Source organism: Methylomonas paludis (assembly GCF_018734325.1).
Lineage (GTDB): Bacteria > Pseudomonadota > Gammaproteobacteria > Methylococcales > Methylomonadaceae > Methylomonas > Methylomonas paludis.
This window is the reverse complement of sequence record NZ_CP073754.1, coordinates 2,536,200-2,651,542: the sequence shown is the minus strand read 5'-3', so window position 1 is coordinate 2,651,542 and position 115,343 is coordinate 2,536,200. Positions and strand designations below refer to the sequence as shown.

At 44.6% G+C, this 115,343-nt stretch carries 92 protein-coding genes (1 of these 92 only partly in view); 54 read left to right on the top strand and 38 right to left on the bottom strand.

The window, feature by feature from the left end; translation table 11 throughout:
• Nucleotides 1-210 precede the first annotated feature (210 nt).
• The 7 genes from KEF85_RS11870 (at nucleotide 211) to gmd (ending at nucleotide 10,659) form a co-directional block, all read left to right on the top strand.
• A complete protein-coding gene (locus KEF85_RS11870; protein ID WP_215580838.1) occupies nucleotides 211-900 on the top strand; it encodes a hypothetical protein in 690 nt (229 codons plus the stop codon).
• 11 nt (nucleotides 901-911) lie between these two features.
• Nucleotides 912-2,201: an MATE family efflux transporter gene (locus KEF85_RS11865; RefSeq protein ID WP_215580836.1), complete on the top strand. Its 1,290-nt coding sequence runs from the start codon at nucleotides 912-914 to the stop codon at nucleotides 2,199-2,201.
• A gap of 10 nt (nucleotides 2,202-2,211) precedes the next feature.
• On the top strand, nucleotides 2,212-3,681 hold the full coding sequence (locus KEF85_RS11860; protein ID WP_215580834.1) for a hypothetical protein: 1,470 nt from the start codon (nucleotides 2,212-2,214) through the stop codon (nucleotides 3,679-3,681).
• A 53-nt stretch (nucleotides 3,682-3,734) separates the two neighbouring features.
• Nucleotides 3,735-5,099: an IS1380 family transposase gene (locus KEF85_RS11855; protein WP_215580090.1), complete on the top strand. Its 1,365-nt coding sequence runs from the start codon at nucleotides 3,735-3,737 to the stop codon at nucleotides 5,097-5,099.
• 449 nt (nucleotides 5,100-5,548) lie between these two features.
• A complete protein-coding gene (locus tag KEF85_RS11850; protein WP_215580832.1) occupies nucleotides 5,549-7,510 on the top strand; it encodes a hypothetical protein in 1,962 nt (653 codons plus the stop codon).
• A 79-nt stretch (nucleotides 7,511-7,589) separates the two neighbouring features.
• Nucleotides 7,590-8,741 carry a glycosyltransferase gene (locus KEF85_RS11845; RefSeq protein WP_215580830.1) on the top strand — a complete coding sequence of 384 codons (1,152 nt, stop codon included), beginning with the start codon at nucleotides 7,590-7,592 and terminating at the stop codon, nucleotides 8,739-8,741.
• 796 nt (nucleotides 8,742-9,537) lie between these two features.
• Complete coding sequence (gene gmd, locus KEF85_RS11840) at nucleotides 9,538-10,659, top strand: GDP-mannose 4,6-dehydratase (RefSeq protein ID WP_215580828.1); 1,122 nt, start codon at nucleotides 9,538-9,540, stop codon at nucleotides 10,657-10,659.
• 492 nt (nucleotides 10,660-11,151) lie between these two features.
• Here the strand turns inward: gmd and KEF85_RS11835 are convergent, their stop codons facing one another.
• The 5 genes from KEF85_RS11835 to KEF85_RS11815 form a co-directional block, all read right to left on the bottom strand.
• Nucleotides 11,152-11,748, bottom strand: coding sequence for a WcaF family extracellular polysaccharide biosynthesis acetyltransferase (locus KEF85_RS11835; RefSeq protein WP_246534909.1), 597 nt, complete (start codon nucleotides 11,746-11,748; stop codon nucleotides 11,152-11,154).
• A complete protein-coding gene (locus KEF85_RS11830) occupies nucleotides 11,732-12,721 on the bottom strand; it encodes an NAD-dependent epimerase/dehydratase family protein (protein ID WP_215580826.1) in 990 nt (329 codons plus the stop codon). The genes KEF85_RS11835 and KEF85_RS11830 overlap by 17 nt, the downstream gene beginning before the upstream one ends.
• A gap of 52 nt (nucleotides 12,722-12,773) precedes the next feature.
• Nucleotides 12,774-13,760, bottom strand: coding sequence for an ADP-glyceromanno-heptose 6-epimerase (rfaD, locus tag KEF85_RS11825; RefSeq protein WP_215580824.1), 987 nt, complete (start codon nucleotides 13,758-13,760; stop codon nucleotides 12,774-12,776).
• Nucleotides 13,761-13,886: 126 nt separating this feature from the next.
• Nucleotides 13,887-15,356 carry a D-glycero-beta-D-manno-heptose-7-phosphate kinase gene (gene rfaE1, locus KEF85_RS11820; protein WP_215580822.1) on the bottom strand — a complete coding sequence of 490 codons (1,470 nt, stop codon included), beginning with the start codon at nucleotides 15,354-15,356 and terminating at the stop codon, nucleotides 13,887-13,889.
• A gap of 3 nt (nucleotides 15,357-15,359) precedes the next feature.
• Nucleotides 15,360-15,974: a D-sedoheptulose-7-phosphate isomerase gene (locus tag KEF85_RS11815; RefSeq protein ID WP_215580820.1), complete on the bottom strand. Its 615-nt coding sequence runs from the start codon at nucleotides 15,972-15,974 to the stop codon at nucleotides 15,360-15,362.
• 606 nt (nucleotides 15,975-16,580) lie between these two features.
• Between KEF85_RS11815 and KEF85_RS11810 the strand changes: the two genes are divergently transcribed.
• The 16 genes from KEF85_RS11810 (at nucleotide 16,581) to KEF85_RS11735 (ending at nucleotide 38,955) form a co-directional block, all read left to right on the top strand.
• On the top strand, nucleotides 16,581-17,651 hold the full coding sequence (locus KEF85_RS11810) for a glycosyltransferase family 9 protein (protein ID WP_215580818.1): 1,071 nt from the start codon (nucleotides 16,581-16,583) through the stop codon (nucleotides 17,649-17,651).
• A gap of 1,120 nt (nucleotides 17,652-18,771) precedes the next feature.
• On the top strand, nucleotides 18,772-19,587 hold the full coding sequence (locus tag KEF85_RS11805; protein WP_215580816.1) for a polysaccharide biosynthesis/export family protein: 816 nt from the start codon (nucleotides 18,772-18,774) through the stop codon (nucleotides 19,585-19,587).
• Between the two features lie 239 nt (nucleotides 19,588-19,826).
• On the top strand, nucleotides 19,827-21,239 hold the full coding sequence (gene epsF / locus KEF85_RS11800; protein WP_215580814.1) for a chain length determinant protein EpsF: 1,413 nt from the start codon (nucleotides 19,827-19,829) through the stop codon (nucleotides 21,237-21,239).
• A 171-nt stretch (nucleotides 21,240-21,410) separates the two neighbouring features.
• Complete coding sequence (locus KEF85_RS11795; protein ID WP_215580812.1) at nucleotides 21,411-22,265, top strand: CpsD/CapB family tyrosine-protein kinase; 855 nt, start codon at nucleotides 21,411-21,413, stop codon at nucleotides 22,263-22,265.
• A 32-nt stretch (nucleotides 22,266-22,297) separates the two neighbouring features.
• Entirely contained in the window at nucleotides 22,298-23,236 is a 939-nt protein-coding gene (locus tag KEF85_RS11790; protein WP_215580810.1) for an EpsD family peptidyl-prolyl cis-trans isomerase, read from the top strand.
• Between the two features lie 19 nt (nucleotides 23,237-23,255).
• Entirely contained in the window at nucleotides 23,256-24,521 is a 1,266-nt protein-coding gene (locus KEF85_RS11785; protein WP_215580808.1) for an outer membrane beta-barrel protein, read from the top strand.
• Between the two features lie 232 nt (nucleotides 24,522-24,753).
• A complete protein-coding gene (gene xrtB, locus KEF85_RS11780) occupies nucleotides 24,754-25,638 on the top strand; it encodes an exosortase B (protein WP_215580806.1) in 885 nt (294 codons plus the stop codon).
• Nucleotides 25,635-26,339 carry an exosortase C-terminal domain/associated protein EpsI gene (locus KEF85_RS11775; RefSeq protein ID WP_215580804.1) on the top strand — a complete coding sequence of 235 codons (705 nt, stop codon included), beginning with the start codon at nucleotides 25,635-25,637 and terminating at the stop codon, nucleotides 26,337-26,339. Before xrtB ends, KEF85_RS11775 begins: the two co-directional genes overlap by 4 nt.
• 205 nt (nucleotides 26,340-26,544) lie before the next feature.
• A complete protein-coding gene (locus KEF85_RS11770; RefSeq protein ID WP_215580802.1) occupies nucleotides 26,545-27,729 on the top strand; it encodes a glycosyltransferase family 4 protein in 1,185 nt (394 codons plus the stop codon).
• Between the two features lie 4 nt (nucleotides 27,730-27,733).
• Entirely contained in the window at nucleotides 27,734-29,158 is a 1,425-nt protein-coding gene (locus KEF85_RS11765) for an O-antigen ligase family protein (protein ID WP_215580800.1), read from the top strand.
• A 60-nt stretch (nucleotides 29,159-29,218) separates the two neighbouring features.
• A complete protein-coding gene (locus KEF85_RS11760; protein ID WP_215580798.1) occupies nucleotides 29,219-30,403 on the top strand; it encodes a glycosyltransferase family 2 protein in 1,185 nt (394 codons plus the stop codon).
• Between the two features lie 968 nt (nucleotides 30,404-31,371).
• A complete protein-coding gene (locus KEF85_RS11755) occupies nucleotides 31,372-32,493 on the top strand; it encodes an IS4 family transposase (RefSeq protein WP_215579912.1) in 1,122 nt (373 codons plus the stop codon).
• 1,004 nt (nucleotides 32,494-33,497) lie between these two features.
• Nucleotides 33,498-34,535, top strand: a complete 1,038-nt coding sequence (locus KEF85_RS11750; RefSeq protein ID WP_215580796.1) for a WecB/TagA/CpsF family glycosyltransferase — start codon at nucleotides 33,498-33,500, stop codon at nucleotides 34,533-34,535.
• Nucleotides 34,536-35,486: 951 nt separating this feature from the next.
• Entirely contained in the window at nucleotides 35,487-36,632 is a 1,146-nt protein-coding gene (locus KEF85_RS11745) for a Gfo/Idh/MocA family protein (RefSeq protein WP_215580794.1), read from the top strand.
• 22 nt (nucleotides 36,633-36,654) lie between these two features.
• Nucleotides 36,655-37,713: a Gfo/Idh/MocA family protein gene (locus KEF85_RS11740; RefSeq protein ID WP_215580792.1), complete on the top strand. Its 1,059-nt coding sequence runs from the start codon at nucleotides 36,655-36,657 to the stop codon at nucleotides 37,711-37,713.
• 36 nt (nucleotides 37,714-37,749) lie between these two features.
• Nucleotides 37,750-38,955: a glycosyltransferase family 4 protein gene (locus KEF85_RS11735; protein WP_215580790.1), complete on the top strand. Its 1,206-nt coding sequence runs from the start codon at nucleotides 37,750-37,752 to the stop codon at nucleotides 38,953-38,955.
• A 101-nt stretch (nucleotides 38,956-39,056) separates the two neighbouring features.
• On the opposite strand, the gene KEF85_RS11730 is transcribed toward KEF85_RS11735, so the two are convergent.
• The 3 genes from KEF85_RS11730 to KEF85_RS11720 form a co-directional block, all read right to left on the bottom strand.
• A complete protein-coding gene (locus KEF85_RS11730; RefSeq protein WP_215580788.1) occupies nucleotides 39,057-40,133 on the bottom strand; it encodes an acyltransferase family protein in 1,077 nt (358 codons plus the stop codon).
• 499 nt (nucleotides 40,134-40,632) lie between these two features.
• On the bottom strand, nucleotides 40,633-41,754 hold the full coding sequence (locus KEF85_RS11725) for an IS4 family transposase (protein ID WP_215580786.1): 1,122 nt from the start codon (nucleotides 41,752-41,754) through the stop codon (nucleotides 40,633-40,635).
• 285 nt (nucleotides 41,755-42,039) lie between these two features.
• Nucleotides 42,040-43,458 carry an undecaprenyl-phosphate glucose phosphotransferase gene (locus KEF85_RS11720; protein ID WP_215580784.1) on the bottom strand — a complete coding sequence of 473 codons (1,419 nt, stop codon included), beginning with the start codon at nucleotides 43,456-43,458 and terminating at the stop codon, nucleotides 42,040-42,042.
• 408 nt (nucleotides 43,459-43,866) lie between these two features.
• Here KEF85_RS11720 and KEF85_RS11715 point away from each other — a divergent pair, with 408 nt between their 5' ends.
• Together KEF85_RS11715 and KEF85_RS11710 are read left to right on the top strand one after the other, a co-directional pair.
• Nucleotides 43,867-44,958 carry an acyltransferase family protein gene (locus KEF85_RS11715; RefSeq protein ID WP_215580782.1) on the top strand — a complete coding sequence of 364 codons (1,092 nt, stop codon included), beginning with the start codon at nucleotides 43,867-43,869 and terminating at the stop codon, nucleotides 44,956-44,958.
• 1,427 nt (nucleotides 44,959-46,385) lie between these two features.
• Nucleotides 46,386-47,393: an NAD-dependent epimerase gene (locus tag KEF85_RS11710; RefSeq protein WP_215580780.1), complete on the top strand. Its 1,008-nt coding sequence runs from the start codon at nucleotides 46,386-46,388 to the stop codon at nucleotides 47,391-47,393.
• Between the two features lie 75 nt (nucleotides 47,394-47,468).
• On the opposite strand, the gene KEF85_RS11705 is transcribed toward KEF85_RS11710, so the two are convergent.
• Both KEF85_RS11705 and ppx read right to left on the bottom strand, forming a co-directional pair.
• Nucleotides 47,469-48,812 (bottom strand): hypothetical protein, encoded by a 1,344-nt coding sequence (locus tag KEF85_RS11705; protein ID WP_246534903.1) that lies wholly within the window; start codon nucleotides 48,810-48,812, stop codon nucleotides 47,469-47,471.
• Nucleotides 48,812-50,308: an exopolyphosphatase gene (gene ppx / locus KEF85_RS11700; RefSeq protein ID WP_215580778.1), complete on the bottom strand. Its 1,497-nt coding sequence runs from the start codon at nucleotides 50,306-50,308 to the stop codon at nucleotides 48,812-48,814. The genes KEF85_RS11705 and ppx overlap by 1 nt, the downstream gene beginning before the upstream one ends.
• A 109-nt stretch (nucleotides 50,309-50,417) precedes the next feature.
• Between ppx and KEF85_RS11695 the strand changes: the two genes are divergently transcribed.
• The 11 genes from KEF85_RS11695 (at nucleotide 50,418) to KEF85_RS11645 (ending at nucleotide 59,926) form a co-directional block, all read left to right on the top strand.
• Entirely contained in the window at nucleotides 50,418-51,323 is a 906-nt protein-coding gene (locus KEF85_RS11695) for an ABC transporter ATP-binding protein (RefSeq protein WP_215580776.1), read from the top strand.
• Nucleotides 51,320-52,084 (top strand): ABC transporter permease, encoded by a 765-nt coding sequence (locus KEF85_RS11690; RefSeq protein ID WP_215580774.1) that lies wholly within the window; start codon nucleotides 51,320-51,322, stop codon nucleotides 52,082-52,084. Before KEF85_RS11695 ends, KEF85_RS11690 begins: the two co-directional genes overlap by 4 nt.
• A 126-nt stretch (nucleotides 52,085-52,210) precedes the next feature.
• A complete protein-coding gene (locus KEF85_RS11685) occupies nucleotides 52,211-52,660 on the top strand; it encodes an SUF system Fe-S cluster assembly regulator (RefSeq protein WP_215580772.1) in 450 nt (149 codons plus the stop codon).
• Nucleotides 52,661-52,677: 17 nt separating this feature from the next.
• Nucleotides 52,678-54,126 carry a Fe-S cluster assembly protein SufB gene (gene sufB / locus KEF85_RS11680; RefSeq protein WP_215580770.1) on the top strand — a complete coding sequence of 483 codons (1,449 nt, stop codon included), beginning with the start codon at nucleotides 52,678-52,680 and terminating at the stop codon, nucleotides 54,124-54,126.
• Between the two features lie 86 nt (nucleotides 54,127-54,212).
• On the top strand, nucleotides 54,213-54,962 hold the full coding sequence (gene sufC, locus KEF85_RS11675; protein ID WP_246534901.1) for a Fe-S cluster assembly ATPase SufC: 750 nt from the start codon (nucleotides 54,213-54,215) through the stop codon (nucleotides 54,960-54,962).
• Nucleotides 54,962-56,287, top strand: coding sequence for a Fe-S cluster assembly protein SufD (gene sufD, locus KEF85_RS11670; protein ID WP_215580768.1), 1,326 nt, complete (start codon nucleotides 54,962-54,964; stop codon nucleotides 56,285-56,287). Before sufC ends, sufD begins: the two co-directional genes overlap by 1 nt.
• A 4-nt stretch (nucleotides 56,288-56,291) precedes the next feature.
• Nucleotides 56,292-57,515, top strand: a complete 1,224-nt coding sequence (locus tag KEF85_RS11665) for an aminotransferase class V-fold PLP-dependent enzyme (protein ID WP_215580766.1) — start codon at nucleotides 56,292-56,294, stop codon at nucleotides 57,513-57,515.
• Complete coding sequence (gene sufU / locus KEF85_RS11660; protein ID WP_215580764.1) at nucleotides 57,515-57,967, top strand: Fe-S cluster assembly sulfur transfer protein SufU; 453 nt, start codon at nucleotides 57,515-57,517, stop codon at nucleotides 57,965-57,967. The genes KEF85_RS11665 and sufU overlap by 1 nt, the downstream gene beginning before the upstream one ends.
• Before the next feature lie 15 nt (nucleotides 57,968-57,982).
• Entirely contained in the window at nucleotides 57,983-58,744 is a 762-nt protein-coding gene (locus tag KEF85_RS11655; RefSeq protein WP_215580762.1) for a class I SAM-dependent methyltransferase, read from the top strand.
• Nucleotides 58,745-58,793: 49 nt separating this feature from the next.
• Nucleotides 58,794-59,108: a non-heme iron oxygenase ferredoxin subunit gene (locus tag KEF85_RS11650; RefSeq protein WP_215580760.1), complete on the top strand. Its 315-nt coding sequence runs from the start codon at nucleotides 58,794-58,796 to the stop codon at nucleotides 59,106-59,108.
• A 158-nt stretch (nucleotides 59,109-59,266) separates the two neighbouring features.
• Nucleotides 59,267-59,926, top strand: a complete 660-nt coding sequence (locus KEF85_RS11645; RefSeq protein ID WP_215580758.1) for a GDSL-type esterase/lipase family protein — start codon at nucleotides 59,267-59,269, stop codon at nucleotides 59,924-59,926.
• Between the two features lie 113 nt (nucleotides 59,927-60,039).
• Here the strand turns inward: KEF85_RS11645 and KEF85_RS11640 are convergent, their stop codons facing one another.
• The 15 genes from KEF85_RS11640 to KEF85_RS11570 form a co-directional block, all read right to left on the bottom strand.
• Nucleotides 60,040-61,944, bottom strand: a complete 1,905-nt coding sequence (locus KEF85_RS11640) for a hypothetical protein (protein ID WP_215580756.1) — start codon at nucleotides 61,942-61,944, stop codon at nucleotides 60,040-60,042.
• A gap of 86 nt (nucleotides 61,945-62,030) precedes the next feature.
• Nucleotides 62,031-63,590 (bottom strand): alginate export family protein, encoded by a 1,560-nt coding sequence (locus tag KEF85_RS11635; RefSeq protein ID WP_215580754.1) that lies wholly within the window; start codon nucleotides 63,588-63,590, stop codon nucleotides 62,031-62,033.
• 381 nt (nucleotides 63,591-63,971) lie between these two features.
• Nucleotides 63,972-64,583, bottom strand: coding sequence for an urease accessory protein UreG (gene ureG / locus KEF85_RS11630; protein ID WP_215580752.1), 612 nt, complete (start codon nucleotides 64,581-64,583; stop codon nucleotides 63,972-63,974).
• A 10-nt stretch (nucleotides 64,584-64,593) separates the two neighbouring features.
• On the bottom strand, nucleotides 64,594-65,268 hold the full coding sequence (locus KEF85_RS11625; RefSeq protein ID WP_215580749.1) for an urease accessory protein UreF: 675 nt from the start codon (nucleotides 65,266-65,268) through the stop codon (nucleotides 64,594-64,596).
• Nucleotides 65,258-65,683, bottom strand: a complete 426-nt coding sequence (gene ureE / locus KEF85_RS11620) for an urease accessory protein UreE (protein ID WP_215580748.1) — start codon at nucleotides 65,681-65,683, stop codon at nucleotides 65,258-65,260. Before ureE ends, KEF85_RS11625 begins: the two co-directional genes overlap by 11 nt.
• 35 nt (nucleotides 65,684-65,718) lie before the next feature.
• Nucleotides 65,719-67,422 carry an urease subunit alpha gene (ureC, locus tag KEF85_RS11615; RefSeq protein WP_215580746.1) on the bottom strand — a complete coding sequence of 568 codons (1,704 nt, stop codon included), beginning with the start codon at nucleotides 67,420-67,422 and terminating at the stop codon, nucleotides 65,719-65,721.
• Nucleotides 67,415-67,735: an urease subunit beta gene (locus tag KEF85_RS11610; RefSeq protein WP_215580744.1), complete on the bottom strand. Its 321-nt coding sequence runs from the start codon at nucleotides 67,733-67,735 to the stop codon at nucleotides 67,415-67,417. Before KEF85_RS11610 ends, ureC begins: the two co-directional genes overlap by 8 nt.
• A gap of 9 nt (nucleotides 67,736-67,744) precedes the next feature.
• Nucleotides 67,745-68,047 (bottom strand): urease subunit gamma, encoded by a 303-nt coding sequence (ureA, locus tag KEF85_RS11605; protein WP_215580742.1) that lies wholly within the window; start codon nucleotides 68,045-68,047, stop codon nucleotides 67,745-67,747.
• Nucleotides 68,048-68,060: 13 nt separating this feature from the next.
• On the bottom strand, nucleotides 68,061-68,915 hold the full coding sequence (locus KEF85_RS11600; RefSeq protein ID WP_215580740.1) for an urease accessory protein UreD: 855 nt from the start codon (nucleotides 68,913-68,915) through the stop codon (nucleotides 68,061-68,063).
• A gap of 75 nt (nucleotides 68,916-68,990) precedes the next feature.
• The gene (locus tag KEF85_RS11595) at nucleotides 68,991-69,767 is read right to left on the bottom strand and encodes an ABC transporter ATP-binding protein (protein ID WP_215580738.1); all 777 of its coding nucleotides are present in this window, start codon (nucleotides 69,765-69,767) and stop codon (nucleotides 68,991-68,993) included.
• Nucleotides 69,767-70,576, bottom strand: a complete 810-nt coding sequence (urtD, locus tag KEF85_RS11590; protein ID WP_215580736.1) for an urea ABC transporter ATP-binding protein UrtD — start codon at nucleotides 70,574-70,576, stop codon at nucleotides 69,767-69,769. The genes KEF85_RS11595 and urtD overlap by 1 nt, the downstream gene beginning before the upstream one ends.
• Complete coding sequence (urtC, locus tag KEF85_RS11585; RefSeq protein WP_215580734.1) at nucleotides 70,573-71,694, bottom strand: urea ABC transporter permease subunit UrtC; 1,122 nt, start codon at nucleotides 71,692-71,694, stop codon at nucleotides 70,573-70,575. Before urtC ends, urtD begins: the two co-directional genes overlap by 4 nt.
• A 3-nt stretch (nucleotides 71,695-71,697) precedes the next feature.
• Complete coding sequence (gene urtB / locus KEF85_RS11580; RefSeq protein ID WP_246534897.1) at nucleotides 71,698-73,485, bottom strand: urea ABC transporter permease subunit UrtB; 1,788 nt, start codon at nucleotides 73,483-73,485, stop codon at nucleotides 71,698-71,700.
• A 63-nt stretch (nucleotides 73,486-73,548) separates the two neighbouring features.
• Nucleotides 73,549-74,853: an urea ABC transporter substrate-binding protein gene (gene urtA / locus KEF85_RS11575; RefSeq protein ID WP_215580731.1), complete on the bottom strand. Its 1,305-nt coding sequence runs from the start codon at nucleotides 74,851-74,853 to the stop codon at nucleotides 73,549-73,551.
• A gap of 23 nt (nucleotides 74,854-74,876) precedes the next feature.
• Nucleotides 74,877-76,109, bottom strand: coding sequence for a hypothetical protein (locus KEF85_RS11570; protein WP_215580730.1), 1,233 nt, complete (start codon nucleotides 76,107-76,109; stop codon nucleotides 74,877-74,879).
• Nucleotides 76,110-76,370: 261 nt separating this feature from the next.
• Between KEF85_RS11570 and KEF85_RS11565 the strand changes: the two genes are divergently transcribed.
• From KEF85_RS11565 to ftsH, 8 genes are all read left to right on the top strand, one after another.
• Nucleotides 76,371-77,135 carry a hypothetical protein gene (locus KEF85_RS11565; RefSeq protein ID WP_215580728.1) on the top strand — a complete coding sequence of 255 codons (765 nt, stop codon included), beginning with the start codon at nucleotides 76,371-76,373 and terminating at the stop codon, nucleotides 77,133-77,135.
• 56 nt (nucleotides 77,136-77,191) lie between these two features.
• The gene (locus KEF85_RS11560; RefSeq protein WP_215580726.1) at nucleotides 77,192-80,566 is read left to right on the top strand and encodes a hybrid sensor histidine kinase/response regulator; all 3,375 of its coding nucleotides are present in this window, start codon (nucleotides 77,192-77,194) and stop codon (nucleotides 80,564-80,566) included.
• The gene (locus KEF85_RS11555; protein ID WP_215580724.1) at nucleotides 80,563-81,486 is read left to right on the top strand and encodes a response regulator transcription factor; all 924 of its coding nucleotides are present in this window, start codon (nucleotides 80,563-80,565) and stop codon (nucleotides 81,484-81,486) included. Before KEF85_RS11560 ends, KEF85_RS11555 begins: the two co-directional genes overlap by 4 nt.
• A 126-nt stretch (nucleotides 81,487-81,612) precedes the next feature.
• Entirely contained in the window at nucleotides 81,613-82,407 is a 795-nt protein-coding gene (lgt, locus tag KEF85_RS11550) for a prolipoprotein diacylglyceryl transferase (protein ID WP_215580722.1), read from the top strand.
• Nucleotides 82,408-82,470: 63 nt separating this feature from the next.
• Nucleotides 82,471-83,568: a peptide chain release factor 2 gene (gene prfB / locus KEF85_RS11545; protein ID WP_215580720.1), complete on the top strand. Its 1,098-nt coding sequence runs from the start codon at nucleotides 82,471-82,473 to the stop codon at nucleotides 83,566-83,568.
• 131 nt (nucleotides 83,569-83,699) lie between these two features.
• Nucleotides 83,700-85,196, top strand: a complete 1,497-nt coding sequence (gene lysS / locus KEF85_RS11540) for a lysine--tRNA ligase (protein ID WP_215580718.1) — start codon at nucleotides 83,700-83,702, stop codon at nucleotides 85,194-85,196.
• Between the two features lie 158 nt (nucleotides 85,197-85,354).
• Nucleotides 85,355-85,834 carry a flavin reductase family protein gene (locus KEF85_RS11535; protein ID WP_215580715.1) on the top strand — a complete coding sequence of 160 codons (480 nt, stop codon included), beginning with the start codon at nucleotides 85,355-85,357 and terminating at the stop codon, nucleotides 85,832-85,834.
• Nucleotides 85,835-85,943: 109 nt separating this feature from the next.
• Nucleotides 85,944-87,875 carry an ATP-dependent zinc metalloprotease FtsH gene (gene ftsH / locus KEF85_RS11530; RefSeq protein WP_215580713.1) on the top strand — a complete coding sequence of 644 codons (1,932 nt, stop codon included), beginning with the start codon at nucleotides 85,944-85,946 and terminating at the stop codon, nucleotides 87,873-87,875.
• Here the strand turns inward: ftsH and KEF85_RS11525 are convergent.
• From KEF85_RS11525 to radA, 10 genes are all read right to left on the bottom strand, one after another.
• A complete protein-coding gene (locus KEF85_RS11525; RefSeq protein ID WP_215580711.1) occupies nucleotides 87,872-88,390 on the bottom strand; it encodes a DNA-deoxyinosine glycosylase in 519 nt (172 codons plus the stop codon). The two genes, ftsH and KEF85_RS11525, sit on opposite strands and share 4 nt — an antisense overlap.
• Before the next feature lie 11 nt (nucleotides 88,391-88,401).
• Nucleotides 88,402-89,508, bottom strand: a complete 1,107-nt coding sequence (gene tgt / locus KEF85_RS11520; RefSeq protein ID WP_215580709.1) for a tRNA guanosine(34) transglycosylase Tgt — start codon at nucleotides 89,506-89,508, stop codon at nucleotides 88,402-88,404.
• 90 nt (nucleotides 89,509-89,598) lie between these two features.
• A complete protein-coding gene (locus KEF85_RS11515; protein ID WP_215580707.1) occupies nucleotides 89,599-90,801 on the bottom strand; it encodes an acetate/propionate family kinase in 1,203 nt (400 codons plus the stop codon).
• Nucleotides 90,802-90,811: 10 nt separating this feature from the next.
• Nucleotides 90,812-91,348, bottom strand: coding sequence for a DUF2380 domain-containing protein (locus KEF85_RS11510; protein ID WP_215580705.1), 537 nt, complete (start codon nucleotides 91,346-91,348; stop codon nucleotides 90,812-90,814).
• Nucleotides 91,345-93,465: a phosphate acetyltransferase gene (pta, locus tag KEF85_RS11505; RefSeq protein ID WP_215580703.1), complete on the bottom strand. Its 2,121-nt coding sequence runs from the start codon at nucleotides 93,463-93,465 to the stop codon at nucleotides 91,345-91,347. The genes KEF85_RS11510 and pta overlap by 4 nt, the downstream gene beginning before the upstream one ends.
• Before the next feature lie 681 nt (nucleotides 93,466-94,146).
• Nucleotides 94,147-97,158: a GTP pyrophosphokinase gene (locus tag KEF85_RS11500; RefSeq protein ID WP_215580701.1), complete on the bottom strand. Its 3,012-nt coding sequence runs from the start codon at nucleotides 97,156-97,158 to the stop codon at nucleotides 94,147-94,149.
• 629 nt (nucleotides 97,159-97,787) lie between these two features.
• Nucleotides 97,788-98,069: a hypothetical protein gene (locus KEF85_RS11495; RefSeq protein WP_215580699.1), complete on the bottom strand. Its 282-nt coding sequence runs from the start codon at nucleotides 98,067-98,069 to the stop codon at nucleotides 97,788-97,790.
• Between the two features lie 195 nt (nucleotides 98,070-98,264).
• Entirely contained in the window at nucleotides 98,265-99,704 is a 1,440-nt protein-coding gene (locus KEF85_RS11490) for a sigma-54 interaction domain-containing protein (RefSeq protein ID WP_215580697.1), read from the bottom strand.
• A 265-nt stretch (nucleotides 99,705-99,969) separates the two neighbouring features.
• Nucleotides 99,970-101,514 carry a cation:proton antiporter family protein gene (locus KEF85_RS11485; protein WP_215580695.1) on the bottom strand — a complete coding sequence of 515 codons (1,545 nt, stop codon included), beginning with the start codon at nucleotides 101,512-101,514 and terminating at the stop codon, nucleotides 99,970-99,972.
• 154 nt (nucleotides 101,515-101,668) lie between these two features.
• Complete coding sequence (gene radA / locus KEF85_RS11480) at nucleotides 101,669-103,036, bottom strand: DNA repair protein RadA (RefSeq protein ID WP_215580693.1); 1,368 nt, start codon at nucleotides 103,034-103,036, stop codon at nucleotides 101,669-101,671.
• Nucleotides 103,037-103,210: 174 nt separating this feature from the next.
• On the opposite strand from radA, the gene KEF85_RS11475 reads away from it, so the two are divergent.
• The 5 genes from KEF85_RS11475 (at nucleotide 103,211) to fae (ending at nucleotide 107,739) form a co-directional block, all read left to right on the top strand.
• Nucleotides 103,211-104,311, top strand: coding sequence for an ATP-grasp domain-containing protein (locus KEF85_RS11475; protein ID WP_215580691.1), 1,101 nt, complete (start codon nucleotides 103,211-103,213; stop codon nucleotides 104,309-104,311).
• 4 nt (nucleotides 104,312-104,315) lie between these two features.
• Entirely contained in the window at nucleotides 104,316-105,299 is a 984-nt protein-coding gene (mch, locus tag KEF85_RS11470) for a methenyltetrahydromethanopterin cyclohydrolase (RefSeq protein ID WP_215580689.1), read from the top strand.
• An 80-nt stretch (nucleotides 105,300-105,379) separates the two neighbouring features.
• Nucleotides 105,380-106,276, top strand: coding sequence for an ATP-grasp domain-containing protein (locus tag KEF85_RS11465; RefSeq protein WP_215580687.1), 897 nt, complete (start codon nucleotides 105,380-105,382; stop codon nucleotides 106,274-106,276).
• Entirely contained in the window at nucleotides 106,270-107,139 is an 870-nt protein-coding gene (locus tag KEF85_RS11460) for a triphosphoribosyl-dephospho-CoA synthase (protein WP_215580685.1), read from the top strand. The genes KEF85_RS11465 and KEF85_RS11460 overlap by 7 nt, the downstream gene beginning before the upstream one ends.
• Nucleotides 107,140-107,223: 84 nt before the next feature.
• Complete coding sequence (gene fae / locus KEF85_RS11455; RefSeq protein ID WP_215580683.1) at nucleotides 107,224-107,739, top strand: formaldehyde-activating enzyme; 516 nt, start codon at nucleotides 107,224-107,226, stop codon at nucleotides 107,737-107,739.
• Between the two features lie 91 nt (nucleotides 107,740-107,830).
• On the opposite strand, the gene KEF85_RS11450 is transcribed toward fae, so the two are convergent.
• Nucleotides 107,831-108,502, bottom strand: a complete 672-nt coding sequence (locus KEF85_RS11450) for a HisA/HisF-related TIM barrel protein (protein WP_215580681.1) — start codon at nucleotides 108,500-108,502, stop codon at nucleotides 107,831-107,833.
• Nucleotides 108,503-108,516: 14 nt separating this feature from the next.
• On the opposite strand from KEF85_RS11450, the gene KEF85_RS11445 reads away from it, so the two are divergent.
• The 5 genes from KEF85_RS11445 to KEF85_RS11425 all read left to right on the top strand — a co-directional run bounded on the left by KEF85_RS11445 (nucleotide 108,517) and on the right by KEF85_RS11425 (nucleotide 113,212).
• A complete protein-coding gene (locus KEF85_RS11445) occupies nucleotides 108,517-109,503 on the top strand; it encodes an ATP-grasp domain-containing protein (protein ID WP_215580679.1) in 987 nt (328 codons plus the stop codon).
• A gap of 7 nt (nucleotides 109,504-109,510) precedes the next feature.
• On the top strand, nucleotides 109,511-110,557 hold the full coding sequence (locus KEF85_RS11440; protein ID WP_215580677.1) for a hydantoinase/oxoprolinase family protein: 1,047 nt from the start codon (nucleotides 109,511-109,513) through the stop codon (nucleotides 110,555-110,557).
• A gap of 76 nt (nucleotides 110,558-110,633) precedes the next feature.
• On the top strand, nucleotides 110,634-112,004 hold the full coding sequence (pabB, locus tag KEF85_RS11435) for an aminodeoxychorismate synthase component I (RefSeq protein WP_215580675.1): 1,371 nt from the start codon (nucleotides 110,634-110,636) through the stop codon (nucleotides 112,002-112,004).
• The gene (locus KEF85_RS11430; protein ID WP_215580673.1) at nucleotides 112,004-112,543 is read left to right on the top strand and encodes an amino acid kinase family protein; all 540 of its coding nucleotides are present in this window, start codon (nucleotides 112,004-112,006) and stop codon (nucleotides 112,541-112,543) included. The genes pabB and KEF85_RS11430 overlap by 1 nt, the downstream gene beginning before the upstream one ends.
• 3 nt (nucleotides 112,544-112,546) lie before the next feature.
• Nucleotides 112,547-113,212, top strand: coding sequence for a DUF2959 domain-containing protein (locus KEF85_RS11425; protein ID WP_215580671.1), 666 nt, complete (start codon nucleotides 112,547-112,549; stop codon nucleotides 113,210-113,212).
• 838 nt (nucleotides 113,213-114,050) lie between these two features.
• Here KEF85_RS11425 and lolA read toward each other — a convergent pair.
• Nucleotides 114,051-114,674, bottom strand: coding sequence for an outer membrane lipoprotein periplasmic chaperone LolA (lolA, locus tag KEF85_RS11415; protein ID WP_215580667.1), 624 nt, complete (start codon nucleotides 114,672-114,674; stop codon nucleotides 114,051-114,053).
• Nucleotides 114,674-115,343, bottom strand: partial view of a penicillin-binding protein 1B gene (gene mrcB, locus KEF85_RS11410; protein ID WP_215580665.1) — the 3' end only. Its footprint extends 1,652 nt past the window's final position; only the last 670 of its 2,322 coding nucleotides appear in the window; its start codon lies off the right edge, out of view; it ends in the stop codon at nucleotides 114,674-114,676. The genes lolA and mrcB overlap by 1 nt, the downstream gene beginning before the upstream one ends.

The following is a 115,343-nucleotide window of genomic DNA, read 5'->3' as shown; positions in this document are numbered from 1 at the left end:
CAATTTATACATCTCTAATTTGATAGGATAAACATCAAATATTATGCTTATAATCCAGGCTAATTAATATAGTCAAACTTAACATTAAACATAAATACGTCTAGATTATTTGGAACCTAAAAAATCTACGGTGGAACAGTTTAAAAATGTCTGGTTATTTCTGTACTTCTCGGGAGCTCTAACTATTTCATATGAAAATTCAAGGCAGAAATGATAAATTCACAGCAAATTAAATACGCCTCGTTATCACTATTAATTGTTTTTTTTATTTATCTAGCATATCTATCTGTTAAATGGGCAATTGCAAGTGTTATTGAAGTACAACTCCGGCATCAACTTGGAGAAGCGCAATCACAATTAACCACAAATTTGACAATAGAAGATTGGCAGAATATTGCGACTCAGTTAAGTTTTGCTGAACAGATGCACGAAAATAATTCAGAATTAAGTATACTTGGTATGTTTGCAAATCAAGTTAAAGGTCAGAAATTTGAACAACAACAATTAAGGGATGCTGCAAATATAGCTTATCAGCAGTCAATAAAAGATGCAGAAAAAGGTTTAAAGTTAAGACCCAGTTGGACAGCATTATGGGAAGGTTTGGTCGTAAATAAGATACACAGCGGGCAGTACGATAATACTCTTGAAGCTGGTTTTGAGCGAATAGTTTCTCTTGGACGGTGGGAGTACAGTGCACAATATCAATTGGTTTATAATGCCTTTTTAAATTGGAATAAATTAACGGAGTTCGAACATATATTGGTAGGTAAGGCGTTTAAACAGTTATATATTATGACACTTAAAACTGATATTTTGATTAAAAATCTGACAGAGGGTGTTAATAAGTCAATAATATGTGTAAATGATTCAAAAGATTTAATATTGTTTTGTGAAAACTAATTGGTTAGCTGATGGAAAATAAAGCCATACAAAGATGGACTGTATTAAGTAACTGGATAAGTCGAATAATTTCTATTGGCATACAATTAATTAGTATACCAATACTAACCACAAAATTGGGAGCAGACGGTTTTGCAGTATATGCCTTAATTTGTTCTCTAGCTGCCTGGTTTGGGTTAACAGACTTTGGTGTCGGTAAAAGTCTACAGAACTATATTGGTGAAGGTAAAGCAAAACAACAATTATTTGGTGAATATGTCGCAGCAGCATTAATTGTATTAATTTTGAACGTAGGTTTTTTTTCAGCGCTACTTTATTATTTTTATGAATATGCCGCAAAATTCCTATTTGGCAGTTTTAAATTTATAGATAATGAGCAGCAACAAGAGTTAATTATAGTCTGCACAGTATTATATTTTGGTTATATGCTGGGATTGGTTACGACTCAAGCCTTGTATGCATTAAGAAAGGGTATAGTGGCAAATATTTTGACGGTTTTTAATAATCTGTTTTTCGTTATAGCATTAACCCAAATTAATGAAAGTGATAAGTTTTTAAGCTTGGAATATAGTGTAGTAGCATTTATAGGGCCGCAATGTGTACTAGGAGTAATTAGTTTTATAGGAGTGGTAATAAGCAATGCAGTTTTTAGAGGTGTTGATATTAATAGGGCAGTAAAGAATCTGCTTTATAGAGGGATTAAATTCTCCATGTTATCAATTATGACGATAACTGTTTTGAATGTTGATTATATAATCATGACAAGGACATTGCGGCCTGATGATATTTCGCAATATAATATTCTATATAGAATATTTTGGGTTGGTATGTCGTTTTATCAGGGATTATTGGCAGCAAATTGGTCATATTATACAGCGAGAGCAGCAAATAGCGAATGGCGTATAATACTCAAATCAATTAAAACTACAATTACTTTTGGTGTTTTTACTGTATCCATTTTTGGGGCAAGTTTGTATTTTTTATTACCATATGTTGTAAAAATTATTGCGCCGAATCTTAATGTAGCAGTAGAAAGTAGTCTCGTTGCCTGGTTTTCTTTTTATATCATAATACGGATTTGGTGTGAAACCTTTTCCACAGTACTTCAGTCAATTAGTAAGTTGGGTGTTATTATATATATATTGCCAATACAAGCATTGGTAAGTATTTTGTCGCAGTATTATTTATCAATAGAGCTTGGTGTCAAAGGAATATTGATCGGTTTAATTCTTTCTTTTGTGGTTACAATGGTTTGGATATTGCCGTTAAAGTTTAAATCAGTAATTACTAAATGCAATTGAGAGGGAAATAATGCTTATACGAATTGGTCAGTATTTGCCACTATCGCCATTTATTATTTGCTCATGTTTGGCTTCTGTTGTTCAGTTGGTTTTGGGGGCAGACTTAACAATTGTTATAATGGCTTTTTTTTCGTTAATACTTTCTGTTTTAATATTAAATTACCGTGGATTTTATAATATTTTGAGCATGTTTGGTTTTGTTTTGTGTTTAAAATATACAGTAATACCGGTTTTTTTTAAAACATTGTTGTTGGAAAGAATTGATGAAGGATTGTGGGCGCCTTTTGAGTCTTTTGCGATGATACTTTTTGGTTATATAACTCTGTATTTATCAATTTATTTAGTTGATATTATAGGTGTAAAAGAGGGATATTATCAGTACACACTTAATACAAAAAAATTAAGGATGTATGGTTGGACTTTTTTTATTATCGGATATGTGTGCTCTATATTGCACGTTATTAACAAACCGGAAATGTATGGCTATACGGTTGAGCGTGGTTTTGGTGGATTCGGTTTGTTTATAGGGTTAAACTATTTAGGGATAATATTTTATACTTTTTCTTATTTGATTGAAAGTAATGGTAAACGTGCGTTTGGTTACGTTAATATCATTATGCTTATATTAATGTTTTTTGAGGCCATGGTGGGTAATACAAAAGCGCACTTTGGAACCGGGTTGCTGGGTGTGGTCTTTTCAATTATTTACTATAATAAAGGATTTCCATTTAAATATGTATTGATTGGTACACTTGGTTCACTTTTGTTTGTTTTTATTTTGACACCGGCAATACATTATTTGCGTAACCCAATATTTAAAACTGCAAAAATCGATGATAAAGTTATGATGGTTTTTGAAGTGTTACCCAAACTGTTTGATCCATCAACTCATATAGAAGTTACCGATGAAGTAGTCACAATTGCAAACTCATTATTTAATTATTTTCCCAATGATATTTTAGTTGATCGAATTGAAATGATTCAAGATATGGATTTAATCTTGTCAAGAATAGATACTGAGCCTGAAATGGGATTTCCTCTTTTGGCTGAAAATTTGAAAAAACTATTACCCAGTTTTTTAGTAGAAAAAAATGATTTCAGTGAAGTCGATTTAATAAGTTTTTATTATGCAACTAGGCTAAATGGATCAGCTGGCTTTCCTACTATTGGTGTCTTTGCAACCAATACTGCAATGTTTGGCTATGTTGGCGGTACCTTTTTTACTTTTATAATATTTGCGGTATACTTTTTTATTTTAAGGCTACTTGTTAATGCTGATTTATATAAAAACTTGTGGGGAGTTTTTTTTATGACAGAGTTGTGGTTACCATTTTCTGAAAGAGGGGGAGAGGCGTTATTGGTTTCTATATTTCGTGAAACTTTCGCTTTAGCGGTAGTTATTTTTATGGTAAATTATTTTGTCGACTTTCTTTTTAACAAGAACCTGAATCCGTGTTCAGGCTCGCATAATAACGCATAAGCCAATGATAAATAAGGTATAATATAGACTTTCTGTGTTCACCCAATTTGATTATGGCACGTTTTAAGCTAAAAGAATCCAAGAAGGAACTGACTTCCTATGCCGGGCTGTCGTTAATCGGCCAATGCCTGGAAGCCATCAATGTCGAAGCGGTGGTGGATGGACAAATTCCGGTATCCCAAGGGATTAAGACCTCTGATTTATTGAAAACGATGGTCGGTCTGTTATGTATAGGCAAAAGCGATTTCGAAGCAGTTGAACCGTTTCGTGAGGATCGTTTTTTCAAGAAAGCATTGGATGTACGCAAGGTTCCTGGCAGTGTCTGGCTGCGGCAACGGCTTGATCGTATCAGCGGTAAGCTACTGGAACCGTTGGACGAATGTTCGATTCGACTCATTGAGCGAATACAAGCCCCGATCACACCCCATAAAGGTTACGTCTGCCTGGATTTGGATACCTTCGTCATGGATCAGAGTGGCACCAAGAAGGAAGAGGTCAGCCGAACCTATCAAGGTGTGGATGGTTATACGCCGGTTGCGGCGTATATAGGCAATGAGGGCTGGTGTGTCGGCTTGGAGTTACGCCCCGGTCGCTGGCATTCATCGCTGGAGATTGATTATTTTTTAGAGCGGCTATTTCCTCGCGTTGAGCGTTTGGTTGCACCGACTTTACCGGTACTGCTTCGCAAAGATTCAGGGTTTGATAGCGCCAAGCTGTTGTTTGCCATCGCCGATGAGAAAGTGCGCTGGGCGGCTATGGATCGGTGCTTTGACTACTTGGTCAAATGGAATCCCAGAAAACAGGACAAAACAGCTTGGGTCGAAAAAGCACAAGCAGCCGGAGCCTTTGTTGAAAAACGACCCGGTAAACGGGAAGCGTTAATGACGTTGATCGTAGAACGCGCCTGGAAAAAACAGATTCGTCATTTCAGACTGGTCATACGGGTCATTGAGCGCACCACGAATAAACATGGACAGATGCTGTTGTTGCCGGAGGTAGAACTGGAAGGTTGGTGGACAAGTCTGGAGGAAGCGGAGGAAATGGTCATTGAACGCTATCGCGATCACGGTACACATGAGCAATTCCATTCGGAATTCAAAACCGACCTGGATTTGGAGCGGTTACCCTCAGGTAAGTTTGAGACCAACGACTGCCTGTTGAGAATGGGCATGCTGGCCTATAACTGCTTGCGGCTGATTGGTCAACTGGGCTTGACGGGTCACTTGGCACCGATACGCCATCCTGCAAAACGTCGGCGGTTACGAACCGTGCTGCAAGAAGTCATGTATCGAGCCGCTCAGGTCATCCATAAGGCCCGGCAATGGTGGCTTGATTTGGGGCACGATTCGCCAGTCGCTAAAGTATTCGCTTTTTTGCAGGAGCGATTGGTGGTACAGCCTGGCTTTGCATCGGGATAATCCTGGGAAACAGAAACGGAAACGCAAGGTTTGAGCTGATTCTCAGGATTGAGAAGAGGATTGCTTGTCTGGATGTCTGGTTTTTCACTCGTGGAGAGCGGCAAAGCCGGAGAAACGTGGGATTTTTACCGTCAGGGGGTTGATGGGCGGCAGTTAAGCTGTGATGGGGGAACGTTATTTTTTAAAAAAAGCGTAAAAAACGCAGTGGCTACCCCGTAAACCCAAAGGAACACGGATTCAGGAAGAAAATAAGCTTTGCTTGATTTATTATTTTGGTTTCTATTTTTAGTCTATTCAGCTAAAAAATATGCATAAATACATTAATAAGCTTATAAAGGTAAGAAGCATGTCTCAATGGTTATAAGCGGGTATTTTTTAATTATTTAAATGGATTTAATGATATCCTTTTAATGGTCTTTGCTGTCTTAAGTTTAGGTTGGGATTAAATCATGTCTATTTATATATTGCGAATTGTCCTCTTTATTAGCATTGCCTTCAATTCTTTTTCTGTGCAATCTAATTTTAATGTGTCTGATATAAAGCAACCTAAATTTTCGGATATAGATGGCTGTATTATTACGCTTAAAACAAAATTAATAACATCTAAATTTAGCTGGATGTTCAGAGATGCGGCAGAGTGTTTTGATTATTTCGCAGTATCCTACGCACAAAAACCATCTTCACAAGAAACCTTGGACAATTTATTTGTATTGGGAGATTTGATACTAAATAATAGTAAAAATGGGTTGTGGTGGGTAGAAAATGATGGAAATGTTGGTGATCCTAATGTCAATAGATTTGTGCTAGCTCCAATGCTTGATGGCTTGTATTTTTTAAATCAATCTGGAATTCAATCTGAAAAACTTGAACAATTTAAGATTGTACTAAAAAAATCAATAGATTTTCAAGTATCTGCATATAAAAAAGATATTAATTGGGATTGGGGTGCTAAAGCGGGTGGTACTTATCCTAATCAGGATTTATATTTTTCGCTTATAACTGCGTTAGCGGCAAAAATTTATGAAGAGCCCACTTACATGGTTATTAGTCAAACCATGTTGGCCAAAGTAAAGACAAGTTTATTACCTGATGGCGGCTTTCATTATATAGGTAATGAAAATGAATCGCCCATTTATCATGCTTTGAATACCATTATCCTAGGCCGATATTACACCATTACCGATGATATGGAAGCCTTGGAAATTATTAAAAAAACAGTTAATTACTGGCCTTTGGTAATGACTGCTCAGGGTATAGCAGAAACCTGGAGTGATATTTGGCTTAAACAAGGCTGGTTACCTATTGAAGCTGGAGCTTTGGCCATTGTAACTGCGGTTACCGGAGATGCGCGTAATAACTGGTTATTAGGACAAGTAATTAGAAACAATAATATAGATCAGTCCATTCTGTCTTCCTTGTACGCTGCGCCTTATTTTAAAAAATTACCTTTGCAAGAACAGTCTTTACCTTTAGAGTATGTTTGGCAAGATGCCAATATTCGAGGTATTCATGGACGTAAAGATGACTGGTATTTTGGATTTACCCAAGGGCGCGGACTTAGAAATAGTTTTGTTGGGGGATTGATCAGCAGCAATACTAATAGCATGGCAGGTATTTTTCGCGGTGCACAAGTTGCCATAAAAGTGAATTCTGACGATAAAAAACAATTATTTTTATCAGATGTTAGTGATCAAAGTAGTATGGCGTATGTGTCTGATTTCGGTGGAGCTTTGTGCACTGATTACGTTTTGCATTCAAATTTAATTAGTGGACTTACCGATTATAAGTCGCTTGATTCTGCTTCGCATTGGCATGTAACCCAGTTGTGGCAAGCAGAAAAAACTGGTATGCTTGGTGCAATGGTGTTAAATACCGATACCCCAGGTTCTGCCGAGGAAATTGCCTTTAAGTTTTTATTTGGTCCTGAACAAATATACCAATTAAACTCAGATACTTGGGTAAGTGGTGAATTAAAAATAAAGATATTTTCTCAGTTTGCTAGTCCAGAAATTAAGGTATTACCTACTAATGCAATATTTCCAGCGCCATCTACAAATAAGTGGTATGGATTGCAGTTGCTTAAATCCTCGGTTAATGCGACTGTGGATGATAAATTTGTTGTAGTCGTATGGGTAGGACCTTTAGCAAATGATCCGCCTGTAAGGGTAGAATATTTTTTGGATAAAAATGGAGTCGGTGCCGATTGGCAGGATGGGCATAAGGCAATGATATTTTATAACCAAGCTAGTTCGCCGAAAATATATAATCTTCCATTTTCTGGTATTGATAAAATTACCGGAATTAGTGAAAAATCTAATTTTATTACAGAATATCCCGTAATTGATCATAATTTGTCCTTTACCCTAAATAATAATGAATGTATTATGTTTAACAATCGGCTTAAGCATTAAGTTAGATGTGATTTTTATGCATAAACAATTGTATTTAATCTTTTAAGAAATATAAACTAACTACCCAATATTTGGTTCAATGAAAATTCTACATATAATTCGCTCTTGTGATCCTAAGGCAGGTGGGCCAATTGAGGGTGTTACCCAGTTGTCTAAGTGTTATAAAGAATTAGGGCATCAGTTAAGTGTTGTTACGCTTGATTTAGACGATGCTGATTTTGTAAAGAATCAGACTTTGTTTGAAGTTTTTGCTCTAGGATCGGGTAAGAAGAGTACATACGGTTATAGCAAAAAATTAATTCCTTGGTTAACATTACACTGTCACGAATATGATGTGATTGTTATTAATGGTATTTGGCAGTATCACAGTTTCGCTGCACATCGCGTATTGATTAAAGCTAAAAAACCGTATTATATTTTTACCCACGGTATGCTAGATCCTTGGTTTAAACGTGCGTACCCATTAAAACATTTGAAAAAATATTTGTATTGGTGGTGGGGTGAATATCCGGTATTGCGTGATGCCAAGCAGGTTTTGTTTACTTGTGAAGAAGAAAAAATCCAAGCAAGAGAGTCTTTCTGGCCATACCGCTGCCAGGAGCAAGTGGTTAGTTATGGTACTGCTGGTTGTATTGGTGATCAGGATTTACAAAAGCAGTTGTTCTTGGAGACATACCCACAATTGCAAGGTAAACGTTATTTGTTATTCTTAAGCCGAATTCATCCCAAGAAAGGCGTTGATTTGCTGATAGAAGCATTTTCAAAAGTCTATTCTGCCGCCGATGATACCATATTGGTTATCGCTGGTCCCGATCAGGTTGGTATGCAGTCTAACCTTACACAATTGGCGGAAAGATTGGGTGTGGCTGAGAAAATAGTTTGGCCAGGTATGTTATCCGGTGATTTAAAATGGGGTGCTTATTTAAATGCTGATGCTTTTGTTTTGCCCTCTCATCAGGAAAACTTTGGTATTGTTGTCGCCGAAGCCCTTTCAGCGAATGTTCCGGTATTAATTAGCAATAAAGTTAATATTTGGCGAGAAATAGTTGAGGATAATGCTGGTTTAGTTGCTAATGATGATTTGGTTGGTTGTGAGAGTTTATTATCTCAATGGCAGCATATTGATGATGTTGCGAAAGATAATATGCGAGTAAATGCTCGTGTTTGTTTTAAAAATCGGTACGAAATCACTAAAGCTAGTTCCTTTTTACTTGGTTTGTTTGAAGGATGATTCGATTTTTTAAAGTTTTATGCTATATATTTTACCGATTATAATTTGCTGATAAGTTCATACGGACTGTTTGTTTCTGTTTACATTGATGTAAAGAGTTCGCTAAACTAACCTGGAGGGCGATATTTGATTAATAACCATGTTATTTAGCCACAATTTATTGTTGGACTAAACAACTTACCAGTTTATTTTTACGTTTTCTTTTAATAAATAAGCCATATTCTACGGCTATTTGAAGCAACTACTATGTCTATAGCATCGTGCTTACGCAGTAACAAAATATAACAAAATTGATGTTAAATATTATTGGGCTATTTTAAATAACTAATGAGTTTTTTTGTCTAATAAGTAGATTTATTTTACTGAATATTCTGTTATTTAGTCTGCCTATTTGGTGTGTTTATGTGTGTTTTGATGTTGTTATGTAGTTAAATGATATAAATTCTGTAATTATTTGGCGTAAATTTTGGTTGACCCTTTTAAATAAGTAGTTTGCTTTGAATTATGCGCTGAACTGCACATCCTAAAATCGCCAGTTTTGTAAAATGATATTTGTATGCTGAGTAGTAACTAAGTTTGTAGGAAGCTATGTCAAGCCGGCCTAATGTAAATTTGATTGCACATGGAGTAGGAGTTAAAGTAATCAATAAAGAATATGTATTAGGGCAGTGTGAAAGGTTATTTAAATGTATGAGTGCTAAATGATTTTAGGATTGGCTGTTTATTTGAATTTTGGTTAATTGATTTCTGTGAATAGATTAACTCGCCAGCTTTTTTTAATTTTTGAGGGAATTTTATGTCAAAGCAAGTTGCTCTAATTACCGGTATTACTGGTCAGGATGGTTCTTATCTGGCTGAGTTTTTATTGGAAAAGGGTTATGAAGTGCATGGTATTAAACGTAGAGCATCTTTGTTTAATACGGAACGGGTTGATCATATTTATCAGGATCCACATGAAAATGAGCAACGTTTTTATTTGCATTATGGTGATTTAACAGACAGTTCGAATTTGACCCGAATTATCAGCGAAATTAGACCTACTGAGGTTTATAATTTAGGTGCGATGAGTCATGTTGCTGTATCGTTTGAGTCGCCTGAATATACTGCTGATGTAGATGCTATTGGTACTTTGCGCTTATTAGAATCTTTACGTTTTCTTGGACTTGATAAAACTACACGTTTTTACCAGGCATCAACTTCCGAGTTGTATGGTTTGGTTCAAGAAATTCCACAGAAGGAAACGACGCCTTTTTATCCACGATCACCGTATGCAGTAGCAAAGCTTTATGCCTATTGGATTACGGTTAATTACCGTGAAGCTTACGGTATGTATGCTTGTAATGGAGTTTTGTTCAATCATGAATCGCCACGTCGCGGTGAAACATTTGTAACACGGAAAATTACCCGTGGATTATGTAATATTGCGTTGGGTATTGAGGATTGTCTCTATATGGGTAATGTCGATTCTTTAAGGGATTGGGGGCATGCCAAAGATTACGTACGTATGCAATGGATGATGTTACAACAGGAAAAGCCTGAAGATTTTGTAATTGCGACTGGCGTTCAATATTCGGTTAAGCAGTTTATTGAATTTGCAGCACTTGAACTTGGCATCGTGTTACGTTGGGAAGGTGAAGGTGTTGACAAGAAGGCGTTTATTGATTCTGTGACAGGCGATAAAGCTCCGAATGTGAAAGTAGGACAAGTTATTGTTCAGATTGATCCTCGTTATTTTAGACCAGCCGAAGTTGAAACTTTGCTGGGTGATCCTAGTTATGCCAAACAAAAATTGGGTTGGGAACCGCAAATCACCTTGCCGGAATTAGTGAGTGAAATGGTGGCTTCTGATTTATATCAAGCCAGAAAACATGCTCTGTTGGTTAACGAAGGGTTTCCTGTTTCAGTAAGCCGGGAGTGAGTATGAGTCAATGCTTGAGCATGCTAAGAACTTTATTGCTTTTCATTGATGGTAGGTAGTGCACTATCCAGCAGTAGTTACTGGTGGATAGTTTAGTAGTTGATAAAGTACGAATAGCCCATTGCGACTTGCAGTATGTGACGCTGGGTGAGAGTTTTGTCCCCAGCGCCCAAACTCTGCCTCCAACCCAGATAGTGTTGTCGTCTAATAAAAGTTGATACTCTGATATAGATGAATAAATAGGCATCATCAACCTATAAAGGTAAAGTGGATCCCATTCTACAAAATATGTACTTAAATTTTGACAGACAATAGCTGTTTTGTATTGAGTTGGTCGAGAAGCTTTGGGAAGCGTTTTCAGGATGGAATAGCCCTGCCCCACTTTCGTATTGCTAACAGGTAATGGGCAATACGTGGGGGAGGGCTTTTCTAAAGGTAATCCGAGGGATTCGTAGCTTTCACCCTCGCTGATTCTGCGTTGTTACACCAGCGTTATACTGACGCGGTACTGTCATTTATGATGGTGCGTTGTTTTACTGGTACGCAAGGGTAGCCGTAGCAAATCATCCCATCAGGCATATCATGCAACACTGTGCTGCGCGCACCGATAACTGTACCAAAACCAACTGTTAAACCAGGACCAACAAATATATCATTTGCAAGCCAAGTCTGATCTTTGATATGAATTGGCTTTGCTTGAATGTCGAAGGTTAGCTTAGTTGTGTCATGTAAACCTGTGCATAAATATACTCGATGGGCTATCGCAACATTTGAACCGATAAATACATCATCAAGGTTATATATAACGCTATCATCACCTACCCAGGTATTATTACCAATTTCTAGTTTCCATGGGTAAGTAATAATTGCGGTGTTTCTTATTAATACGTTGTGTCCAATTTTTGCTCCAAATAGGCGCAGCAATTTTGCTCTAAACCCATACATAAACTGTGGTGATAACCGAAAAATAGTCGCCTGAACTATCCACCACAGCTGGACAATAAATACATTTTTTCCCCTAAAGTTAGCGGGAACTGAAAATTTTGATAAATCCTGATATTTAATTGGGTTGTTATTTGTGTTTTTCACTATTAAGTATCCATTCAACTGTAATCTTTATGCCATCATCTGCAGAATAAGGTAACGGACCTGTTATGTTTGGGAGGGCACCAAAATCATGAACCATTTCGGTTAAGAGATTATTTAGTCTGAACGAGGTTAAGGGTGGGTTTTTTATGCCTATGAATTTAAGAAAATCACCTGTAATTGCAAAAGCTCTGAGTAAACTTCCTGGAACAGTTAAGATAGATGATATATTAAATGCGCGACAAATTTTATTTGCAAATTCATTGACTTCGATTGGCTGATAGTCACCGACATAAAAGGTCTTGTGATTAATCTTTTCTGATTCTGCATTCATGATGGATATTAGTTGATAGACAGTGTTACCAACAAAACCAAACGATTTATTGATTTTTTTTCCTTTAGGATGCACATATTTTTTTTGACGAACCATATCGAAGAATTGGCTATAAGGTAAACCAAACCATGGTCCCCAAATTGAGGTAGGTCTTACTATAGACCACTCGTAATTTTGGTAAGCAGATTCTTTGACATACTTTTCACCAATAACTTTGCTTTCGCCGTATGGCGTAGTAGAGCAATAATCATCATCACTTTTAGGCTTATATCCTATTCTGCAAACTAGTCTTGATGATGTATAAATAACTCGTTTCACGCTTGAGCTATTTTCAACGGCCTTAATTAAGTTTAAAACGCCGTCAGTATTTGTGTCATAAGCCTCTAAGTCAGGTCCGTTTAAATCGGTGCGTGCACCAAGATGGTAAATTTGAGTTGGATTGAACTCATTAATAACTGCTGAAAGGCTGGCGTAATCTCTTATATCTACGTTTTTGTAAATATCATTTTGATTTGCGTTTAAAGGTGGCTTGATATCAATATTCAATAATTCCGAATCACCCTGTTTAAGAACTTCGATTAGGTTGGTTCCAATAAAGCCAGACCCGCCGGTTATTAAAATGCGTTTTGAAATTTCGTTCATATGCTTAATTTGGTGGATTGTGTTTAAATTAAAATGTGTTGTTATGCAGGACTTAACGATACTGATTTGTCGTCAGCAAAAATTGCTGTACATAATCGTTGATGCCATCTTCTAGAGAAAATAAAGGGGCAGTATAACCAGCTTGACGTAAATTGCTTAAATCAGCCTGGGTGAAATATTGATATTTTGAACGTATCGATTCAGGCATATCAATGTATTCAATGTCACGATCATGGATGTTCATGGCTGTCAATGTGGCTTTTGTCAGGTCTGCAAAGCTGCGGGCTTGTCCAGTTCCGACATTGAAAATGCCGGATATATTTGGATTTGCAAGCAACCAATCTATGATTTTGACACAATCTTTTACATAGACAAAGTCTCTTAATTGTCCGCCATGCTCATAATCAGCTCGGTGTGATTTGATTAATTTTGGGTGTCCGCCCGCTTGCAGGGTATCATGTAGTTGTGAAACCACGCTACGCATTGATCCCTTATGGTATTCATTTGGCCCATACACATTAAAAAACTTTAAGCCTACCCATTGTGGTGGGGTTGAACGATTCCGATCAACTGTATCGGTAACCCAGCGATCAAATAGGTGTTTTGACCACCCATACAAATTCATGGGGGACAGGGCTGCCAGGCTTTTGGCATCGTAATTGTCTTTGAATCCGTTTTCACCTTCACCATACGTGGCTGCGGAAGATGCGTATATGAATTTAACTGAATTTTTTACGCACCATTGCCATAAACTTACGGACAATTGAAAATTGTTTTGGATTACTTCGTCAGCATCTGTAGCCGTTGTTGCGGAAATGGCGCCCATATGGATGATGGCTTTTATATTTTGACCTTCCGACTCTAAAAAGGCGGCCAAATTTTCTGGAAATACAAATTGACTAATACGTCGACCAGAAATGTTACGCCATTTGTTTGCCGATCTTAAACGGTCGGACACTATAACCTCGATGTTTTGATCATCAAGATTTGCCACGATATTCGAGCCTATAAACCCTGCACCGCCAGTAACAAGAATCATATTAGTTTCATTTCCGTAAAGTTTATTTAATATACCATATCCGTTACATTTTGTATCTGCCAATACCCGGCCGATTTTAATGTACGGTCTCTTGTCTAAATTTGGTTTACTGTCATGTTAATCAGATTATTTTTGATTCATTTTACTGATTAATCGTGTTGTACTTTGATCCGGGACTAAATCAATAAGGACGACTTCGCCGCCGGCCTGTTTAACAAAATCAGCGCCAACCACTGTTTCAAAGTTGTAATCACCACCTTTAAATAATTTATTTGGGCTTAGTTCTTCAATAATTGCTAGTGGCGTATCTTCTGAAAATAATACTACGGCATCCACGCTTTGAAGTGAAGCCATGATGATGGCTCTGGAAATTTCTGATTGTACAGGTCTGCTATCGCCTTTGAGGCGTTTTACTGATTTGTCGGTGTTGAGGGCAACTATCAGTCTGTCGCATTGAGAGCGACATTTTTCCAGGAGAGTAACATGACCTGGGTGTAGTAAATCAAAGCAGCCGTTGGTAAAGCCAACGGTTAGACCTGCTGATTTCCATTCCAGCACCAGTTTTTGCAGTTGTATGTTTGAAAATAATTTTTTCTCAGCTGAGATGGTTTCTTTTTCAAGGATGGCTTCGTACAATTCATCAAGGTTGATCGAAGCGGTGCCAATTTTACCAACCACTACAGATGCGGCTTGATTGGCTATTAATGAAGCCTCATACAATGGAATGTCACTAGATAGCGCAACTGTCAGCACGGCCACTACAGTATCCCCGGCACCAGATACATCGTAAACTTCGCGGGCAGTGGTGCGGATATGTTTGACGTCGCCGGCTTCTGTGACTAGTGTCATGCCTTCTTCGCTACGGGTAACCAAGACGTTTTTGATGCCGGTTTTTGACATTAATTGTCGTGCGGCAAATATAATCTGTTCATCACTTTTGCCTGTTAGTCCGGTCGCATCAGCTAGTTCTTTGCGATTTGGCGTGACAAGGTAAGCCCCTCTATATTTGCTGTAATCATGGCCTTTAGGGTCGACTATGATGCGGGCGCCGTTACTGTTGGCGGCTTTGATGATTGCTTCGATAACTTGGTCAGAGAGTATGCCTTTGCCGTAGTCTGACAGGATGACCACTTTGGATGTGCTTAGGTTGTTAGTAACAGCATTGATAACAAACTGTTGCGAGTCATTATTGATGCTATTGGTTGATTCTTTGTCCAGTCGCACAATTTGCTGGTTTGAGCCGACGCAACGAGTTTTAACAGTTGTTTGGCGCTGATTTTCCCTAAGTATTTGTACTTGACATTTTGACTTTGCATTTAACATGTCCAGTATGCAATGGCCTTCGGCATCATCGCCTAGTACTGATACGAATAGGCTAGGAGCGCCCAATTCGGCCATATTGGCAACCACGTTTCCGGCACCACCCAACATGAGTTTTTCATCCTTAATTACTAATACTGGGACCGGTGCTTCGGGTGAGATACGATCGACGTGGCCGTAGTAGAATCGATCCAGCATGATGTCGCCGACACAAATAATTGGTTTTAATGTCCCGTTATGTATTTGAGAGCTAATGGTTTCAAGTATATCTAACACGGATTAATCCCTCTTTGCAGAAATGTTTTGTTCAAGCCCTTTACATAAAAGATGTCCAAGTAAGATGTGTTCTTCCTGAACTCTGGCTGTGTTTGTGGACGGTACCATGATTAGTACGTCCACTACGTCTTGTAGCTGGGCGCCAGCGGAGCCGGTAAAGGCTACGCAGGTTATGCCCATTTTGCGGGCTTGTTCAAAAGCAGTCAGTATGTTTGGGCTTTTACCTGAGGTGGTGATGCCAATAAAAACATCACCTGGTTTGCCTAACGCTTCGACCTGCCGGGAAAAAATCAGGTTAAAGCCAAAGTCATTTGCGGCGGCTGTTATTGTGGATGTGTCTGTGGTTAATGCTATTGCTGCTATGGCGGGGCGATTGATTTCAAAGCGGATTGTTAGTTCGGTGGCTAGATGTTGGGCATCTGCTGCACTTCCACCGTTGCCGGCGAAAAGGATTTTGTTGCCTTGATTAAGCGCATCAATACAGATTTGAGTAAGCTTGACCAGAGGGGTGATGCAGTTGATGGTTGTGGCGGTATGAGTTTGGGTATGTTCCTCGAAACCATCACGGTAAAGTTTTTGGATTGCTTCTATGCTGCCCACATTGCTGTCGTTATGCATGTTATATCACCGATATAGTTGTCCTTAAAGTATTCTAATTAATTTAACTGCTTTTGCATAGCTTTTGCTGTATGCGCCGTGAGCCGTAGTGAGCTTTCTCCAGTAGCTAAGCTATGGAAATTGGAACTGCGAAAATGATTTTTTATTTTAAATGCAAGGTGTTATCCTACGATAGGATCTAAAATTATCTTTGAGATTGATGGAGTGGAAATGCGTTTCTTCATGGATGATTATCGATCATCAACACTTATTCATATTCGTGTACAATTGTGGTGAAAGTAGGTCAAAATCAAATACAATAATGTTGGGTTTTCTGTGGGGAATCCGCGGACGATTTTGGAAGTGCGTGCTATAATTTTCCAGTAACTAAAAATCAATGAGTTACGAGTGATCAATTTGCTGAGGCGAAATAAGTCTACTTGGTTGAGCGTTAAAAGTAGGTAGAAAACAAGAAAAGCAGCTTTGGAAAAAACCGGATACCAGCCGAACCCAATTAATAGCTTGTTGTAAAATAAGGCATGCCTATTGTGTTGTTAGCGCTACAATAGTACAGATGATTGGTATGGTTTTTCGATAAACGTTAACATTTAACTTTAAGATTAAAATATGGTAGCTCATCAATATAATGGTAATATTATCGTTTTTAGGATTGGTAGTTTAGGTGATACTCTGGTAGCACTACCGGCGTTTCATTTGTTGAGAAAGCAATATCCGCAAAGTAAGATAATACTTTTGACTAATACTCCGGTTGATGGCGGTATTAAGGCCGCCGCTAGTCATCAGATATTGATGGGTTCGGGACTAGTTGACCAGTTTATTGAATATCCTCATGGTCGATTTAGTCTACCTGCTTTGATGCGGGTTATTTCGGAAATACGTAAGTTAAAGCCGCAGGAAGTGGTTTATTTAATGCCTCGGCGTACAAAGCTGCAAAGGTTTAGAGATGCCTTATTCTTTTTCATTGCGGGCATTTGGCGAGTGAGGGGTTTGTTTGTTGCTGAATCTGCCAACACTCATCATAAGCTGCCTGGTGGTGAATATTATGAATCTGAGGCCAGTCGTCTGATTAGATCTGTGGGGTTTGATTCAAACGGGCTTGATCAATCCTTGTTTTCTCTTGTTTTGCAAGAAAATGAGCGGGATACCGCCAAAAAAATATTGGCGGATATCTCAATACCTTTTATTGCTATCAGTGTTGGTGCGAAAGTTCCTGCCAATGATTGGGGGAGTGATCGTTGGTTTGATTTACTGAAAAAATTGGCTGGTTCATTGCCTAATTCTTACGCTCTTGTTTGCTTTGGTTCTAAGGATGAATTTGAGCGCTGTGAATCGATTACGTCAGAATGGCCTGGGCCGGTGCTCAATCTTTGCGGTGCGTTAAGTCCTCGGGAAAGTGCTGCGGTGTTAGAGCGGGCAGCAATTTATGTTGGTCACGATAGTGGGCCTATGCATTTGGCCAGTAGTGTTGGCATTCCTTGCATTAGTATTTTTGCCGCACGTAATAAGCCAGGTGTTTGGTTTCCATACGGCAATGAAGAAAATGTATTTTATCGGAATGTGCCTTGTTCAAACTGCAAGCTCAGTGTTTGTACAGAGCATCAAATGATCTGCATTTATTCAATTGAGCCAGAAGAAGTTGCTGAACGAATTCATCAGCTGCTTTCTGCGAAGTTGTAAATGAATCGGTAAGTTTAGGCAAAACGTAACGTAACACAATGATTATTTAAGTAAATTTATTATGATTCTCTTGGGTAATGTTCGTAGTATGCTTTGAAAAAAAACAGCATAATAAGAAACCGCTGTCGGTTTGTTACCAATATATAGTTAGCTCGTCTGCATGTAAGCGTAAGTCAATTATTTAGAGTTAGGATGGGTGCCATGCGGTATCCATCGTATTATCAATTTTAAGCGTGAATAATCAGATTCCGCTTGTCCAAAATACCCATGGCAATTGGGCGCATGTGCTGTTTGGTTGCCAAAACGTCACATTCAAATGGTAAAAGTACAAATCAGTGTTTTGCATCAATTTAATAGTTCTTTAAGATGATTTGTGTAAAGCTAATGAAATCAACCTGTTGTGGTTTTTCGAGAATAGTCAATTGTTGTCTCAAAAACTGGTGGCTTGCTCTGACTAAAAATTTAGCTTGCGTTGCAAAATATGATTACCTTGTGTATGATCCAAACTAACATATAGAAAGTGGTTTATTTTCTAGAATTTGATGGAGGTATTTTGTCACGGTACTTAAATGCACGTACCTTATGCCTTCATTGGCAAAGATTTTTTGTGTCTGTTTGCGAAACTGGCCGTAAGTCAAAAAAAAGATTACGGGGGTCTTTTCTAGTTAAGTTTTTGACTTAAAAGGATATTTTTTTTTGATTGGCTTTGGATGACTGAATGAGTGTGTGATAGGAACAAATTTTGAGCCAAATAGATGTGAACGTACTGATATGGATCTTAATTATCAAGTGCTGGCTAATTGGTACTCATGGATGTTATTGGTATTGATAGAATTGGAAAAGGCGTATACAAGCATATTTTTCAAGTTGCTTAATAATGAAAATAGTTATACAGTCACCTCTTTGCTTTGTTAAAGTATGATTATCTCAGAAAATAACCTTTAAATACAATTGCATTGTACTTTGATGGATAAAAATTACTGATTTATTTCAAAATCATTGGTAATATTTTTACGTATGGATTGAAATTGTAAGCCTAAGTGCTGTTAAATAATTTTAAATTAAATGCAGGAGAAATCCTGTTTTAAATGGATAAATGTATATGGTGGGGAAATAGAAAATGCGTCATTTTAATAAATTTTATTGGTTGCTAGTAATAATACAATTCTTGATGCCATTACGGTTAAGTCAAGCTGCTGATATAATTGGCCCTGATGATGTTTTAAAGATTTCTGTGTACGGCTATGATGATCTTAAAACCGAAACACGTGTTTCTGCCGATGGAAGAATTACCTTTCCATTAATTGGAGAGATCACAGCTAAAGATAAAACTACTATAGAATTAGAAGATACTATTTCCAGGAAATTAATTGAAGGTGGCTTTATACATAAAGCCAATGTCAGTGTAGTCGTGCTGGAAAATGTCAGTCAGTATGTTTCCGTATTAGGTTATGTAAATAAGCCTGGTCGTTATGCCTTAAATTCAGAATCATCAATTCTTGATGTTATTGCTATGGCTGGCGGTATTATAGCGGGTGGCGGCCCATCTTTGGATGCCGGCGATACTACGGTACAAGTCAAACGTACGGTTGATGGCGGCCAAGAAAACTTGCAAATCAATATAGATGATTTTCTGAAACCATCAGGAACTACTTCTGTTTTCAAAATGAAACCAGGTGATGTGGTATATGTTCCTAAAGCACCAGTATTCTATATCTACGGTGAAGTTGTTCATCCCGGTTCTTATCGCTTGGAACCTCATCTTAGCGTCCTTAAGTCTTTATCAATTGCCGGCGGCTTATCACCGAGGGGAACTGAGAGCGGCATTATTGTAAAACGCAAGGATGCTAAAGGGGAATTACAAGAAGTAGACGTTAGTTTATCTTCCGAAGTATTAAGAGACGATGTAATATACATTAGTGAAAGGTGGTTTTAATATTAATGAGTTAGCATCTTTATTCTTGGTGGCCCGCGGTTATAAACAATTAGGCCGCTCAACTCTTAAGAATAATTACATAGCTTTTGGAGTGGTGGATGGATTAGGTATTTTGGTTGATTATGGCTTAATGCTATTATTGTTAAGCAATAATTATCTTTATTACAGTGTAATACTTATTACCAGTTCGGTTTTTTAATCAGTATATTCAAGTAAATAATCAATAAAAACGGGTTAACATGAACTTTCAACAATTAATTAACGCAATAAAATATCGTAAAGTACTTGTTTTACAGATTCTGTTAGGCGTAGTTGTTATTACCTCAATTGTGACATTAATGCTGCCAAAACAATATGTTGCCAGGGCTACAGTAGTTGTTGACCAGCGTACAGTTGATATGTTGACGGGGTTTGTCATACCAACGCAATTGATACCTGGATATATGACAACACAGGCAAATATTGCTGGCAGTCATGTTTCCGCTCGAAAAGTGGTGGAAAAACTGAAAATACATGAAAACCCAGAGCTACAGGAAGAGTTTGCAAGTAGTAATTACAAATATGACATTATTGATTGGGTAGCAGATTTAATCGTAAAGAAGCTGGATATCACGCCTTCCCGGGAAGGAAATCTGATGGAAGTGGCCTATACGGCAGTTGACCCGCAGTTTGCGGCAATCGTTGCCAATGCCTTTGTTGATGCTTACTTTGATGTAAGTATAAGCTTACGAGCTCAACCAGCTCGTTCAAGTGCTGATTGGTTTAATGCACAACTTCAACCCTTGCGCGTTCAGGTCGAAGATGCCCAATCCAAACTCTCTGATTACCAGCAAAAATATGGAATTGTTCAGGTTGACGACAAATTAGATATTGAAGCGGAACGATTGTCTGTAATTTCTCGACAATTAGTGGAAAATCAAGCCAGTACCGATGAACTTAAGGCTAGAAAAAACTTGGTTACCACTAAATTAAAAGAAGGTAAATCAGCAGAAGCAATCCAAGAAGTTTTGAATAGCTCGCTAATTTCAAATATCAAATCTGAATTAGCTCAAAGAGAAGCCAATTTAGCTATGCTCTCTAAACGATTGGATAGAAATCATCCTCTGTACAAACAAGCAGAAGCAGAAGTGGTCAGCATGCAAAGCAAGATAGCTTCTGAGATTAAAACCGTACAGCACGGTATAGACACAGAACTTGAGTCATCGCTTAAACGCGATGAGTTTTTGGCAAAAGCCTTGGCAGATCAAAAAGCAAAAGTGTTGGAATTAAAAAAACAACATGACGTTTTGGCGGTATTAAGTCATGATGTCGAAAATGCCCAAAAAAGCTATGATGCGGCAATGTTGCGTAGTGTACAAACACGTATGGAAAGTCAATTAGATAACACTACAAATTTAGCATTACTTAATGCAGCCATACCACCTGAAACAGCAGAAAAACCGATTTTTATGCTTAATTTCGTGGTTGCTGTTCTAGTTGGTGGGTTTTTAGGTATCTTCATCGCCCTAATTGCAGAATTACTGGATAGAAAAGTTAGGTCTGTGATTGATGTCAATCTAACTTTGGGGGTGCCTGTATTAGCGATATTATCAGCTAATACAGATGATGCTAAAAAAAGTAAAAAAGACTTCCGTTTTTGGACCTCAAACTAGTCTATATTATATTTTTAAAGAGTATCTTAATATCTTGCCCATATACAGATGTTTGTTTTTTATAAGTTTACCTGGTCATCTGCTAATAAAAACTGCTCCGGCATTTTTGCAGCGGAATGATGAAGTTTCATATATTTTTAAATGACAGTAGCCTAACTACATTCAAATACGATGGATAACGAAATAAGCACAATAGAAAATACTGCGGAAAGCCATATTGGTACATTACTGCTTAAGACCGGTAAATTAAAAGCAAATGATGTAGAACGTATCAGTGCCTTGCAAAAACAAAATGGGTTGTTATTTGGAGAAGCTGCCAAATCCTTGGGTTTGGTAAGCGATGACGATATAAATAGAGCCTTAGCTCACCAGTTTCATTACAACGTACTTTCGCCAGACGATGAAACACTCAGTAAAGAGCTGGTAGCTGCATATGAGCCATTTAGTTCTGAAGTAGAGACGCTGCGAACCATACGTGAACAAATAAAATTACATTCTGGTCAACAACACAAGGTTTTAGCTGTTGTCAGTGCTGAACGTGGAGAGGGGCGTAGCTGGTTAGTCGCAAATCTGGGCATTGTGTTTGCTCAACTTGGTCAGCGTACCTTGATTGTCGATGCAGATTTAAGACAGCCGCGTCAACAAGAATATTTTAAAATAAAACAACAATACGGATTATCAGACATTCTGGCTAAACGTGCAGAGCACAGTATTATTAAAACAATAGCTGGCTTTGATAACTTGTCTGTACTTATCGCGGGTACAATAGTACCAAATCCGCTAGAATTGTTAAGTCAAGAACTAAAAAATTATTTAGATCAATGCCAAAATCACTACGATATTATTTTGGTAGACACCCCGTCAGTAGAGCAAGCAATTGATGCAGAAATTATTGCTCAAAAATCAGGCGCGATACTTTTATTGGCTAAATTACATCAAACCAAACTGACAAAATTGAAATTAGTTAAAGACGCTATACAAGAGACCGGTGTTGACTGCTTAGGCGCAATTATTACTGATTTTTGAAAATTTAGTATAAAGAAACAACTGTGGTTATAATGAAATCAGACGTATCTAAAATATTAGGCATATTAAGTTTAGTAGTACTCAATGCATGCGGTAATCATGACTCTGCATCAAATTCAGGTCAAGTTATTGCAAAAGTAAACAATGAAGAAATTTCGTATCATCAGCTTAATTTTTTACTTTCACGTACTCCCGGGCTCAATCAAGATAATGTGCTAAACGCCAAAAAAAATATTGCGCATACTTTAGTCGATCAATCTCTGTTATATCAAAAAGCTATGGAAGAAAAGCTTGATGCAGACCCGAAAATAATGTTAGCACTGGAACAGGCAAAACGTGAAATTCTGGCAGAATCATGGCTACAAAAAACAGCAAATAACTATCCAAAACCTACAGCTCAAGATATTGATCAATATTATTATGATCATCCTGAATTATTTGCAAAGCACAAAACTTTTAAATTAAAAGAGTTGATCATAAAAGACAGTGCTGATAAGGAAGTATTAATCGATAAATTTTTAGTTGATGATAAGTTTATTGATGATTTGGTTAAAAATCTTGAAAATAATAAAATAGCATTTCAAACGAAGAATTCAGTACAAGGTGCAGAAACACTGCCCTTAGAACAGTTAAACAAAATTTCACGCCTTACCCAAGGTCAGTATATAAGTACTAAAAAAGATGGCTCATATTGGATAGTATCTGTGTTGGCATTTAGCGAAGAAAATATCGAAAAAAATAAAGCCCAACCATATATAGAAGTGTTTCTATCTAATCAACGTAAAAAGGCATTAGCAGAAAAAGCGCTCAATAACTTAAGAGAAAAAGCTAAAATTGAGTATATCGGTGACTTTGCTTCAATTATGAGTGATAAATCACTGTCTCCTGTAAATGAAATTGAGGCAGATAAACCTAAAACTGAAAAAAATGATTCCAATAAAGCCATACAGCAAGGCATAAAGGGATTGTAAATGAAAAGGTAATGACACAGTGTATATACGTTTTGATTTTTTAGCTTATTTAGAAATTATCCTGGTTAGACGTGGCTGTTTATATTTTTTGACAGCAATAATGACCAGTTTTACTTACATCAGTGTCTGTCAGGCATATTATGATCCTAACGATGACACTTTTGTACCTTTTGTGTCATCCAAGCTTTACTATGATAGCAATCTTCTGCGTATGTCAGATCATGCCAACACTCAGGCGTTATTGGGTAAAACTGATACAAGTGAATTTCAAAAAACTGTTACAGCCGGGTTTAATCTAAAAAAACATTTTAACGATCAACAGTTTCTAGTAAACGGTAATGTAAATCAGAATTTCTTTCAAAATTTTGATAATTTAAATTATACCGGTTGGGATAATTTGGCAGAATGGGATTGGCAAGCCACACATAACTTATCTGGCAAAGCAGGTTATAGTAATGCAGAAACATTGTCTAGTTTTAACCAATTGAATGGATTATTTAACAACTTGCGGAATGATCAGCGCTATTTTGCTAATGCAGCCTATATGTTTCATCCTAGCGGTAGAATAACTGTAGGTTTTAACAGGAACGAAGGTGCTTTCGATGCGGCAAATCGGAGTACCAGTAATTTAACAACAAATGCAGCTGATGTTCACTTACAATATATCAATGCCTTAAGAAGTACCTTGGGTGTGCGGTTCCAAATAACGGATGGTCAATACCCCCAGCGAAGACTAAATCCAATCAGCATGCTTGATACAGGATTTACAAGATACCATTCAACTTTAACTTGGAAATGGGATCTAGATGCCAGATTCAGATTAGCTGGTTATGCCGGATACATGCAACAAGTTAGTAATCATTATTCTGCAAGAGATTTTAATGCATTGGTTGCAGAGCTTAGTACTACTTGGCTGTATAGCGAGAAATTGTCACTAGAGATGAAAGCCACACGTGACGTACAACCAACACAAACCTTAATAGCGTCCTTTATGGTAAGCACTGGAGTCGAAGTGATTCCAGTTTGGAATCCAACGCCTAAAATTTCTGTGCAACTCCCGTTAAAATACATGCATCAGGATTACTTAGGTGAAATAGCTTCAAATGTAAATGCTGTACAACAACAAACCAATGATACCGGTGCGGTTGGCCTTAATTTAACCTACACACCGATACCAAATATAAATGTTTCTACAATACTAAACTATGAAAGTCGAAGTTCTAATATATTGCTTCGCTCCTATGAAACTCGTAATATAGCTCTAACAGTCCAGGCTTATTTCTAGACTAAATAATTATAAAATTCTCCAAATAGATGGCATGATATTTAGATAAATTAAAATATCAAATACTGCATAATTTACTTTTAGGCTATTTAATTAGTCTTTTTAAGGCAATTTTCAGATTTTGTTTTTCCTAAATATTATATTATGGTGTAATTAAGTATCTACAGTCAATATCAGCATTCAAGCATGTTTTGAAAATGTATATGGGCATTTGGATGAATATAGGTTGAAAATGGATATTACAAATATTAAAAACAAGCTAGGTAATTTTAAGAAAGTAATTGCTTTTTGGCCAGTGTTAATTGGCTTAGGTGTGGTTATTGGCTCAACATTGTATGATGTTAATCAATCAGTTTGGCAAACCAGCCAAAATGCACATGGCCCCATTGTATTATTAATTTGTATTTGGTATTTTTTGTTTAAGATATCAATATTAATTGATGGTGAAGATTTTAAAGCAGTACCTTCACCTGTAATAGGATATATAGTCTTACTATTTGGGTTGTTTCTGTATATTGTTAGTAGATCACAAGATTTTTATACTTTTGAGGTTTTATCATTAGTATTTATATTATCAGGAGTAACCTTTATATTTTTGGGTGGTGAAATACATAAAAATTTATGGTTTGGCTTCTTTTTTATGTTATTCATGATACCCTTGCCAATATCAATTGTTGACGCTATTACATTGCCTTTAAAGATTGCGGTGTCCTGGGCTGCACAAAATTTACTTTACCAATTCAACTACCCCATAGCCAGAAATGGTGTCATTCTCAGTATAGGGCAATATCAATTGATGGTTGCCGATGCCTGTTCCGGTTTGAACTCCCTATTTACTTTGGAAGCCATGGGTTTGTTATACATGAATGTAAAACGTTATGAATCAGTAACCCGCAATATTCTTTTGGGTTTGATGATCATGCCAATTAGTTTTGTTGCAAATGTACTTCGGGTTACGTTGTTAATACTAATTACATATTATTTTGGTGAAATGGCTGGACAAGGATTTTTGCACGAATTCTCTTCTATGGTATTGTTCTTGTCCGCTCTAATATTTATCATGATGGTAGATGGATTTTTAGAGCAATTTCAATTCATAAAAAAAATAAGCTCATGAACCATCATTTATTCAAATCGGATAAAAAAAGTTATCTAGTTGGTCTTCTATTGTTGTTATCGTTTTTGGCTGCTGAATTATTGCAACCTAAGCTAAATTATGTAACTTATTCAAAAACACTTGAGCAAATTATTCCTGTAAAATTCGGCGAATGGCAAGAACTTAAATCAAATTTATATCAGGTAGGGGTTACAACAAATAAAAACTCTGAACAGGATTTAATATATGATCAAGTATTAACTCGACAGTATATTAATGCTAATGGAGATCAAGTAATGTTAACTATAGCATGGGGCCAAAAGCAAAGACAAGAAATTAAAATACATAGGCCGGAGGTCTGTTACGCTGCCCAAGGATTTAATGTTGAATCGTTAAAGACTAAAGATTTTAATATTGCATCAATGCATAATATAAACATTACAGGCAATGAAATGATCGCTGAAAACTCCAATTATCAAGAAGCCGTATCATATTGGATAAGAATTGGTGATATTTATACAGAGAATGCGTGGCAAACTCGTTTTTATATTTTTATAAGTGGTTTAATGGGGAATATACCGGATGGTATTTTAGTTAGAGCTTCCTCAATTGTAAGTAAAGAAAAATCAATTGATACATATTTTAAATTAAATGAAACATTCCTGATGGCACTGATTCATAGTCTTAGTACAAATGAAGATAAAAGTATATTGATAAATTAATTATGATTGATTAGTCATTTAAAATAATGGAATGGTGTAGTTATAACTAGGCGTTATTTTAAGGTGAGATGGGATTCTAGTATCGAAGGCTTTGCTTGTTAATATAATCCAGTTATCAGTTTTATGCATAAGCATAATAAAAAGATTAATTTTAGTTGGTCGATAGTTAAAATTAAAAATCTATTTCAGTAATTATAAGTTTTATATGTATAACGCATCAAAAAATTATAAAGTATTAATGGTGGCATGGAGGTTTCCTCCTGATTTTGCCGGTGCAACTATCCAGTCAATTAGATTGGGTAAAGCTTTGTTGAGTAGGCGTGTGCGTGTAGAGTTTTTTGCTGATAATGGTGTTGCAGAAAGTGTGTATGATATATACGATGGTGTTAAGGTTACTCGAACTAAAACATACAGTAATAAAACGCTTTCTAAGTTTCGGGAGTTGGTTTTTTGTATTAAGTTGTTGTATTTTGTAATTTCTCGGCCAGAATTTAATATAATTCACTTTCACGCTATCAGAGGTTTTGAGATCTTTTTGTTTCCAATTTTTAGGTTATTGGGGCGTAAGGTTTTTTTAAAACTTACTTTGGCAGATTCTGATGATCCAGTTAGCTTCAAAAATAGAAGGCTATTGGGGGCGTTTTATTTGTTAGGCTTAAAATGTGTTACCGGGATGTTTGCTATATCTGAACAGTTAAAAAACAGAGCATTAGTCGCGGGAATTGCGAAAACGAAAGTAATCAAGATATCAAATGGATTTGATGAAGAATTGTTTTTTGTACCTGATCCAGATATAAAATTAAGCTTACGAAATAAGTTTGGTTTCAAAGATAATTCCAGAATATTTGTTTCAGTGGGTACGGTTGAGCACCGAAAAGGTTATGATTTATTGTTGGAAGCTTTCGCAATAATACAGAAAAAATATCATAATGCCTTTCTTGTTATAGTCGGACCTTATCTTGAAACTGATCCCTATTATATGAAATTACGCAATCAAATCGATGGGCTTAAATTAAATAATATTTTATTTGTTGGAAGACAGAATGATGTCCATGAGTATTTTAAAGCGGCTGATCATTTCTTATTTTGTTCAAGGCAGGAAGGTTTTCCATCGGTTCTCATAGAGGCAATGGCGTGTGGCTTGCCAACCACAGTTATGAATATAGCAGGTATTACTGAAGAAATTATTGATGGTACAGGTTTGGGTGAAATCTGTTATAGTAGAGATCCGGCAGATTTCGCTAAACTCGCTATTCAACAGAGTCTAGAATTTTCAGAAGATAAAGTTTTACATACATCAGAGCTTTTGTTAAGAAAGTTCTCAATAAGTAATATTGCAGATGAATATATAGGCAATTACAATAAATGCTTTAATATATCGGACACCTAATGTCATGCTATTTCAGATAAATATTAAAAATATCATTATTTCTTTTATTATCCTGCTAGTAGTGATTTTTTTAGGGATGTTTATTCCCGGTTTTGTTGATATCTTTAGTGAAAAGAAAGCAGTTCTATTTGTGTTTCCCATCATGATTATTTTTGTGATGTTATTGGTATTTGCTAGGGATTTTTTATTTTTAATGGTATTACTTTGTCGTTCATTTTTAGATCCTGTTTTTGAATTAACAAAATTAGGTGGAAGAAATTCCGGTTTTGGATTAGGCGGTGTGGTTAACATTTTAGTTATTGGTCTAGCTGTTTTTGCCATACAAAAAAAACCTTATCCGGCATTAGATATAACTAGTAAAGTGTGGGGTGGTTTTTTATTAGTTGTATTGTTATCAATGTTTTTAGCACCTAGCTTTGTCGGTGCAATCAAATTCAACTTTAACATTTTTTCTTATATAGCAATATTCGCTTTTCCATTTACTTTAATAAAATCGCGTGAAGACTTTATATACTGGATAAAAATTATTCTGTTATCCTCAATCGTCCCTGTTTTATTTGGTTACTATGAATTGGTTAGACATTCACCTGGTATTCATTCTAATGCCATAGAAGGCTTTCGTATAGAAAGTACTTTTGGTCATCCTAATATTTTTGCATTTTATCTTGTTTTTATGGCAACACTAATATATGGTGCTATTAATACTAAGATGATAAATCTTACTCAGAAAATGCGCAGGTTTTTGATGGCTTATATTGTTATCATGTTAATCCTGTTAGTTTTTACCAAAACCCGTAGTGCCTGGGTTGGTTGTTTTGTGTATTTTATGTTTTATGGCCTTTGTTATGATCGCAGATTACTTTTTTTTGTATTAATTGTAGCACCTTGCATGTCTTTATTTGTGCCTGAAATTCGTGATAGATTGATGGATATAAATATTGGCGGTGAATATCTACAATATGGCAGGCTCGATTCATATACATGGCGTAAACAATTATGGCAACACTCGATAGAATGGATGCAGCCCTCGCGTTACCTACTAGGTTATGGTGGTAATTCATTCAGATATTATTCTGGGTTGTTTGGTGGCCTTGGTATGGATGCTCATAGTGTATTTATTCAATTAATTTTCGAAACTGGGTTTATTGGCTTACTTGCCTTTTCATGGGCCTTGGTCATAATTGCGTATCGCGTTATCAGAAATTATGTGATCGATAGAATTGTAAGATTCACTATTTTGCAATTATTGTTACAATATGTAATGTTTTCGTATTCTGATAATATGTTGGATTATTTGCTATATAATTGGTATTTATGGTTTGTCATAGGTGCGGCATTATCATTGGGCTTAGTTGAACAAAATGCCACTCGCTGTACTGATTCTGAAGTGAATATAGCTCGACAAAAGAAAGTTATTTTCTTAAGATAGGGAATGCTTGTTAAAACATAGAGTTGGCTTTTTTCATAAAATAAGTAAAATTAATGGAATATGATCATTACCATTGTTGAGTATTTGGTACTAGGATTGGCTTTTTTAGTGTTAATACCTATTTGTGTGTTTGCTATTCAGTTATTTGCTGGAATTTCCAGCTTCGCACAACGTCCTATAAAGACTGAAATTCGTCAAAATATTGCCGTCTTAGTACCCGCGCATAATGAAGAGTCCGTCATTGAAAGCACCTTACATTCAATAATTCCACAGTTGCAAGGAAATGATCGTATTATAGTAATTGCTGATAATTGTTCTGATCAGACGGCGACTCTTGCTCGTAATTGTGGCGCTGAAGTGATTGAGCGCAATGATTCCAGTAAGAAAGGTAAAGGTTATGCCTTGGATTATGGCTTACGGTATTTGCGGGATACGCCGCCGGCACAGGTTGTAATTGTTGATGCCGATTGCCAAATTAGTGAAGACACCATCACCAGATTGGTTTTAACTTGTACTGAAACTGGTCGACCTGTCCAAGCCACTTATCTTATGCTTGCGGGGTCTGGAGCTGGCTTGAAAACCAGAATTGCCGCATTTGCACATACCATTAAAACGATGGTTAGACCGAGGGGGTTATATCGTTTAGGCTTACCTTGTTCTTTGTTTGGTACTGGTAATACCTTCCCTTGGGCGATTATAAGTAAATTGGAACTGGCTAATGGTGAGATTGTCGAGGATTTAAAAATGGGAATAGACTTAGTCTATGACGGAAGTCCGCCCATTTTTTGTCCAGATGCACAAGTTATCAGTTATTTTCCGACCAATAGCGTTGGTATGCAGACCCAGAGAACTCGTTGGGAACATGGTCATTTGTCACTGATAGTGTCTGAATGCCCGCGATTATTTGTTAAGGCCCTAAAATCTTTAGATATTTACGCGTTTGCGATGGCTCTTGATTTGTGTATTCCGCCGTTAACTTTACTTATTTTGATTAGTACAGCGGTTTTAATATTAAGTTTCACTGCTTACTTATTTTTTGGATGGTTAATGCCTCTAGTAGTATCTGTGTTTGGGGTTGCATTAATGACATTTGCTGTCCTAGGAAGTTGGGTAATTCAAGGCCGAAATATTTTGTCATTTACTGATTTAGTTTCTGTGCCAGTTTATATATTTTGGAAAATTCCAATATATTTAAAGTTTTTGGTTGCGAAACAAGTTGAGTGGGTTCGGTCAAGCCGGGAATGATGGCCTAGTATCCTTTAAATTAACAACTAACGCTGAAAATCTTGGAAGCGGAACGTAAGTGGAGCGAAGATTTTTAGTCCCCGATAGGCGTAGCGCCGGGCGGGTTTTCGAAGCGAAGCGGAGAAAACCTGCAAGGCATCGCGAAACGCCGTCAAGTCACTTGGAGCCGAAGTTCCGATCCCCTTGTTGGGTCGGAACGAGGTGAGGAGGACGAATCGGGGCCGCCGGAGGCATTAGCGGTCGCGTAATTTTTGCCGCTTGTTGGGGCTGGGATGCCCCTAAACAAGCTTTCGCAAAAATAGCGACTCACTGATGAGTTGCGTTAACCAGCGATCACAACTCACTCAGTCTGTATTTTCCGCGCATAACTAAATTCCTCTGTAAAATCTATCACTCGTTGTAACCCCAATCAAAGTGTTTTTCAGTCTATGGTCTTCATGGTCTTTTCCCGCCCTAAACCAGCCCACATGGCGACCAACCGGATAACTTCATTGAGGGAAGCGTGGCGGGTGGGCTTCATTTATTGAAAAAATACGCGAATTTGACATTCAACCCCGTGAAATAACAGTTCAGCATCAAGATCGGGATAGCTTTTGCTTATTTCACGTGTCGAGCAATACGCCGATAGCCATAAATAAAGCCAATGCTTTAGGTAATCCATCGTTGGTGACTGCTTCTAAAGCTAAAGTTTGCCGGTTTGCATCAGGGTTTTCGTTATATCGAAAAATTACTTAGGAACAAAATCTTAGGAACTATAAACTTAAGCTGTGATTATTTATTCACTTGACCACCCAGTTTTTAGTAAATTCCATCAGTATCAACTTGGTATATTATGAGAATTGCTGATATGTTTATACTCTGTACACGACAAAACCTAAAAACCGGCTAAAGAAGATGATCTAAGCTTATGACTTGAAAGCCCATCGCAAATCTGTTTCACTCTCTAATGAGTAAAAAAGGGGGTGAACATGGACTTAAACGATGGGCTTAGAGCGATTTTAAAAGACCATGTGTCTTGGAGCAAGCGCCGTTTAGATTGTTTTATCGGTCTGTTACTGGCGTTAATCCAATCCAGGCACATGAATTTAACGCAATTAGCGGTGAATTTTGGTGGACAGGCGACCTTAAAGTCCCGGTACAGGCGGCTTCAGCGTTTTTTTCAAACCGTTGTTTTTGATTATGACGCCGTGGCGCATCTGATCATGCAGTTGTTTGATTTTAAGGGCCAGTCGTATTATTTGACTCTGGATCGCACTAACTGGAAATGGGGAAAGGCCAATCTGAATATCCTCACCCTGGCGATTGCTTATAAAGGCATGGCGGTGCCGGTGTACTGGTTGGTGTTGAATAAGCAGGGTAACTCCAATCAGCGTGAACGAATCGCCTTATTGCAACGCTTCATCCGGCAGTTTGGTCGGCATGGCATTCAAGGCGTATTGGCTGACCGGGAGTTTATTGGCGATCAGTGGTGGCAATGGTTAACAGACCATACCATTCCGTATTTGATTCGGATGAAAGACAATCAGTTACTGACCAATCGCCGCCACGCCGGAAAGCCCGTTCAAGCCCTATTCCGGGATTTAAAGGCGGGCGAGCAGCGCGTACTGAGGAAAAGACAGCGCATTGGCGATCAGTGGGTTTGGTTGAACGCCTTAAAATTAGAGACCAACGAGCTATTAGTGTTGGCCAGTAACCAGCGCTTGGCTCAGGCGATTCAAGTTTACGGCCAGCGCTGGCAAATTGAAAACCTGTTCCAATGCTTGAAAGGGCGCGGCTTCCATTTAGAAGAGACCCGGCTGACCCGGTATTATCGGATTAAGAAAGTCATGGCGCTCCAAGCCATTGCTTTTTGCTGGGCCCATAAAGTCGGGGAATGGAAACATCGAGCCGTTAAGCCGTTAACCATCAAACAACACGGTCGCCCGGAATGTAGCTTGTTTCGTTATGGGCTAGACGAGCTGAATAACTTTTTGTTGAAAACGGTTAAATCGGCTGATGAGATGCTTCGATTCTGGATTTTGTTTTTATGTCCGCCGACTATGATCGATTATGACCGAAGTCGGTCTGGGAAAATAACCCTCAGAATTTAAGTGGCGCGTTTTGTCGTGTACAGAGATGTTTATACATGATTCCTCTGATTCATAGTGCGTACCAATTTGTGGTACAAACTGGCTCGGAGTAAAAGCGAAAACTCATGCTTTTTGGTTACTTATAGTGAGCTGCAGGCAAAAAACATGTAAAGACTGTAAAAATAAATACCATTAAATTCAATTGCTTATAATGATTGTGAGGTTTTATTTTTAGAGTTGTGTTAAGATTTAATTCTGAAACTTAGAATGGTTCATCAATAGCTGTAAATTATGCAAATACTGGCATTTTGCGCGATTGGCGTGATGTTTTTTATGTTGATTTTCGTGACAGTATGAGGTTATTTGGAGCAGTTGCGAATGTCAACGGTATTAAATAAGTGGCCTTAGCTTGGAACTTGAAGGCCACTTGACTGACTAACCTGTTAGTACGGTACCGTACAGTCCGGTCTGTTAAGGTACGGTATGCTGTGGTGTAGCGTGATGTCCTGCTAATGGGTAGAGCAGATTTATGTGGATTGGCATGAATCATTTCTTGAGTAATTTAGGATTATTTTGATATCTACCAACAGGTATTTTGTAGATATTCAAATAGTTCAGAAATAAATAAATGAACGTGTATTCTTAACGTGAAAATAGTGATAATTGATTTAGAAATTGTGTTAAACGTTTATAGTGTGGGATAGGCAATCGAAGCAGTGGTTGTAATTTTTAAGCACTATTTACCGGTTAAATTTTGCGGATGCATAGCTCACAAGGTTCATTGCCCAACCCACACAGATTTCGCAGGGCCATTTTATGGTAATTACCGTTTTAAAAAATGGTTTTTTAATTTTAATCCATGCTGAGTATGGTGCAGATTAATTTAGTAGTTTGTGTGTAAGTTTTGCAAACCCAAATAATTTAGTAGCTACTAGTTTAGTAGCTATATGATAAGCCTCGCAAGTATGGTAAATTTGACCCGAGAAGTATATTGTATTTTAGGACTACCATTTGATGCGATTCCAATGGCAACTGTTATTAATAAAATTCGAGCAGCTGTTGCAGATCAAACTCCGTGTTTTATTTCTACACCTAATACCAATTTTGTCATAGTTAGTCTAATTGATAGTGTTTTCCGCAATTCAGTTATTCATAGCGATTTATGTGTTGCCGATGGCATGCCAATAATCTGGATTGCTAGGTTATTAGATTTGCCGATAAAAGAACGCGTTTCTGGTGCCAGTTTTTTTGAAGTACTTAGGGAAGAACGTACCAAGGTACCCTTAAAAGTCTATTTTTTCGGTGGAATAGATGGCGTTGCTAAAAAAGCTCATGCGCGCCTGAATGCAGAGGGAAGGAATATGGTCTCTGTGGGCTTTGAGTCCCCTGGTTTTGCCGATATTAGTTCAATGAGCGACCCAAGCAGCATTGCTAAAATTAATGAGAGTCAGGTAGATTTTTTAGTGGTGGCCTTAGGGGCAAAAAAAGGTCAGGCTTGGATAGATCAAAATCGGCACAAGCTTAATATTCCAGTTGTATGCCACTTGGGCGCGGTAATTAATTTTGTTGCGGGAACCATTAAACGTGCACCCATGACATTTCAATCATTAGGTTTTGAGTGGTTGTGGCGCATTTATCAAGAGCCAAAGCTTTGGCAACGCTATTTTCACGATGCTCAGCATCTTTTCAATTTACTGGTAAACAAAGTTATTCCGTATGCTGTCTGGATTAGGCTAAATAGAAAACTCCTCAGAGAACAGTCGAATATCCAAGTTGATTTACAAGTACAAGAGTCAAAATTACTGGTTCGTCTGGATGGTTCATGTTTGGCTCAGAATTTGGCGGAACTTCGTTTTACTTTAGCTGAAAAACTAAATGATGGCTATGATATAGAACTCGATTTAGCTAATGTAAAAATAATAGATTCTGCTTTTATCGGATTTCTGATGCTACTATATGGCTATACTGAAAAAAGTGGTCAAAAACTATCAGTAATCAATATTAATGACATCAACAAGAAAATTTTCGATTGGAATTGTGCAAGTTTTTTACTTGGCGTCTAATATACAAATATAAAGTTTGCCTCTACACTCAATTTAACGGGTAGGCGCTGACCATTTTTGGTGGTTGAATGCTTGATAAATATGTTGAAACAATGTAGTCCAAGCTCAGTAAACGATTACTTTGTATAAGTTGTTGAAAACCACTCGCGCATTATCGGTGGAGAATGAACATCCTTAAGATCTGGCTAAGCAGGATTACTCGCATTAATTTGGAGTAGAGATTATTGCTAGCCTACTAATCGGCCTGAACAAGTCTTCGCGCTAAAGTATTTGTTAACGCTATACGATTTGTCAGGTACGCGTTGGTAAATGCTATGTCCAAATTGAATAAGCATTCACTCTTCTTATTAGAAAGAAATTAGTGCCGGATCAACCATTGTGCAAAACCTCGTATTGTCCTAATCAACCCATGCCTATAACCTTGATGTCCGTTCGGCGGGTTGGCTCTCTTTACACAAGATTCAGTGCATGGCCGCTTTTGATAAGGCCTGGTTGTCAAATAAGGCATAATTAGCCCACTTTTATGCTTTTTACCTGGTGGTTAATAGTTTCACCTGGTACTAAAATCAGTCCAGCCAAGATTGTGGACAAATTTAGTTATTGAAATACTGAACAAATTCACTTCCCCTCATATTAGTTTTAAATCATAATCTCGGTAAAGTGATGTGTCGTATTGATGTGGTAAAGTGAAGTCTAGGCCGGTGTACAAAATCCAGGGCTGAGATACAAAATTGGGTAATACCGCTCTACTGCAGGAATCGCTTATTCGCGCTTAGTTAAGTCCAATAACTTTCTTGACTTTAGGGGCGGTATTACAATATATGGTGATTAAAGACCAATTTAGCATTTAACACAGTAAAATCACGCAGTGAATTTTCTTCGAAATGACTTTATCAACAGCCTGCTTGACTTAAAAGTCAGCAGATAAACGAGTTAATTTATTAAATAAATATGGCAAAAATTTCTATAATTGGCACAGGTTTTGTTTCAGACCTGTACATGAGGTCACTCGAAACATTTTCTGATATCAAAGTATTGAAAGTGTTTGACCGGGATGCTGCACGTTTAGCCGCTTTTTCAAGTTTCTGGAATGTAAGGCCTGCCATTTCAATTGATGATCTTTTAGCCCTATCAGGTGACACCGAAGAAATTCCTGATTTGATATTAAACCTAACCAATCCTGGATCACATTTCGAAATCAGTAAACGTTGCCTTCTAGCAGGAAGGCATGTGTATAGTGAAAAACCATTGGCTGTTAATATGGATGAGGCATATGAACTTCATGAATTAGCCACTACAAATAAACTTATCCTAGCATCAGCACCTTGCAGTTATTTGAGTGAAGTTGCCCAAACTCTCTGGCATGCCGTACGTCAAAAAATGATAGGTAATCCATTGTTAATTTATGCTGAGCTGGATGATGATTTTATTAGTCAGGCTCCCTATCAAAAATGGGAAAGCGAATCAGGTGCGCCTTGGCCCTATCGCGATGAATTTTTGGTGGGTTGCACGCTTGAACATGCCGGATATTACCTATGCTGGTTAATGATGATTTTTGGTAGCGTAGAGAAAGTTGTATCGGCTTCTGCCGAATTAGTACCCAATAAATTGACAAATGGCGATAAAACGGCACCTGATTTTTCTGTGGCTATTTTATTTTTTAAATCCGGTGTGGTTGCCAGACTAACTTGTGGAATTATTGCACCCCACAACCATCACTTACAGATAATTGGTGATAAAGGTATTTTGGAAGTGGATGAATGCTGGCAAAATAGCGCTAGCGTAAAATTACGCAAAAGATTTGTCGTACGCCGAAAATTAATAAATGGATTTTTTGCCCGAAAAATTAAACTGACGGGAAAAACACATCCCAAAGTGCCAACTAGGGGCGCTGCAGCAATGAATTTTGCATTAGGGCCGGCAGAAATTTTAGCCGCAATCAAAGAAGGCAGGCCATCAAGAGCTTCAGCTGACTTTGCATTGCACCTGAATGAAGTGACATTAGCAATTCAGAATTCACTTGATAAGGCTGGCGTACAAATAATGAAAACTAGTTGCCCAACTCAATCACCCATGCCGTGGGCAAACTTAAGTTAATCACCGACAACATATAAATATTATGAGTGAAATTAATTTTGGCATCATTGGTACAGGTAGAATGGCGGCCACTATGATGGCTGCTTTGACAGCCGCATCTGGAGTTAAAATCCTGGCCGTATCCAGTGAATCTAAAGATAGGGCAGCATCTTTTGCCAAATTTCACGCAATTCCTCAAGCCTACCATGGCATTGATGCATTGTTGAGAGATGAACGAATTGACGCAGTTTATATTGCCAATGCTACTGAAAATCACTATCAGTCCACTCTATCGGCTTTAAATGCCGGAAAAGCCGTATTGTGCGAGAAACCCATTGCAATTTCTGCATCAGAAAGTAAAGAAATCGAGCAAGCAGCTGCGCGAGCAGGCAAGTTGTGCATGGAAGCTATGTGGACATTTTTTCTGCCAACTTATCAGCGATTGTTTAAATCATATGAGGAAACAGAATTAGGTACACCATTGTATCTCTATTCGGATTTTGGGTATCCCGTTAGTAAGGAAGTTTCGCCAAGATTATATGCATCTACTGTTGGAAGCGGTGTATTACTTGATAGAGGCGTTTATCCAATTGCCTTAGCGCTTAAATTATTTGGCCCTGTCAATCAAATATTAGGCAAGGTTGATAGAACTCCAGAAGGGGTTGACATTCATGCGGCATTACAACTATTTCATAACAATGGTGCGGAGTCTCAACTTGCTGTTTCATTCAGGGTACTATTACAAAACAGAGCCGTTTTATCTTCAACTAGTGGATCTATCAGTTTGGAACCGCCTGTAATAGGTGCTGAATCTATCAGGGTTTCAAGAGCCAGCCTTGAGCTGCCGACATTAGGTATTCAGTCTTTATCCATAAAGGAAAGACTAAAACAACACTTACGTCAATCTTCTTTGTTACGACGGATTAACACCATTAAAAGTGCAGGTAAATTAGAACATCACACTTATGGTGGTAACCAATATTTACCCTTAATCAATCATTTTTGCGAGTTATATCGCACTGATAAATTGGTCAGCAATGTTTTTTCACTCAGTGCATCGACGCAAGTATTAGAAGTGATTGATCAGGCAAACAAGTTGTAATTGATGAATTGATTTAAATCTAAAGGAATATTAGTTTTGAAAATTGGTTATTTGATGAACTCCTACCCTATGACTAGTACGACGTTTATTCGTCGTGAAATAGAAAGTCTTGAGAGCTTGGGGATAGAAATAAAGCGTTATGCAGTGCGGCACTGGAGCGAAGAATTGGTGGATGAATTAGATATTGCCGAACAATCGCAGACGCAATACCTATTAACAAACAATGCCTTTGGCTTACTCAAGGCCTTTTTTATTGTATTGTTTGCTAATGCTACTGGTTTATTTCATGCCTTGATTTTGTGGCGTAAGGTATGCAAAAACGCCGGCGGCATAACTATCAAGCATATAGCTTATTTGTTGCAGGCAACTTACTTTTACAGGCAGTCAAGACGCGATGGCATTCAACATGTTCATACTCATTTTGCCACCAATGCCACTACCGTAGCAATGCTGGCTCGAGAAATGGGGGGGGTGAGCTACAGTTTTACTTCCCATGGTCCTGATGAATTTGTTGATCCTCAATTTATCAGCATGGCGCTTAAGATACATCATGCGGCCTTTGTAGTTGCCATATCCAACTTTTGTCGGGCACAATTGATAAGATTTAGTAATCCTACTTACCTGGATAAAATTATTATTGTTCATTGCGGCTTGAATGTTGATGAATTTATTCCGAATTATGACTTTAATAATGACAATCAAAACCTTATTTGTGTAGGCCGACTATGTCCACAAAAAGGGCAGTTATTAATCCCTCAAGCATTGGCTCTGTTAAAACCGGACTTCCCCCACTTAAAGATACACTTGATTGGTGATGGCGAATCCAGAAATGCACTTGAAGAAGAAATAATAAAATACCATGTTGCAGATTTAATCGAATTACATGGCTGGAAGGCCAATCTAGAAGTTAGAAAAATGATTTCAGAATGTCGGTCATTTTTATTGCCGAGTTTTGCGGAAGGCTTACCTGTGGTTATTATGGAGTCGCTTGCACTAGGCCGTCCTGTGATTTCGACTTATATTGCTGGTATACCAGAACTTGTCGATAAAAAATGCGGTTGGTTAGTTCCTGCTGGTTCTGTTGAGGATATCAGTAATGCTATTCGTGAAGCTCTAACGGCAACCCCTGCTCAGCTCTCTGCGATGGGTAGGGAAGGCCATGCTCGTGTTGCTCAGGAGCATAACCTGAAGCTAATTTCCCAGCAGTTATATAGCAAATTTCTGTCCATCAACCCAAGTTGAATTAAGCCCAATGTTTATAGCTGGAGGGTGCCGAGAACCGCTCTACACGTTTCCAGATCGACTCAACTTGAAATATATGTGAACGTCATAATTTACAAAGCTTAAATTAGTTTTTTACGTAAACGTGTAAAAGGCGCTTCTATAACTATATATATCAGATAAGCTATAGTTATCGATATAATAAAAGCAAGACTGGCCGAAATATAAATGGGCAAATTTTCGGTGTGCAGAAAAACAACTTTTATAACTGAAAAATGGACTAAATAAAATGAATATGACAGCCAGCCCATAAATTTCATTGCCCTAAAATTTAGTATCCTAAATACACCCCAATTATGAAATCTAATTGCAGCCCAAAAAAGTGGATACAACGCAACACCTTGTAAAGAATATCTTATAGTTTCCCTAAAATGTTCGGACCTAAATAATAAGCTGATTACAATGATAAGCACAGCTAGTGGGATGTAGATATACTTAAGTGTCTTGTCACTATTTTTAATATCATCCAAGACAGGATTTCTGTATACAGCTAAACTACATCCAAAGAATAAAGAATCGAATCGTGTATCAGAGGCATAGTATGTGCGAACACTACTGGCATTCATTTCATATACTAAATAATAACGCCAAGCCAAGATTGATATGCAAAAAAGCAGAAGAGTTAAAAACTGTTTTTGTTGCGATAATCCCAATCGTAGCAATAGTAAATATAGAAAAGGGAATATTAAATAGTAATGCTCTTCAACTGCGAGTGACCAGAAAATTTCAGAGCCTATGGTTTTTCCACTATTATCATGTGTTATTAAATAGTAATTGGCGTAATGAAAAGCCTGAGATAGAAATGGCATTATTTTTATTTCGCCAGGAATAATTCCGTAAATAGTAAGAATTGCGCCACTAAAAAGTACAAAATAAAAATTTGGCCAAATTCTAAAAATACGGCGTATATAGAAATGAGTAAAATTTATGGTATTTGTTTTTTCATATTCTTTTCTTAATAAAGTTGTGATAAGAAATCCACTTAGAAAAAAAAATATGGTTACACCAAGTCCTCCTGGAATAATGTGACCTAAACCAATGTGGGATAAAAAAACTAATAGAATAGCTATTGCCCGAATGCCATCAAGTGAGGGTATATAAAATTCTTTTGTTTGTTTGGCGAGTAATGATTTCTGCATTTTTCAAATTTATATCTTTAAGCCGCGTACTTTAACAAGCTATCGGGTTTTCGAGTGGTCTTAGAAAAAACCAAATTGATTCATGGTGAATTCAATGCAACGCCAGAATGCCAGAGGCCAATTCAAACGGTGTTGCTAGAGAATGCCGTTCTTTGATGAAATGATATCTGATAGACAATATTAGCGATGGTCATAGTAGCCTTAGGTATATTTCTAAAGAGTCTGTATGCTTTTCCATAACAGCTTAATTGCACAAAATAAAACTCGAGAATAAGTCGTTTTTTCTTTATCCTTACTTGCTTCTATTGCAGTATAAACACTATTTTGAGATGTCTGGATGAACCTTTTTAACCCCTGCTTAAGTATATTTAGGTGTGTCTTTATTAATGTATATCAATGAGTTGGGGTGGAAGGCAGCAAATGCCAGGCGATAACCCCCTGTTAAAAGAGTTTTCACTTTCTTTACCAAGAACTCTCTGTACACGACAAAACGCGCCACTTAAATTCTGAGGGTTATTTTCCCAGACCGACTTCGGTCATAATCGATCATAGTCGGCGGACATAAAAACAAAATCCAGAATCGAAGCATCTCATCAGCCGATTTAACCGTTTTCAACAAAAAGTTATTCAGCTCGTCTAGCCCATAACGAAACAAGCTACATTCCGGGCGACCGTGTTGTTTGATGGTTAACGGCTTAACGGCTCGATGTTTCCATTCCCCGACTTTATGGGCCCAGCAAAAAGCAATGGCTTGGAGCGCCATGACTTTCTTAATCCGATAATACCGGGTCAGCCGGGTATCTTCTAAATGGAAGCCGCGCCCTTTCAAGCATTGGAACAGGTTTTCAATTTGCCAGCGCTGGCCGTAAACTTGAATCGCCTGAGCCAAGCGCTGGTTACTGGCCAACACTAATAGCTCGTTGGTCTCTAATTTTAAGGCGTTCAACCAAACCCACTGATCGCCAATGCGCTGTCTTTTCCTCAGTACGCGCTGCTCGCCCACCTTTAAATCCCGGAATAGGGCTTGAACGGGCTTTCCGGCGTGGCGGCGATTGGTCAGTAACTGATTGTCTTTCATCCGAATCAAATACGGAATGGTATGGTCTGTTAACCATTGCCACCACTGATCGCCAATAAACTCCCGGTCAGCCAATACGCCTTGAATGCCATGCCGACCAAACTGCCGGATGAAGCGTTGCAATAAGGCGATTCGTTCACGCTGATTGGAGTTACCCTGCTTATTCAACACCAACCAGTACACCGGCACCGCCATGCCTTTATAAGCAATCGCCAGGGTGAGGATATTCAGATTGGCCTTTCCCCATTTCCAGTTAGTGCGATCCAGAGTCAAATAATACGACTGGCCCTTAAAATCAAACAACTGCATGATCAGATGCGCCACGGCGTCATAATCAAAAACAACGGTTTGAAAAAAACGCTGAAGCCGCCTGTACCGGGACTTTAAGGTCGCCTGTCCACCAAAATTCACCGCTAATTGCGTTAAATTCATGTGCCTGGATTGGATTAACGCCAGTAACAGACCGATAAAACAATCTAAACGGCGCTTGCTCCAAGACACATGGTCTTTTAAAATCGCTCTAAGCCCATCGTTTAAGTCCATGTTCACCCCCTTTTTTAGTCATTAGAGAGTGAAACAGATTTGCGATGGGCTTTCAAGTCATAAGCTTAGATCATCTTCTTTAGCCGGTTTTTAGGTTTTGTCGTGTACAGAGCCAAGAACTAAGATAATTTTTCTGTTTCTGCAGTAGAGTCGTAAGTAAAGAAGGTCAATTTAATAAGATAATCCGCTCTAGCACTTTTGAGATTGATTCTTCTCGCGGTTCTGAATAGAACCCAGCAAGCAGTAGGTGCCAAATTTAAGTAAATCTCTTCTAGTCTTTATGATTTAATAAGCCTGCTCGCTAACAAAGCCTTTAAAAATAGTTAAAAATACCAGTTTTAAATCCAAAAATACTGACCAGTGGCGGATATATTCCAAATCGTAGTGGATACGCATCTGCATTTTTTCTATGGTATCGGTTTCACCACGACAACCATTGATTTGCGCCAGGCCGGTAATGCCCGGTTTCATTTTGTGGCGTAACATATAGCCTTGAATTTGTTTTCTATAAAATTCATTATGGGCGATAGCGTGTGGGCGAGGACCGACCACAGACATTCTACCTTGTAATACATTGATGAACTGTGGCAATTCATCAAGTGAGGTGCGGCGTAAAATGCCTCCCAAGCGGGTAACACGTCGATCATTGACAGTGGCCTGAGTAACAGTGGCACCGTTTTCAGTGACAGTCATGGAACGGAATTTCCAAACTTCAATCTCTTCGCCATTTACTCCATAACGTTTTTGCTTGAAAATTGCCGGACCAGGAGAAGTCAGCCTAACCGCCGCACCAATAATCGCCATGGGAATAGCAATTAGTGGCAGTATAATTGCGCACAGTAGCAAATCTTCAAAGCGTTTATAAAAACCGTCCAGCGCCGAATTTAAAGGTGTGTCGAACACACTGACGACCGGGATACCTTTAACACTGCTTAGCTTTGAATGCATCAAATTAAAAGTAAAAAAATCAGGTACTATATTTACTGAGACAGTACTGTCAGCCAGTTCGTTAATCAACTGGTTAACACGTTTTTCGGCACGTAAGGGCAAAGTTACATAAATATGATCTATATTACCCAGTTGAGCCTGCTCCAGTAAATCCTTAAAACCGCCTATTACTCTATCTGGGTTATGGATGTCTTGACAACGCTCGGAGTTTTCATAGCGGTCATCAAAAAAACCAACGCATTTATAACCTAACCAAGGCATTTCGGAAATAGCGTGATCAAGGCGTTGTCCCAGTTTATTGGCACCTAGCACAGCATAAGTTCGTACGTTTATGCCTAGAGCATGCATGTGTGACATGATCAGGCGACGGATGGTATGTAAAGAAATAATGCCGAGCGAGGTGAGGGGCAGCCAGATTTCCAGTACCTCCTTGGAAAAAGCGAAGCCGAAATCAAACATGAATAGGCAACTGATGACAATAGCGAAAGCTAGTACCCATGACATCAAGATACGCATGGCCACATCAAACATAGGATCCCCACGCCAGCCGTAATAAATTTCATGCTGTTCAGCAAAAATCCCGTAGAGGACGGTGCAAACAATGAATAGGGCTAAATACTCTGTGGTAAGAGGTAAAGCTGAAACTCTTAAGGCTGCGTAAAGCATGATAAAGATGAGTCCGGTATCCATAGCACGTTTCAAGCCTTGGAGCGGTTGCAAAGGCCGGATAAATCCTTTTGAGCGATTTTGATTCATATTCAGGAGAAAGGTTAGTGTAAAACTAGTTGATTCGGTGAAATTAAATTTCGCTATGTTCTATGCTGATAATCTAAAGCATAGCTTCAATGCTTGCAATAATAATTTTTTTCGACAGTTTAAGCGTGGCTTATGCGGTAGGATTGGCATATTTTTAAAAAGTGCGATAGGATGGAAAGTGGTTAAACTTTGCTGCTTAAAGGTCTGCTTGTTGAAACCTATGCAGCTCTATGTCCGTGTACCGTGCTTATGGGTTCCAGAACAGAATAATCATAAAAGCTGCAAGCGCTGACCCCATCTAATGCTCTAGCCAGCTGAACCGATCAATAGCCTAGCATAGCTTGATACGGATTTTCAAAATTTGGTGGGAGTAATGGATCATCACAGAAGTAATTCAAGGTAAATCGTATGAGTAATGTGGTTTTAAATCCAACCGGCTCACGCGTGGCGTTTGCTGACGGACTGAGGGCTTGTGCTGCACTATGGGTTGTTTTTTACCACATGTCTGAAGGAAAGCACATTGCTAGTATCAAAGCCAATTTGCCAAATTGGCTGGACACAGCAATTTTTGACTGGGGCTATCTCGGAGTTTCCATTTTTTTTGTTTTGAGTGGTTTTGTTATGGCTTACACCGTTCGTCAGATTAAAGTTGACGGCAAAACGGCAGGCCAGTTTTTACTGCGTCGCCTAACCCGACTTTCCCCACCCTACTACTTCACAATAGTGGTTATGTTGATCATAAATCATTTTAAAGCCAAAGTCTTAGGTGAAGGAATGCAGCAAATTGGCATAAGTGATGTATTGGCTCATTTAGTCTATTTGCAACAGCTGTTAGCCAGTTCTAGAATCAGTTCGGTTTTTTGGACCTTATGTATCGAGATACAGTTTTATATAGCATTTGCGTTGTTAATATTAGTAGCAGATTCCAAAAAAACAAGTTCAAGTCAGTATGCCCGGCTTTGGGTTTTTGGTACGGCAGGGATTATCGCTTTATTGTGGCCAGCACATATCACTGAAAACGTGCTTTGGCGAGGCGGGTTCTTATCTTATTGGTATAGCTTTCTGGTAGGTGCTCTGGTTTGCTGGGGATGGCTTGAGTCTGGTAAAATTAGAGTATTTGCAGGTATTTATTGTGTAGTCGTTTTAGTTTTCGGCATCTATACCCAATCTCTATTTACCATAATCACCGCGTTTACCGGGATATTATTATTACTCGCAGGTATGTGGGATGCAATGGGAAAATGGTTATCATGGAAGTGGATACAGTTCATTGCGCTCATTTCTTATAGTCTTTATTTGCTACACAATCCTTTGACGGGCATTGTGTTTCGCATAGTCAATCGTTGGGCTTATCCTGAGACCTTAAATATCGAACTTATAGGTATTATTTTATCTATATTAGTTTGCATTTTTGCCAGTTGGCTCATGTTTCTGCTGATTGAACGGCCAAGCATTGTCTGGAGTCACCATTTTTCTGGAAAACCAGCACCTAAGAGTTAAACCCCATGTTCAACCCTATAATATGCAGAGAAAGCTGTGAAAGAACTTGAAAGTTTTGGCGTGTGCTGAAAGCATACCAAGAGACTATGATAAAAATCAGATGTGGATAAGTATTGCAGTGCAGGTAAGGCGTGTGATTGGTTCATATGACTAACTGTTGATTTTAGTTATAAGTGAGTGTTGTGAAAATCTATTCATCATTAAATGGTGACGGTAAAGCTAGACCAGTCAGATCTAAGCTCGGTTCATGCCTGATAATACTGAATCAAGCATCAAATATTCTTCCAAAAACTATCACTAAAGGCTAAGTTTATTGGTTTTTTGTCAAATTTTATGCTTATTTTTATGTAGATCAGTTGTTCTTTTTCTTGGATATTTCAAAATTATAAATTTTTGACTGATTGCCATAGAGTCTTTTTTATTTTGACTAAAGTTAATTCCTTTAATGAATGTCACATTATAATCTGGTGTTTTGCCAATTTTTGTCAAGCCATTTGATGTGTAAACTTTTGAATAGCTAATTGATTTATATTTATTGAAATTCTGTGTGTAGCCAGTGTCCTATATTTCCGTTGAATTGCACTTTAGTGTTGCTCGAAACCAAGAATCCAATTACAGAACACCTAGTAGTTATTATTTAGGATTTATGCCTTCTTTATCTGAATATTTACTGGTTGGTAAGGAAATAAAACCGGATTTTCATAGTGTACATAAGGTTTACTTTAAAAAAGGTTTTAAGGTTTTAAGGTTTTAAGGTTTTAAGGTTTTAAGGTTTTAAGGTTTTAAGGTTTTAAGGTTTTAAGGTTTTAAGGTTTTATCGACTTTATATGTTTTCTATCAGATTGTTTGCAATGGCAAATTTACCTGGTAAGCTGGCTTTACTGAAGGCGGGGCTATGGGTTTTAATGTTTTATCTGCCACCTACACGCTATACTTTGGTTCATTACCATGATTATGGTATTCTATCTGCTAGTACTGCCATTAATTTGTATGGTCAAGTTTGAGTTAAGTAAGGTTTTTCTATCAACTGGCTTGATCTTGTCAATCTGGTTTTCAATTGAAAATGGGAGTTTTTCGGGAAATTATTAATGGTTCTTTTTTGCCCGGTATTTTATTCCTTATTGGAAAAATGTTTTTGGGATGTTAAGTTTTGTTATGTATTTAATTAACAAGCCAGTTTTTTAATGCGAAAGTATATTTCCAGGCGAGGTAATGTATCACCTATTATTTGGTTTTCTGGTGTTTGCCTATTATTCTACTTTCTTGGTACATTCAACGGTTTTATGACTATATTTTGAAACGATATTAAATCATTATGTAATGTATTATGGCCTGCTGGTTTCTTATCCAGAAGACCAGAGATTGAGTAGTAACAAAGTCTACAATTAAATATTGCAGCTATACAAACCGATGTGAGGTTATAAACGATGAGAATTTTAGTAACAGGCACCGCCGGTTTTATAGGTAATCAACTGGCTGTCGAATTACTGGAACGAGGTGACGAAGTTATCGGAGTTGATAACCTGAATGATTATTACGATGTCAATTTAAAACTGAGCAGGCTGGCGCGTATTCAGAGCCACGCGGGTTATACTGATGTTAGGCTGAATATTGCAGACCGAGACGGAGTAGAGGCTCTGTTTAAACGATACCAGCCACAAAAAGTGATTAATCTTGCCGCCCAGGCTGGTGTGCGTTATTCATTACAAAACCCACATGCTTATATAGACAGCAATATCGTCGGGTTTTTAAATATTTTGGAAGGTTGTCGGCATCATCAGGTAGAACATCTGGTTTATGCCTCCAGCAGCTCGGTATACGGGGCCAATGAAGCCATGCCGTTTTCTGTACATGACAATGTCGATCATCCGCTTAGTCTCTACGCAGCTTCTAAGAAAGCCAATGAATTGATGGCGCATACTTATAGCAATCTTTATCAACTGCCAACCACCGGACTGCGATTTTTTACCGTGTATGGTCCGTGGGGACGTCCGGATATGGCCTTGTTTTTGTTCACCAAAGCCATACTGGCAGGTGAAAAAATTGATGTATTTAATTATGGCAAACATCGTCGCGATTTTACTTATATTGACGATATAGTTGAAGGTGTGATCAGAACGCTAGATCATAACGCTCAACCTAATCTGGAATGGGATGGTGTAAAGCCGGATCCTGCTACCAGTCGTGCGCCTTGGCGGGTCTATAATATCGGTAATCAACAGCCAGTGGAGTTAATGACTTATATAGAAACACTGGAACATTTTCTCGGTAAAACGGCTGAAAAAAATCTATTACCAATTCAACCAGGCGATGTACCGGATACTTATGCGGATGTAGCAGCCTTGGTGGCAGATGTGGGTTATAAGCCAAGTATCAGCATTTCCCAGGGTATCGAAAATTTTGTGAAGTGGTATCGCGATTACTATCAAGTATAAGTTTAAAAAACGGTCAGCCAGGAGGGTATCGATTCAAGCGCTGTCATACTAATCGACTTCCATATGCCAATCGATCTAATTTAGCTGATATAAAGGCAGTGCTGTAATCCTGCTATCGATTAATTTAATCATATCCTGATAAGCCTGACTGTCAATATTCCGGTATTTTTCTTTGAATGTCGCTTCGTCCATGTGTTCCGGTAGGCCTTCAATATCGGGAATAATCGCGGTGTAATCTCGGGTTTCCGCCATAATCTGCTGTACGCGGCGTGCGGAGGCTGGTGAGGCAATTGCTAATTGGCCGAAACGGATACCTGTCCGATCCGAACTAATATCAATAAAGCTGAAGCCACTGCCTTTCTGAGCATCGCCCACCTCCTTATCCAATCCCAATTGTAAACTGAGCAGATTGCTGTCTACGGCAGTGATTAAGGCTTCAGCGATAAAATGTTGAGGTATGTCTATGCGTCTATAGGCATAAACCTGATATTCATGACTGTAAATCAGCCCTAACGGCAGGTAACGGCGTAATTCATTTTTATAAATATAACTGGCTACAGCAATAATTACAGCACGATTGTCCTGGATCGCGGTATCTGGTGTTGAATGTTGGTAAGCCGATAAAAATAAAGGTTGCAACAATTCAGTCAGGGACAGCCGCCAAGCTGGGTCGTGTTGCGCCACAATTTCATTAATTAGTTGCTGATAGATATGTAAATTGGGGTAATCCTGGTGTTTTTGAATAGCCAGTTTTTTGGCTGTATCAATGATAGACCCCAGGTAACTGACTTCAATATCATTCTGATTAATGCGTACTGTTTTGACATAACGGGTAATCGCCAACCAATATTCATTTAGCGCTGTGTGATGCACAATAAACGGCAGCAGCAAATTTGCGGCACGATCAGGAATGGAAATTTCGCCGATCTTAAACGATTTAAGTAAAATATCCTCGCCATTCTGCTTCAAACTGAAATGAAAATCCAGAAACCTGCCCCAGGGGTTATCAGGAACAAAGATTGCCATCTGAAACAACAGACGATCATTGGTGAACTGAATTTGGATGGTGTTTTCCACGAAATGATTCAGCAAATAACTGGCAGCAATATTCAAATCCTTCTGATTTAAGCGTACAGTTTTCAGACTTTCCCGTTCTTCAGGCGTTACATGCAACAATAATTTGGCACGCTGGATATCATCCCGATTCATGCCTTGCAGAATAATATCCTGGGGGCTGTTGTCAAGAGCAAAACACAGCAAAATGCTGATTAGCAAAATCAGCGTAAGCAAAGTATAAATCAGAATCTTGACCAACTTTTGCACAGCCGGATGAGTTAGCCAAGCCGGCAAGTGTAAGCCTTGGAATCTCTCCATGGCATCATGAATAGAATTTAGCCAATGCTGAATAAAATGCGGCATTACTCAAAAATCAGATTAAATTTCGCTTCCTTAAGGTAAAGTATTTCCTGTTCCAGATCGGCTTGAGTTAAAGGCGATTGTTCCAGCCAGTTTTCAGGAAATTTTAGCCTGATCTCAAAATCCTTAATCGCTATATCAAAGTCAGGGCGCGGATTATGCCGGCTTCTGTGTAATAGTCGGGCAATCCGGAATACCACCGCCATATGTGGCGTATATTCCCGCCATGGCCAGGGTAATTCGGCAAAACGCTCCAGATTGAGTTTTTTACGATGATTACGCACCAACCGAGAAAGCACCAATTGATCCTGTTTGGAAAAGCCGGCCAGATCACCGTTTTCAATAATATAAGCGCTATGCTTATGATATTGACTGTGAGCAATTTCCAAACCAATTTCATGCAATTCCGCCATCCAGTTCAAAAATTGCAGCGTATCTGAATCATCTTGGAAACACGGTAGACCAGTCAATTGCCTAGCCATATAATGTATGGTTTCCTTAATTTGGCTGGCGTGTTGATGATCTATATGATACCGATGGGCAATGATTTTACTGGTTTCAGAACGAATGTCATGGTTATAAAACCGGCCTAGTAAGTCTTGCACCAAACCTTCGCGTAACGCCCCGTCGGAAACCGTCATTTGTTCTATATTTAGAGTTTTGAATGTGGCATAAATAATTGCTACAGCACCGATGAAAACCGGGCGACGTTCCAGACTTAAAGCCGGAAAATTGAACTGATCGTAATGATTAAACTTTAGCAGATGTGCCACCAGGAGTTCCAGGCCGGTCATGGTAATACCGTTATCACTCCAGCCAGAAGTCTGCAGCACATTGCTGATTGTTTTTAAACTGCCCGATGCTCCTATTGCTTCATCCCACTGCTGACGATTAAATTTGCCCTGAAAAGGCACTAAATGCTGTTCAGCAAATAGTGTGGCTTTTTTAAATGCCTTTTTACTGATTTGGCCTTTTTTAAAAAACTTTTGACTCACTGTTACGCAGCCCATATTCAGGCTTTCTTTACAATGCGCCGTGTCATGCTGGCCGATAATGTATTCAGTGCTGCTGCCACCTATATCCATGACAAAGCGCCGATTGGCAGAGCCGGCCAGACTGTGCGCCACACCTTGATAAATCAGTCGGGCTTCCTCAATGCCGGAAATTACATGAATCGGATGCCCCAAAGCTTTTTCAGCCTTACTGATAAATTGCTGGGCATTTTTTGCCAAGCGTAAGGTATTGGTGCCGACAATACTGACGCTATGGGGAGGGAAGCTATTGATACGTTCGCCGAAACGTTCCAGACAAGCCAGGGCTTTTTCCTGAGTTGCCGTGTCAAGATTGCGATTTTTATCTAATCCTGCCGCCAATCGCACCATTTCTTTCAGGCGGTCTATCGTTTGTAATTTTCCATCTTTAAGACTACAGATAATCATATGGAAGCTGTTTGAACCCAGATCAACAGCGGCAACGCTGGTAGGTATTTGATGTGGCACTTGCAATCCTGTTCATTTGCTGGCTGAAAGGGAAATTCTGCTAGAATTCCGGCTTTTTGCGGAAACTTAATTTCCGCCTGCTCATCTACTGTTCATTATAACTTAGAGTATGAATGCCTTAACCATAAAACAGCTTAAAAAAACCTATAATAATGGCTTTCAAGCTTTGCAAGGTGTCGATCTGGAAGTTGAGAGCGGCGATTTCTTTGCTTTACTTGGTCCAAATGGTGCCGGCAAATCCACTCTGATAGGCATCATCAGCTCATTAGTCAACAAAACCAGTGGCAGTGTTGAGGTGTTCGGACATGATTTGGACAGAGAAACCGCCCAGGCCAAAACCTGTATCGGTTTGGTGCCGCAAGAAATCAACTTTAATCAATTCGAAACGGTTGGTAATGTGGTATTAAACCAAGCAGGATTTTACGGTATACCCGCCAAATTGGCAAAACAGCGTACCGAAAAATGCTTACGGCAAATGGACTTATGGGAGCGGCGTAACAGTGTTTCACGCCGATTGTCAGGCGGCATGAAACGCCGGTTAATGATCGCCAGAGCCATGGTGCACGAGCCGCGTTTATTGATACTCGATGAACCTACCGCTGGGGTAGACATAGAAATTCGTCGCGCCATGTGGCAAATGATGGCTGAAGTCAACCAACAGGGCACTACCATCATATTGACCACTCATTATTTAGAAGAGGCCGAAAGTCTGTGTAGAAATATTGCCATTATTGATCAGGGGCAAATTATCAAAAAAGCGCCCATGCATCAGTTTTTAAACAGTATCAATGTCGAACATTTCGTACTGGATCTCAGCCAGCCGCTGACCACTGTCCCGGAAATCAGCGGTTATCGTCTTGAACTGGCCAACCCAAACAGCCTCAATGTCGCCGTACCCAAACACTTAGGTTTAAACCAGCTGTTTAATCAGTTAACTGCCCTGGGAATACAGGTTTCCAGCCTGAAAAATAAATCCAATCGTCTGGAACAACTATTTATCGATCTGGTGCAATGAGTCAATTAATCGCCTTCACAACCATCTTTGTTAAAGAAATTCGCCGTTTTACCCGCATCTGGCCGCAAACTTTGCTACCGCCGGCCATCACCACTGCCCTGTATTTTCTGATATTCGGCAAACTGATCGGGGGCCGGGTCGGCAGTGTCAATGGTGAAAGTTATATGGACTACATCGTACCCGGCATTATCCTGATGTCGGTGATTAGCCATTCGTATTCCAACGTAGTGTCTTCATTTTATTCCACTAAATTTCAGCGTCATATCGAAGAATTGCTGGTGGCGCCGGTGCCCAACTGGGTTATCCTGGCTGGCTATGTCAGTGGCGGCGTTGCCCGAGGCATACTGGTCGGTGGTGTAGTCGCCGGCATTTCCACGCTATTTACTGAGATACCGGTTAAACATTGGGAAATAGCGATGGCAGTGATGATACTAACTGCCACGTTGTTTGCTTTAGCCGGTTTTATCAATGCCGTGTTTGCAGATAGTTTTGATGATATTTCCATTATTCCCAACTTTGTGCTGACACCGCTCAGCTATCTTGGCGGTGTATTTTACTCCGTCTCCATGCTGCCCGGCATCTGGCAAAAAGTGGCACAGGCCAATCCGATACTGTATATGATCAATGCCTTCCGCTATGGACTGATCGGCATCAGCGATGTGGATATCGGGCTGGCCTTTGCTATGACCGGTAGCTTGGTCATATTTCTGATACTGATCAGCCTGATCTTATTGCATAAAGGCATTGGCATTAAAAACTAAGGTCTCGGGAACCGAATCAGTAGCCGCCACTCAACTAAATTACATTCATTTGTCGAAAAATAATAACCAACTACTTTACTTGGTATTTAAATAGGACTAAAATGGTGCCAATTCTTGAGGGTAGATATGTTAAAACTCAGTAAAATGACCGACTATGCAACGGTGATTCTCAGCCACATGGCTCAGGATCAGCAGCGCCAGCATGGGGCTCAGGAAATAGCGGAAGCCACCGGCATTGCTGTGCCCACCGTCAGCAAGATCATGAAAATTTTGACTAAAGCGCATGTCTTATCATCCACCCGTGGAGTAAAAGGCGGCTACACTTTAAGCCGGGCACCGGCCAAAATTACCGTTGCCAGTGTCATCAGTGCCTTGGAAGGCCCTATCGCCCTGACCGAATGTACGGCATCCCACAAAAGCTGTAATCAGGCCAGCGGCTGTCGGATTCAGGGAAATTGGCATATTATCAACCAGCGCATTTCTCAGGCTCTGGAATCGGTCACCCTAGCCGATATGATCATGCCCAGTCAGGCTCCCCAAGAGTTTTTTATTCCGGTTAGCCGGTTATTTCGTTAATTAGTTTCAGAGCCAGTATGTCTAGCAGCGCACAAGAAATTGAAAATTTAATCACTCAGGACTACAAACCAGGTTTTTTTACCGACCTGGAGGTGGATACCTTTCCGCCCGGCTTAAACGAAGATGTGATTCGTCGCCTGTCTAAGGTCAAAAACGAGCCGGAATTTATGCTGGAATACCGGTTAAAAGCTTTTCGGCACTGGCAAACCATGCCCAGCCCAAACTGGGCGCAATTAAACATCGACCCCATCGATTACCAGGCTATTAGCTATTATTCCGCACCTAAATCCAAAAAAGCCGGGCCAAAATCCTTGGATGAAGTTGATCCTGAATTGCTGGATACCTATAAAAAATTGGGTATCCCGCTGGATGAGCAGGAACGTCTGGCAGGTATTGCAGTAGATGCCGTATTCGACAGTGTGTCGGTAGCCACAACCTTTAAAGGTAAACTCAAGGAAGCCGGGGTGATTTTTTGCCCTATCTCCGAAGCGCTGCAAGAGCATCCTGCTCTGGTGCAGCAATATCTGGGTACCGTAGTCCCGCCCGGCGACAACTTTTTTGCCGCGCTGAATGCCGCCGTGTTTACCGATGGCTCTTTTGTGTATATTCCCAAAGGCGTACGCTGTCCGATGGAGTTATCCACATATTTCCGCATCAACGCCGCTAACACCGGCCAGTTTGAACGTACCTTGATCATCGCCGATGCCGATTCGCATGTTTCCTATCTGGAAGGTTGCACCGCGCCTATGCGTGACGAAAACCAGTTACATGCCGCCGTAGTGGAACTGGTGGCGCTGGACAACGCCACCATTAAATATTCCACCGTGCAAAACTGGTATCCCGGTGATAAAAACGGCGTAGGCGGCATCTATAATTTTGTTACCAAACGCGCCGAATGTCGGGGCCGTAATGCCAAAGTTTCCTGGACTCAGGTCGAAACCGGCTCGGCCATTACCTGGAAATATCCCAGCTGCGTATTATTGGGCGATGATTCGGTTGGTGAATTTTATTCCGTGGCGCTGACCAATAATCTGCAACAGGCCGATACCGGCACCAAAATGATACATATTGGCAAAAATACCCGCAGCACAATTGTTTCCAAAGGTATTTCTGCCGGCAAAGCGCAAAACACTTATCGTGGATTGGTGAAAATAGCCAAGTCTGCAGAAAATGCTCGTAACCATACTCAATGCGACTCCTTACTGGTGGGTGATCGCTGCGGAGCTCATACTTTTCCCTATGTCGAAGTCAAGCAACCCAGCGCCCAGGTGGAACACGAAGCTACCACCAGTAAAATCAGTGAAGATCAATTGTTCTTCTGTCAGCAGCGCGGTCTGTCCGCGGAAGATGCGGTGTCCATGATTGTTAACGGCTTCTGCAAGGCGGTATTCAAGGAGTTACCGATGGAATTCGCTGTGGAAGCCCAGGCTTTATTGGGTATTAGTCTGGAAGGGTCAGTCGGCTAGTCAGGCAGCATAGCTCTGATGTGCGCTGTGTCGCACATCCGTAAGGAACTCTATTTGTTTATCTCTAGTTTATTTAAGGTATCTTGATGCTTAGTATCAAAAATTTACATGTCAGCGTCGGCGACAAACCCATACTGCAAGGCTTAAATCTGGAAATCAATCCCGGTGAAGTCCATGCCATCATGGGTCCCAATGGTGCCGGTAAAAGTACCTTGTCGCATGTATTGTCCGGCAAGGCTGGTTATACCGTTACTGCCGGCAGTGTCAGTTATTTTGGCGCAGACTTGCTGGCACTAGCGCCGGAAATCCGCGCCCGGCTCGGCGTGTTTCTGGCATTTCAATATCCGGTGGAAATTCCCGGCGTTAGCAACGTCTACCTGCTGAAAGCCGCTCTGAACGCCATGCGTAAGCATCAGGGCTTGCCGGAAGTGGATGCCATGGATTTTTTGACGCTGGTCAAAACCAAATTAAAACTGTTGGAAATGGACGAAAAATTTCTGTACCGGGCAGTCAATGAAGGTTTTTCCGGCGGCGAGAAGAAACGCAATGAAATATTGCAGGCTGCCATTCTGGAGCCTAAATTGTGTATTCTTGATGAAACAGACTCCGGCCTGGATATCGACGCACTGCGTATTGTTGCCGAAGGCGTCAACTCTTTGCGTTCCACTGAACGCTCGTTTTTAATGATAACCCATTACCAACGACTGCTCGACTATATCGTGCCCGATGTGGTGCATGTCCTAGCCGCGGGTCGCATCGTCAAATCCGGCGGCCCTGAACTGGCACTGGAGTTGGAAGAAAAAGGCTACAGTTGGCTGGAAGGGCAGGCGGCATAATGATTACCCAACCCGCACATCAAACGTATTTAACTGCTTATCCGCAATATGCAGCGGATTTGGCAGATGAAACCGGCCTGTGGCTGCAGGCTTTCCGTCAGTCCGCCTGGCAAGAATTCAGCAGTCACGGCTTTCCCACTATCCGTGAAGAAGAATGGCGCTACACCAATCTGGCCGCGCTCAATAAAACCCTGTATCAGCCTGTGGCCGCCCAACTGCTGGCGGAAACCAGCCTGACGGCGTATCGGCTGGCTGATGCCTGGAGTGTAGTACTGGTCAATGGCCGTCTGGTCCAGTCTTTATCTCGTCTGGACGGCTTACCGGATGGGGTTAGCCTGCAAAGCATCGCGCTAGCCCTGCAAAACCCAAACGCTGACCTGCAAAATCTGTTGGGCAAGGCTGCCCTTACCAGCGAACACAGCATGATTGCTTTCAATGCTGCCTGGTTCACTGATGGCGTATGGCTGGATGTTGCGCCCGGCACGGTGCTGAATAAAACCATTCAGATTATCCATATCGTCACTGATGTCAATGCACTGGCGGCCACGCGCAATGTCCTGCATGTGCACAGTGGTGCTCAACTGGAAGTACTGGAAACCTATGTCGGCAGTAGTGAGACGTATTTAACCACGGCTGTTAATGAATGCTTTCTGGAGGCCGATGCCGAATTGACTTTGTATAAACTGCAAGCCGAAGCCGCTAAAGCCACCCATTTTGGCGGCACCTATGTCAAGCAGGCTAGAGACAGCCGGTTTACCCAGCATAATTTTGCTTTGGGGGCCGGGCTGGCGCGCAGCGATATTCACAGTGATCTGGATTTTGCCGCCGAATGCCGCTTAAACGGTTTAACCGTGGCCAGTCAGCGTCAACATATAGACAATCATACCCGCATCAACCATAACCAGCCGCAAGGAATAAGCCGCGAATATTACAAAGCGGTACTCGATCAGCGCGCCCGTGGCGTATTTCAGGGTCGGGTGGTGGTAGCCGAACAAGCACAAAAAACCGACTCGGAAATGAATAACCGCAATTTATTGCTGTCTGCCGATGCCGAAGTGGATAGCAAGCCGCAACTGGAAATATACGCCGACGATGTGAAATGTTCACACGGACTGACAGTAGGCCAGCTAGATGAAAAGTCGGTGTTTTACCTGCAATCCAGAGGTATAGACCATCTCAGCGCTCGGCATATCTTAACCTTTGCCTTTGCCAATGAAATGTTGGACAAAGTGGATAATCCCAGCTTGAAAGCCCAGTTATTTCAGGTCTTGTTGACGCATTTCCCGGCGATAAGTGCCGATATCAGCCTAGCACTGGATCTATAAAATCATGACTAGTTTCCCCATAGCCCAAATTCGCGCGGATTTCCCGATACTTGCCCAGAAAATCCGCAACAAACCTCTGGTATATCTGGACAATGCTGCCAGCTGTCAAAAACCCCAGGCCATGATAGACAGTATCGTGCATGTCTATAGTCATGAATACGCCAATATCCATCGTGGGGTTCATACCCTAAGTGTCAAAGCGACTGAGCGCTTTGAACAGGCTCGCGAAACCGTGCGTGGCTTTATTAACGCCGCCAGCCATAAAGAAATTATTTTTGTCCGCGGCGCCACCGAAGCTATTAATCTGATTGCCCAAAGCTTTGGCCGGCCCAGTTTTCAGCCCGGCGATGAAATTCTGATCAGTGCCATGGAGCACCACGCCAATATTGTGCCCTGGCAAATGCTTTGCCGGCAGACCGGCGCAGTCTTAAAAGTGGCACCCATCAGCTACAGCGGTGAATTAATTTATTCGGAATTTGAACAATTGCTGAACGCCAAAACCAAACTGGTGGCAATTACGCACATGTCCAATGCCCTGGGTAGTATTAACCCGGTAGAAAAAATCATTGCTGCCGCCCATGCCAAAAACATCCCGGTATTGCTGGATGGTGCCCAAGCCATCCCACATATGCCGGTGGATGTGCAGGCGCTGGATTGTGATTTTTATGTGTTTTCCGGCCACAAACTATATGGCCCCAGCGGTGTGGGTGTCCTTTACGGAAAGCAGGCGCTGCTGGAAGCCATGCCGCCTTATCAAGGGGGCGGTGACATGATCCGCAAAGTCAGCTTTGCCGAAACCGAATACGCCGGTTTGCCGCATAAATTCGAGGCGGGTACCCCGGCAATAGCCGAAGTCATTGGCCTGGGAGCAGCCATTAACTATATCCAGCAGATCGGTATGGCGGAGATCAGTGCTTACGAAGCCGAGTTGCTGGCGTACGCCACTGCTCAGGCCGAACAAATCAAAGGCTTGCAGATCATCGGTCAGGCGGCGGACAAAGGTGGCATACTTTCTTTTACCTTGGATAGAATTCATCCCCATGATATAGGTACTATGCTGGACAGTTTGGGTATTGCCATACGCGCCGGGCACCATTGCGCCATGCCGGTCATGGATTTTTATGGTATACCGGCCACTGCACGCGCCTCGTTTGCCATGTACAATACCCCCCAGGAAATTGATGTACTTATGCAAGGCATCAAATCATTAATAGAGGTATTTGGCTAATGTTTGACGATTTACGTGATCTTTATCAAGAAGTGATTTTTGATCATAACCGCAATCCCCGTAACTTTCGCATCATCCCGGATGCCGATCGTCAGGTGGAAGGCTTTAACCCCTTATGCGGCGACCGCTTGACCCTGTATTTAAAAGTTGCCGATCACACCATCAGTGACGCCAGTTTTCAGGGTGTTGGCTGCGCTATTTCCACGGCCTCAGTATCACTGATGACCGAAATTATTAAAGGTAAAACCGAAGCCGAAGCCGAAGCCCTGTTTACCCTGTTCCATGAAATTACCACCGGTAAATCTGAACAGCTGAATCTGGAAGCGCTGGGTAAACTGGCGGTACTGGCCGGGGTGCGTGAATATCCCGCGCGGGTCAAGTGCGCCACTCTGGCTTGGCATACCCTGGATGCAGCCTTAAAAAATCAGCACAACTCAATCTCCACCGAATAAGCAGGGCAGCCGGGAATGCAGCTTGACTCTTGGGCGGTATTTTGCAACGATGCCCTTCAGCTGAATGCCAGCCGCCAACTGGCTGAACAACTGGTCGTGCCGCTGCTGGATGAGGAAAGCGTAGTCTTGGCCCCGCAGGCGTTTTTTTTGAGTTATCGGCAAGGCTGCCTGATGTTGCTGGATCGCCAGACCTTGCGCAAAGGCGGATTGGCGGTTGATATCGAGCCGCGCCCCGGTGAGCAGCACTCTTACCCGGCGCCCAAAAAAGATCTACTGGCTCAAGCCATAGGCAGAAAAACCCGCAGTGTCATAGACGCCACTACCGGCTGGGCGCAGGATAGCCTGGCCATATTCCGGATGGGTTATGAGCTGCAATGCATAGAGCGCTCACCGTTGATGGCCGCTTTGATTAGCGATGGGTTCCAACGTTTGGCACAGAAAGACTGGATGTTAAACCGGCAATTGCAGCCGCCCCGCTTAATAAGTGGAAATGCTATCCAATTACTGGCAGATTTGGCAGTGGCCCCGGATTGTATATATCTTGATCCCATGTTTCCGGCCAAGCCCAAAAAATCGGCATTGCCCAAAAAAGCCATGTTGATATTGCGCGATATTCTTGGTGACGACCTGGATCGTGCCGAATTATTTGCCGCCGCCTGGCAGGCCAGCGCCAAACGCGTAGTGGTAAAAAGCCCGGATTACGCAGAACCCATCGCCGGTAAACCCGCCGAAACTCATCAGGGTAAATTGCTGCGTTACGATGTTTACATCAAATAACAGCCAGGTATCGTGTGCCTGGCTTATCTAAGCATAAAGAGGTAGCGGTATGACAGACTGGATAGATGTTATAGACCAAACGGCGCTGGCAGAAGGCGAACATATACTCACCGAGGTGGATGGTGAGGAAGTGGCGGTTTTTAAAATTGCCGGCAAATGCTACGCTATTGTCAATACCTGCAGCCACGATGGCGGCGAAATCGCCAGCGGTGATATTATTGGTAACGAAATCGTTTGCCCACGTCACGCCGCCCGGTTTTGTTTAAAAACTGGAGCGGTAAAATCACCGCCGGCTTATGAAAATATTCAAAATTATGCCGTGCGCATCAACAATGGCCGGCTGGAAATCAAGCAACCCGAATAAAAGCGCTCACCCATGGCAAGCCAACCCCGGCTGTGGATATCTGTTACGCTGCCAATTTTTCTACTATTGCCTAGCTTTAAGTGATGCTATTTAAATTCAGATTGAAGATACTGCTGATAATTACGGCATTGCTGGTCAGTTTATCCGGTATAGTGATTATGAAATATCAGATTTTTTCCTACCAACAATTCAGCATTTTCAAACACCGCCTGATCACAAAATTGTTAGGTCGCGATCAAGATTTGATTGATTACCCACATTGGCAAAGCCGAACCCAATTATTCAAAACCATGCAAGCCGCTGCCGACATGGCCATGATAGGCGATTCAATCACCGAAGCCGGCCAGTGGTCGGAATTATTGGCCAACCAACACATACTTAATTTCGGCATCAGTGGCGATACCAGTTACGGAGTCAGCCAGCGTCTGGACAGCATCATTGCCAGCCATCCCCGCCAGGCGTTTATTATGTTAGGCATCAACGATATAATCCGCGGCAGACCATTAGCCAAAATTTGTGCCGATTACACAAATATCCTGCAAGCCTTACAACAGCAAAATGTCCCGGTAACCATACAATCCACTTTATATGTTGCCGCAAGCTTCCCTAACAATCTGGCCATAAATCAGCAAGTTACCCAACTAAATCAATTTTTATGGGATTATGCCCAGCAGCACGATTTAATTTTTATCAATTTAAATCAGTATCTTGCGCCACAAGGCGTATTAAGTCCGCAGCTCAGCGATGACGGCCTGCATTTGAATAGCCCAGCTTATAAGCTATGGCAACAAGCCTTGATTGCGGCATTGCCACACTAATAAGATTGGGCGGACTCAAGTGGGCCAAACCGATACATCAGCCTAAAAGCCTGAATGAAACGGCATTAGCCTATAGCATAAGCTATTAGTTATCGGCCTTGGCTGAAAGCTGCTCAGGCATGTTGTTCCAATGGTTTGGCGCGGAATATCACCCGCCAATCGAATAATTCCTGGCTCATCAATTCTATGGTTAACTGGGCCTGCCGGGCCAGTTCTGCTACTGTCAAGTTGTGACTAGTATTCAGGTTGGTCGCCACTTCTTGTAAATAATCGGCCATACTAGCAGAGCGGTGAGCGATTCTGGAAAACTCGCCCTGACTGAGAATGCCGGCAATAGCCGCACCCAGTGCCGGTAAAGTTGCCGAAAAAATGCTTAAAACAATATCGGTGTTATCATTTTCACCACCGGATTCCAACAGGAAATGGCCGATGCAGATTAGTAAAATTGCATAAATTAAGCCCCTATTCAGCAGATGCAGGCTATGGGCGATTTTTTTATTGTATTTGGCGTTGTTACGATGATATTCGGCCTGATTGTTTATCAACGCCAGTAAAAAATCATGATATCGCTGCCGGTTGGTGGTGTTTAAATTAATTCCAGGGATGCCTTCGGCGCGAATAATGCTGCGTATCAGCCAATCTATCCAGCGCAGGCCATCGTCATTATGATTATGAAACACCGGCAACTGCCATTTGCTGATACCACCTATGGGTGCCAAAAAAGCATGTTGGCGCAGACATTCCGCCAAAAGCCGGAAATCAAGCCAGCGCTGATGCAAAGCCTCATAACGACCGCGTATTATCAGAAAACTGATAGTCAGCATCAGTCCAAATTCTACCAGTGCCGAAAGATGTGGGTCGGCAACACTATTCTTGAATGGAGCGCCAAACATTGCTGCCAATACCGCAAATACTCCCAAGCCAAAACTCAGCACAAAACTGCCCCGGTATTGCTCAGCATAATAGCAGGCCAGACTGTCGGCATGCACAAAATGTAGTCCGGTACTTGGTGCAATGGGTAAAGCCGGTTTGCTGACCGGCGGCTGGGTGTCGCTGTGTTCCGGATCACCGGCATGAATAATTTTTTCCCATTCCTTTAAGGTATCCAGTCGGTATGCATTACCAAATAGGTGGCGCAGGCTGCGTTTGCCAAGTAAATTGAACAGGCTTCGGTAAATTAAACTTAGCGGATTGCGACTAGGCTCAGGGTGATTAAAATAAATATGGCGGGATTGCTGTTTACGCCGATAATGTTGTTGCCAACGTCGACGCAAATCAAACTTGCCAATGGTCGATTCGCCTGTTTTGGTCGTGCCATCGTTAAGCAATTGACCGGCTAACAAGCAACGTATCGAGTCTGGCTGTTCATCTTGCCAATCTGAGGATTTAGTTTGTGGATCAAGAATTTTGATCTGATGCGGTGCAGCAGCGTTGATCCAGATCAGCGGTTTTTGCAGATGCCTAGCCGCAGCCACCATACCGGCGGTACCGGGAGAATGCCGGTTTTCAATGCCATTCCAGATCGTTACTACCACATCCGCATGATAAACCAGCAACTGTCCGGCACTGCGATACGCCTGGTCAGCATGAGTTCGTTCACCATCAAGTTCAAGGATTCGTTCCGCCTGAGCTAATAGTTTGCTGAATTCGGTAGCCGATTCCGCTGTCTTGAAGTTCGTAGCATAAAGCTCTCGGTCAAACGGCAGCGGACAATGTAAATCATAACCCTGCTGCAAAGCAGCTGATGCTGCCAGCCGGTCTGCGCCTTCAGCCAAAGCCGACAGCAGCCGGGGTGCTAAAACCTCATCTTCGGCATAGAGATGTTTAGTGGCTGGCTCCGCTGCCAGATGCTGATAATCATGATTTAGTTGACTTAACACCTTGGCAATCTGGTTTTGCAGCACCTCATAATCAGCGTCCAGCAAATTATCAGGTCTGTGACCGGTGATACCAATTTGCAGACAAAGCAAGGGTTTGGCTGGATGCGGCGGATTGGCACGTGGCATAAATGTTGGCATTGTCAGATTAGGTAATTAACCCTTATCCTAGCCTCTGGTATTCGTAATTTCAAGTAAACCACTTGGATTTACCTTAGTTATTGATATTAAAATCTCAACTGGCTTTGCACAAAGAAGTAATCAGTGTCCTGGCCTGGTACGGTATTGGCACCATTGACTGTAGCAGCGCCCTGTTTGGCGAATTGACCTTTAAACAAACGAAACCACCCCGCTTCAAAATTCAAACTGCTGTTAAAGTTATAACGACTGCTAATACCGATTTGATCACCCACAAAACTGCCGCTGTGTTTAGTGGGGTTTAGCACCAGATTGGTGGCGGAAGTACAGGCTGATCCACCCCAACAATCACTGGCCGAGGCTAACCAGACTAAACGCTGCTGCAGTGTCACCTGCAGATCCGGGCGCGGGGCAAAATTGAATTTATAACCCGGTGAGTTGATATTACTGCGTTGAAAAGCGGTATAGGCACCGGTTGAGCCAAAATCCAGATCGCTGGCGGCATAAAGATAATCGAAGCGGGAATCGGTGCTACTGGTGGCGCCAGGGTTTTTGCTGCCGCTGGCATAATCATATTCCAGCATGAATCTTGGCGACCAAGGCATATCGAAACTATATCCGGCTTCAATATGCTCAGACCAGGCCTGATGCTGCTGATCGCGGCTGGAGGTGGTGTTATATCTGACCGTACCGAACTGGCCCATCCCTTCTGCCTGAAAGTCAAACTGGCCTTTACTCGGTTTAATATAAAAGCGCAGGCCAGGGGTAAAATAGCGGCGTTTGCGGGTGAGGTTGTTGAAGCTGTCGGCTTCATCGAGATTATAGAGAAACACTTCGCCATTAATACCGCTGATCAGTTTGTAGCCTTCCAGAATGCCGCCGGAAAACCAGGTGCGAGTTGCTTCTTGATCAAATTGCTGAGTGTCGTTAAGGATTGCTTTGGCCGTAGTGGGAAAACGGACTACCGGCAGGGTGGCAAAGCCATTGAATTGCCATTTATTATTATTGAGTAATCTTATCCGCACACCGGTAAAGCTATTCACCGTATTGCGAAAAACCGGTCTGGCCACCAATCGGCGACTACCCAGATCCATGGTTTGCCGACCAACTCTCACTTCTGCACCAAAATCGCTGGAAAAGGCCGATTTGTCTGCCCAAGACGCGTAGGCCTGGATAAAATCGGCCGTATCTGCCATTGTGTTATTAACCCCGGAACCGATGTTTTTGCCTAGGCCTATATCGGAGCCCAATGCCCTGGAATCCATAAGCTCACCGGCAAACCGAAATGAATCGACTCGGGCTTGTAGCCAGAGATCAGTTTGCAGCGCTATTTGTTGATCACCACCACGGGTATTGGCTTTAAAGGCACCATCTAAAACTTCATAGCGGGTGCGCTGCTCAAGGCCCAGACTAAGCCAATCCGGTAAACCTAAACTATTTTGTAAATTCCAGACGGGTTTTTCATAGCGGTTGCCCAGCAAAGCGTCATCCATTTGCGAATTAAACGCATTCATAGGCGCGCGACTGTAGCTTTGCGCGGTTTCTGCGGCTAGAGTGGTGTTACTGCTCAGGCATAAACTGCCGAGCAGCATTATGACGAGCGTGTGGCTGAAAACAGCCATTTTGGGATATGATTTTATGTTTGCCATTGTCAACTTCCTGTCATTGCTGATGTCCTGGTAAAACGCACGGTCTTTATAGCGTTTACGGTTTGGCCGATCAATCAGTTCCACTAAAACCACCAATGATAAATGGCTTAATTTAGTCGAGTCAAACTATTATGCCGGCATCTTACCGAGCAAAAAGGTTAGTTTGCCAAGCAGGCAATCTCCTAAGCTGCTAACACTCTAGCTTTGTCATAGAATTGTAGTATTTTCTGAATTGACCGAATAAACCATGTCTATGCGCTGAAAAAATCAGGGCAAGGTATAGATTTTTGGGATGAGGGTATCTGAAAATTTGTCGAATCCACAAATTTGATTAATGTGTGGATTCGAGGGGGTATTCCAGGTTTTGATGGTCGCACCTGCCTAATTCAACATCCCGGCTTTGACAATAAATTCAGTAATCAAGTTAAGGCCATGACCGGCTTTGATGTTGGTAAACACAAATGGTCGTTCACCACGCATTTTTTTGGCATCGCGGTCCATCACTTCCAGCGAAGCGCCAACATAAGGGGCCAAATCGATTTTATTGATGACTAACAGGTCGGAGCGGGTGATGCCGGGGCCGCCTTTACGGGGAATTTTGTCACCGGCAGAAACATCTATCACATAAATGGTCAGATCGGCCAGTTCCGGGCTATAGGTGGCGCTGAGATTGTCACCGCCGCTTTCCAGCAGAATAAAATCCAGCTCCGGCCAGCGCTGTATCAGTTCATCTACCGCAGCCAGATTCATCGAGGCATCTTCACGGATCGCCGTATGCGGACAACCACCAGTTTCAACGCCCAAAATTCGCTCTTCCGGCAGCGCCTGACTACGAATCAAAAATTGCTGATCTTCGCGGGTGTAAATGTCATTTGTGACCACGCCTATTTCATACTGGTCACGCATACTTTTACACAAAGCATCAACCAATGCAGTTTTACCAGAGCCTACCGGCCCACCGATACCTACTCTCAATACTTGTTTGTCAGTCATGATAATTCTCTCAGGAACGGAATAAACGGGAATATTGCATTTCGTGGCGGCTGCTGGCTAAAGCCAGTCCAAATACACTGCCGCCAATTTCATCATCGCTCAGGCCCAGTGCGGTTTCCACATGGTCAGGTAATTCACCGGCCAATTGCTGTAATAATTGCTGACCGGTCACCTGACCAAACGGTATCAGTTTCACCAGACATAACACCTGATTCTCCAGCCAGCCCCACAGATACCCGGTGATGGCGGTTTTTTTATCTATTTGCCAGCGTACTGCAGCCAGACTGAATAAAGTAGCCAATGTGGCGTCCGGGTGGCGTAACCACAGTCTGGCTTCGTCAATCTCCAGTTTATCCAATAGTCTGGCCAGCGCCTGACCGGTATGTCGGTCTTCACTACGCAATTCCTGGGTTTCCCGGCAAACGCTCAGGTATAAACTCCAATGTGCCACCGCCGCCTGATCGCCATTCAGCCAGGCATCGTAAAGCCGTCCCAGAATCGGCGCATCCACTTGGCTGAGGCCCCTTGCCAATATGGCCTGTAGCCAGGCTGCCGCCGTTTGTGGATCACTGACCCAATTATCGCTGATAGCACTCTCCAGCCCTTGCGAATAACTGTACATACCTATCGGCAAGCCGGGGCTGACCAACTGCAACAGACGCAACAGCGCCAGATCAGTGAGCATGATAAGCGCCGGACTCCGGTTCAAAAGCCAGGGTTAGATGATGGACGGTCAAACCCAGGCCAATCAGCATTTGATCCAGCACATGATCAGCCAGATAACGTAATTCATTAGGCAGAATTTGTAAGGCAATATGTCTGTTCCCCAAGTGATAACAGGCGCGGGCAAATAGCAAGGGTTCCTGACAATACACCACAGACAGCTCTTCCGCTGCAGCTTCCACCCTTACCTTAAAGCCCTGGCTGCCGGTCAGCACCAAGCCGTTACGTAGAGTTTGGCCGCGTGGCAGGAACAACCCAACAGTGACGCCGCCATTGGTCACGGCAGGTTGGCGGGATTTTTGGCGGGCTTCGAAAGGCAGAGTGAGTACATCATCCACCGTGTCGTCAGTTTGAGTAAATTCGGTTAATTTCAACATAATATTCCGTTTAAATAGTCGCGTAGGGCGCAAATTCAAAATAAAAAATAGCGTTGAGCAAACGGTAATATTTCAGCGGGTTCGCAGCTCAACAACTCGCCATCCGCACGCACCTGATAGCTTTGCGGATCAACCTCTATTAGGGGTTGATACTGATTGTGGTGTAAATCCTGTTTGCCGATGTTACGGGTATTGCTTACCACGCCTACTTGCTTTTGCAAACCCAGCTTGCCGGCCACATCACCTGCCACTGCAGCCTGAGGTAAAAAAATCATCGAGTTAGCGGCCGCTGTACGGCCAAAGCTGCCGAACATGGCTCGGTAATGTACCGGTTGCGGCGTGGGAATGGAGGCATTGATGTCTCCCATCGGCGCCACTGCAATCAAGCCGCCTTTCAGAATCAGACTGGGTTTCACCGCAAAAAAAGCCGGTTGCCATAATACCAGATCGGCCAGTTTGCCGATTTCCACAGAGCCCACTTCGTGAGAGATACCGTGGCTGATAGCCGGATTAATGGTGTATTTGGCAATATAGCGTTTAATGCGGAAGTTATCGTGGCGGCTGGGGTCGCTGCCCAGACTGCCGCGTTGCACTTTCATTTTATGCGCAGTTTGCCAACTGCGGATAATCACTTCACCGACTCGGCCCATTGCCTGGGAATCCGAAGAAATCATCGAAAACGCGCCCAGGTCGTGCAAGATGTCTTCAGCGGCTATGGTTTCCCTGCGGATTCGCGATTCGGCAAACGCCACGTCTTCGGGAATCCCGGCATCCAAATGATGGCAGACCATCAGCATATCCAGATGTTCATCCACGGTATTGATCGTATAAGGCCGGGTTGGATTAGTGGAAGAGGGCAGCACATTGGCCAGACCACAGGCCTTGATGATGTCAGGAGCGTGGCCGCCGCCGGCGCCTTCGGTATGATAAGTATGAATGGTACGGCCTTTGAAGGCGGCGAAAGTATCTTCGACAAAACCGGATTCGTTCAGCGTGTCAGTGTGGATAGCTACTTGCACATCATAGCGTTCGGCCACATCCAGACAACAATCAATGGCCGCCGGGGTAGTACCCCAGTCTTCATGCAGTTTCAGGCCCATGGCTCCGGCGGCAATCTGTTCCTCCAATGCTCCCGGCAGGCTGGCGTTACCCTTGCCCAGCAGGCCAAAATTCATCGGCATTCCATCCAAGGCCCGCAGCATCTGCTGGATATGCCAGGGACCGGGAGTACAGGTCGTGGCGTTGGTGCCGGTGGCCGGCCCGGTACCGCCGCCTATCATGGTGGTTACCCCGGAAGCCAGCGCCTCATCAATTTGCTGCGGGCAGATGAAATGAATATGCGCGTCTATGCCGCCGGCGGTGAGAATCTGGCCTTCGCCGGCGATCACTTCCGTGCCGGGGCCGATAATAATATCGACACCCGCTTGTACATCAGGATTACCGGCTTTGCCGATAGCGGCGATCCGGCCATGCTTTATGCCGACATCGGCTTTGACGATACCCCAGTAATCCACGATTAGGGCGTTGGTAATCACCAAATCCACTGCATCTGCAGTGCCTAGCTGGCTTTGACCCATACCGTCACGGATGACTTTGCCGCCGCCGAACTTCACTTCGTCGCCGTAAATGGTGTAATCCGCTTCCACTTCCAGGATTAATTCGCTGTCGGCCAATCTGACCCGGTCGCCGGTAGTCGGGCCAAACATGTCGGCATAGGCCTGCCGGCTGATTTTACTCATGTTCCGCCTCCAGCGCGCCCATTACCTGCTGTCGGAATCCGTAAACCTGTCTGGTCCCGGCATAAGCCACCAGTTCCACTTCGCGCAGTTGGCCTGGCTCGAAGCGCACCGCCGTACCGGCCGGAATGTCCAGCCGGAAGCCCCGGCTCAGTTCGCGGTCGAATTGCAAAGCCGGATTGGTTTCATAAAAATGATAATGCGAACCCACCTGGATAGGCCGGTCGCCGCTATTGCCAACCAGCAGCCGAATACTACTGCGACCTGCGTTTAGTTCGATATCGCCACTGGCGGGAAAAATCTCTCCGGGTATCATCTGCGGCTCCTAAACAATGGGATCATGTACGGTCACCAATTTGGTACCGTCTGGAAAAGTGGCTTCCACCTGCACATCACTGAGCATTTCCGCCACTCCGCTCATCACATCTTCACGGCTAAGCAGAGTGCGACCATAAGCCATTAATTCTGAGACACTCTGACCATCCCGGGCACCTTCCATGATAGCAGCGGAAATATAGGCCACAGCTTCCGGGTAATTCAGCTTTACGCCACGGGCTTTGCGGCGCTCTGCCAGCAGGGCGGCAGTAAACAATAATAATTTATCTTTTTCACGCGGGGTCAGTTGCATGTCATTCTCACTATCAGGTAGCCCAAATCCGCGGTGCGCAGGCAGGCTGATGGACTATATCCGGTCTGATTAACATCCAGATTTGTTGAAATAAATCGCGCAGCCGGTCGGCACGCTGATCGATGGCCCGACAGATCAGCATATCGCCAATCAGGGTTACCCCGGCAGTGGGCAACTCGGCCAGCAAATTTTGCATAGTGCTCAATTGTAGCGGGGTACAAGGGCAGGCAAACAGACTGCCGCAAGCCGAGTGTCCCTGTAAGCCCCAGTTAGCCCGATAGGCAGCGCCATCCAGTCGGATGTTTTCCAGATAAAACAGCCGGCCGGCCCGTTCGATGCGCCAGTTTTGCCGTACCAGTCCTTCGGCAAAGCCTTCCCCGGCAGCTGGCCGACCTAAAGCCAGCACTTCCCAGCCGATAAAGCCGGCCTGATTCGCCAGTTGCAAGTGCAGATTGCTGTTTAATTGCGCCCCCTGATAAATAATGTTTTCCTGAGGCAGCCATTCTAGCGTTGCGTGGCTGGCCACGGTTAGCTGTATATTTTGACAGGCCGTACCGCCGTTACTACGATAAAATTTACCGGCTGCGGGAGTGGTAATCAAGGCTTGAGCGCCGGAATCAACCCCGGCGCTGATGCTGAGCTGATCTCCGGCCACTACACCGCCGGGCGGGTGCAGCAAATAAATATGGCATATCCCGCCTTCTGGATAAAACGCTCTTTGTACCGTCAAAGGGCCACGATGGCGTTTTTTGCTTAACACAGTTTTGGCGCTTGAACGGCTAAAGCCCAGTTCCAGTTCGGCTTCCCAGTTTGTCGAAGCAGGACTAGGGTGGCTGATGCCAAGGCTGTCTGGAAATTCAACTCGCACGGGTTTATTTTATCCTTGGCTGTCTAACAGCGCTTTATCAGTTGCACAGGCGGTTTAGGTTTAACCATTAACTGCTTACACTGTCAAATAACGTTTTATCATGGTTTCATCCAGTTCGGTCATCAAGCCATCGGCCACCAACCGGCCTCTGTCCATGATACAAAACCGATCCGCCACTTTGCGGGCAAATGCCAGTTTTTGTTCTACCAGTAATACCGTTACCCCCAACTCACGCTGGATGCGCACGATAGCCTGATGGATTTCGCCTATATCTTCCGGGGCAGGCCGCGGCAAGTCAATACCCCTGGCCTTATTCAACCGGATGATCACATCGCCGATTTCACTGACGATATTGGGTTGTATACCTTCGGTGGGTTCATCCAGAATCAGCAACCCCGGGTTCAATACCAGCGCTCGGCCTATCGCCAGTTGTTGTTGCTGACCACCGGACAAATCGCCACCGCGCCGCTTTAACATCTGTTTCAGCACCGGAAAAATTTCAAAAATCGAATCAGGTATGGTTTTGATGCCGCGTTTACCAGCGGCGCGCAGACCGGTTTTCAGATTTTCCTCCACACTCAGCAGTGGAAAAATTTCCCGGCCCTGCGGCACATAACCTATGCCCAGTTCAGCACGGGTTTCCGGTTTGGCCCGGCTCAAGTCAACTCCGTCATAGATAATGGCACCGTCCTGTACCGGAATCAAACCCATGATGGCTTTTAACAAAGTGGTTTTGCCTACTCCATTACGTCCCATCAGACACAGACAGTCCCCGGTGTTTAACTGCAAATCCAAATCCCATAAAGTATGGCTGGCCCCATAATATTGCTGTAATGCCGATAGCTTGAGCATTATTCCCCCAAATAAACTTGAATGACCCGTGGATCGTTTTGCACTTCATCCATAGTACCTTCTGTCAATACCGAACCTTCATGCAAAACCGTGACTTTTTGGGCAATACTGCGGACAAATTCCATATCATGTTCAACCACAATAATGGAATGTTTACCTTGTAGAGACAGTAATAACTCGGCGGTGCGTTCCACTTCCTGATGGGTCATGCCGGCAATCGGTTCATCCACCAGCATGACTTTGGGTTCTTGCATCAGCAGCATGCCGATTTCCAGCCATTGTTTCTGGCCGTGCGATAAAATTCCGGCCGGATGTTTGCTCAGGCTGGTCAGCTTGATAGTATCCAGCACGTTATGGATGCGCTCATTTTGTTCGGCATTGCGTCGGTAAAATAAGGTAGGCCAGGTGCGTTTGTCCGCATGCATGGCCAGTTCCAGGTTTTCAAATACCGTTAGTGCGTCAAATACACTGGGTTTTTGAAACTTCCGGCAGATACCGGTGGCGGCAATAGCGGGTTCGTCCAGTTCCAGCAGATTGATGGTTTGGCCAAAATAGACTGAGCCGCTGTCAGGTTTGGTTTTGCCGGTAATCACATCCATCAGTGTAGTTTTGCCGGCCCCATTCGGGCCTATCATGCAGCGTAGTTCGCCGCTGTCTATATACAAAGACAAATGGTTAAGCGCCTTAAAGCCGTCAAAACTGACGTTGACATCTTCCAGATACAATATTGGGCCGTGACGACTGTCTATTTCACCGGCCAATAAAGGCTGGCTGGCGCCGGATTCTTGAATGGTGGTATTGGCTATCATGGCTTAGGCACTCCTGAAACGGGTAGCGGTTGAGTAGATGACCATAATTTATTGCGTACCAGACCCAGCACCCCGTCCGGCAGCAAAAGCGTGACCAGTACAAATACCGCCCCCAGGCTAAATAACCAGATTTCCGGTAACAGCCCGGTTAACACAGTTTTGGCATAATTGACCAGAATCGCACCTATTATTGGCCCATATAAAGTGCCACGGCCACCGATGGCCACCCAGATCACAATTTCCAGAGAGTTAAGCGGCGAAAATTCGCTGGGGTTGATAATCCCAACCTGCGGCACATATAAAGCGCCGGCCAAACCGGCCAGCATGGCCGAAAAAACAAAGATCCATAGTTTGAACAATTCCACCCGGTAGCCGAGAAAGCGTACTCTGGATTCCTGGTCACGGATGGCGGTGACCACCCGGCCCAGTTTGCTATTGACTATCCAACGGCTGATCAGCAGTGCCCCCAACAGACTTAAGCCGGTGATTAGTAACAACAGAGCGCGTACTGCTTCGGATTGCAGATTAAACCCCAACAATTCCTTGAAATCCGTCAAACCGTTATTGCCGCCAAACCCCATTTCATTGCGAAAAAAAGCCAGCAGCAGGGCATAAGTCAGCGCCTGGGTAATAATGGACAAATACACCCCGGTTACCCTGGAGCGAAAGGCCAGCCAGCCGAATACCAGCGCCAGGAAACCAGGTGCCAGAAACACCATTAATAACGTGTAGGGAAAATGCTCAAATCCCAGCCAGTACCAGGGTAATTCCTGCCAATTTAAAAACACCATAAAATCCGGTAACAGCGGATTACCGTAAACGCCCCGGCTGCCGATTTGCCGCATCAGATACATGCCCATGGCATAACCACCCAGTGCGAAAAACGCGCCTTGACCCAGCACCAGAATCCCGGCATAACCCCACACCAGATCCAGAGATAGCGCCAGCAGGGCAAAACTCAGATATTTACCGATTAGCGAAACAATGTAAGCAGAAAAGTGCAGGGCAGAATCGCTGTCGGTCAGTAAATTGCCTAGTGGTATCAGCATAGTGACTGCCAACAACACGCCCACAGTTAGGGTATATGGTTTATCAATAGCTTGCTTATATTGGGACATGGTTTAATTCTCCGCAGCCCGGCCTTTTTGCGGAAATAATCCGCGCGGGCGTTTTTGAATGAACAGAATGATGAACACCAGCACCAGAATTTTGGCCAATACTGCACCGGCATAAGGCTCCAGGACTTTATTGGCAATACCCAGGGTAAAGCCGGCCACCAGCGTGCCGAACAAATTACCGACACCACCAAACACCACCACCATAAATGAATCAACAATATAGGCTTGACCCAGATTAGGGCCGACATTGGTGATCTGGCTGAGTGCTACTCCAGCCACCCCGGCGATGCCCGAGCCCAGGCCAAAGGTCATAGCGTCGACTCGTGCGGTGGGAATGCCCATCGCCTTGGCCATTTTCCGGTTCTGTGCCACTGCCCGCACTTCCAGACCCAGCTTGGTCCGTTTAAGGATTTGCAACAATGCAGTGAATACCAGCAGGCAAAAGATCAGGATATACAGGCGGTTCCAGGTTAGTGACAGAAAATCATTGATTTGCCAGGAGCCGCTCATCCAGGTCGGACTGGTGACACTGCGATTCAGCGGCGAGAAAATGGAACGCACCAATTGCTGTAAAAACAGACTAACGCCAAATGTGGCCAGTAAGGTTTCCAATGGCCGACCATACAGAAAGCGAATAATGCCGCGCTCAATAGCCACCCCGACCAGACCGGCGACCAGAAAGGCTGCCGGAATGGACAGTATCAACGCTACCCCAGGCTGGTTCGGCAGGATTTTTTGCATAACATAAGTGGTGTATGCACCCAGCATCATCAATTCGCCGTGGGCCATATTGATGATGCCCATTACCCCAAACGTAATGGCCAAACCGATTGCAGAGAGTACCAGCACTGCCCCCAGGCTCAGACCAAAAAATACGGTTTCCACTGCCGCGTAGGCCATGATCCGCGTCTTGATTTTACTGAGGGCGGCATCCGCCAAATCGCGGATTTCGTTGTCAGGTTCCAGAAAATGACCTTCCGCATCCTTATCGGTCAACGTTTCCAGCCGGTTCAGCACTGCCTGGCTGTTCAGGGTTTTTACAGTATTAACAGCTGCCAGACGCTGGCTGCGGTCTTGACTATCCAACTGTTTTAGAACCAGTATTTCCTGAATGGCCAGCTGGATATCGGTATCGGTTTCACCGTTAAGATGTTCACTAAGCAGAACCAAGGCTTTGTCATCCACATCCTTGCCCAGCGCCTGCACCGCCGTCAGGCGTATTGCCGGATCGGTTTCATTGAGCTGTAATTGAGCGATGGCTTTACGCAGACTGCTGCGTAGTTTATTGGTCAGATTCAGCTTACCGACAGCGCTACGTTCCACCTCGCTCAGCTCGATGCCACTTACGACGTCTTTGAGTAAATAACCATTAGTACTTTCCTGAACAGTCACCAGTTTACTTTCGGATTTTAATTCAAACAGCTTGCCTTCCTGTAAGGCTTGTAAAATATTCAGGCTGCGTTTGTCGGTGGCTAGCCAGTCGATGGCCTGTTCACGTTCTGCCATTCCACCTTGCTGGAGTTTATGCAATGCAGTGTCAAACTCATCCGGGGTTTGAGCATGGCTGATTTGGCAGACTAATATCAGTAGGCAACCCGTTAATTTGGTAATAATAGTTGTCAGATGTGACCAGTTTTGCTGACCGAACAGCTGAAAAATCGATTGAAAAACGCCGAAAGGCTTCAGTCCGGTCAGGCTGGACACTAAAAAAAGAGGAATTAATTGTGGTGCGGCAGTCAGCTGGCTGCCTTGCGGCGTTTTTAAATCGATTCTGTAATCCGGGGAATACATAATACTTGCTCCTGGTTTGCGAAGCGCCATGACTTCCTGACATGGCGCTCCAGATGAAAACCCTTACTTAAAGTTCTGTCCTGAACATTTTTTGGTTTTGGTGTTGAAGTTGCCGCAACTGATGGGTGGGGTCCAGTCGGCAATGATGGGTTTACTTTCCGGCAGGAAATCCGACCAGGCATCGCCGTCTACCAGTTTATTGGTTTGCCAGACGGTAACGAACTGGCCGTCACCCTGAATTTCGCCTATCAACACCGGTTTACTGATGTGATGATTAGGCAGCATTTTGGATACGCCGCCGGTGAGGTTGGGGAATTCCACGCCAATGATGGCTTTTTGCACAGCTTCAGGGTCGGTGGTGCCGGCCTTTTCAACTGCTTTTACCCACATATTGAAACCGATGTAATGGGCTTCCATCGGATCATTAGTTACCCGTTTCGGGTTTTTGATAAAGTCATGCCATTGCTGAATGAAAGCGGCATTTTTGGTAGTATCCACACTCATGAAATAATTCCAGGCCGCCAAGTGTCCAACTAGGGGTTTGGTATCCATACCGGACAGTTCTTCCTCGCCCACTGAAAAGGCGATAACAGGAATGTTTTCTGCGGAAATGCCCTGATTACCCAATTCCTTGTAGAAAGGAATATTGGCATCGCCGTTGATGGTTGATACCACTGCAGTTTTCTTACCGGTTGAACCAAATTTTTTGATGTCAGAGACGATGTTTTGCCAGTCGGAATGGCCAAACGGAGTGTAGTTGATCAGAATATCTTTGGCTGCTACCCCTTTGGATTTCAGATAGGCTTCCAAAATTTTATTGGTGGTGCGTGGATAAACGTAATCGGTACCCGCCAATACCCAGCGTTGTACTTTTAGATCATTCATCAAATAATCAACTGCCGGAATGGCTTGTTGATTAGGCGCAGCACCGGTATAAAACACGTTTTTGGACGACTCTTCGCCTTCGTATTGCACCGGGTAAAACAACAAGCCATTCAGCTCTTCCACCACCGGCAATACCGATTTGCGTGATACCGATGTCCAGCAACCGAAAATAGCCGCAACTTTATCCTTGGTCAGCAATTCTCGGGCTTTTTCGGCAAACAACGGCCAGTTGGAAGCAGGGTCAACGACAACGGCTTCCAGTTTTTTACCTAGCAGACCGCCTTTTTTATTTTGCTCGTCTATCAGCATCAACATGGTATCTTTCAGGGTGGTTTCACTGATAGCCATGGTGCCGGATAAGGAATGCAGCACCCCAACCTTGATGGTATCTTCCGCCAATACCGGCGTGGCAGTGCTGAACAATAAAGTAGACAGGGCTGTGTTTAGCGCCAGTTTGCGGACTAAATGCGAAAATTTAAACATAGTGTTTATCCTGTGAGTAGAAATTAGATTTGCCATTGAAAGCCAAGTATCATGGCGTTGACTTTGTCGCCGCTGGCGGTAGAGGTGTAGTTCAGGCCTTTGCTCAGCAGATCGCCGTATTGCCAGCTCAGTGAGACTTTGGCGTTATGGCCGTCGATGATGTAGTTCATGCCGGCTTCATACATTTCCCGGCTAGAGCTGGTCGATGGCGCTACATTGACATAGCGAATGAACGGTTGGGTTTGCCCGATCCAGATCTTTTCCGGGATTAAATACATGCCGCTGACATCATAGGCATCACCGGCAAACATGGAAAAGCCGCCGCCTGCGTTGCGCGAAGCCAGGCTATAGCCATTGGAAATATCGTAGTTTTTATATTCGCCGTTAAAAGTGGCTACACCACCGCCAGGTAAAACTTTTTCAACCAGAACATCAACTGAAGTACCACGGAAATTGCCGGGATCGGTGACAGTGCCGGCGCCTTGAGCCTGGTATTGATTGGAAGCAGCAATAGTGAAAATATCACCACCTTTGCCGTAATAGGTGCCCGAGGTGTAATAACCGGGATTTTTTTCGACTTCCCAGAAGTTATAGGCAACCCGCTGGGCATAAAGTACATTATCGTTGACGTTGGCACCGCCACGTAAACCACGGAAGAAGCCGACGGCATATTGCAGACGCTTATTAAACAGTGCCCCCCAAACCGTGGCGCCATCGTCCCGGCCATAAGAACCGGCAGAAGTGCCGTCGGATTTGATGACAACATTGTAATCGGCCGGCTCGAATGGTGTGCCGCCGCCAAAAGTGTTGTAAATAGAGCTGTAGAACGGACCGTTCATTTCCCGGCGTTCGGCTGGCACCAGCATTCGACCTACCCATAGGTTGTACATGGAATCGACTTCAAATTTACCGATAGCGTCAAGTACCCGGACTTCACCACCATTGCCGCAGGTTTGGCAATCGGTGTTAAATTCCACTTTCAGGTATTTATGGATTTGACCATTGATGTATAAACGAATATTGTCCAGGTTAAAATTATTGTTCCATTGATTATTGTTCAATCCTGCTGAGTTTTCCTGGGCACTAAAGCTGGAGCGCAAACCGGCACCAACGCTGATCCATTTGGTGTCGTCTATTTTGAAAGTGGCTCCGGCTACGGTAGAGCTTGCGTAGCCGCTGGTCAAGGCCGAAATAGCCATAGTACATAACAGCCGCTTATGTCGGCCTACTATCGATTGCTGGTTAAATTCACTCATCGGTATCCCCTAAAATATAAGTCAATGCAGATAGATCTGTAAGCGATTGCTGGCAGAACCGCGATTAGATTTTTAAATTTTCAAACACATTGCACAATCAGGTGAATGACTCATCAGTCATTTGACGTATAGCCGGAACTAGCTGAATTTATTAGAGTATCAGCAGGGTTTTCGCTGATGGAACGGAGTAGAGGCCGAGCTGGATCACATTGGTCCGCATCATTTAGCAGTGGTATGAATCAGACATAGAGGCAGCCGGACATGAGTAAAAAATTGAATAATCGGCTATGGGTAGGCTTGGTGTTGTTGGGGAACTGGCTGCCATCACAGTCAGTGTTTGCGGAAAGTCCGGTGACTGCTATAGCTTTGGACCTTGGTACCGGCAATATGCAGCAATTTGCCCTGGATATTTCTGCCCCGGAACTGCGAGAGCATATAGCAGCTAATCTGGCCGAATGGGGCTATCCCGTACAGAAAACCGCTGCTCAATTCAGTCATCGTCTGGTAACCGAACTGGGGATTATTTCTCATCAGAGCACACCAGTAGGCTTATCATTTTCCAGTGGCAACTCCGATCCGCGTTCCCCGGATTTTCAGAAGGCCGATGTTTTACCGATAAGTTGCCGGCTTTATCCAGCCGGCAGTGATCAAGTCCTGGCTGAGCGTACTATTACCTATAGTGTTCACGCGCTCGGGCCTGAGCAAGGTGCGGCTAAATTAACAGCAAAACTAGCCGATCAAATCAGCAGCACCTGTTTGGATGTTCTGGAAAGTCAGAAGCTGGCGGTGACCAAGCCGCTCAGCGAAACCGGTACTTTTCAACCTAAATGGCTGCCGGATGTGCGGGTGGAAGTCAAACAGGTGCAGTCGCAAATTCCGGCAGCTGCGCAAGTTGCACCGCTAACGTCTGGGGCCAGTGCCGCTGCGGCGAAACCGGAAAACAGCAATGATCAGAGTGAAAAGGAAATTATCATTTACAATCAGGGTTCGCCGCTTATCCTTAAATTTGGTCATGAGCGTCGTTGAACATTTGTGCCAAGTTCCAACTTGGCAGACCATAACCTTATGTTTAATCCCATAATGTGAACGCTATTCGTCAAAATATCACCAAAATTCGTCGCGATTACAACGCCCTGGTTGCCAACGAGACCCTGGAGGATTATGCCTTGCGTTATGCGCCGCGCAGTTTTCGTAAATGGTCGGAATTTCAGGTAGCCAATACCGCGTTTGGTTCGACTTCGTTTTTGGTGCTGGAGGCCATAGGCGGCTTTTTGTCGATTAACTATGGATTTACCAATGCCTTTTGGGCCATATTGATCGTAGGCATAGTGATATTTATCACTAGCTTACCCATCAGTTATTATGCGGCCCGCTACCATATCGATATCGATCTGCTCACCCGCAGTGCCGGTTTTGGCTATATCGGCTCAACCGTTACATCGCTGATTTACGCCTCGTTTACCTTCACGCTGTTTGCGCTGGAAGCCTCTATCATGTCTCTGGCGATAGAGCTGTATTTCCATATTCCACTGGCATACGCGCATGTCATCAGTGCCATTCTGGTCATTCCGCTGGTAACCTTCGGCATTACCACCATCAGCCGCATGCAATTATGGACGCAACCGCTCTGGCTGCTGTTGTTGATTGCGCCTTATGTTGGGGTTGCCATGCGTGAGCCGGAGGCCCTGTTGACAGTCAATACCTATTTCTGGATTGCCGGAAGCGGCCAAGGTTTTGATTGGCTTATGTTTGGCAGTGCCGCCACCGTGGCTTTTGCTATGGTGGCTCAGATTGGTGAGCAGGTGGATTTTCTACGGTTTATGCCGGATAAAAATCCGAACCACCCCTGGCGTTGGTGGCTGGCGATGCTGGCTGCAGGTCCCGGCTGGATAGTGTTTGGGGTGGTGCGGCAATTATTGGGGGCCTTGCTGGCCCATTTGGCAATACGCAATGGTATCGATCCTGTTCATGCCCATGAACCCACCCAGATGTATCTGGTAGCCTATGGTGAACTGTTTAATGATCCGCAATGGGCTTTGGCCGTAACCACTTTGTTCGTGATTTTGAGCCAGGTCAAGATCAATGTTACCAACGCTTATGCCGGTTCATTGGCCTGGTCCAATTTTTTCTCGCGGGTTACCCATAGTCACCCTGGCCGGGTAGTATGGCTGTTGTTTAATGTATTGATTGCTTTATTGCTGATGGAGTTTGGGGTGTTCGGCGCCCTGGAAAAAGTGCTCGGCTTATTTTCCAATATGTCGATAGCCTGGATCAGTACAGTAGCGGCTGAATTAATGATCAATAAGCCTTTGGGCCTCAGCACTAAGGCAGTTGAATTTAAGCGGGCTTATCTGCCTGATTTGAATCCGGTAGGAATTATTTCCACTGCGGTGTCCTCCATCGTATCCATATTGGCCTATGTCGGACTGTTTGGCGAATATCCCAAAGCCTTTTCCGCATTTATTGCCCTGGGTCTGGCATTTCTGCTGACCCCTGCCATCGCCTGGAGCAGCGCCAGACATTATCTGGCTCGCGACCGCCATCAGCATCAGCACAGTGGTTTGCAAAAATGCTCAATTTGTGAAAATCAGTTTGAACAGGAAGATGTGGCTTATTGTCCGGCTTACAAGGGTAGTATTTGCTCTTTGTGTTGCACGCTGGATGCCCGCTGTCTGGATATGTGTAAAGTGGGTTTCCGCTTTGATGATTATCTGGAAGTCATGGCCAATCGGGTGATGCCGGCATTCATGAGCCTAAACGCCAAACTGCGCTTATTGCGGTTTATGTTGATGTTTCTGTTTTTATCGGTATTGACGGGTATTTTTGTCAGTATCATTTATTATCAGGATTTGTTGTCGGTACAGCAAACCCCGGATGCTTTTGCATTATTGATCAATAATTTTCTGAAGATTTTTGCCTCATTGCTGGTGTTTATCGGTTTATGTACCTGGTGGTTGATACTCAATGCCGAAAGCCGGCGGGTTGCCCACGAAGAAACCGCCAAACAAACCCAGTTGTTATTGCAGGAAATTGATGAACATAAAAAAACCGATGCCAAATTACAGGAGGCTATCAAAATGGCAGATAGCGCCAATTTGGCCAAAAGCCGGTTTTTGAGCGGTATGAGTCATGAAATTCGTTCGCCCTTGAACAGCATTATCGGTTATGCCCATTTGTTGCATCAGGATCCCAGTATACCGGCGCACCGGCGGCAGGCTGTGGAAACCTTAAAGCGTAGCGGTGATCATTTGTGTTCCCTGATAGAAGATATCCTGGATATTGCCCGTATCGAAGCCCGCAAGTTTGATCTGAAATATCAGCCCATCAATTTTCCTGATTTTATCGAACATCTGGTTCGCCTTTATAAGCCGCAGGCGGAAGATAAGGGTTTAAGTTTTAGCTGTGAAATTGTCAATACATTGCCGCAGCGTATCCGTGGCGATGAAAAACGGGTTGGCCAAATATTAATGAATTTACTGGGCAATGCCGTCAAATTTACCAATATCGGTGGCATAGTCTTGCGTATTTCCTATAGTTGCGGTGTGGCGAGTTTTCAGGTCATCGATACCGGTAATGGTATCGATGAACAGCAACAACAGCAGATTTTTCAGCCATTTACCCGCTTGCATACCGCCAATGGTAATGCCATTGCCGGCAGTGGACTGGGGTTGACCATCAGTATGATTTTGACGGAAGTGATGGGCGGCGAATTGACAGTAAACAGCAGCTTGAATGTCGGTTCCACCTTTACCGTGCGCTTATTGCTGCCGAGCCTCAATGAAGAGACCGAAGTGGGGCAGCAGAATGCCATTATCGGTTATCAGGGGCGACGCAGGCGCTTGCTGATCGTTGACGATCAACTTGAGCATCGGCAATTATTGATGTCGATCCTGGAGCCTTTGGGTTTTAATTTATTGGAGGCTGGTTCCGGCGAAGAGTGCCTGGAAAAAGTGGCCGAACAAATACCGGATCTAATTCTACTGGATATTTCCATGACCGGCATAGACGGTATAGAAACAGCATTACAGCTTCGGGAGCGTGACTTGCGTATGCCGATTATCGTGTTAAGTGCCAATGCTTACTCAAACGATAGAGTGACGGCGTTAAATGCCGGTTGTAACGACTTTTTAGCCAAACCCCTTCAAGTTGATATTTTGCTGCAAAAACTAAAACACTATCTATCCTTAAACTGGCAATATCATCATGAACCGGTGCGGACCAATGCCGGGCCGGCCAAACCCATGAATATCCCTACTGCCGCGATTCTGCATGAGTGTATTGTCTGTATGCGCATCGGAGACATTTCCGGATTGAAAAAAGTATTGGCGCAACTGGCTGCGGGACACCCGGAATATGCCGAATTTTTTGCCAAACTCCATCAGTTGGCCGATCAGTTTCAGATCGGCGAAATCAGGCGGCTATTGAATATGGCATCTGCCCAGGAGGCTGCGCCATGACAGATATAGCCATCAGTAACGGTACCGTATTGATTGTTGATGACACACCCGGAAATCTGGCCCTGCTCTCGGATACCCTGTCCGAAGCCAATTACCGAGTCTTAGTGGCAACGGACGGTAAGTCTGCCATTGAACAAATTCAGTACATCAAGCCGGATATTATTTTGCTGGATGTGATGATGCCCGGTATAGACGGTTTTGAAACCTGTAACCGGCTCAAGGCTAATCCGGCGACTCAATGGATACCGGTATTGTTTATGACCGGTTTGAGCGAGTTGGATAATTTGTTGCGCGGATTTGGCGAAGGCGCCCTGGATTATATCGTTAAACCCATCCGCCCCCCGGAAGTACTGGCGCGTATCGAAGTCCATCTAAGCCAAATCCGAAATCTGCGTCGCGCAGAACGTTTGCTGGCCGATGCTGAGTTTGCCGCGCTGGCGGTAGATAGCTCAGGCCGGATTACCTGGCTGACAGCTGCTGCCCAACAATGGCTCGGGCAGTTGCAAATTCGACATGGTTTTCTCTGTACTAGTCAAATCAACCAGCCTTTGCCAGAACCGCTGAAGCGGGGATTTCACAACTGGCTGGCAGACAGAGCTTCTGAACAGCCTATTACCGAGTTGGCGTTGGCCAAAGGGTTTAGTATGTCGGTCAGCCGCTGCGAACATCCCGATCAGTTCCTGTTGCTGTTAAAGTCGGAAAATGAGGGGCCTGCAGATTTACTGCGGGAAAAACTAAAGTTGACCTGTCGCGAAGCGGAAATTTTAATGTGGATTGCCCGGGGCAAAACCAATAAAGAAATCGGTCTTATTCTCAGCAGCAGTCCACGTACCGTGAACAAGCACCTGGAACATATTTTTGAAAAACTCGGGGTTTCCACCCGATCTGCAGCTGTAGCGTTAATGATGCAATATGGCTAAGACATAAACTGTCTTGCGTCAGCAGTGTCGATACCTTAAGCTTGATATAGGTAAACAGGGTATTTGCGGCTACTTGGTAAGTGCAAATGTGCTGGCGGCATTTCAAACATATCAAAAAAACAGTCTATGCAACATTTCGTCTGGAATATTAATCCAATTCTATTGGAATTCGGTTTTCTAAAAATTCGCTGGTACGGCGCCATGTTTGCCACAGCCTTTGTGTTTTGTTACAGCATGATGCAATGGGTTTATCAACGTGAGGGTAAGGATGTAGAAGAACTGGATCGCTTGCTCTGGTATACGGCAATAGGCACGGTACTGGGTGCCAGACTGGCTCATGTGTTTATTTACGATCCGGCTTTTTATCTGGCGCATCCCAGCAAAATCCTGGCGATCTGGGAAGGCGGCCTGGCCAGTCACGGAGCCAACATTGGTATATTGCTGGCATTATATTTTTATAAGCGCGGTACCGATTACTCCTATCTGTGGTTATTGGACAGAGTTGCTTTCCCTTGTGCGATGGGCGGCTGTTTTATCCGGATCGGTAATTTTTTTAATTCGGAAATTCTTGGCACCGTTACCAACCAGCCCTGGGGCATCATCTTTGCCAGAGTCGATGATTTACCTCGCCATCCGGTGCAGCTCTATGAAGCGTTCTGTTATGCGCTGATTTTCTTTATCCTGCTGCAAGTCTATAAAAAAACCTACGATAAACCCATTCGCGGTTTGATCTTTGGACTGTTTACCACCCTGGTGTTTTTGGTACGTATCTTTCTGGAATTTTTCAAAACCGAGCAGGCCATGTATGAGAGTGATTTACCCTTAACCACCGGCCAATTGCTGAGTGTACCCTTTGTATTGGTCGGCATCGGTTTTGTGATTTGGTCCTTAATAAACTACCGGAAGGCTATTTGCCAATAATCGTTTATAATTGCATGTTTCGATTACCGGAAGCTGTTCCGGTATTGCGCTTGGTAAAGGTTCATGCAAGAAATTAATCCGATTAAATACAAGATAGCCGATTTGCGCGAGCGGGGCTCAGGGCTGAAAAGCTATCTGGATTTTGAGGTCAAAAGCGAAAGACTGGTCGAAGTATTACGCGAACTCGAAGATCCGGCAATCTGGAACAAGCCTGAGCAGGCCCAGGCGCTCGGTAAAGAACGCAGTATGCTGGAAGGCATCGTCAATACCATTATCGATCTGGAAAAAGGTTTGGCAGACGCCGAGGAACTATTGTTATTGGCAGTAGAAGAGGACGATGAAGAGACCGTTGATACCGTAGCCGCAGACCTTGAGGATTTTGAAAAACGTGTCGCCAATCTGGAATTTCAGCGCATGTTCTCTGGAGAAATGGATGCCAACAACGCCTTTTTGGATATTCAATCCGGCTCCGGCGGTACTGAGGCGCAGGACTGGGCTTCCATCATCGAACGCATGTATTTGCGCTGGGGCGAAAGTAAAGGCTTTAAAACCGAGCTGATCGAAGAGTCACCCGGTGATGTAGCCGGCATCAAAAGCGCCACCATCAAATTCGAAGGCCCTTATGCTTTCGGCTGGCTGCGTACCGAAACCGGTGTGCATAGGTTGGTGCGCAAATCCCCGTTCGATTCCGGCAACCGCCGCCATACCTCATTTGCATCTGTGTTTGTCTCGCCGGAGATAGATGACGATATTGAAATCGACATCAATCCCGCTGATTTGCGTGTCGATGTGTATCGGGCCAGCGGTGCCGGCGGCCAGCACGTCAACCGTACCGAGTCGGCAGTCCGAATTACCCATAATCCCAGCGGCATAGTGGTGCAGTGTCAGAGCGACCGTTCCCAGCATAAAAACCGCGATACCTGTATGAAGCAGTTGAAATCCAAATTATACGAACAGGAAATCCTCAAGCGTAACCAGACCCAGCAGGCGGTAGAGGATTCCAAATCCGATATTGGTTGGGGCAGCCAGATTCGCTCCTATGTGCTGGATCAATCCCGCATCAAAGATTTGCGCACCAACGTAGAAACCGGCAATACTCAGGCCGTGCTGGACGGAGCGTTGGATCAGTTTATCGAAGCCAGTTTGAAGAGCGGCTTATAAGTACAGGTGCGCCGTATGCGTCGGCTTAATCTTATGGATTAGCCCGATGTCCTGATCTATTGCCGGTATCGGCTCACCCTGGCAGCAGCATCTCAATCCGCTATTTTTTATTTTAAATATTGCATAAATCCATGTCAGAACTCGAACACGACGAACAGGAACAAATTAAACAGCGCCGGGAAAAACTTAATGCCTTGCGTGAGCAAGGCATTGCTTTTCCGACTGATTATCGCCGCGACAGTGTCGCGGCCAAATTGTTGGCTGCCTATGCTGAAAGCAGCGAAGAAGATTTATTGGCCAATCCGGTTCGAGTCAAGCTGGCCGGACGAATGATGACCAGACGGATTATGGGTAAAGCCAGTTTTTGCCATTTACAGGACATGAGCGGCCAAATTCAGATTTATGTGGCGCGCGACAATTTACCGGAAAGTGTCTACAACGACCAGTTCAAAAAATGGGATATCGGCGACATTCTGGGTGCGGAAGGTACGCTGTTCAAAACCAAAGTCGGTGAACTGAGCGTGCGGGTGGACCATTTGCGTCTGTTGACCAAGGCATTGCGGCCTTTGCCGGAGAAATTCCATGGTATTGCCGACCAAGAAATCAAATATCGGCAGCGTTATCTGGATTTGATCATGAGCCAGGAGACGCGCAATACCTTTGTAATACGCACCAAAATTATTGCCTATATCCGTCAGTTTTTGATTGAACGTGAATTTTTGGAAGTGGAAACTCCGATGATGCAGGTCATTCCCGGCGGCGCCACGGCCAGACCGTTCACCACTTATCATAATGCTCTGGATATGCAATTGTATTTGCGGATTGCCCCTGAGCTTTATCTCAAGCGTTTGGTCGTGGGCGGTTTTGAGCGGGTGTTTGAGATCAACCGCAACTTTCGTAATGAAGGTTTGTCTACCCGGCATAACCCTGAATTCACCATGCTGGAGTTTTATCAGGCTTATGCCGAATATGGTGATTTAATGGATTTAACCGAAGCTATGCTCAAAGGCATAGCCGAAGAGGTTATCGGTCAGTCGGTGATTGAATATCAGGGTGACCATTACGATTTTGCTAAACCGTTTGCCCGTATGACGGTATTGGAGTCGATTTTGCATTTCAATCCGGAGTTGACGCCGGCGGATTTGCAAACCCGCGAGGCGGCGGTTGTGGTAGCGGCAAAACTGGGTATTCCGGTTAAGGATAATTACGGTCTGGGCAAAGTACAAATCGAGATATTTGAGAAAACCGTTGAACACCGTTTGCTGCATCCTACTTTCATTACCGCGTATCCGGTAGAAGTATCGCCGTTGGCACGGCGTAATGATCAGGATCCGCATGTCACCGACCGGTTTGAATTCTTTGTGGGTGGTCGGGAGATTGCTAACGGCTTTACCGAGTTGAACGATGCCGAGGATCAGGCTGAGCGTTTTCAGAAGCAGGTGGAGGAAAAAGAAGCCGGTGATAACGAAGCCATGCATTATGATGCCGATTATATTACCGCTCTGGAACAGGGAATGCCGCCTACAGCAGGCGAGGGTATCGGTATAGACCGGTTGGCGATGTTGTTTACCAATTCGCCTAGCATTCGAGATGTGTTGCTGTTTCCGCATATGCGGCCCAAGAATTAAATTGGGTCGTGGCGATTGCTTTGCAATCACAAATAATGTGGCAAGCTTTAGGCTGTCATAATTGCCGGCGTGGAAGTGTAGTAACCTGTTAGCCGGTTTGGTAATGCTTGCTGCATTTGTTCATGTTGCAGCAACAAATTAAATCTTAAGAGAAGTTTATGAGTGTAGATGCGGGTCAATTTAAAAATGCGCTGAGATTATGGGCCAGCGGCGTAACCGTGGTAACGGCTTATTCAAGCGAAACCGGTCCTAGAGGCATGACAGCCACCTCGTTTAGCAGCGTTTCTATCGATCCGCCGCAAATTCTGGTGTGTCTGAATCAGAATACCGATACCGGCGCCCTGGTTTTGGCGCAGCAACAATTTGCCGTTAATGTATTAACGACTGATCAGCAAGCAGTCTCCAATCAGTTCGCTGGTGGTAGTAGCCAGGCACAGCGGTTTGCCGAAGTTGCCTGGCAATTGGGTGAAAACGCAACGCCTTTATTAAGCGAGGCTCTGGTTAGTCTGGAATGTAAAGTTGTCCAGCAAGTATTGGCGGGTACGCATTGGGTAGTGATAGGCGAGGTGCAAAATGTCGTATGCCGAACTGGCGATCCGGTTTTATATTACGACGGTAGCTATAGACAATTGAGTTAGTACTGCTTTTCGTTTATTTCAGCTTATAGTGGATTTAGTTCGGTTTTGCCATGTAAAAAATAATAACAATCAGCTAGCGGCTTAGCTAGGTTTTTCAGGGGTATACATCATGATAGATCGACATAAATTGCAGGAAATATCTAAAACTGTCCTGGATTTATTATGTACAGTCTGGCGGTGGTTAAAATCCCGCTGGCTATCCCTGAATAAGACACCGCTAAATGCCAAGCCGGAGTCGGATAAAGACCTGAAGTCGCCGCCCAAGCTTTGGTTATATGTTTTGCTGGGTATTTTGCTGTTGTCGATATTGGCCGGTGGTGAAAAAATTCAAGGTGAGGAAATCCCCTACAGCCAGTTTTTAACACTGGTCAATGACAATAAAATTGAAAAAGCCGTCGTTACCCAGCGCTTTATCAACGGCAGCCTCAAGGTTGAAGACAGCAAAATCGGTAAACAGTTTTTCACTATTCCGCTTTGGGATGAAGGACTGGTCAAAAATCTGCAAGACCATCAGGTAGAGTATATAGTCAGAAGCGGGGATAACTGGTTAAGCAATATTCTGGTTAATTGGGTAATACCGATAGCCATTTTTGCCGGCATCTGGATGTGGCTATTGCCGCGTATGACCGGTGGCGCCGGGCGATCCATGCTTAATCTAGGCAACAAAATCCGGATTCATCAGGAAACCGCCAAAATTACCTTTGACGATGTGGCTGGCGCAGAAAGTGCCAAGCAGGAGTTAAAGGAAACCATCGAATTTTTAAAAAATCCGGAAAAACTGCAGAAATTGGGTGGCCGCATGCCGAAAGGGGTCTTGCTGGTTGGTGCGCCCGGTACCGGCAAAACCCTATTGGCGCGAGCTGTTTCCGGCGAGGCAGGTGTACCCTTCTTTAATATCAGCGCCTCAGAATTCATAGAATTATTCGTTGGTATCGGTGCTGCCAGGGTACGCGATTTGTTTGAGCAGGCCCGTCAAAAAGCCCCCTGTATTATTTTTATTGATGAACTGGATGCCATAGGCCGGGCGCGCGGTGGTCCAATGGCTATGGGCGGTAACGATGAACGCGAACAAACCCTGAACCAGTTATTGACCGAAATGGACGGCTTTGACCCGACTTCCGGTGTGGTGGTAATGGCCGCCACCAACCGTCCGGAAATTCTGGATAAAGCTTTGCTGCGAGCCGGTCGTTTTGATCGACAAATTGTGGTGGATAAACCGGATTTGATAGACCGTGTTGCCATACTCAAGATTCACAGTAAAGCCATGCAACTGGATGCCGATGTCGATTTGGCCACCGTCGCCAAACGCACGCCTGGTTTTGTTGGTGCCGATTTGTCCAATATCGCCAATGAAGCCGCAATCTTGGCTGCCAGAGTTGGGCATAACTCAGTCAGTATGGCGGATTTTGAGTCTGCGATCGATAGAGTAATGGCTGGACCGGAAAAGAAAAATCGTATTCTCGGCCCGGAAGAAAAACGCCGGGTGGCTTTTCACGAAGCCGGTCATGCCTTGCTGGCAGAGGCTGTGCCCACCGGTCAGCCGGTACATAAAATTTCCATTATCCCGCGTGGAGTTTCGGCTTTGGGCTTTACATTGCAATTGCCGGTAGAAGAAAAATATCTGTCTACGGAACCGGAGCTGAAAGATCAACTGGCTATCTTATTGGGTGGCCGGGTTGCTGAACAGCTGGCTTTGCAGAGTGTCTCGACTGGTGCACAGAACGATCTGGAAAAAGCTACCGAAATTGCCCGCAACATGGTGTGTTATCTTGGGATGAGTAAAAAACTGGGGCCTTTGATTTACGGGCAGCGTCAGCAACTACAGTTTTTGGGCGGTGAATTCTCAGAGCAACGCAATTACAGTGATGAAACAGCCCGTACCATAGATGCAGAGATTAGGACGCTGGTTGAAGATGCCGAACAGCGCGCGATAGAAATTCTTACGGCCCAACGTCGGCAATTGGAGCGACTGGCAGAACTATTGCAGGAAAAAGAGGTCATTCAGCGCGAAGAAATGCTGGCTTTATTAGCGCAATTTTAAAGCGTTTCGGCCTGTGTGGTGGGTATAATCTGTCGCCAGCAGGCCAGTTTTTGCTGAAAATTCAGACTGGCATGGGCCGGACTGGTGGAAGGCAGACGGGTTAATTTCAGGGAGTCAGCGGTCAATTGGGGTAATACCCGGCGCCGAAATGCCTGTTCGGCAGTGCTGCCGTTGAAAAATACCTGATTAATTCCTGGATAATGGCTGAACAGCCAGACAAAATCGTTGCAGACCATGCTGGATTTGTCGATATCACTATCCAGACTGCTGCGGCGTTGGCAGGACTTCAGCACATCCCACACCGCGATGCCGTGGACAAGCAGCAGATCGCAGCGCTGTGCATAGCTAAGCTGCACATCAGTAGCCATCAGTTCAGTCAATATCGGCCAGAACTGATTCCGTGGATGTGCATAATACTGTTGCGCTTGCAGGGACGCTATGCCGGGCATGCTGCCCAGAATCAGCACTCGGGTGCCGTCAGCCACGATAGGCGCAAAACTGAAAATCTCTGCCATCTTCGTTAGGTTTAATCAGCCCCCTGGCTGCGTAAGCTGTAGAACTCCCGCACAAACTCTGTCAGTGTATTGGTCTTGATAGCTTCCCGCAAGCCACGCATTAGTTCCAGATAATAATATAGATTGTGGATGGTATTTAAGCGTGAGCCCAGCATTTCCTGGCACTTATCCAGATGCTTTAGGTAAGCTCGCGAATAATTACGGCAGGTGTAACAAGCGCAGTCGGCATCCAGCGGTCTGGTGTCGAACTGATATTGTTGATTGCGGATTTTAATCACCCCGTGGCGGGTAAACAAATGGCCGTTACGGGCATTGCGGGTCGGCATAACGCAATCAAACATATCAATGCCGCGCTGTACTGCTTCAACGATATCTTCCGGGGTACCCACTCCCATCAGATAGCGCGGTTTGTCTGCCGGCATGTGAGCATGAATAGCTTCCAGAGTTGCCATCATTTCTTCTTTAGGCTCGCCTACCGACAAACCGCCGATGGCATAACCGTCAAAGCCGATATTGGTCAAGCCGTTGATGGATTCCAGGCGCAGATCCGGGTACATACCCCCCTGGACGATGCCGAATAAAGCAGACGGATTATCAGTATGGGCCTGTTTACTGCGTTCTGCCCAGCGTAAAGACAAGCGCATCGAGTCGGCAGCTTCCTGATAAGTGGCCGGGTAAGGCGTACATTCATCAAAAATCATCACAATGTCCGAGCCCAAGTCCCGTTGCACCTGCATGGATTCTTCCGGCCCCATAAATATCTTGCTGCCGTTAATCGGCGATTTAAAGGTCACACCTTGTTCGCTGATCTTACGCAGTGCACCCAGGCTAAATACCTGAAAACCGCCGGAATCGGTGAGTATGGGTTTTTGCCAGCGCATAAAGTCGTGTAAATCGCCGTGGGCTTTCATCACCTCCATACCGGGCCGCAGCATTAAATGAAAAGTATTGCCCAGAATGATTTGCGCACCCAGCTCGGTCAGATCTTCCGGCGTTAAAGCTTTCACTGTGCCATAGGTGCCGACCGGCATAAAAATAGGTGTTTCCACCACGCCGCGGGCAAAGGTCAGCCGGCCGGCGCGGGCCTGACCGTCGCTGTTGAGTAATTCAAATTCCATGAGCAGATTTATGGGTAAAATCTTGCAATTATCCCGACTTTTAACTGATTTCGCTAGTTAAACCATCAGTTATGCCCAGAAAAACCCCAGTTAGGCAGCGTTTTGCTTGGCTACGCAGGCTTGGGCCTGCAAGGCAATCTCCAGTTCCTCGTTAGTGTTTATGACCAGTATTGCCGGTTTGCTGTCGGTGCTGCTGATGTCTGCCACCGGACGGGCTGGATTCAGGTTTTTGCTGGTGTCCAGACTGATACCTAATATTGATAAGTTCTCGCAGCAAGCGGCGCGCAGCCAGTGATCGTTCTCGCCGATACCGCCGGTAAACACCAGCGCATCAACCCGGTTTAATACGGCAAAATAGGCACCTATATATTTTTTGATGCGATAGGCGTACATGGCTAAAGCCAGCTTGGCTTCGGCAGAACCGGATTCCGCCAGGGCGTGAATCCGGCGCATATCGTTTTCCCCGCATACGCCTTTACAGCCACTGGCTTTGTTGAGCAGATTTTCAATATCGGCATTACTCATATCCAAAGTACGGCTTAAATAAAATACTATGGCCGGATCAATATCTCCGCTGCGACTGCCCATCATCAAACCTTCCAGTGGCGTCATACCCATGGAGGTGTCGACGCTGCGTCCGTTTGCTATCGCCGCCACGCTGGCCCCATTGCCTAAATGCAGGGTGATCAGATTGGTTTCTGCTAAAGGCTTAGCTAAAAATTCGGCAGCCAGTTTAGCCACATAACGGTGAGAGGTACCGTGAAAGCCATAACGCCGCACGCTGTGATCGGTATACAAATCACCAGGCAGGGCATAACGATAGGCATAATCCGGTAAGCTTTGGTGAAACGCGGTATCAAACACGGCAATTTGCGGGATGTCGGCCATTTGCTGCATCGCCTCGCGAATACCCAGCAAATTGGCCGGGTTATGTAAGGGTGCTAATGGGATGGTCGCGTTAAGCTGACTCAATACGTCGGCAGTAATCAGTGTGGGCTGGCTAAAATGTTCGCCGCCATGCACCACCCGATGACCGATACAGGCTAATTCACGCTGATCGGTTAATACTTGGCTGGCTGTCAGAAGCTGGAATAAAGCTTGTAGAGCTTGTTGGTGATTTTCAATATTCACCGCCACTTGTTGCGGTTGCTCATTTGCCAGCTGATAGCGATGTACTGAGCCGGTTTCACCAATACGATCCAGCAAGCCGGCAATCAATACCTTGGTTTGTACCATCTCCAGCAGGCTGTATTTCAACGATGAACTGCCCGCGTTTAATACCAGAATTTTCATGCTTGAGCTTCTAATCGGATGGATGATGTTGGGCTGGTACTGGTGGGGTATAACGCCGGTCCAGTACCTGGTCTATTTTAACAGTCATGGTTTCTACGGCTTTTTGGGTTAGTTGCTGATCGTTACCTTTTGATTCGGTAATCAATTTTCCGATCAGCTTGCCGTTGTTGACGCGCACCAAATTACCCAGCAAATAAGCAAATAAAAAACTGGGCTTGTGCAATCTGCCCACCAGCACATAATCTGCGCCAAACTGTTTGCCCAGTTGTCCGGCAACATCGGGGTGGTCGAACAAATAGCCCACGCCGCCGTTTTGTGCAGTTTGCTGGGCTGCGCTGGGAATATTGACCAGCTGATAACCGGCAGAGCCCAATTCATGTTCCAGCAAGGGGCGAATTGAAGCCGTGCGGCTCAATTCGGCGGGTATGCCGGGAGCCAGCGTCAGGTCTTTCAATTCAAAATCCAGGATGGCGATACGGGTAGCTGCAGCCACGCTAAAGTTGGTTAGCGAAAGACACAACAGTAAGATGAGTTGATCCAAGCTCATTGGTGGTTTTCCTGCGCTTGAATAGCCGTGATAATCACGGTATTGACGATATCCGTCACCGTACAGCCCCGGCTCAAATCGTTGACCGGTTTATTCAGACCCTGCAGAATTGGGCCGATAGCAATGGCACCGGAAGAGCGCTGTACAGCTTTGTAGGTATTATTGCCGGTGTTCAGGTCAGGAAAAATAAACACCGTGGCCTGACCGGCCACTTCACTATCCGGCAACTTGGTTTTGGCCACATCGGCATCAATAGCGGCATCATACTGTATAGGGCCTTCCAGTTTTAAATCCGGACGTAAGGCCTTGGCAATTTTTACCGCCTCACGCACCTTATCCACGGCCTCGCCTTTTCCGGAATCGCCGGTGGAATAAGACAGCATGGCCACGCGCGGCACGATATTGAATTTTTGTGCCGTATCGGCGGCACTTAAAGCGATATCGGCCAATTGTTGGGCATCGGGGTTAGGATTGACGGCACAATCCCCGTAGACCAGCACCCGGTCAGCCAGACACATAAAAAACACACTGGAGACTATCGCTACCCCCGGCTTGGTTTTAATGATCTCGAAAGCTGGGCGGATGGTATGTTGGGTGGAATGCACAGCCCCGGATACCATGCCGTCAGCGTAACCCAGATGTATCATCAGGGTGCCGAAATAACTGACATCCGCCAGTAAATCATAAGCCGTTTCATAGCTGATATTTTTGTACTTACGAGCCTGATAGTAACAATCCGCAAAAATAGGCCGTAATTCCGAAGTCATCGGGTCTATGATGGATACCGTTTCCAGCTTCAAAGCCAGGGCCTGAATCTTCTGGCGAATCTCCTGCTCATTGCCTAGCAGGGTAATCTTGACCGCATCCCGAAACAGCAGAATTTCGGCAGCACGCAAAATACGTTCGTCACTACCTTCTGGTAAGACGATATGCTGTTTCTTGGCTTTGGCGCGTTGCAATAAATCATATTCGAACATCAGCGGCGTAATTTTTTCGCTTTTTTGATGACACAAACGCAGTTTGAGCTCCTGCAAATTGATATGACTTTCCACCAAACCTAAGGCCTTGGCGATTTTGCGCACATTTTGCGGATTTAAACGGGCTTTAACCTGATTGACTTGCAAGGCAGTGTTGAAGGTATCGCTTTCTACACCCAGTACCGGAAATGGGGTATCACCTAAACCGCTGATCAGAGTTTGCACCTGCGGACTGGGGCGTTGATGGCCGGTCAATAATAAGCCGGCGATTTGCGGATAATTTTTTGAGTGATAAGTCAGCAGGCTGGCCAGAATAATGTCGGAGCGGTCGCCAGGCGTGATAATTAAATCACCGTCCTCGACATAATCCAGAAAATCCGGCACCAGCATCGCCGCAACCTTATATTGACTGACCTCACGGCTCATGGCATCGCTATTTCCAGAAAACATTTGCGCATTCAGCGATTCGCTGATATCGCCTAAAGTCGGTTTTTCCAGGGATGGCTCGCTGGGGATGATGTAAACCGGGTAGTCTACGCCATTGCCGAGACCGGCTTGCAAACTGCTCAACTGCTGGGTAGGCACGTTATTAATGACTATGGACAATACTTCACAGTCGTGTTCCTGTAAGCTATGCTTCAGACTGGCCAGATTGTCGAGTATTTCTTCGTTATCCCGCGCTCCGGCCTGTAATACCGGCATAATCAGGCAGCCCAGATTGTTGGCGGCATCAGCATTAAAATCCAGTTCAAACATGGCGCTGCCGCCGCTGTAGTCAGAGCCCACGCACAGCACATGGTCACATCGGTCTTTTAGCGCCCGGTATTTGGCCAGTACAATTTTCAGCAATTCTTCGTACTGGTCATCAGCCAGTAGTTTGCTGGCCTGATCACTGGTGCAACCGTATAAGTCAGTGTAATTTTTACCTAAAGGATAACGGGCCGTAATCAGTTGAATTAATGGATCAGGTTCCGGGCCGCTATGAATAATAGGCCGGAAAAAGCCGATGTCGCCGGCATGGCCGGACAGCATTTCCATCAGCGCCAGCATGATCACCGATTTGCCGGTGCAGTCGTCTGCACCAGTGATATAGATGTTTTGGGAAATACAGGGTACTGCGTCAGGCGGCAAGTCGGTCATGACGGAAACACAGCTAAAAAAACAGACTAGATTTTACCGGATTTATTGGATTGAGTGCGGCTATTTAAATTTTGGGTTTTGCGTGGCAGCCTAAGTGCTGGACATACTGGGACGATGCAAGCTGGCAGGTTTAAGGTACTTCGGCCCCTAAGGTCTTTTTTGAGGGGTTTTGCCTGTATCAACGCAAAGTCGGTAAAATTGTCAGGGAATTGGATGTTCTGGTTAGCTTTGCGCAGTATGCGGTGATGAAACCAGATTCTATTACCAAGCCGTAGCGGGTGGTTTTAAATGGTTTTATATGACCTAATACCAACAACAGCTCTAGTTTTGCCAATGCCAGAAAATTGATAATAAGTTGACGTTGGATTTGCGGAAGTCGGCTGGGTTGAATGATAATGAAACCCAGCTTTGAAGCCGAAAAGTTTTGGAATTCAAGAAAAATTTTGGAAGCAATAAAACATGGCTATTTCTAAGCATCCGCTGGTTTTCGCGTTGCTCAACCCAGCCTACGACACTATGATGGTTTTGCTTGAAATGGCTGGATACGACCCGATTCGGTCATTCAGCTCGCTTAAAGTATATGTCTGGTATTTAGGGTACTGCAGACGCTAAAGAAGCTGCTCAAATGTGTCTATCGTGTCTATGGAAATAGATTCAGTGCCCGATCCATGGTCAACGATCTCATTCCCCGTAGTTGCGCTTTCGCAGCTCAAGCCCTTGCTCAGCTCGGCGCTGCTCATCTGCGATCTGCCGCTCAAGGCTCAAGGTTTGACTGTGTGCGAAAGCCCTGACCTTTTCGCGGGGATCCTCGAGCCACGGCTTGATTTCGTCTTTCTTTCGCAAGTAGGTTTCCACATGGCCAAACTCACCATTCACCACTCCGACCGAATCCAGTACCACCGAGATTTCACCCATCAAAGGGGAATCTTCCGGGAGAGCCTCGATTAGATCCTTGAAGAGATCATGCAGGACAATTTGACCCTGGTAGTTCTTCAGGACCTCGATCACGAACTCGACATCGTCGGGCTTCCCTGTCCCCGCAAGCTCGTGCAGTGGTTTCAGAAGCTGATCTTCTGGCTCGGGAAAAACGGCTGCGATCATTCGCCCCCCGCGATAAGCAAATAGCTCGTTATCGCTGGCAAACCATTTTCTAACTTTTGCTACCAGCAGCTCTGGAATTTGCTGGAGCGTCTCCCTGAGATCCTGAAACTTATAGGGGATCTCCTCGTAGCCGTGACTGGATTGCAATCCTTTTTCGTAGGCTACTCGCTTTTCAAAAAAGTCGATCACTTTCTCAGGGGACTGTGCTGCGATAGCCTGAAGGATTTGCTCAGCGTCGTAATCGATATGCGGACAGATGACCATACTGGCAAGCACCTCGTCCTCCTGTTCAGGAGCCAGTGAGCTGAACAGCGCTTGATTCTCGGATCGAGGCCAGACAGCGTTGATCCATTCATGCCTACCTCGGTCTGTCAGATAACGAAGTGCGGGAAGAAAGACTAGCTCAGTCATGTTGTCGGGTGCATCCTTGTACCTGGCGACACTGGCCCGGATAGCATGGAAAATACCAACCTCATCGTCCGCTCTAATGGCCACTTGAAGTGCTTCTTCCTGCAGACTAAGATCGAGTGTCGAGGCAAATTCGCAGTAACGGATCACTTGTCGCGCATACTTGCCTTCACCAATCCACGTCCAAATTTGCTTAATAGCAGCTTCCTTTAACCCGCTCTGCTCCAGACCCAACAACATTGAAGACAGAAAGTTGGTCAGTTCGTTATCCAAGCGATCCAAGTAGCACAGGACTATCTCGGGTTTAGTTTTCCCAAGTTGTTCGAGGAATAGGCAAAAGCTAGGGAAAGTCGCTCGATCATCAGATGAAGTATTGGCGCAGATCGTAATGATCTGAAGCCACTCTTCGGCCGTTTTTTCAGAGACCTGATCGACCAGCTTGGCAATTTCCATTTTCCGGTACTCGTCGATTCCATGGATATCGAAATCGCCGCCCTCCCATGCCGGAGGGAATACTGTTTGGTACCCGACCAAGGTCTTGAAGATCACGAAGCGCTGATCCGTATTCACGCGATCTCTAAACGCCAGGATGGCTTGATTGAGTCCATCTCTGGCCCTAGCCACCTCTTGATCCTGTGCCATTGAAGGGGGAAGTGAGTTGCTCCTCCTGTAGTGCCAAAGACAGTGATGCTCGAATTCTTCGAGGAGGATGTAGCTCTGCTCTGCGGAGACTTCGGTTAGGAACCGCACAATCCTGGCTGTATCGTTCAGGGCGATGGCCAACAAGGCATTGGAGTAATTACCCATAGTTGGGGTCCGACTCGCCTCAGAGAGCTTCTGGAGCACCACCTTCTTTTCCTTGTCCGATGTGGCCGCGCGGAAGACGCTCAGAAGGATATCGATGGCGGCGGAGCGAACATTGACCAGTAAGTCGCTTGGGGTGACAGCACCTGCTTTTATAGTGAAAGTGTTGTAGGTACTCGACGACCCCCTGACCTCAGGACGGAGGACCTGACCAAGCACCTCCAGAACGACAGCTTTAGAGGCTACAATCCTGTTGAGATCGAGCGCATGAATTCTCTCGACCAGGATGCTCTCGACGACAGGCCCACCAGCCTGTTGCCAAACAGCCAAAGAATGTTCAGAAAGATTCTTCGCCGAAGAAATTAGCCGCTTTCTCTGGTTGTCACTGGTAGCGCTGTCATAGAGGATGCAAATCGCATCGAAGGTGTTGATGACCCCTTCTTCACCAAGATACCGGAAACGATCCAGGATATCGGCCACCAAACTCATTAGTTGGTCGGTGGTATGCCCTTCCAGCTGGCCATAGGAAGTATCAATGGGTTTGGCCTTCCTGGACTGGGCTGCCATCATCGCCGCCAAAACGGTCTTCCTGACATCGTTTTGCACTGCCTCCAGATCATCAAAATGAGGCAATACATGCTGATTAAAGCTTGTCAGCCGCTCGTGCAGCTCGTTGTTGTTCTGGCAGTTTTGGATGGCCAGTAGGGGGGCTTCATCGAACAGTGCCTTACCGCTCGAGAGGCGCTCGAAGTCATTCACGACCTTCTGAAACTCGTACCCAGCCGGGATCAGGTAGTCGCGCATGATCTTCTGCATGCGTTCATCAATGTCTGACATAAGCCGGCCACCAAATCCCTCGAGGCGTGGCCTCTTGTAGAGGATGTCGTGCTCCATCTCCGACCAAGCGTGATTCAGGATGGTCTGCACCTGAACCTCACACCGAATGCCCCGAAACCTCTCGAATTCCGGACGCTGGGCCAATTCCTCCTTCAGCTCTACGACAAAATTGTTGGAGATGAACAGCCGAGGCTTCTCTGAAGCCATGGGCACCGGGTGGTGAAATTTGGTCCGCTCCCAATCGACCTTGAATTGTTCTTGCAGGATTCCTGAGGACAGAAAAGCTGCAACATCTGAGTTGGTGTAGAAGATCAGGCGGCAACCTGCCAAGTCCTTGATATCGTCCTCGATGGCATTGCTTTCCAGCAATCCAGCCTTCTCGAGTTTACCCTTAAGTGATGCTGGGTTCTTGGCCCGACTTTGCACTTGCTGTAAGCGAAGCTGTCGGTTCCCACGAATCGAAGCCTCAAGAATTCCCTCGACCAGCTCAGCAAATTCTTTGTATAGATCTTGTTGTCCTGCTAGGTATTGAGCCAAATTCATCTGCTGCTCCGTATTTTCAGATGTCTAGTCATAAAACCAAGTATATAAGACGACCGTCAAGAAATATTAGTTTGTCATCTAGTATCAGAAGGAAAGCCTGTTGCTGATCCGGCAGATTTCAGAGCAGAGCGGCCACATGAATGTCTGTCCAGCGGAGCAAGCAAACTTCCGCTCATGGCCGTTTACAGCCATTCGATCCTTATGGGATAAGAGGGCGTAGCCGCCTTGTTGATTTTTTGGGGTGGTTGATGTTTTTGTGGCACGCTATGAACACTGACCGATTGACCGTGATGCCCTGAATCTGGTCGTACATTTTGAAAAAATTCGTGGCTGGATTTAGCCGTTGCCACAAATACACCTTGGGCAGCGCGCTAGGCAATGCAGCCGCATGACCGTCACCTAGATTATCCAGGCGAATAACCAAAGTGACAAGCAGTCGGCTTTAAGCGCTTTGCGCGATCACCTTGAAGAACTGCGTCCTGGCGCATGAACAGGAACAGTACTGGAATTTGGCAAAGGTTTCGATACCCGAAACCATTGCCACTTACGTGTTTTTTATCTGATTTATCTAAACTGGAACGCACTGCGTACCGAATTGAGCTTGATGAATTATCGAATGTTGATTAGACTCAGACTTTTTCGACAGATGCCTGCCAGCCGCGATTTTTATCCACCCATTTCAGGCTTAGCCAGTACCAAATAGTCATTGGAGAAGTCATCGCAAACCATTCCCAGTCTTCCAGCAAAAACAGCTTGGCTACCCATTCGATGTCATTAAAAAAACTGACCCAGGGCACACAGTAAGCGCTAAAAACAATATTACTCAATATCAGCAGTTTTGCGCCTTTGCGTGTTTCAATGCTGGATAGCGCCAAATAAACCCAGAGCGGCGTTTTGTTATCTTTTTGCATAAATCAGTCCCTGTGTGCTGGTCATAAAGTAGTAAACGCCGCAGAGTAAGGGCGTAGTAATCAATTGCTTTTGATAATTATAGCAAAATAGTAGCAGGTGTTGCTGGCAGCTGATAGTCGGCTATTGGTGAACGGGTGCTGTCGAGTGCTGATTAGGGAGGCGGTTTTGCGAAGTATTAGATGATGGCCTGGCTGTTATTCGCCGCTTTCATCAATCACGAAGTCTTTGAAATTTTGCTTGATGGCAGCAAGCCGCCGATACAAAGTGCGCTGGCTGATACCAAGATGCTCAGCAACTTTGCTTTTATCGCCATTATGACGTTTAACCAAATCCGCCATATATTGCATTTCCACTCTATCGACTATATCGTCAGGCAGCGGCTGGAATTCGGCATCGGTATTTGGCAAAACCGATCTGCCGGCAGCCGACACCGGGGGAGCGGCAGCCGGCTCAGCTCTGCGGAAAGATAAACCCGCATCAGGATCGGCCTGATACAAACCATTTCCAGCTATCATCAAATCTTCCGGGGTAATGACGTCGTCATTACACACGGCGCTGGCATATTGCAAAATATTGCGTAATTCACGCACATTGCCGATCAAAGACAAGGAACACAGCTTTTTCATGGCGTCCTCTGATGTTTTGAGCTTGCGTCCCATCTCTTTGCCGATTTGTTCCAGCAGTCCTTCAACCAGCAAGGGAATGTCCTCTCGGCGTTCTGATAAAGAAGGTACCAGGATAGGAAACACGGCCAAACGATAGTATAAATCCTGGCGGAAACCACCTTGTTTGACCATCTCAAACAAATCCCGATTGGTTGCCGAAATGATGCGCACATCGGCAGTCAAAAATTCAGTGCCTCCCACCCGCCGATAGGTAAAATTTTCCAGCAGCCTTAACAGTTTTGCCTGTAGTGATAAGGGTAATTCACCAATTTCGTCAAGAAACAAAGTGCCGCCGTTAGCGACTTCGATCAGGCCTTTTTTTTCGCCGACCGATCCGGTAAAAGAGCCTTTTTCGTGACCGAATAACTCACTTTCGAACAGCGCTTCAGTCAATACGGTACAGTCGCCCACCACAAACGGCTTATTTTGCCGGGTGGATAATTGATGAACGTATTGCGCAGCCATTTCCTTACCGCTACCGCTTTCGCCGTACAGCAACACCGGTAATTTAGTGGGAGCGACTTTTTGAATACGCTCACGCATTTTGGCGCAGGCTTCCGATTGGCCGATGATGTTTTTACGATTATCGTTTTTTGAGCTGTTGGGTTGATTTAACACCCGCATGGTTTCAAACAAATACAACTGACCCTGCTCATCTAACAGCGGCTTGCCGAATGCCTGTACCACTATACTTTCGCCGTCAGCAGATTTTTGATGGCGAATATAGTTATAGGGTTTTTTGTCTTTAAAAAATTGAGTTTGAGGGGAGGGCTGAGCGCTACGAGCCGATTCGCTATTACTTAGCACGGAATCAAGCATCAGCTCCTGGTCTGCACTGGTTTGGAGAGGGATGCCAATAATATTGTGTGCGGCATTGTTGCAAGCGACAAGCTGCAATTGTGGAGAAACAACGATTGCTGGTTCGCCACAAAGTTTTAATACCTCGCTGATGGGAATATTCAATGGCATAGCAATTCTCGTTTCATTGATACAAGTTCTATGTTAATCATCACCGCACGGCTGGATGTTTATGGTTGGTTTATAACCTAATGAAACAAAATCAGCAAGTGTTGCCGGCCCGGCAATTCTAGAAAAACGGCTGCCGGCTAATTCTTTATAAAAGCCCTGGTACAAAAACCTGGGGCCAAGTGCAACATTATAATATCGACCAAATCGCGGCGTTTAAATTCAATGCCTTTTACTGGGTTCTGTGATCAGCAACGCGCAGACAGGTTTAGTGCTGAGGAGTGCGATTTCCGGTAATTTGTTTTGCCAATTGTTTGCCGGCTTCCAGCAATGGTTGTATCACAAAATCCGCGCCCTGCTGTTGCAAACTTAGTGCTTCTTCCGCATTACCGCCCACAGTACCGATTAAACCTAAAAAGCCGCGTTTTCGCAATAAGCTGATTGCTGAGGTCCTGACTTCCAGGCTGGGCACGGCCAGCACAATGCCTTTAATCCGTTCTAAGGGCAATCGGCTCAACAGGCTGCTGTCTTCCGCATCACCATAAACTACCCGGCGACCATCAGCTAATAAGCGTTCCAGCACCGTGGGGTCGGCATCCAGGCCCACCACGCGCTGCTCCTGGTTGGCCAGGGTTTGATAGGCAGAAATACCGGTATCGCCCATGCCGATCACCAGCCATTCAGCCACACCCAAGCAATCAGGCAGGCGGTCGGGGTGACCGGATGGTTTTTCAAATTTAATCAAAAATGTTTCGCAAGCCGCAAACAACGGTTGCGAAAAACGGTTCAGCGGAGCGGCAATCGCTAGAGAACCGGCTACCGCCAAGCTGATAATAGCCTGCCATTCATCCGGTAGCAGGCCTGCTTTAACCACGGCGCCAGTGGTAATCAAAGCAAATTCTGAATAAGTCATCAATACCAATGCCGAGACAAAAGCATTGCGCGCGCGTAAACCGGCAAATAAAAACAGCCCAAAAAACATTAATCCTTGTAAGGGTAGCATGGCAAGCAACTGTAGCGCTATTACAAATTGTTCGCGACCTGGTAAATCCGTCAAGCCGATTTGCAGGAAAAACGCCACCAGAAATAATTCCTTGATTCCCCATAGCTTATTTGCCAATGCAGTGGTGCTGGGATGGCCGGCCAGGGTCAAACCGGTTAACAGTGCACCGATATCCGCAGCAACGCCGACATGTTCTGCAAGCACGCCGCCTGCCAAAGCCAGCGTCACCCCCAACAACAGTTTTAGTTCTGCAGAGTGACAGGCCGTTAGCAAACGATGGGTGATAGGCCGTAGTAAAGGCAGTAGAAACAAGGCCGCTGCCCAGGGTTGGGGCTGTTCACCTTCGGCATAGGCCAGCAGCCCAATAGCCACAATGTCCTGTAGTATTAGAATACTCAGCACATCCCGACCATGTAAAGCAGAAAGTTCGCCGCTGTCTTCCAATACCTTGATTGCCAGCACCGTGCTGGAAAATGACAGACTGACGCCCAAAATCAAGCCGCCGGTAACCCGTTGATCCAACCAAAAAAACACTAAAGCGGATACCGATGCCATCAATAACAAATGTAAACCGCCTACGCTTAATACCTCTTTGCGCAGCAGGGAACGGGCTTTTAATTTTAAACCCACCGTGAACAGGAGTAACTGTATGCCTATGTCAGCCAGATGCGCCAGATTGGGTAAGGCCTGAATCTTAAAATAATGTAAGGCATAGCCGGCAGCCAGATAGCCAACCAGCGGCGGGAAAAACAGACGGCTAGCCAGTAAGCCGGCCAGCAAGGCAGCGCTAATCCATATTAATTCGAGCATAATTCAGGCTTTAAAAATGACAATCGCCTACATCCTAACCTGTTTTAGGCAAATGATGAGCGGATTTTGTTATCAGGTGGGCTGATTTAGCTTGTTATAGCTGTTTTCAGCATTGTCCAGCCATTCAAGCACCGGTATAAGCGAAATTGCGGCCTTACAACTCTTCCAGCACTGCCAGGGCTTCCTGAATATTTGTGACCGGATATACCCGTAAATCCTTAATGACATCTTTTGGTTTATTACTTTTAGGAATAACCGCGCGTTTAAAGCCATGTTTGGCTGCTTCGTTCAAGCGGGCGTGGCCATTGGCAACCGGGCGAATTTCACCGTTCAAGCCCAGCTCACCAAAAAACACCGTGTCGTAAGGAACAATGCGGTCACGCAGGCTGGATACCACCCCGATAACAATGGCCAGATCGCTACTGGTTTCACTGACTTTAATGCCGCCAACCACATTGGTATAAATTTCATCGGTGCCGGTAAAAATGCCGCCATGCCGCGACAGCACGGCCAACAGCATGGCCAGCCGGTTTTGATCCAGGCCTACCGCCAGACGCCGCGGATTACCATACTGACTTTCGGTGACCAATGCCTGAATTTCCACCAGCAAGGGCCGGGTGCCTTCCCACAGCACCGTGACGACACTGCCGGGCGCAGGCTTTTCCGCGCGGGATAAAAACATGGCGGAAGGATTTTTCACCTCTTTCAAACCGGTACTTTCCATAGCAAAAAAGCCCAGCTCACCCACGCTGCCGAAGCGGTTCTTGTCGGCGCGCAGCACCCGGAAACGGGCATCATCGGTTGATGACAACACCACTTGGGCATCAACGATATGGCTCAGGGTCATAGGCCCGGCCAAAGACTGATCTTTAGTGACATGGCCCACCAAAAAAAACGACACGCCGCTGCGTTTGGCATACTGGGTCAGATAACTGGCAGATTCCCGCACCTGTGACACCGAGCCGGGTGCCGATTCACTGTCGGCAGTGTACATCACCTGTATCGAGTCAATAATCACCACCTGAGGCTGTTCTTCATCCAGAATGCTGCAGATGTGCTGGACTGAAGTTTCCGCCAGCATTTTGATGCCGGCGGTTGGCAAACCCAGCCTTTGGGCGCGTTCGGCAATTTGTTGCAGCGATTCTTCGCCGGACACATACAGTACCGCCTGATGTTGGGCGATATGGGCAATGGCTTGCAGTAAAATAGTACTTTTGCCGGCGCCGGGTGCACCGCCGATCAATACAACACTGCCTTTGACAATACCGCCGCCCAATACCCGGTCAAATTCACTCAAACCCGTGGAAATGCGCTCCGTCCGGGTTAGATTGACATCCGCCAATACATGCACTTCACTACGCAGACCGGCATAACCGCTGGTGTCGCGACCTGATTTGGCGCTAGCCAGGCGCAGTTCCTTAATACTGTTCCAGGCTCCGCATTGATTGCATTGCCCGGACCAGCCGGGATAGTCTGCGCCGCATTCGCTGCAGACAAAGGCAATTTTCGATTTTTTAGCCATGAATTGAGCAGGTTGCCGGGTTAAAATCGCCACAGAGAGTCAGCTACGCAGGGTAAAACCAGGTAAGGTCAGTCGACAGTCAGCAGCATCACGTAGTGTGCTTGGCCCTATAATAGCCCAAAATCAGCTGCGGCCTGTTATAGAGTCGTTTCAGCCACTAATCGCCATCAAAACTTGTTTATTGCAAATCCGCCCAAACTATTGCTGATTGCCCAATCGGCGCGCATGCTGGTGCAACTGGCTGTCCAGGCCGGCTATAGCGCTGTGGTGATCGATTGTTTTGCTGATCAGGATACCCGGCAACTGGCACTGGCCAGTATCCAGGTAGACAGCTTGGCGCTGGCGGATTTACAACCGGCATTGGCAAAGCTGAGGGCCGAACATCAATGTGCCTATCTGATTTATGGCAGTGGTTTTGAACAGCATCCGCTGAGTCTGGCCTATCTGGAACAACACTGGCGGGTATTGGGTAATAACGCCGCCGTATTCACTGCGTTACAGGATAAAGCAACATTTTCCCGGCAGTTAGCGGATTTGCAAATTCCGCATTCGCCTTGCCGATTTTCGGCGCCGGCCGGACAAAACTGGTTGTTTAAACCCAGGTACGGTCAGGGTGGAGTCGGTATTCGCCGTACAGATTCAGCCGTAGATTTGCCGGCAGAGCAGGGCTATTGGCAACGTTATTTACCCGGTAAGCCCATGTCTTTGAGCTTTATTGCCGCAGCAGGCCAATTTCGGCCATTGGGGCTTAATCGGCAATGGTGCCAAAGCGTAGCCGGGGAGGACTTTTTGTTTGCCGGCATTGCCAACGGCGGCCATTTGCCGGACAGTCAATACCGGCAATTACTAAACAGCCTGACCAGATTATTGACTATCTATCCCTTGCAAGGCCTGGGCAGTCTGGATTTTATTCAGATGAATCGGCAATGTTATGTGCTGGAGATAAATCCCAGAATACCGGCCAGCGCCCAACTTTATGATCCACAGATATTTAACTGGCATGTACAAGCCTGTTTGCACGGCACTTTGATTGAGCTTACAGCTAATTTTACGCCAAAGGCCTATCAGATTATTTACGCCCGGCAAACTGTGCAGATACCCCATAATCTGCATTGGCCAGCCTGGACGCACGATCTGCCCGCATCCGGCGCAATTATTGGCAAGGGGCAGCCCATATGCAGTATCATTGCCAGCGGAGAAACTACCCGCCAGGCACAGTCACGCCTGCGCCAGCAGCAAAAAATCATAGAAAATCTTTTAAATACAGGTCGTTAAAATCATGGAATATCAGGCTAGTGTCAATCAACTTACCCAACCTCTGGTGCAATATTTGCTGGATCATGCCGATAAGCTGAGACTGGCTGTCACAAAACTGGAAAATGGCGCCACCATTATCGATGCCGGCATCACGGTACCGGGCGGCCTGGAAGCCGGACGTATCATTACCGAGATCTGTATGGGCGGCCTGGGTACTGCCGCAATTTCGCAAAGTAGTTACACCCAAAACTGGCCGCTAACGATTAATGTGCATACCAGTAATCCGGTCCTGTCCTGTCTGGGCAGCCAATATGCCGGTTGGAGTTTGTCGCACGGTAAATATTATGCCCTGGGTTCCGGCCCGGCCCGAGCGCTGGCTACCAAGCTGAGAGAAGGTCTTGTGGAGCCGGTAGAAGAGTTATACAAAGAACTTGATTACCGCGATAGCGCTGCGCAAACCGCGCTGGTGATCGAAAACGATGCTGTGCCGCCGCTGGAAATTGTAGAAAAAGTGGCAACAGCCTGTGGAGTGACAGCGGATAAATTGACCATTATTGTAACGCCTACCAGCAGCTTGGCCGGTGGTGTACAAGTGGTTGGCCGAGTACTGGAAGTGGCTTTACATAAAGCCCATGCTTTGCATTTCCCACTGGAAAACATCATTGACGGTTCCGGCAGTGCGCCTATTTGTCCGCCACACCCGAATTTTGTCAAAGCCATGGGTCGCACCAATGATGCCATCCTGTTTGCCGGTCAAGTGCATTTGTTTGTCAAAGGCAGTGATGCCGAAGCCGAACAACTGGCCAATACCTTACCCAGTTCAACCTCAAAAGATTACGGTAAACCGTTTGCGGAAATCTTTAAAGCCTATGAATACGACTTTTTCAAAGTCGACGCCATGTTGTTTAGTCCGGCCAGTGTGATTGTCACTGCGGTTGATTCCGGCAAAAGCTATCGAGCCGGCAAACTGGATAATCAATTGCTGGATAAGTCTTTCGGTCTTTAAATCCTCCCATCGTCTTACTCAAGCTGTCCGGGTCTATCCGGGCGGCTTGGTGTCATACAGCTTTTAATTAGCAGAATCCCTTGTCACATATTGCCATTTTTACCGACGATCCCGGCTGGCATGGCAAGCAATTATGCTTGGCCTTTGCCGCGCGAGGTCATCATGCCAGCTATGTCTCCTTAACCGAATGCCGTTTGCAGTTGGATAACGCCTGTCTGCCGGTTTATTTGCCCGGTTTTGCCGACCGCCTGCCGAATGCGGTATTCGTGCGCGGTGTGCCCGGCGGCTCATTGGAAGAAGTGGTGTTTTATCTGGATATACTCCATACCCTGAAAATGCTGGGCATTCCGGTCTATAATCATGGCCGGGCCATAGAACTCAGCGTGGATAAGGGCATGACCAGTTTTCTATTACAGCACAATGGCTTACCAACGCCGCAAACCTGGGTATTGCGTGACCGGGAGCAGGCATTAGCCATTGCCGGACAGGAATTGGCTGCCGGGCATTATCTGATCAGCAAACCCTTGTTCGGTTCACAAGGCGAGGGCATTCGCCGCATTGAAAAATCCACCGATTTACTCTGGCTGACCAGTAGTCACGGTATCTATTATCTGCAACGTTTTATTGAATGTGATGGTGATGGTTATTCTGATGTGCGGGTATTTGTTATCAACGGTCATGCAGTTGCAGCCATGCGCAGGCGTGGCATTTCCTGGCTGAACAATGTGGCACGCGGCGCCTCTTGTGAAACCATCATCCTGGATAATGAAATCAGCGAATTAGCCATACAGGCTACCGCCGCCCTGCAAATGGATTATGCCGGGGTTGATATTATTCGCGATGCCGCAGGCCGCTATCAGATTATTGAAGTTAACAGTGTGCCGGCCTGGAAAGGCTTACAAAGCGTGTGCCAAATTGATATAGCCGCCAGTTTGGTCAATGACTTGCTGGACAGACTCATGCAGCCGTCATGCTGACTCAGACACAATTGGCCGAAGCTTACCGGCAGGCTTGCGAAATCGAACTGCAAGCCTTTAAACCCGGCAATGTCAGTATCTATAGTGCCGGCCACGACATGACTGTCGCCGATTTCAGAACCAGTGCAGAGGTCAGTGCCGAGCCCATCACCAGGCCTGAATACAGTCTGGGTGAAAAAATCTATTACGCAGTTAAAGCTACCCGCGCAGCAGTGGCTTGTAATACCAATCTGGGCATCGTGCTGTTATGTGCGCCTTTACTCCAGGCTGCTTACTTGTGCCGGCCTGGGCAAAGCTTACAGCAGGCCTTAAGCGAGGTATTGGATAACACCAGTATCACCGATGCCGAATGGGTATTTAAGGCCATACGCCTGGCGGCGCCTGGTGGTTTGGGAGAGGCAGCCCGGCAGGATGTCAATCAGGCTGCCGAAGTTGATTTAAGACAAGCAATGGCGCTTGCCGGCGACCGGGATAGAATTGCTTACCAATACGCCTATAAATATAAAGATATTTTTGAATTTTCAATTTTAGAGTATAATCGTGCTTTCGTTTTGTCTGATGATTCGGGCTGGGCTGCATTGGCTGTCTATTGTGAAATGCTGGCTCGGTTTCCCGATAGTCATATTGAGCGAAAATATGGAAAGCAGTATACCGATTGGGTGCAGTCGCAAATATTGCCACTCTGTGATGATATAAGACAGGCACATAAGCTTGAGCAAGTCTGGTCAAAACTGAAAAGTATAGACAAGGCTTTGAAAGCCAAAAAAATCAATCCGGGGACAACTGCTGACATGACGGTAGCGACAGTATTGGCGGTATCTCTGAGGGAGTCTCTGGATACAATCAATACCGCTCCGCCATAGAGGGACGGATTTTCGCAAAATTCAATGATGAGACATGACCTATCTCATACTTGATTCAATCATCTTTAAGGGGATACATTTAACATGGCAAAAATTACAAACTTACGCGTAGGCGAATCTTTAGTTGGCGACGGTAACGAAATTGCACACATCGATTTAATCATTGGCCCACGCGGTTCTGCTGCTGAATCAGCATTTGCAAACGCGCTGACCAACAATAAAGACGGTTTCTCAACTCTGTTGGCTGTTGTTGCTCCTAACCTGTTGGTTAAACCTGCAACCATCCTGTTCAACAAAGTTACCATCAAAGGTGCAAAACAAGCAGTTCAAATGTTTGGCCCAGCACAACGTGCTGTTGCCCAAGCGGTAGCTGATTCTGTAGAAGACGGTACTATCCCTGTCGAAGAAGCTGATGACTTGTTCATTTCTGTTGGTGTTTTCATCCACTGGTTGGCTGAAGACGATGCAAAAATCGAAGAATTCAACTACAAAGCAACCAGAGAAGCACTTGCTCGCGCTGTTGCTGGCACCCCAACTGCTAAAGAAGTATTGGCAGCTAAAGGTACCGCTAAACACCCATTTGCTCCTAACAACGTTTAATTCGTTAGTAGTTAAGGATGTTAAAAATACCCCGGCATGCTGGGGTATTTTTTTGTCTGGCATTTAGCAACAGGCCAGCTCAGCCGTACCGCTAAAAATCAAATTGAGTGATTGCACCGCTATGTAAAGCGGTTGCCAGCAAAGCCGCCTTGACCCCATTTCCAGCCAAAACCTGCAAGTCTTGGTAGTGGCGTACCCCACCTGCAGCAATAAACTGTTTTTCCGGATAAGCCGCCGTAAATTCCGCCAATTTGGCAAAATCCGGCCCGTCCTGACTGCCCACCCGATTTAAAGTCATCACTATCAGTCGTTCCGGCCAGAATTCCGCCTGCTCAAACCAGCCTGCATGACCGCTGGCCTGCTGACGCTGGTAATCCAGCGACAAAATAAAATCTGCTGTACATTTAAAAGGTGCGTATAGCTGTGATTCAGTGCCGATCACCGTTGTATAATTAGCCGGATCAGCAACGTTCAGGCCCTTTAATTGACTACCGTTATCCACCCAGAATTCGATGCCGGGATACTGGCTTAACAACTCAGTAATTAAAGGCTGATGATGGCCCTGGCCGCTGATAGCATTCAAATCGGCGATATAAAAGGTTTGAAACGCAGATAACTGTAAAAAACCTTCCATCACTTCGGCTAGCGTACTACCGGCGCATAATTTTGAATGATGCTGAATAGGCTGATAATGACTGCGTTCCCCGCGTACGGCATGTACCACCACACCGTCTTTTAAATCAATCACTGGAATAATTTGCATAAAGGTGTAAAAGCTTGAAAATCCTGGTATTCGAATATATCTGCGGTGGTGGTTTGGCCGGTCAGAAACTGCCAGCCTCATTGGCCAGAGAGGGTAGGGCCATGCTCCAGGCATTGCTGGATGATTTAGCCGATCTGACCGATATTGATATTCTACTGCCCTTGGATAGCCGCTGCCGGGATTTATGGCTACCGGCCCGAACAGAAATCGTCACTATCACGGCTGATCAGACCCTGTGGCAATGCCTGCCGGAACTGATCACCCGATGTGATGCAATGTGGCCGGTGGCCCCGGAAAGCGATGGTTTGCTTAGCCGCTTGGCCGAATCATGTCTGGCCCAACAGAAAATTCTGCTGCTGTCTTCACCCTCAGCCATAAACCTGTGTGCCGACAAATACGCCACTTATCAGTGTTTGGCTGCCGCCGGAATTCCTGTTGTAGACACGGCATTGTTCGATACAGTATCGGCACTGCCGCCACTTCCGGTGGTGATAAAGCCCCGGGATGGCTTGGGCTGTCAGGGGGCAACACTAATAGACACCCAGCTGGATTTGGTTGCGCAAAGCCGTCAGTATGCCGATCAGAACTACATCATCCAGCCTTATCTGCAAGGTGCTGCACTTAGCCTTTCGGCCCTGTTCAAAAACGGTCAGGCCTGGTTATTATCTGTCAACCGTCAGCAGGTCATAATCAAACAAAAACAGTTTATACTGCAAGCCTGTCAGGTCAATATTGCCAGTGACTATCAGCAAGTCTATACCAGGCTGCTGGCGCAGATAGCTGCTGCCATACCTGATTTATGGGGGTACATCGGCATCGACCTGCTTGAAACTGGCCGGCATGGCCTGTTAGTGCTGGAAATCAACCCCAGACTAACCACGTCGTATGCCGGTATTCATCAGGCTACCGCTATTAATCCGGCCGCCCAGGTACTGGCTTTATTGCAGCATAATCCGGATATGGCCTTAAGCCGTCAGCGATCCGTCAATATCAATCTGTAAAGAGCGCATGGAAAAATATATTATCGGCTGGGATATCGGTGGCGCCCATGTCAAAGCCGCCTGCCTTAATCCAGCGGCTGAAGTGCTGCATGTTACCCAACTGGCCTGCCCACTCTGGAAAGGCATCGGTTATCTGCATTCGGCGGTGGCAAGTTATCTGCTGACCCTGCCGGCAGGCAGTTACAGCCATTTCATCACCATGACCGGCGAATTGGCAGACTGTTTTAACAGCAGGGTTGAAGGCGTGGACACCATCATCCGCGTCATGCAGCAGCATTTATCCCAGCAGCAAATCTGGATTTACGCCAGTCAATTTGGCTTTTTAAGTCCTGCCGAAATTCAGCCCAGTCATTATATGGCCATAGCCTCAGTTAATTGGCTGGCCAGTGCCGAATTGGCAGCCAAAGCTTGCCAATTCGGCTTGTTTGTCGATACCGGCAGCACCACCACCGATATCGTTTTAATCGAAAATCAGCAATTGCAGGTAAAAGGCTATAGTGATTATCAGCGTCTGGTATCAGGCGAACTGCTCTATACCGGTGTGATTCGCAGCGCAGTAATGGCTGTTGCCCAGCAGGCGGAATTTAATGGTCAGAACATGGGCTTAATGACCGAATATTTTGCCACCATGGCCGATGTTTATCGGGTCTGCGGTGATCTGGATGAAGCCCATGATCAGGCCGATACCGCCGATGGCGCTGAAAAAACCCTGCAGGCCAGTGCCCGGCGCTTATCACGCCTGACCGGATACGAGTTCAGTCAAAGCGATTGGCCGCTGTGGCAGGCATTTGCCTTAACCTTAAAAAACCGCCAGAAGCAATTGATTTGGCAATCCTGTGCTCAACAATTACAGCGCAGCAGCCAAACCGGAGTCGCAGAATTATGTGGCGCCGGAGTTGGCCGGTTTTTATTACAAGAGATTGCTGCGGAGCAGGGCCTGATTTATCGTGATTTTAATCAGCTTTTTAAAAGTCCGGCGCTATCGGCCCAGATAGATGCCGGTGACTGCGCCCCAGCGGTTGCCGTGGCATATCTTGGCGGTCAGTTTTGCTAATAGCGGTGGCTGGTATAAAATTAGCACTTCCGTCCTGGCAGCTTCCTGCTTTAATTCGCCGCTTACCCAGCATTTGATGTCTTTAGATAATGTCGTAACACACGCGTTGCCTTATTTTGAGGATAGCGCCTTAATCTTTGCTCCTTTGGCAAACCGGCCCTGGGCCGTCTTTTTGGATAGCGCGCACCCGCTCAGTCAGCAGGGGCGGTTCGATATTCTGGCATATGGCCCGGTCTGCACCCTGCAGACTTATGCCGAGCTGACCTTGATAGACAATCAGGGCGTGATTACTCATAGTCTGGCAGATCCGTTTCAACTGCTTAAACAACATCTGGGTCCACCCAGGCCGGCGATTGCCGAGTTACCCTTTAACGGCGGAGCCATCGGATATTTCGGTTATGATTTGGCCAGACGTATCGAAAAACTGCCGGAACTGGCCAGTCAAAGTGAAGGTATCGCCGATATGGCGATTGGTATTTACCAATGGGCTGTTATCGTCGATCATCAGCTCAAACAGAGCTGGCTGGTGGCTTACGACCTGACGCCATCGCGGCTGGCCGAGCTGCTTGAAGAGTTTAGTCACCCGGCCCAGCCACCGCTAGCTGATTTCCAGGTACTGGCTGAGCCGAGCGCGAATATGGATAAAACCGCTTACGCCGGCGCTTTTAATAAAATTAAAGCCTATCTTGCCGCCGGCGATTGCTATCAGGTTAATCTCACCCAGCGCTTTGTCAGTCCCTGCCAGGGTGATGCCTGGGTTGCCTACCAAGTATTGCGCCAAATCAATGCCGCACCTTTCAGTGCTTATCTGAATCTGGCCGATGTGCAGATTTTAAGTTCTTCGCCGGAACGCTTTTTACAAGTGCGGAACGGACAGGTCGAAACCAAACCAATCAAGGGTACCCGGCCCCGCAAAGCCTCAGCCAGTGAAGATCAGGCCCAAATTCAGGCATTGGCGGCCAGTGAAAAAGACCGGGCCGAAAACCTGATGATAGTCGACTTGCTGCGTAACGATATCGGCAAAAGCTGCCGGGAAGGCACGGTACAGGTACCGGAACTGTTTGCAGTAGAAAGTTTTGCCACCGTCCATCATTTGGTGAGTACCATTACCGGAGTTCTGGCGCCCGATCAGCAAGCCGTAGACTTATTACGCAGCTGTTTTCCCGGCGGCTCCATCACCGGCGCACCTAAAATCAGGGCCATGGAAATTATCGAAGAGCTGGAACCACACCGGCGTGGTGTCTACTGTGGTGCGATTGGTTATATCGGCTTTGATGGCAATATGGACACCAATATCGCCATCCGTACCTTGGTGTATAACCAGCATAGCATCCGCTTTTGGGCTGGTGGCGGCATTACCTATGATTCGCAACTGGATGCGGAATATCAGGAATGTTTCGACAAAGCCGCCGCATTATTGCAATTACTGGCCCGGTTTAAAGTCTGATGCGGGTGGTAAAACTGGGTGGCAGTTTAATCAGCAGCGGTGGGCTGGAAACTTGTTTACAGCGTCTGGCCGCGACGCCGCAAGCTACTTTGCTGGTGCCGGGCGGCGGCGAATTTGCTGAACAAGTGCGCATCGTCCAACTGCGTTACCGGTTTAACGATAGCAGTGCCCATTACATGGCCATTTTAGCCATGCAGCAAATGGCCATCTTATATCAAGCCTTGCAGCCGGAGTTCAGCATTCAGACCAGTTTGGCAGAGCTGCCGGCGGCTGGGGTTCATATCTGGTCGCCGCAAGCAGCGGACTTGGATAAAGCCGGTATTGCCGCCAGCTGGGACGTCAGCTCCGACAGTCTGGCAGCCTGGGCAGCTACTGTTATTCAGGCCGATGAATTGATACTGGTTAAGTCAGTACGTCCAGACCTCCATGCCGGATTGCCGGATTTACAGCGTTACGGTATTGTGGATGCGGCTTTTGCCGGGTTTGCGGCCAGTCTTAACTGTCCGCTGCGCATTATTCATCACGACGATTTTATCTAGCACATGATTAACTTTATTCTGTCCGTGTTCAACAAGCGTTTGCAACGCGTTTATTATCAAAGTCGTGAGTCCTTGCTGGGTCATCACAAGCGCGATATCGTGGTCAGCCAGGTTAATCAGGCCTGTCATAGCCTCCAGGATTGCCGCGACCAATTTGTCGATGCCCTGGATAAATTCAAAATCGTCGTCAAAATAAAAGACAGCCCGTTGGAGCAGCGTTATCAACTGCTGAAAAGCCGCTACGAATTATGCCGCAGCAAAGCCGATCAAGTCAGTTTGCGCATTCAGGCCATCGAGCAAGTCAGCGAAGCATTGTTTACCGAATGGGAAGCCGAATTACAGCTATACAGCAATCGCACCCTGCGCGCCCGCAGCCAGCAACAGCTGAAAAAATCCCGTTTGCAATACCAGCGTTTAATCAAAGCCCTGCAATTGGCGGAAACCCGCATGCAGCCGGTACTGGCCGACTTTCAGGATCAAGTGCTGTTTTTAAAACACAACCTCAATGCCCACGCCATCGCCGCATTGCGTCAGGAGTTTGTTGATATCGGCATCGACATCAGCCGCCTGATTAATGTCATGGAAAAAACCATCCGCGAAGCCAGTGACTTTGTACTGATATTAGCCGATCAAAAAAACCTGCCGGCTCCGGCGGAGTCTGGTAAATGAACTGCGCCTGAATCCTGAGTTAGCCTGGGATCTAATTTGTAAAAGTTCGGGCTTTTTACAGAAAAAGGGAGCGATAAGCTCCCTCTGCTAGGGCTGGGTAGAGCAACGCGAAACCCCTATCAAATGCTGTGAAAATAACCAAGTTTCTTTGTATTCAAACAGCCATTTTGATTATCTGCCCATTTTGCGTTGCACTAACATATTGATTTTCAAAAAATGACTGTTTATCTCCGTACTCATTCTAATATGCGATTGACAAGCAAATAGCAAAAGATAAAACCTGATTTGCATTGTTACAGGCTTAAGATGGCAAATAGTTGCCTAAAGTAGGCCAATGAACTATATTCATGAAATGAATTTTGAATGGAATGATGTCAAAAGCGAAGCCTGCTTTCGTGAGCGAGGGTTCGGTTTCGCCTATGCAGCACGGGCATTTTTCGACCCCGATTGAATTGTGCAGGCTGATAACCGTCATTCCTATGGTGAAAATCGGTATCAATTGATGGGTAAAATCGAACAACGCTTATTTGTCGTTGTTTACACGCCAAGACATGAATTATCCGTATTATCTCGGCCCGCAAAGCCAATCAACGAGAGCTGAATTGCCCTATCAAAATCAAGCTGTACTAGTTCAGATGTGTTGAATTAAGCTAAAAATAACTTCGCTGATGGGTGCTTGGGGTTGTTTAACACGATAACCCGCAATCCATAGGGCGTCAATAGGTGATAGGCCCCCGTATTGCGCCGGATGTAAGGAGAGTTGTATGGTCGCCTATGTGGTCACGGTTAGGCTTGATCTTATTCTGGTAACACGCAGATTAAACCTGAACCGTTAAATCTAATTCCCAAACACATCCGCCCCCTTAGGCGGCGTAAACTCAAACAGATCGGCGTCTAATTTGGGATTAATCTGGATGTTGGAAAAATACACTCTGGTCAACTGACCAAAATTGTCACTCAGTTCCATGCCGGCCAATTGGCCGCCGCTCAGGCCTATCATGATGTACTTAAAGCCGCTTTCTTCGTCTTTGGGCGATAAACGGATCCAGTTCAGTTCTTCATCCTTACCTTGTTCGTCCAGACGGAATTTTTCTTCCAGATCAACCTGGCCGGTCAGCAGCAGAGCCGGGGTGGAGCCTAGCGAGTCGTCGAGTTTTTTTACGGTCACCTGAGCCAGATCGGCATCATAAAACCAGACTTTGCCGCCGTTGGAAACAATATCCTGCACAAAGGGTTTTTGATAATTCCAGCGGAATTTGCCGGGCCGGCTCAGATAAAACTTGCCGTAACTGGTCAGGGCCGGATGGCCGGATTTATCCAGGCTGACTTGCTGAAAGTCGGCGGCAAAGCTGGCGCTGGCATGCAGAAAGGCTTTTAATTGTGCCAATGGTGCTGCTTCGGCACCGGCATGATTGCTGAATAAAACAGTTACCAGCAAGCAAACAAGTTTGATTAAATTCATTAAAATGGATTCAGGTTATTAAGCAGGGAGTTTTTATCATCGGGTGCGCAATCCCCGTATTGGTTGGGTCCAGAGCCTTCGACATACGGATACAGCACAGCGCCGGGACAGTTTTCGCCGCTCAGCAGACCGGAGCTGGCATCTACCCATTTCATTTCCACATTGTCGGGTGGAACCAGTGACACCGGTTTTTTCGAGATTTGCCGCATCATTTCTGCCCAGATTTGCAAAGCACCGCTGCCGCCGGTATGGCCGGTGGGTTTGTTATCATCGCGGCCAACCCAAACCACCGATAGATAATCGCCGCTAAAGCCGGCAAACCAGCTGTCCCGTAATTGATTGGTGGTGCCGGTTTTACCGACCAGAGCCATATCGGCAGGCATATAGTTGTATGCCGAATGGCCGGTGCCGGAACGCATCACTTCCTGCATGATGGTATTGGTGATAAAAGTAGCGGCAGGATCGACGGCTTGACGTACGGTAAACGGATAACTTTGCAAAGCCTTGCCGTTGGCATCGTTGACCGCGCGTATTGAGCGTAATGGCGTGGCAAAACCATCGCCGGCCAGGGTTTGATACATTTGTGTCACTTCCAGCGGGGTTAACGGTGAAGCACCCAATAACAGCGATGGATATTGATCCACTGGTCTGTTGATACCCATGTTTTTC

What these genes read in the sequence shown, in the direction of transcription:
- KEF85_RS11500 (WP_215580701.1), bottom strand. Translation starts at nt 97,158, where the DNA reads ATGAATTTGGCTCAATACCTAGCAGGACAACAAGATCTATACAAAGAA.
- lysS (WP_215580718.1), top strand. Translation starts at nt 83,700, where the DNA reads ATGTCAGAACTCGAACACGACGAACAGGAACAAATTAAACAGCGCCGG.
- KEF85_RS11640 (WP_215580756.1), bottom strand. Translation starts at nt 61,944, where the DNA reads ATGCCAACATTTATGCCACGTGCCAATCCGCCGCATCCAGCCAAACCC.
- rfaD (WP_215580824.1), bottom strand. Translation starts at nt 13,760, where the DNA reads ATGATTCTTGTTACTGGCGGTGCAGGGTTTATAGGCTCGAATATCGTG.
- KEF85_RS11645 (WP_215580758.1), top strand. Translation starts at nt 59,267, where the DNA reads ATGAAATATCAGATTTTTTCCTACCAACAATTCAGCATTTTCAAACAC.
- KEF85_RS11715 (WP_215580782.1), top strand. Translation starts at nt 43,867, where the DNA reads ATGAGTAATGTGGTTTTAAATCCAACCGGCTCACGCGTGGCGTTTGCT.
- fae (WP_215580683.1), top strand. Translation starts at nt 107,224, where the DNA reads ATGGCAAAAATTACAAACTTACGCGTAGGCGAATCTTTAGTTGGCGAC.
- KEF85_RS11685 (WP_215580772.1), top strand. Translation starts at nt 52,211, where the DNA reads ATGTTAAAACTCAGTAAAATGACCGACTATGCAACGGTGATTCTCAGC.
- KEF85_RS11790 (WP_215580810.1), top strand. Translation starts at nt 22,298, where the DNA reads ATGAAATCAGACGTATCTAAAATATTAGGCATATTAAGTTTAGTAGTA.
- KEF85_RS11795 (WP_215580812.1), top strand. Translation starts at nt 21,411, where the DNA reads ATGGATAACGAAATAAGCACAATAGAAAATACTGCGGAAAGCCATATT.
- KEF85_RS11490 (WP_215580697.1), bottom strand. Translation starts at nt 99,704, where the DNA reads ATGCCATTGAATATTCCCATCAGCGAGGTATTAAAACTTTGTGGCGAA.
- KEF85_RS11690 (WP_215580774.1), top strand. Translation starts at nt 51,320, where the DNA reads ATGAGTCAATTAATCGCCTTCACAACCATCTTTGTTAAAGAAATTCGC.
- KEF85_RS11765 (WP_215580800.1), top strand. Translation starts at nt 27,734, where the DNA reads ATGCTATTTCAGATAAATATTAAAAATATCATTATTTCTTTTATTATC.
- KEF85_RS11805 (WP_215580816.1), top strand. Translation starts at nt 18,772, where the DNA reads ATGCGTCATTTTAATAAATTTTATTGGTTGCTAGTAATAATACAATTC.
- ureE (WP_215580748.1), bottom strand. Translation starts at nt 65,683, where the DNA reads ATGTTGAAATTAACCGAATTTACTCAAACTGACGACACGGTGGATGAT.
- KEF85_RS11495 (WP_215580699.1), bottom strand. Translation starts at nt 98,069, where the DNA reads ATGCAAAAAGATAACAAAACGCCGCTCTGGGTTTATTTGGCGCTATCC.
- KEF85_RS11845 (WP_215580830.1), top strand. Translation starts at nt 7,590, where the DNA reads ATGAAAATTCTACATATAATTCGCTCTTGTGATCCTAAGGCAGGTGGG.
- KEF85_RS11815 (WP_215580820.1), bottom strand. Translation starts at nt 15,974, where the DNA reads ATGCATAACGACAGCAATGTGGGCAGCATAGAAGCAATCCAAAAACTT.
- KEF85_RS11440 (WP_215580677.1), top strand. Translation starts at nt 109,511, where the DNA reads ATGGAAAAATATATTATCGGCTGGGATATCGGTGGCGCCCATGTCAAA.
- KEF85_RS11725 (WP_215580786.1), bottom strand. Translation starts at nt 41,754, where the DNA reads ATGGACTTAAACGATGGGCTTAGAGCGATTTTAAAAGACCATGTGTCT.
- KEF85_RS11740 (WP_215580792.1), top strand. Translation starts at nt 36,655, where the DNA reads ATGAGTGAAATTAATTTTGGCATCATTGGTACAGGTAGAATGGCGGCC.
- KEF85_RS11515 (WP_215580707.1), bottom strand. Translation starts at nt 90,801, where the DNA reads ATGAAAATTCTGGTATTAAACGCGGGCAGTTCATCGTTGAAATACAGC.
- urtC (WP_215580734.1), bottom strand. Translation starts at nt 71,694, where the DNA reads ATGTCCCAATATAAGCAAGCTATTGATAAACCATATACCCTAACTGTG.
- epsF (WP_215580814.1), top strand. Translation starts at nt 19,827, where the DNA reads ATGAACTTTCAACAATTAATTAACGCAATAAAATATCGTAAAGTACTT.
- KEF85_RS11755 (WP_215579912.1), top strand. Translation starts at nt 31,372, where the DNA reads ATGGACTTAAACGATGGGCTTAGAGCGATTTTAAAAGACCATGTGTCT.
- KEF85_RS11750 (WP_215580796.1), top strand. Translation starts at nt 33,498, where the DNA reads ATGGCAACTGTTATTAATAAAATTCGAGCAGCTGTTGCAGATCAAACT.
- lolA (WP_215580667.1), bottom strand. Translation starts at nt 114,674, where the DNA reads ATGAATTTAATCAAACTTGTTTGCTTGCTGGTAACTGTTTTATTCAGC.
- sufC (WP_246534901.1), top strand. Translation starts at nt 54,213, where the DNA reads ATGCTTAGTATCAAAAATTTACATGTCAGCGTCGGCGACAAACCCATA.
- KEF85_RS11720 (WP_215580784.1), bottom strand. Translation starts at nt 43,458, where the DNA reads ATGAATCAAAATCGCTCAAAAGGATTTATCCGGCCTTTGCAACCGCTC.
- urtD (WP_215580736.1), bottom strand. Translation starts at nt 70,576, where the DNA reads ATGATAGCCAATACCACCATTCAAGAATCCGGCGCCAGCCAGCCTTTA.
- KEF85_RS11770 (WP_215580802.1), top strand. Translation starts at nt 26,545, where the DNA reads ATGTATAACGCATCAAAAAATTATAAAGTATTAATGGTGGCATGGAGG.
- KEF85_RS11705 (WP_246534903.1), bottom strand. Translation starts at nt 48,812, where the DNA reads ATGCCGCATTTTATTCAGCATTGGCTAAATTCTATTCATGATGCCATG.
- KEF85_RS11485 (WP_215580695.1), bottom strand. Translation starts at nt 101,514, where the DNA reads ATGCTCGAATTAATATGGATTAGCGCTGCCTTGCTGGCCGGCTTACTG.
- tgt (WP_215580709.1), bottom strand. Translation starts at nt 89,508, where the DNA reads ATGGAATTTGAATTACTCAACAGCGACGGTCAGGCCCGCGCCGGCCGG.
- KEF85_RS11710 (WP_215580780.1), top strand. Translation starts at nt 46,386, where the DNA reads ATGAGAATTTTAGTAACAGGCACCGCCGGTTTTATAGGTAATCAACTG.
- KEF85_RS11570 (WP_215580730.1), bottom strand. Translation starts at nt 76,109, where the DNA reads ATGAGTGAATTTAACCAGCAATCGATAGTAGGCCGACATAAGCGGCTG.
- pabB (WP_215580675.1), top strand. Translation starts at nt 110,634, where the DNA reads ATGTCTTTAGATAATGTCGTAACACACGCGTTGCCTTATTTTGAGGAT.
- gmd (WP_215580828.1), top strand. Translation starts at nt 9,538, where the DNA reads ATGTCAAAGCAAGTTGCTCTAATTACCGGTATTACTGGTCAGGATGGT.
- KEF85_RS11730 (WP_215580788.1), bottom strand. Translation starts at nt 40,133, where the DNA reads ATGCAGAAATCATTACTCGCCAAACAAACAAAAGAATTTTATATACCC.
- KEF85_RS11535 (WP_215580715.1), top strand. Translation starts at nt 85,355, where the DNA reads ATGAGTGTAGATGCGGGTCAATTTAAAAATGCGCTGAGATTATGGGCC.
- KEF85_RS11525 (WP_215580711.1), bottom strand. Translation starts at nt 88,390, where the DNA reads ATGGCAGAGATTTTCAGTTTTGCGCCTATCGTGGCTGACGGCACCCGA.
- KEF85_RS11430 (WP_215580673.1), top strand. Translation starts at nt 112,004, where the DNA reads ATGCGGGTGGTAAAACTGGGTGGCAGTTTAATCAGCAGCGGTGGGCTG.
- KEF85_RS11695 (WP_215580776.1), top strand. Translation starts at nt 50,418, where the DNA reads ATGAATGCCTTAACCATAAAACAGCTTAAAAAAACCTATAATAATGGC.
- KEF85_RS11610 (WP_215580744.1), bottom strand. Translation starts at nt 67,735, where the DNA reads ATGATACCCGGAGAGATTTTTCCCGCCAGTGGCGATATCGAACTAAAC.
- KEF85_RS11460 (WP_215580685.1), top strand. Translation starts at nt 106,270, where the DNA reads ATGCTGACTCAGACACAATTGGCCGAAGCTTACCGGCAGGCTTGCGAA.
- urtB (WP_246534897.1), bottom strand. Translation starts at nt 73,485, where the DNA reads ATGTATTCCCCGGATTACAGAATCGATTTAAAAACGCCGCAAGGCAGC.
- KEF85_RS11450 (WP_215580681.1), bottom strand. Translation starts at nt 108,502, where the DNA reads ATGCAAATTATTCCAGTGATTGATTTAAAAGACGGTGTGGTGGTACAT.
- mch (WP_215580689.1), top strand. Translation starts at nt 104,316, where the DNA reads ATGGAATATCAGGCTAGTGTCAATCAACTTACCCAACCTCTGGTGCAA.
- KEF85_RS11425 (WP_215580671.1), top strand. Translation starts at nt 112,547, where the DNA reads ATGATTAACTTTATTCTGTCCGTGTTCAACAAGCGTTTGCAACGCGTT.
- pta (WP_215580703.1), bottom strand. Translation starts at nt 93,465, where the DNA reads ATGACCGACTTGCCGCCTGACGCAGTACCCTGTATTTCCCAAAACATC.
- KEF85_RS11665 (WP_215580766.1), top strand. Translation starts at nt 56,292, where the DNA reads ATGACTAGTTTCCCCATAGCCCAAATTCGCGCGGATTTCCCGATACTT.
- KEF85_RS11650 (WP_215580760.1), top strand. Translation starts at nt 58,794, where the DNA reads ATGACAGACTGGATAGATGTTATAGACCAAACGGCGCTGGCAGAAGGC.
- sufD (WP_215580768.1), top strand. Translation starts at nt 54,962, where the DNA reads ATGATTACCCAACCCGCACATCAAACGTATTTAACTGCTTATCCGCAA.
- ftsH (WP_215580713.1), top strand. Translation starts at nt 85,944, where the DNA reads ATGATAGATCGACATAAATTGCAGGAAATATCTAAAACTGTCCTGGAT.
- ureC (WP_215580746.1), bottom strand. Translation starts at nt 67,422, where the DNA reads ATGAGTAAAATCAGCCGGCAGGCCTATGCCGACATGTTTGGCCCGACT.
- xrtB (WP_215580806.1), top strand. Translation starts at nt 24,754, where the DNA reads ATGGATATTACAAATATTAAAAACAAGCTAGGTAATTTTAAGAAAGTA.
- KEF85_RS11830 (WP_215580826.1), bottom strand. Translation starts at nt 12,721, where the DNA reads ATGAACGAAATTTCAAAACGCATTTTAATAACCGGCGGGTCTGGCTTT.
- KEF85_RS11775 (WP_215580804.1), top strand. Translation starts at nt 25,635, where the DNA reads ATGAACCATCATTTATTCAAATCGGATAAAAAAAGTTATCTAGTTGGT.
- KEF85_RS11565 (WP_215580728.1), top strand. Translation starts at nt 76,371, where the DNA reads ATGAGTAAAAAATTGAATAATCGGCTATGGGTAGGCTTGGTGTTGTTG.
- KEF85_RS11865 (WP_215580836.1), top strand. Translation starts at nt 912, where the DNA reads ATGGAAAATAAAGCCATACAAAGATGGACTGTATTAAGTAACTGGATA.
- sufB (WP_215580770.1), top strand. Translation starts at nt 52,678, where the DNA reads ATGTCTAGCAGCGCACAAGAAATTGAAAATTTAATCACTCAGGACTAC.
- KEF85_RS11595 (WP_215580738.1), bottom strand. Translation starts at nt 69,767, where the DNA reads ATGCTCAAGCTATCGGCATTACAGCAATATTATGGGGCCAGCCATACT.
- lgt (WP_215580722.1), top strand. Translation starts at nt 81,613, where the DNA reads ATGCAACATTTCGTCTGGAATATTAATCCAATTCTATTGGAATTCGGT.
- KEF85_RS11510 (WP_215580705.1), bottom strand. Translation starts at nt 91,348, where the DNA reads ATGAGCTTGGATCAACTCATCTTACTGTTGTGTCTTTCGCTAACCAAC.
- ureG (WP_215580752.1), bottom strand. Translation starts at nt 64,583, where the DNA reads ATGACTGACAAACAAGTATTGAGAGTAGGTATCGGTGGGCCGGTAGGC.
- KEF85_RS11655 (WP_215580762.1), top strand. Translation starts at nt 57,983, where the DNA reads ATGCAGCTTGACTCTTGGGCGGTATTTTGCAACGATGCCCTTCAGCTG.
- KEF85_RS11855 (WP_215580090.1), top strand. Translation starts at nt 3,735, where the DNA reads ATGGCACGTTTTAAGCTAAAAGAATCCAAGAAGGAACTGACTTCCTAT.
- radA (WP_215580693.1), bottom strand. Translation starts at nt 103,036, where the DNA reads ATGGCTAAAAAATCGAAAATTGCCTTTGTCTGCAGCGAATGCGGCGCA.
- KEF85_RS11810 (WP_215580818.1), top strand. Translation starts at nt 16,581, where the DNA reads ATGGTAGCTCATCAATATAATGGTAATATTATCGTTTTTAGGATTGGT.
- ureA (WP_215580742.1), bottom strand. Translation starts at nt 68,047, where the DNA reads ATGCAACTGACCCCGCGTGAAAAAGATAAATTATTATTGTTTACTGCC.
- KEF85_RS11625 (WP_215580749.1), bottom strand. Translation starts at nt 65,268, where the DNA reads ATGCTCACTGATCTGGCGCTGTTGCGTCTGTTGCAGTTGGTCAGCCCC.
- urtA (WP_215580731.1), bottom strand. Translation starts at nt 74,853, where the DNA reads ATGTTTAAATTTTCGCATTTAGTCCGCAAACTGGCGCTAAACACAGCC.
- KEF85_RS11745 (WP_215580794.1), top strand. Translation starts at nt 35,487, where the DNA reads ATGGCAAAAATTTCTATAATTGGCACAGGTTTTGTTTCAGACCTGTAC.
- prfB (WP_215580720.1), top strand. Translation starts at nt 82,471, where the DNA reads ATGCAAGAAATTAATCCGATTAAATACAAGATAGCCGATTTGCGCGAG.
- KEF85_RS11850 (WP_215580832.1), top strand. Translation starts at nt 5,549, where the DNA reads ATGTCTATTTATATATTGCGAATTGTCCTCTTTATTAGCATTGCCTTC.
- sufU (WP_215580764.1), top strand. Translation starts at nt 57,515, where the DNA reads ATGTTTGACGATTTACGTGATCTTTATCAAGAAGTGATTTTTGATCAT.
- KEF85_RS11555 (WP_215580724.1), top strand. Translation starts at nt 80,563, where the DNA reads ATGACAGATATAGCCATCAGTAACGGTACCGTATTGATTGTTGATGAC.
- KEF85_RS11635 (WP_215580754.1), bottom strand. Translation starts at nt 63,590, where the DNA reads ATGGCAAACATAAAATCATATCCCAAAATGGCTGTTTTCAGCCACACG.
- KEF85_RS11860 (WP_215580834.1), top strand. Translation starts at nt 2,212, where the DNA reads ATGCTTATACGAATTGGTCAGTATTTGCCACTATCGCCATTTATTATT.
- KEF85_RS11760 (WP_215580798.1), top strand. Translation starts at nt 29,219, where the DNA reads ATGATCATTACCATTGTTGAGTATTTGGTACTAGGATTGGCTTTTTTA.
- KEF85_RS11870 (WP_215580838.1), top strand. Translation starts at nt 211, where the DNA reads ATGATAAATTCACAGCAAATTAAATACGCCTCGTTATCACTATTAATT.